The sequence below is a fragment of the Microtetraspora malaysiensis genome (assembly GCF_050947145.1).
Taxonomy (GTDB): Bacteria; Actinomycetota; Actinomycetes; order Streptosporangiales; family Streptosporangiaceae; genus Microtetraspora_A; species Microtetraspora_A malaysiensis.
The window spans coordinates 9,015,368-9,126,714 of sequence record NZ_CP191998.1 but is presented as its reverse complement, the minus strand read 5'-3'; the positions used below and the strand labels follow the sequence as shown (position 1 = coordinate 9,126,714).

At 70.1% G+C, this 111,347-nt stretch carries 114 protein-coding genes, 2 tRNA genes and 1 other RNA gene (2 of these 117 running past the window's edge); 54 read left to right on the top strand and 63 right to left on the bottom strand.

The features are described 5' to 3' along the window. From sigM to ACQP1V_RS42550, 5 genes are all read right to left on the bottom strand, one after another. Positions 1-520: the 5' portion of an RNA polymerase sigma factor SigM gene (sigM, locus tag ACQP1V_RS42570; protein WP_387413910.1), read on the bottom strand. It extends 125 nt beyond the left edge of the window; only the first 520 of its 645 coding nucleotides appear in the window; the start codon lies at positions 518-520; its stop codon lies off the left edge, out of view. Positions 521-528: 8 nt separating this feature from the next. Continuing rightward, on the bottom strand, positions 529-1,971 hold the full coding sequence (locus ACQP1V_RS42565; RefSeq protein WP_387413912.1) for a serine/threonine protein kinase: 1,443 nt from the start codon (positions 1,969-1,971) through the stop codon (positions 529-531). A gap of 235 nt (positions 1,972-2,206) precedes the next feature. Further along, entirely contained in the window at positions 2,207-3,811 is a 1,605-nt protein-coding gene (gene murJ, locus ACQP1V_RS42560; RefSeq protein ID WP_433417405.1) for a murein biosynthesis integral membrane protein MurJ, read from the bottom strand. A gap of 58 nt (positions 3,812-3,869) precedes the next feature. Further along, positions 3,870-6,098 carry a hypothetical protein gene (locus ACQP1V_RS42555; protein ID WP_433417402.1) on the bottom strand — a complete coding sequence of 743 codons (2,229 nt, stop codon included), beginning with the start codon at positions 6,096-6,098 and terminating at the stop codon, positions 3,870-3,872. Between the two features lie 46 nt (positions 6,099-6,144). Further along, entirely contained in the window at positions 6,145-6,681 is a 537-nt protein-coding gene (locus ACQP1V_RS42550; RefSeq protein WP_433417399.1) for an aminoacyl-tRNA deacylase, read from the bottom strand. A 103-nt stretch (positions 6,682-6,784) separates the two neighbouring features. Here ACQP1V_RS42550 and ACQP1V_RS42545 point away from each other — a divergent pair, with 103 nt between their 5' ends. Next, positions 6,785-8,221, top strand: coding sequence for a CCA tRNA nucleotidyltransferase (locus tag ACQP1V_RS42545; RefSeq protein WP_433417397.1), 1,437 nt, complete (start codon positions 6,785-6,787; stop codon positions 8,219-8,221). Between the two features lie 24 nt (positions 8,222-8,245). Beyond that, positions 8,246-9,508, top strand: coding sequence for an adenosylmethionine--8-amino-7-oxononanoate transaminase (locus ACQP1V_RS42540; RefSeq protein WP_433417394.1), 1,263 nt, complete (start codon positions 8,246-8,248; stop codon positions 9,506-9,508). Here the strand turns inward: ACQP1V_RS42540 and ACQP1V_RS42535 are convergent. Further along, positions 9,494-10,795, bottom strand: coding sequence for an MFS transporter (locus tag ACQP1V_RS42535; RefSeq protein WP_433417391.1), 1,302 nt, complete (start codon positions 10,793-10,795; stop codon positions 9,494-9,496). The genes ACQP1V_RS42540 and ACQP1V_RS42535 overlap by 15 nt on opposite strands. Positions 10,796-10,956: 161 nt before the next feature. On the opposite strand from ACQP1V_RS42535, the gene idi reads away from it, so the two are divergent. Beyond that, complete coding sequence (gene idi, locus ACQP1V_RS42530) at positions 10,957-11,538, top strand: isopentenyl-diphosphate Delta-isomerase (protein ID WP_067137597.1); 582 nt, start codon at positions 10,957-10,959, stop codon at positions 11,536-11,538. Between the two features lie 48 nt (positions 11,539-11,586). Here idi and ACQP1V_RS42525 read toward each other — a convergent pair whose 3' ends face one another. After that, a complete protein-coding gene (locus tag ACQP1V_RS42525) occupies positions 11,587-12,666 on the bottom strand; it encodes an inositol-3-phosphate synthase (RefSeq protein WP_387413924.1) in 1,080 nt (359 codons plus the stop codon). Between the two features lie 13 nt (positions 12,667-12,679). Next, positions 12,680-13,318 carry a PadR family transcriptional regulator gene (locus ACQP1V_RS42520; protein ID WP_218001966.1) on the bottom strand — a complete coding sequence of 213 codons (639 nt, stop codon included), beginning with the start codon at positions 13,316-13,318 and terminating at the stop codon, positions 12,680-12,682. 827 nt (positions 13,319-14,145) lie between these two features. Between ACQP1V_RS42520 and ACQP1V_RS42515 the strand changes: the two genes are divergently transcribed. From ACQP1V_RS42515 to ACQP1V_RS42505, 3 genes are all read left to right on the top strand, one after another. Beyond that, entirely contained in the window at positions 14,146-16,662 is a 2,517-nt protein-coding gene (locus tag ACQP1V_RS42515) for a transglycosylase domain-containing protein (protein ID WP_433417386.1), read from the top strand. A gap of 273 nt (positions 16,663-16,935) precedes the next feature. Then, the gene (locus ACQP1V_RS42510) at positions 16,936-18,264 is read left to right on the top strand and encodes a glycosyltransferase family 87 protein (protein ID WP_433426131.1); all 1,329 of its coding nucleotides are present in this window, start codon (positions 16,936-16,938) and stop codon (positions 18,262-18,264) included. A 4-nt stretch (positions 18,265-18,268) separates the two neighbouring features. Continuing rightward, a complete protein-coding gene (locus tag ACQP1V_RS42505) occupies positions 18,269-19,534 on the top strand; it encodes a glycosyltransferase 87 family protein (RefSeq protein WP_433417383.1) in 1,266 nt (421 codons plus the stop codon). A 69-nt stretch (positions 19,535-19,603) separates the two neighbouring features. Here ACQP1V_RS42505 and ACQP1V_RS42500 read toward each other — a convergent pair whose 3' ends face one another. Next, positions 19,604-20,398: a deoxyribonuclease IV gene (locus tag ACQP1V_RS42500; RefSeq protein WP_387413928.1), complete on the bottom strand. Its 795-nt coding sequence runs from the start codon at positions 20,396-20,398 to the stop codon at positions 19,604-19,606. A 249-nt stretch (positions 20,399-20,647) separates the two neighbouring features. Between ACQP1V_RS42500 and ACQP1V_RS42495 the strand changes: the two genes are divergently transcribed. Beyond that, positions 20,648-20,824, top strand: a complete 177-nt coding sequence (locus ACQP1V_RS42495) for a hypothetical protein (protein WP_433417381.1) — start codon at positions 20,648-20,650, stop codon at positions 20,822-20,824. 31 nt (positions 20,825-20,855) lie between these two features. On the opposite strand, the gene ACQP1V_RS42490 is transcribed toward ACQP1V_RS42495, so the two are convergent. Then, positions 20,856-21,173 carry a hypothetical protein gene (locus ACQP1V_RS42490; protein WP_433417378.1) on the bottom strand — a complete coding sequence of 106 codons (318 nt, stop codon included), beginning with the start codon at positions 21,171-21,173 and terminating at the stop codon, positions 20,856-20,858. A gap of 181 nt (positions 21,174-21,354) precedes the next feature. Between ACQP1V_RS42490 and rpsF the strand changes: the two genes are divergently transcribed. The 7 genes from rpsF (at position 21,355) to ACQP1V_RS42455 (ending at position 25,702) form a co-directional block, all read left to right on the top strand. Further along, positions 21,355-21,645, top strand: coding sequence for a 30S ribosomal protein S6 (gene rpsF / locus ACQP1V_RS42485; RefSeq protein WP_433417375.1), 291 nt, complete (start codon positions 21,355-21,357; stop codon positions 21,643-21,645). Positions 21,646-21,740: 95 nt separating this feature from the next. Then, the gene (locus tag ACQP1V_RS42480) at positions 21,741-22,271 is read left to right on the top strand and encodes a single-stranded DNA-binding protein (RefSeq protein ID WP_433417372.1); all 531 of its coding nucleotides are present in this window, start codon (positions 21,741-21,743) and stop codon (positions 22,269-22,271) included. 86 nt (positions 22,272-22,357) lie between these two features. After that, complete coding sequence (gene rpsR / locus ACQP1V_RS42475; protein ID WP_061256131.1) at positions 22,358-22,594, top strand: 30S ribosomal protein S18; 237 nt, start codon at positions 22,358-22,360, stop codon at positions 22,592-22,594. Positions 22,595-22,612: 18 nt separating this feature from the next. Beyond that, entirely contained in the window at positions 22,613-23,059 is a 447-nt protein-coding gene (gene rplI / locus ACQP1V_RS42470) for a 50S ribosomal protein L9 (RefSeq protein ID WP_387413933.1), read from the top strand. 176 nt (positions 23,060-23,235) lie between these two features. Next, positions 23,236-24,114, top strand: a complete 879-nt coding sequence (locus ACQP1V_RS42465; protein WP_433417369.1) for an ABC transporter substrate-binding protein — start codon at positions 23,236-23,238, stop codon at positions 24,112-24,114. Continuing rightward, entirely contained in the window at positions 24,111-24,959 is an 849-nt protein-coding gene (locus ACQP1V_RS42460; RefSeq protein ID WP_433417366.1) for an amino acid ABC transporter permease, read from the top strand. Before ACQP1V_RS42465 ends, ACQP1V_RS42460 begins: the two co-directional genes overlap by 4 nt. Then, entirely contained in the window at positions 24,959-25,702 is a 744-nt protein-coding gene (locus ACQP1V_RS42455; protein ID WP_433417363.1) for an amino acid ABC transporter ATP-binding protein, read from the top strand. The genes ACQP1V_RS42460 and ACQP1V_RS42455 overlap by 1 nt, the downstream gene beginning before the upstream one ends. A gap of 98 nt (positions 25,703-25,800) precedes the next feature. On the opposite strand, the gene ACQP1V_RS42450 is transcribed toward ACQP1V_RS42455, so the two are convergent. After that, complete coding sequence (locus ACQP1V_RS42450; RefSeq protein ID WP_433417360.1) at positions 25,801-27,123, bottom strand: MATE family efflux transporter; 1,323 nt, start codon at positions 27,121-27,123, stop codon at positions 25,801-25,803. Between the two features lie 326 nt (positions 27,124-27,449). Between ACQP1V_RS42450 and dnaB the strand changes: the two genes are divergently transcribed. After that, a complete protein-coding gene (gene dnaB, locus ACQP1V_RS42445) occupies positions 27,450-28,853 on the top strand; it encodes a replicative DNA helicase (protein WP_387413942.1) in 1,404 nt (467 codons plus the stop codon). A 19-nt stretch (positions 28,854-28,872) separates the two neighbouring features. Here dnaB and ACQP1V_RS42440 read toward each other — a convergent pair whose 3' ends face one another. From ACQP1V_RS42440 to ACQP1V_RS42410, 7 genes are all read right to left on the bottom strand, one after another. Next, complete coding sequence (locus ACQP1V_RS42440; RefSeq protein ID WP_433417357.1) at positions 28,873-29,700, bottom strand: patatin-like phospholipase family protein; 828 nt, start codon at positions 29,698-29,700, stop codon at positions 28,873-28,875. A gap of 82 nt (positions 29,701-29,782) precedes the next feature. Continuing rightward, a complete protein-coding gene (locus tag ACQP1V_RS42435; protein ID WP_433417354.1) occupies positions 29,783-30,403 on the bottom strand; it encodes an HNH endonuclease family protein in 621 nt (206 codons plus the stop codon). A gap of 273 nt (positions 30,404-30,676) precedes the next feature. Beyond that, a complete protein-coding gene (locus ACQP1V_RS42430) occupies positions 30,677-31,423 on the bottom strand; it encodes a metallophosphoesterase (RefSeq protein WP_433417351.1) in 747 nt (248 codons plus the stop codon). A gap of 40 nt (positions 31,424-31,463) precedes the next feature. Continuing rightward, a complete protein-coding gene (locus ACQP1V_RS42425) occupies positions 31,464-31,910 on the bottom strand; it encodes an SRPBCC family protein (RefSeq protein WP_067137632.1) in 447 nt (148 codons plus the stop codon). Between the two features lie 156 nt (positions 31,911-32,066). Continuing rightward, positions 32,067-32,855, bottom strand: coding sequence for a helix-turn-helix domain-containing protein (locus ACQP1V_RS42420; RefSeq protein ID WP_433417348.1), 789 nt, complete (start codon positions 32,853-32,855; stop codon positions 32,067-32,069). 80 nt (positions 32,856-32,935) lie between these two features. Then, complete coding sequence (locus ACQP1V_RS42415) at positions 32,936-33,682, bottom strand: ABC transporter permease (protein WP_433417345.1); 747 nt, start codon at positions 33,680-33,682, stop codon at positions 32,936-32,938. 160 nt (positions 33,683-33,842) lie between these two features. After that, positions 33,843-34,721 (bottom strand): ABC transporter ATP-binding protein, encoded by an 879-nt coding sequence (locus ACQP1V_RS42410; protein WP_433417342.1) that lies wholly within the window; start codon positions 34,719-34,721, stop codon positions 33,843-33,845. Positions 34,722-34,875: 154 nt separating this feature from the next. Here ACQP1V_RS42410 and ACQP1V_RS42405 point away from each other — a divergent pair, with 154 nt between their 5' ends. Both ACQP1V_RS42405 and ACQP1V_RS42400 read left to right on the top strand, forming a co-directional pair. Continuing rightward, the gene (locus ACQP1V_RS42405; protein ID WP_433417339.1) at positions 34,876-36,363 is read left to right on the top strand and encodes a histidine kinase; all 1,488 of its coding nucleotides are present in this window, start codon (positions 34,876-34,878) and stop codon (positions 36,361-36,363) included. After that, complete coding sequence (locus ACQP1V_RS42400; RefSeq protein WP_067137638.1) at positions 36,360-37,016, top strand: response regulator; 657 nt, start codon at positions 36,360-36,362, stop codon at positions 37,014-37,016. The genes ACQP1V_RS42405 and ACQP1V_RS42400 overlap by 4 nt, the downstream gene beginning before the upstream one ends. Before the next feature lie 26 nt (positions 37,017-37,042). On the opposite strand, the gene ACQP1V_RS42395 is transcribed toward ACQP1V_RS42400, so the two are convergent. Beyond that, positions 37,043-38,554, bottom strand: a complete 1,512-nt coding sequence (locus ACQP1V_RS42395) for an alpha/beta hydrolase family protein (protein ID WP_433417337.1) — start codon at positions 38,552-38,554, stop codon at positions 37,043-37,045. Positions 38,555-38,727: 173 nt separating this feature from the next. Here ACQP1V_RS42395 and ACQP1V_RS42390 point away from each other — a divergent pair, with 173 nt between their 5' ends. The 3 genes from ACQP1V_RS42390 (at position 38,728) to dnaN (ending at position 41,844) form a co-directional block, all read left to right on the top strand. Further along, complete coding sequence (locus tag ACQP1V_RS42390) at positions 38,728-39,942, top strand: sensor histidine kinase (protein ID WP_433417334.1); 1,215 nt, start codon at positions 38,728-38,730, stop codon at positions 39,940-39,942. Positions 39,943-40,002: 60 nt separating this feature from the next. Next, complete coding sequence (locus ACQP1V_RS42385; RefSeq protein WP_433417332.1) at positions 40,003-40,662, top strand: response regulator; 660 nt, start codon at positions 40,003-40,005, stop codon at positions 40,660-40,662. Positions 40,663-40,731: 69 nt separating this feature from the next. Further along, complete coding sequence (gene dnaN, locus ACQP1V_RS42380; protein WP_433417329.1) at positions 40,732-41,844, top strand: DNA polymerase III subunit beta; 1,113 nt, start codon at positions 40,732-40,734, stop codon at positions 41,842-41,844. 150 nt (positions 41,845-41,994) lie between these two features. On the opposite strand, the gene ACQP1V_RS42375 is transcribed toward dnaN, so the two are convergent. The 6 genes from ACQP1V_RS42375 to upp all read right to left on the bottom strand — a co-directional run bounded on the left by ACQP1V_RS42375 (position 41,995) and on the right by upp (position 45,981). Beyond that, positions 41,995-42,684, bottom strand: a complete 690-nt coding sequence (locus tag ACQP1V_RS42375) for a FadR/GntR family transcriptional regulator (protein ID WP_387413966.1) — start codon at positions 42,682-42,684, stop codon at positions 41,995-41,997. A gap of 96 nt (positions 42,685-42,780) precedes the next feature. Continuing rightward, positions 42,781-44,112: a helix-turn-helix domain-containing protein gene (locus ACQP1V_RS42370; RefSeq protein WP_433426130.1), complete on the bottom strand. Its 1,332-nt coding sequence runs from the start codon at positions 44,110-44,112 to the stop codon at positions 42,781-42,783. A gap of 121 nt (positions 44,113-44,233) precedes the next feature. After that, complete coding sequence (locus tag ACQP1V_RS42365) at positions 44,234-44,764, bottom strand: PH domain-containing protein (RefSeq protein ID WP_067137648.1); 531 nt, start codon at positions 44,762-44,764, stop codon at positions 44,234-44,236. Next, entirely contained in the window at positions 44,761-44,937 is a 177-nt protein-coding gene (locus ACQP1V_RS42360) for a hypothetical protein (RefSeq protein ID WP_157570573.1), read from the bottom strand. Before ACQP1V_RS42360 ends, ACQP1V_RS42365 begins: the two co-directional genes overlap by 4 nt. A gap of 72 nt (positions 44,938-45,009) precedes the next feature. Continuing rightward, positions 45,010-45,228 (bottom strand): hypothetical protein, encoded by a 219-nt coding sequence (locus ACQP1V_RS42355; RefSeq protein WP_067137650.1) that lies wholly within the window; start codon positions 45,226-45,228, stop codon positions 45,010-45,012. A 114-nt stretch (positions 45,229-45,342) separates the two neighbouring features. Continuing rightward, positions 45,343-45,981, bottom strand: a complete 639-nt coding sequence (upp, locus tag ACQP1V_RS42350; RefSeq protein ID WP_067137651.1) for a uracil phosphoribosyltransferase — start codon at positions 45,979-45,981, stop codon at positions 45,343-45,345. Between the two features lie 139 nt (positions 45,982-46,120). On the opposite strand from upp, the gene ACQP1V_RS42345 reads away from it, so the two are divergent. From ACQP1V_RS42345 to ACQP1V_RS42330, 4 genes are all read left to right on the top strand, one after another. Next, a complete protein-coding gene (locus ACQP1V_RS42345; protein WP_387413970.1) occupies positions 46,121-46,609 on the top strand; it encodes a tRNA adenosine deaminase-associated protein in 489 nt (162 codons plus the stop codon). A 15-nt stretch (positions 46,610-46,624) separates the two neighbouring features. After that, positions 46,625-47,104, top strand: coding sequence for a tRNA adenosine deaminase-associated protein (locus tag ACQP1V_RS42340; protein WP_433417326.1), 480 nt, complete (start codon positions 46,625-46,627; stop codon positions 47,102-47,104). Next, complete coding sequence (gene tadA / locus ACQP1V_RS42335) at positions 47,101-47,568, top strand: tRNA adenosine(34) deaminase TadA (protein ID WP_433417323.1); 468 nt, start codon at positions 47,101-47,103, stop codon at positions 47,566-47,568. Before ACQP1V_RS42340 ends, tadA begins: the two co-directional genes overlap by 4 nt. A gap of 44 nt (positions 47,569-47,612) precedes the next feature. Beyond that, positions 47,613-47,700, top strand: a tRNA-Ser gene (locus ACQP1V_RS42330). 168 nt (positions 47,701-47,868) lie between these two features. Here ACQP1V_RS42330 and ACQP1V_RS42325 read toward each other — a convergent pair. From ACQP1V_RS42325 to ACQP1V_RS42315, 3 genes are all read right to left on the bottom strand, one after another. Beyond that, entirely contained in the window at positions 47,869-48,165 is a 297-nt protein-coding gene (locus tag ACQP1V_RS42325) for a type II toxin-antitoxin system VapB family antitoxin (protein ID WP_387413976.1), read from the bottom strand. Between the two features lie 48 nt (positions 48,166-48,213). Then, positions 48,214-49,080 (bottom strand): KPN_02809 family neutral zinc metallopeptidase, encoded by an 867-nt coding sequence (ypfJ, locus tag ACQP1V_RS42320; RefSeq protein WP_433417320.1) that lies wholly within the window; start codon positions 49,078-49,080, stop codon positions 48,214-48,216. Between the two features lie 394 nt (positions 49,081-49,474). Further along, a tRNA-Ser gene (locus ACQP1V_RS42315) sits at positions 49,475-49,560 on the bottom strand. 95 nt (positions 49,561-49,655) lie between these two features. Between ACQP1V_RS42315 and ffs the strand changes: the two genes are divergently transcribed. The 7 genes from ffs to ACQP1V_RS42280 all read left to right on the top strand — a co-directional run bounded on the left by ffs (position 49,656) and on the right by ACQP1V_RS42280 (position 56,039). After that, an RNA gene (gene ffs, locus ACQP1V_RS42310) (signal recognition particle sRNA small type) lies at positions 49,656-49,751 on the top strand. Between the two features lie 42 nt (positions 49,752-49,793). After that, positions 49,794-51,968, top strand: a complete 2,175-nt coding sequence (locus tag ACQP1V_RS42305; RefSeq protein ID WP_433417318.1) for a DNA polymerase III subunit gamma and tau — start codon at positions 49,794-49,796, stop codon at positions 51,966-51,968. Between the two features lie 126 nt (positions 51,969-52,094). After that, positions 52,095-52,442, top strand: coding sequence for a YbaB/EbfC family nucleoid-associated protein (locus tag ACQP1V_RS42300; protein ID WP_174550763.1), 348 nt, complete (start codon positions 52,095-52,097; stop codon positions 52,440-52,442). Between the two features lie 6 nt (positions 52,443-52,448). After that, positions 52,449-53,048, top strand: a complete 600-nt coding sequence (recR, locus tag ACQP1V_RS42295; RefSeq protein ID WP_061256196.1) for a recombination mediator RecR — start codon at positions 52,449-52,451, stop codon at positions 53,046-53,048. Beyond that, positions 53,041-53,571: a DUF5063 domain-containing protein gene (locus ACQP1V_RS42290; RefSeq protein ID WP_433417316.1), complete on the top strand. Its 531-nt coding sequence runs from the start codon at positions 53,041-53,043 to the stop codon at positions 53,569-53,571. Before recR ends, ACQP1V_RS42290 begins: the two co-directional genes overlap by 8 nt. 126 nt (positions 53,572-53,697) lie before the next feature. After that, on the top strand, positions 53,698-54,972 hold the full coding sequence (locus ACQP1V_RS42285; RefSeq protein WP_433417313.1) for an aspartate kinase: 1,275 nt from the start codon (positions 53,698-53,700) through the stop codon (positions 54,970-54,972). Then, positions 54,969-56,039, top strand: a complete 1,071-nt coding sequence (locus ACQP1V_RS42280; protein WP_433417310.1) for an aspartate-semialdehyde dehydrogenase — start codon at positions 54,969-54,971, stop codon at positions 56,037-56,039. Before ACQP1V_RS42285 ends, ACQP1V_RS42280 begins: the two co-directional genes overlap by 4 nt. 165 nt (positions 56,040-56,204) lie before the next feature. Here ACQP1V_RS42280 and ACQP1V_RS42275 read toward each other — a convergent pair whose 3' ends face one another. Next, positions 56,205-56,810 (bottom strand): hypothetical protein, encoded by a 606-nt coding sequence (locus tag ACQP1V_RS42275; protein WP_387413986.1) that lies wholly within the window; start codon positions 56,808-56,810, stop codon positions 56,205-56,207. Between the two features lie 171 nt (positions 56,811-56,981). On the opposite strand from ACQP1V_RS42275, the gene ACQP1V_RS42270 reads away from it, so the two are divergent. Together ACQP1V_RS42270 and ACQP1V_RS42265 are read left to right on the top strand one after the other, a co-directional pair. Continuing rightward, on the top strand, positions 56,982-57,629 hold the full coding sequence (locus ACQP1V_RS42270) for a TetR family transcriptional regulator (protein ID WP_067137726.1): 648 nt from the start codon (positions 56,982-56,984) through the stop codon (positions 57,627-57,629). Between the two features lie 103 nt (positions 57,630-57,732). Further along, complete coding sequence (locus tag ACQP1V_RS42265; protein ID WP_067137673.1) at positions 57,733-58,083, top strand: YkvA family protein; 351 nt, start codon at positions 57,733-57,735, stop codon at positions 58,081-58,083. Here ACQP1V_RS42265 and ACQP1V_RS42260 read toward each other — a convergent pair. The 3 genes from ACQP1V_RS42260 to ACQP1V_RS42250 form a co-directional block, all read right to left on the bottom strand. Then, positions 58,051-58,752, bottom strand: a complete 702-nt coding sequence (locus tag ACQP1V_RS42260; protein ID WP_433417306.1) for an amidohydrolase family protein — start codon at positions 58,750-58,752, stop codon at positions 58,051-58,053. The genes ACQP1V_RS42265 and ACQP1V_RS42260 overlap by 33 nt on opposite strands. A 506-nt stretch (positions 58,753-59,258) precedes the next feature. Next, positions 59,259-60,077 carry an SURF1 family cytochrome oxidase biogenesis protein gene (locus ACQP1V_RS42255; protein WP_387413992.1) on the bottom strand — a complete coding sequence of 273 codons (819 nt, stop codon included), beginning with the start codon at positions 60,075-60,077 and terminating at the stop codon, positions 59,259-59,261. A gap of 35 nt (positions 60,078-60,112) precedes the next feature. After that, entirely contained in the window at positions 60,113-60,610 is a 498-nt protein-coding gene (locus tag ACQP1V_RS42250; RefSeq protein WP_433417303.1) for a winged helix-turn-helix transcriptional regulator, read from the bottom strand. Positions 60,611-60,738: 128 nt separating this feature from the next. Here ACQP1V_RS42250 and ACQP1V_RS42245 point away from each other — a divergent pair, with 128 nt between their 5' ends. Continuing rightward, positions 60,739-61,329 carry a TetR/AcrR family transcriptional regulator gene (locus ACQP1V_RS42245; RefSeq protein ID WP_433220236.1) on the top strand — a complete coding sequence of 197 codons (591 nt, stop codon included), beginning with the start codon at positions 60,739-60,741 and terminating at the stop codon, positions 61,327-61,329. Here ACQP1V_RS42245 and ACQP1V_RS42240 read toward each other — a convergent pair. Further along, on the bottom strand, positions 61,316-61,633 hold the full coding sequence (locus tag ACQP1V_RS42240) for a hypothetical protein (RefSeq protein ID WP_387413997.1): 318 nt from the start codon (positions 61,631-61,633) through the stop codon (positions 61,316-61,318). The genes ACQP1V_RS42245 and ACQP1V_RS42240 overlap by 14 nt on opposite strands. A 95-nt stretch (positions 61,634-61,728) precedes the next feature. On the opposite strand from ACQP1V_RS42240, the gene ACQP1V_RS42235 reads away from it, so the two are divergent. Further along, positions 61,729-63,210 carry a DUF7059 domain-containing protein gene (locus ACQP1V_RS42235; RefSeq protein ID WP_433417300.1) on the top strand — a complete coding sequence of 494 codons (1,482 nt, stop codon included), beginning with the start codon at positions 61,729-61,731 and terminating at the stop codon, positions 63,208-63,210. Positions 63,211-63,529: 319 nt separating this feature from the next. Here the strand turns inward: ACQP1V_RS42235 and ACQP1V_RS42230 are convergent, their stop codons facing one another. The 3 genes from ACQP1V_RS42230 to ACQP1V_RS42220 form a co-directional block, all read right to left on the bottom strand. Next, a complete protein-coding gene (locus ACQP1V_RS42230; protein WP_433417297.1) occupies positions 63,530-66,529 on the bottom strand; it encodes an AfsR/SARP family transcriptional regulator in 3,000 nt (999 codons plus the stop codon). Positions 66,530-67,198: 669 nt separating this feature from the next. Further along, positions 67,199-67,843: a GNAT family N-acetyltransferase gene (locus ACQP1V_RS42225; RefSeq protein ID WP_067137729.1), complete on the bottom strand. Its 645-nt coding sequence runs from the start codon at positions 67,841-67,843 to the stop codon at positions 67,199-67,201. A gap of 159 nt (positions 67,844-68,002) precedes the next feature. Continuing rightward, positions 68,003-69,295, bottom strand: coding sequence for a pyridoxal phosphate-dependent aminotransferase (locus ACQP1V_RS42220; protein ID WP_433417295.1), 1,293 nt, complete (start codon positions 69,293-69,295; stop codon positions 68,003-68,005). 149 nt (positions 69,296-69,444) lie between these two features. Between ACQP1V_RS42220 and ACQP1V_RS42215 the strand changes: the two genes are divergently transcribed. Together ACQP1V_RS42215 and ACQP1V_RS42210 are read left to right on the top strand one after the other, a co-directional pair. Continuing rightward, the gene (locus ACQP1V_RS42215) at positions 69,445-70,401 is read left to right on the top strand and encodes a LysR family transcriptional regulator (protein ID WP_433417292.1); all 957 of its coding nucleotides are present in this window, start codon (positions 69,445-69,447) and stop codon (positions 70,399-70,401) included. After that, positions 70,398-71,066 (top strand): ribonuclease HII, encoded by a 669-nt coding sequence (locus ACQP1V_RS42210; RefSeq protein ID WP_067137683.1) that lies wholly within the window; start codon positions 70,398-70,400, stop codon positions 71,064-71,066. The genes ACQP1V_RS42215 and ACQP1V_RS42210 overlap by 4 nt, the downstream gene beginning before the upstream one ends. Before the next feature lie 20 nt (positions 71,067-71,086). Here ACQP1V_RS42210 and ACQP1V_RS42205 read toward each other — a convergent pair whose 3' ends face one another. The 9 genes from ACQP1V_RS42205 to ACQP1V_RS42165 all read right to left on the bottom strand — a co-directional run bounded on the left by ACQP1V_RS42205 (position 71,087) and on the right by ACQP1V_RS42165 (position 79,888). Next, positions 71,087-71,473, bottom strand: a complete 387-nt coding sequence (locus ACQP1V_RS42205) for an SCO5389 family protein (protein WP_067137686.1) — start codon at positions 71,471-71,473, stop codon at positions 71,087-71,089. Between the two features lie 97 nt (positions 71,474-71,570). Further along, complete coding sequence (locus ACQP1V_RS42200; protein ID WP_433417288.1) at positions 71,571-72,506, bottom strand: ATP-binding protein; 936 nt, start codon at positions 72,504-72,506, stop codon at positions 71,571-71,573. A gap of 193 nt (positions 72,507-72,699) precedes the next feature. Beyond that, positions 72,700-73,092, bottom strand: a complete 393-nt coding sequence (locus tag ACQP1V_RS42195) for an RrF2 family transcriptional regulator (protein WP_067137689.1) — start codon at positions 73,090-73,092, stop codon at positions 72,700-72,702. A 13-nt stretch (positions 73,093-73,105) separates the two neighbouring features. Beyond that, positions 73,106-74,071: a sulfate/molybdate ABC transporter ATP-binding protein gene (locus ACQP1V_RS42190; protein WP_387414007.1), complete on the bottom strand. Its 966-nt coding sequence runs from the start codon at positions 74,069-74,071 to the stop codon at positions 73,106-73,108. A gap of 1 nt (position 74,072) precedes the next feature. Continuing rightward, positions 74,073-75,014: a sulfate ABC transporter permease subunit gene (locus ACQP1V_RS42185; protein ID WP_433417284.1), complete on the bottom strand. Its 942-nt coding sequence runs from the start codon at positions 75,012-75,014 to the stop codon at positions 74,073-74,075. Then, positions 75,007-75,852 (bottom strand): sulfate ABC transporter permease subunit CysT, encoded by an 846-nt coding sequence (cysT, locus tag ACQP1V_RS42180; RefSeq protein WP_433417281.1) that lies wholly within the window; start codon positions 75,850-75,852, stop codon positions 75,007-75,009. The genes ACQP1V_RS42185 and cysT overlap by 8 nt, the downstream gene beginning before the upstream one ends. Before the next feature lie 73 nt (positions 75,853-75,925). After that, complete coding sequence (locus tag ACQP1V_RS42175; protein ID WP_433417278.1) at positions 75,926-76,933, bottom strand: sulfate ABC transporter substrate-binding protein; 1,008 nt, start codon at positions 76,931-76,933, stop codon at positions 75,926-75,928. A gap of 98 nt (positions 76,934-77,031) precedes the next feature. Beyond that, on the bottom strand, positions 77,032-78,396 hold the full coding sequence (locus ACQP1V_RS42170) for an LCP family protein (RefSeq protein ID WP_433417275.1): 1,365 nt from the start codon (positions 78,394-78,396) through the stop codon (positions 77,032-77,034). Between the two features lie 88 nt (positions 78,397-78,484). Then, entirely contained in the window at positions 78,485-79,888 is a 1,404-nt protein-coding gene (locus ACQP1V_RS42165; RefSeq protein ID WP_433417272.1) for an LCP family protein, read from the bottom strand. Positions 79,889-80,078: 190 nt separating this feature from the next. Here ACQP1V_RS42165 and ACQP1V_RS42160 point away from each other — a divergent pair, with 190 nt between their 5' ends. The 3 genes from ACQP1V_RS42160 (at position 80,079) to ACQP1V_RS42150 (ending at position 82,296) form a co-directional block, all read left to right on the top strand. Then, entirely contained in the window at positions 80,079-80,582 is a 504-nt protein-coding gene (locus tag ACQP1V_RS42160; RefSeq protein ID WP_433417270.1) for a hypothetical protein, read from the top strand. Between the two features lie 245 nt (positions 80,583-80,827). After that, positions 80,828-81,982, top strand: a complete 1,155-nt coding sequence (trpS, locus tag ACQP1V_RS42155) for a tryptophan--tRNA ligase (protein ID WP_433417267.1) — start codon at positions 80,828-80,830, stop codon at positions 81,980-81,982. 59 nt (positions 81,983-82,041) lie between these two features. Beyond that, on the top strand, positions 82,042-82,296 hold the full coding sequence (locus ACQP1V_RS42150) for a response regulator transcription factor (protein ID WP_433417264.1): 255 nt from the start codon (positions 82,042-82,044) through the stop codon (positions 82,294-82,296). Between the two features lie 35 nt (positions 82,297-82,331). Here ACQP1V_RS42150 and ACQP1V_RS42145 read toward each other — a convergent pair whose 3' ends face one another. Both ACQP1V_RS42145 and ACQP1V_RS42140 read right to left on the bottom strand, forming a co-directional pair. Continuing rightward, a complete protein-coding gene (locus ACQP1V_RS42145) occupies positions 82,332-82,715 on the bottom strand; it encodes a hemerythrin domain-containing protein (RefSeq protein ID WP_433426128.1) in 384 nt (127 codons plus the stop codon). Then, entirely contained in the window at positions 82,675-83,346 is a 672-nt protein-coding gene (locus ACQP1V_RS42140; protein ID WP_433417261.1) for a nitroreductase family deazaflavin-dependent oxidoreductase, read from the bottom strand. Before ACQP1V_RS42140 ends, ACQP1V_RS42145 begins: the two co-directional genes overlap by 41 nt. A 92-nt stretch (positions 83,347-83,438) precedes the next feature. Here ACQP1V_RS42140 and ACQP1V_RS42135 point away from each other — a divergent pair, with 92 nt between their 5' ends. The 3 genes from ACQP1V_RS42135 to manA all read left to right on the top strand — a co-directional run bounded on the left by ACQP1V_RS42135 (position 83,439) and on the right by manA (position 85,912). Further along, the gene (locus ACQP1V_RS42135) at positions 83,439-83,912 is read left to right on the top strand and encodes a MarR family winged helix-turn-helix transcriptional regulator (protein WP_433417258.1); all 474 of its coding nucleotides are present in this window, start codon (positions 83,439-83,441) and stop codon (positions 83,910-83,912) included. Positions 83,913-84,010: 98 nt separating this feature from the next. Then, positions 84,011-84,667: a hypothetical protein gene (locus ACQP1V_RS42130; protein WP_433417256.1), complete on the top strand. Its 657-nt coding sequence runs from the start codon at positions 84,011-84,013 to the stop codon at positions 84,665-84,667. A 144-nt stretch (positions 84,668-84,811) separates the two neighbouring features. Further along, positions 84,812-85,912, top strand: coding sequence for a mannose-6-phosphate isomerase, class I (gene manA / locus ACQP1V_RS42125; protein ID WP_433417253.1), 1,101 nt, complete (start codon positions 84,812-84,814; stop codon positions 85,910-85,912). A 163-nt stretch (positions 85,913-86,075) separates the two neighbouring features. Here the strand turns inward: manA and crcB are convergent, their stop codons facing one another. The 7 genes from crcB to ACQP1V_RS42090 form a co-directional block, all read right to left on the bottom strand. Continuing rightward, positions 86,076-86,435, bottom strand: a complete 360-nt coding sequence (crcB, locus tag ACQP1V_RS42120) for a fluoride efflux transporter CrcB (RefSeq protein WP_387414024.1) — start codon at positions 86,433-86,435, stop codon at positions 86,076-86,078. Beyond that, complete coding sequence (locus ACQP1V_RS42115) at positions 86,432-86,770, bottom strand: DUF190 domain-containing protein (protein WP_433417250.1); 339 nt, start codon at positions 86,768-86,770, stop codon at positions 86,432-86,434. Before ACQP1V_RS42115 ends, crcB begins: the two co-directional genes overlap by 4 nt. Further along, entirely contained in the window at positions 86,767-87,234 is a 468-nt protein-coding gene (locus tag ACQP1V_RS42110) for a fluoride efflux transporter FluC (RefSeq protein WP_387414027.1), read from the bottom strand. Before ACQP1V_RS42110 ends, ACQP1V_RS42115 begins: the two co-directional genes overlap by 4 nt. Before the next feature lie 42 nt (positions 87,235-87,276). Then, positions 87,277-87,882 carry a UTRA domain-containing protein gene (locus ACQP1V_RS42105; protein ID WP_218002126.1) on the bottom strand — a complete coding sequence of 202 codons (606 nt, stop codon included), beginning with the start codon at positions 87,880-87,882 and terminating at the stop codon, positions 87,277-87,279. Positions 87,883-87,953: 71 nt separating this feature from the next. Then, entirely contained in the window at positions 87,954-88,325 is a 372-nt protein-coding gene (locus ACQP1V_RS42100) for a hypothetical protein (protein ID WP_387414029.1), read from the bottom strand. A gap of 124 nt (positions 88,326-88,449) precedes the next feature. After that, positions 88,450-90,711, bottom strand: coding sequence for a 5-methyltetrahydropteroyltriglutamate--homocysteine S-methyltransferase (gene metE / locus ACQP1V_RS42095; protein ID WP_433417246.1), 2,262 nt, complete (start codon positions 90,709-90,711; stop codon positions 88,450-88,452). Between the two features lie 99 nt (positions 90,712-90,810). Continuing rightward, positions 90,811-91,473, bottom strand: a complete 663-nt coding sequence (locus ACQP1V_RS42090; RefSeq protein WP_433417243.1) for a class I SAM-dependent methyltransferase — start codon at positions 91,471-91,473, stop codon at positions 90,811-90,813. Positions 91,474-91,596: 123 nt separating this feature from the next. Between ACQP1V_RS42090 and ACQP1V_RS42085 the strand changes: the two genes are divergently transcribed. After that, a complete protein-coding gene (locus ACQP1V_RS42085; RefSeq protein WP_433417240.1) occupies positions 91,597-92,478 on the top strand; it encodes a LysR family transcriptional regulator in 882 nt (293 codons plus the stop codon). A gap of 78 nt (positions 92,479-92,556) precedes the next feature. On the opposite strand, the gene ACQP1V_RS42080 is transcribed toward ACQP1V_RS42085, so the two are convergent. Continuing rightward, on the bottom strand, positions 92,557-92,979 hold the full coding sequence (locus ACQP1V_RS42080) for a hypothetical protein (protein ID WP_433417237.1): 423 nt from the start codon (positions 92,977-92,979) through the stop codon (positions 92,557-92,559). Between the two features lie 593 nt (positions 92,980-93,572). On the opposite strand from ACQP1V_RS42080, the gene ACQP1V_RS42075 reads away from it, so the two are divergent. Together ACQP1V_RS42075 and ACQP1V_RS42070 are read left to right on the top strand one after the other, a co-directional pair. After that, entirely contained in the window at positions 93,573-94,388 is an 816-nt protein-coding gene (locus tag ACQP1V_RS42075; protein WP_433426126.1) for a glycerophosphodiester phosphodiesterase, read from the top strand. Positions 94,389-94,635: 247 nt separating this feature from the next. Next, positions 94,636-95,487: an SAM-dependent methyltransferase gene (locus tag ACQP1V_RS42070; protein ID WP_387414037.1), complete on the top strand. Its 852-nt coding sequence runs from the start codon at positions 94,636-94,638 to the stop codon at positions 95,485-95,487. A 41-nt stretch (positions 95,488-95,528) separates the two neighbouring features. Here the strand turns inward: ACQP1V_RS42070 and ACQP1V_RS42065 are convergent, their stop codons facing one another. From ACQP1V_RS42065 to ACQP1V_RS42055, 3 genes are all read right to left on the bottom strand, one after another. Beyond that, the gene (locus ACQP1V_RS42065) at positions 95,529-96,062 is read right to left on the bottom strand and encodes a sugar O-acetyltransferase (protein ID WP_433426124.1); all 534 of its coding nucleotides are present in this window, start codon (positions 96,060-96,062) and stop codon (positions 95,529-95,531) included. Positions 96,063-96,231: 169 nt separating this feature from the next. Then, a complete protein-coding gene (locus ACQP1V_RS42060; protein WP_433417234.1) occupies positions 96,232-97,179 on the bottom strand; it encodes a CDP-alcohol phosphatidyltransferase family protein in 948 nt (315 codons plus the stop codon). A gap of 260 nt (positions 97,180-97,439) precedes the next feature. Beyond that, positions 97,440-97,574, bottom strand: coding sequence for a hypothetical protein (locus tag ACQP1V_RS42055; RefSeq protein ID WP_433417231.1), 135 nt, complete (start codon positions 97,572-97,574; stop codon positions 97,440-97,442). 583 nt (positions 97,575-98,157) lie between these two features. On the opposite strand from ACQP1V_RS42055, the gene ACQP1V_RS42050 reads away from it, so the two are divergent. The 4 genes from ACQP1V_RS42050 to ACQP1V_RS42035 all read left to right on the top strand — a co-directional run bounded on the left by ACQP1V_RS42050 (position 98,158) and on the right by ACQP1V_RS42035 (position 101,967). After that, positions 98,158-98,853, top strand: coding sequence for a Type 1 glutamine amidotransferase-like domain-containing protein (locus ACQP1V_RS42050; RefSeq protein ID WP_433417228.1), 696 nt, complete (start codon positions 98,158-98,160; stop codon positions 98,851-98,853). A 301-nt stretch (positions 98,854-99,154) separates the two neighbouring features. Next, positions 99,155-99,667 (top strand): FBP domain-containing protein, encoded by a 513-nt coding sequence (locus ACQP1V_RS42045; protein ID WP_433417225.1) that lies wholly within the window; start codon positions 99,155-99,157, stop codon positions 99,665-99,667. A gap of 137 nt (positions 99,668-99,804) precedes the next feature. Continuing rightward, positions 99,805-100,848, top strand: coding sequence for a hypothetical protein (locus ACQP1V_RS42040; protein ID WP_433417222.1), 1,044 nt, complete (start codon positions 99,805-99,807; stop codon positions 100,846-100,848). A gap of 213 nt (positions 100,849-101,061) precedes the next feature. Further along, positions 101,062-101,967, top strand: a complete 906-nt coding sequence (locus ACQP1V_RS42035; protein ID WP_433417219.1) for a hypothetical protein — start codon at positions 101,062-101,064, stop codon at positions 101,965-101,967. 49 nt (positions 101,968-102,016) lie between these two features. Here the strand turns inward: ACQP1V_RS42035 and ACQP1V_RS42030 are convergent, their stop codons facing one another. Further along, a complete protein-coding gene (locus ACQP1V_RS42030) occupies positions 102,017-103,639 on the bottom strand; it encodes a serine/threonine-protein kinase (protein WP_433417216.1) in 1,623 nt (540 codons plus the stop codon). A gap of 440 nt (positions 103,640-104,079) precedes the next feature. Here ACQP1V_RS42030 and ACQP1V_RS42025 point away from each other — a divergent pair, with 440 nt between their 5' ends. Further along, the gene (locus ACQP1V_RS42025; protein ID WP_433417213.1) at positions 104,080-104,811 is read left to right on the top strand and encodes a class I SAM-dependent methyltransferase; all 732 of its coding nucleotides are present in this window, start codon (positions 104,080-104,082) and stop codon (positions 104,809-104,811) included. A 132-nt stretch (positions 104,812-104,943) separates the two neighbouring features. Here the strand turns inward: ACQP1V_RS42025 and ACQP1V_RS42020 are convergent, their stop codons facing one another. Beyond that, entirely contained in the window at positions 104,944-105,387 is a 444-nt protein-coding gene (locus tag ACQP1V_RS42020; protein WP_433417210.1) for a MerR family transcriptional regulator, read from the bottom strand. Between the two features lie 88 nt (positions 105,388-105,475). Here ACQP1V_RS42020 and ACQP1V_RS42015 point away from each other — a divergent pair, with 88 nt between their 5' ends. Together ACQP1V_RS42015 and ACQP1V_RS42010 are read left to right on the top strand one after the other, a co-directional pair. Then, positions 105,476-106,525 carry an aldo/keto reductase gene (locus ACQP1V_RS42015; protein WP_433417207.1) on the top strand — a complete coding sequence of 350 codons (1,050 nt, stop codon included), beginning with the start codon at positions 105,476-105,478 and terminating at the stop codon, positions 106,523-106,525. 96 nt (positions 106,526-106,621) lie between these two features. Continuing rightward, positions 106,622-107,164 carry an N-acetyltransferase family protein gene (locus tag ACQP1V_RS42010; protein WP_433417204.1) on the top strand — a complete coding sequence of 181 codons (543 nt, stop codon included), beginning with the start codon at positions 106,622-106,624 and terminating at the stop codon, positions 107,162-107,164. 418 nt (positions 107,165-107,582) lie between these two features. Here ACQP1V_RS42010 and ACQP1V_RS42005 read toward each other — a convergent pair whose 3' ends face one another. Further along, a complete protein-coding gene (locus ACQP1V_RS42005; RefSeq protein ID WP_433417201.1) occupies positions 107,583-109,022 on the bottom strand; it encodes an MFS transporter in 1,440 nt (479 codons plus the stop codon). Between the two features lie 154 nt (positions 109,023-109,176). Continuing rightward, a complete protein-coding gene (gene wrbA, locus ACQP1V_RS42000) occupies positions 109,177-109,860 on the bottom strand; it encodes an NAD(P)H:quinone oxidoreductase (protein WP_433417198.1) in 684 nt (227 codons plus the stop codon). Positions 109,861-109,952: 92 nt separating this feature from the next. Between wrbA and ACQP1V_RS41995 the strand changes: the two genes are divergently transcribed. Then, positions 109,953-110,396 carry a MarR family winged helix-turn-helix transcriptional regulator gene (locus ACQP1V_RS41995; protein ID WP_433417195.1) on the top strand — a complete coding sequence of 148 codons (444 nt, stop codon included), beginning with the start codon at positions 109,953-109,955 and terminating at the stop codon, positions 110,394-110,396. A 562-nt stretch (positions 110,397-110,958) separates the two neighbouring features. Here ACQP1V_RS41995 and ACQP1V_RS41990 read toward each other — a convergent pair. Continuing rightward, positions 110,959-111,347 carry the end of a MerR family transcriptional regulator gene (locus ACQP1V_RS41990; RefSeq protein WP_433417192.1) on the bottom strand. 625 nt of this gene lie beyond the right edge of the window, so only the last 389 of its 1,014 coding nucleotides appear in the window; the start codon falls outside the window, past its right edge; the stop codon is at positions 110,959-110,961.

The following is a 111,347-nucleotide window of genomic DNA, read 5'->3' as shown; positions in this document are numbered from 1 at the left end:
CGGCGGGGACGCCGAGCACCCCGGCCGCGTCCTCCACCGAATAGCCCATCATGTCGACCAGGACCAGGGCCGCCCGCTGGTCGGCGGGCAGCATCTTGAGCGCGGACGAGACGTCCATCGACACCTCGCGCTCACCGGCCTGATCGGCCATGGGCGCGTCCCGCTCGGCGGCCTCGATCAGCTCGTCGTCGGCCACCGGCCGTACCGACTTGCGCCGCATCCTGTCGAGGCAGGCGTTCACCACGATGCGGTGCAGCCACGTCGTGACCGCGGCCTCGCCGCGGAAGCTCTCCGCCTTGCGGTAGGCGGACACGAACGCGTCCTGCACGGCGTCGGCCGCCTCGTCCGGGTCGCCGAGGGTCCGCAGGGCGACGGCCCACATGCGGTCCCGGTGGCGCTTGACGATCTCACTGAACGCGTGCGGATCGCCGTTGATGTGGCGGCTGAGGAGGTCGGCATCGCTCACCGCCGACCGGGCAGCGTGCTCAGCCGGGGGAGGGTTCTCAGGTGGGGAGTTCACTTGGCCTGCTATGCCGATCCGGGGGAATGCACGATTACGTCATAGATGGTGCCACGATACCTACCCTCATGGGGCGGAAGCCGGGTGAACCAGATCAAAACGTATTGACCTGTGACCGGCTTGCCGGGCGTGAGGGTGACCGTCCCGGAGACGTTCTTGACCTCGGCCACGGTCTTCAGCACGCTCAGGTCGGCGGCGTTCCCGACCTTGAGCTGCACGGACGCGCCGGGCGTGTTCGCCAGCGTCACCATGACGTCGGAGATCGCGACCGGCTGGTTCATGTCGAGGATGAGCCCGACACCCTCCTTCAACCGGCCGAAGTCCGCGCTGTTGTAGCTCGTGGTGTGCCAGTCGGTGGACGGCTTGCCGTCGATGGCGTAGTGGGAGAGCTGGGGGTTCTCCTCCTGATCGTCCCCGAGCGGGTCGAACCCGACCGCGCTGCCCGGCTTGACGACCACCGGCGAAGGTGTGGCTGTCGGCGCCTCGGTCGGTGTGGGCGTGGCGACCGGGTTGTTCCCGAGGCTGCGGCCCACCGTCCAGGCGCCGAGCCCGACCACCAGCATGACCGCGATCACCAGGACGGCGACCAGGACCCGGCTGAGCGTCCCCGACGATGCGGGAGGGCGCATGCCGGGGTTCGTGTTGTGCCCCATCGGGGGAGCGGGCGGCATGGTGGGCGGCCGCGAGGTGAGCGTGTCCGGCGCCTCGGACGGCAGCACCGCCGGAGGAACCGAGCCCACCGGGGCGGGGGCGGGGCGCGGCACCTCCGAGAGGGCCTCGGCGACCTCCGCCGGGGTGGACAGCGGCGCCAGCCCGCGCCGGCTCTCCGGCAGCAGCGCCCGGCAGGTGATGGTGTCCAGGTAGCCCGGCACACCCGCGGTGACCTGGCGCGGGGTGCACACCTTGTCGTCGTCCATGGGCGCCGGGGGGAGACCGGTGTCCTCGTCGCTCGGCCAATGGCCGGTCAACGCGGCGTACAGCAGCCGGCCGAGGCCCTCGGCATCGTCCCGGGCCGGGTCGTCGCTGGTCAGGCCGACGATCGCGGCGTCCACGGCGAGGCCGAGCAGCTTCACCGTGCTGCTGGAGGTCCACATCAGCCGGGCGGGCGTGAGCTGCAGATGGGTCAGCCCCGCCTCGTGCGCGTGCGCCAGCGCCTCGGCCGCCTCCGCGACCAGCGAGGCGCCGCGCTCGGGCTCCAGCCCGCCGGCCGAGAGCAGGTCGGCGAGCGAGTCGCCGCTCACCCACTCGCTCACGACGTACGCGGTGCCGTCCTCGTCGGCCGCGTCGAACACCTGGGTCAGGCGGGGGTCGGTGAGGCGGCTCGCCGCGCGAGCGGCCAGCACGACCTCGTTCACCCGGTCGAACTCGGGGGCGAAGGTGTGTACGGCGACCGGGCGGGCCAGGATCTCGTCGATGGCCTTCCAGAGGGTGACGCCGTTGGACTCGCTCACGCAGTCTTCAAGCCGGAACCGATCGGCCAGACGAGACCCCGGTTCGACCGTGGACATACTCATCAGGCCGCCTTACCCCACCGCCGACCGGCACGCATCGGACGATGCCGGGTGGATCTGCCCACGCCTTCTCGCTTCCGCTCGCCGGTCGAACTCTTTTGGCGCACCATGCTAGTGCCGTACTGGTCCTGCCCGCCTTCCCCTTGGGGCACGGCTGGCACGCGGCAGGCGTTCCCTAGCGCCTTACCCGTCCCGCGACCATTCCAATGATGGAGCTGACCTCCGGGATCCGCATCTTGTGCGCCGTGGCGAGGTAAAGCACCATGCCCAGCCCGCCGCCAGCCGCCAGCACGATCGCCGAGGTGAGTGCGGTGATGTCGGCGAACTGCCGGGTCAGCCACAGCGCGACCAGCGCGACCAGCGCGGCCGGGATCGCCGCGAAGTACATCTGCGAGAGCCCCGCGACCACGTCGCGGCCGCCGAGGCCGCCGACCTTGCGGCTGGCCAGCGTCCACGCCACTCCGGTGCCCAGCACGTATGCGATCATGAAGGAGAACGCCAGCCCGATCACGATGTAGCGCGGCGGGAGCACGAAGTACGCGACGAGGCTGAGCGCCGCGTTGATCGCGACGTTCACCGCGCCGAGGATCGTGGGCGTCCTCGTGTCGCCGAAGCTGTAGAACACCCGCAGCAGGAGCTGGAAGATCGAGAACGGCACCAGCGCCAGCCCGAAGACCTGCAGCACGTTGCCGATGTAGAGGGCGTTGCCCCCGGTCATCCGGCCCCAGGAGAAGATCAGGGTCGTCACCGCGGGGCCGAGCACCATGAGCAGCAGTCCGGCCGGCACGATGACCGCCGAGATGAGCCGCACCGCCGACCCGAACTCGCCGCGCGCCGAGTCGAACTCGCCGTCTGTGACGTACCGGCTCATCCGGGGCAGCATGGCCGTGATCACCGACACCGCGATGATGCCGTACGGGAGCTGGAAGAGCTGGAAGGCGTAGGCGTAGGCGCTGTTGCCCGCGCCCGGAGCCCGCTCGCCCGCGCCGGTGGCGAGCTTCGTGGTGACCAGGAAGCCGAGCTGGGTGATACCGACGTAGACGAAGGTCCAACTCGCCGTCTTGGCGGCCTCACCGAGCCCGGTGCCGCGCAGCCCGAAGCGGGGGCGGAACCGGAACCCGGCCCGGTGCAGCGCGATGATCAGGATGATCGCCTGCGCCACGATGCCCGCCGTCGTCCCCCCGCCGAGGAGCACCAGGTCGCGGTCGGTCACCTCCTCGATGTTCGCCGAGGCGCCGCCGACGACGATGTAGGTGATGCCGACCCCGATGACCACGATGTTGTTCAGCACCGGCGCCCACATCGGGGCGGCGAACCTGTCGCGGGTGTTGAGGATGGCGCCGGCCAGTGCGCCGATCCCGAAGAACGCGATCTGCGGCAGGATCAGCATCGCCAGCGTGGTGGCGATCTCGACCTTGCGTGGCGTCCAGTTGTCGGCCGTGTAGAGCTGCATGAGCGGCCCGGCCAGGACCACGCCCAGCACGGCGATCGCGGTGAGGATGAGGATGGCGAGGGTCATCAGCCGCTGCTCGAACGCCTCGCCCGAGTCGGCGTCCTGCTTCTGTGCGCGAACGATCAGCGGCACGATCACGCTGCTCAGCACGCCGCCGATGAGCAGGTCGAACAGGATGTACGGGATCTGGTAGGCGGCGTTGTAGGCGTCCCCGAGGGCCCATGTGCCGATGGCCGCGGCGATCACCGCGGTCCGCAGGAAGCCGGTGAGCCGGGACACCATCGTCCCGGCCATCATGATCGCGCTCGCGCGCAGCATCCTGCTCATGCCCGTCCCTCACCCGGTGGCTCGGGACCGCGGTCGCTGGGGGCGTCGATCCGCTCGCTCACGATTTGTCTCCCTGGTCGGCGGACACAGGCGGCTGCTCGGCGGCCTGGCCGGAGGAAGCCTGGGCGCCCCGGGGAAGCGACTTGCCGGACCGGCGTCGCAGGACGCGCATGACCACGGCCGCCAGCATGATCGCGAGAGCGGCGCCGACGATGACGAGGGCGATGCCGGTGTACCCGGTGGCGCGGACCATCACGTGGACCTGCTCGCCGTACGGCCGGCCGTCCGCGGTGAGGAGCTGCACGGCGATCGTGCTGTCCCCGCCGCTGCCGTGCACGGTCACCGGGACGTTCACCAGTTGGCTGCGGTTGTCGAGAATGGTGAGCTGCTCGGTCTCGTAGACCCCTCCGCGGGCGTCGATCGCGAGGCGGGACCTGTCGTCGGACGTCACCCTGATCTTGAGCGAGATCTTCTCGGACAGCGAGTTGTCCACGCTGACCGGGACCTGCCCGTTGGTGCCCGCGAGCGCTCGGGGCGTGTCGATGACCGACACCAGGGCCATCCGCTGGTCGATGGACGTGCGCACCTGCTTGACGAAGCCGGCCACCCGCTTCGCGTCGCCCCGCCAGGACGCCGAGGCGAGCCGGAGCACGGCGTCGCCGAACAGGTTCTGCGGTTCGGTGGCCACCGCCTCGGCGATGTCCGCCTCACGGGCGAGCTTCTTCACGCCGCCGAGATAGGTCCGGGGCAGCTCGGACCCGCGGTCCTGGTCGGTGTAGACGAGGTCGGACCGCGGCACCTGCGTCTTCCCCGGCCGGATCGAGTTGAGCGTGGTCATCTGCAGCCACGGGGCCGACGAGGCGGCCTTGATCAGGCCGGACACGAACTCGGGATCGGGGTTCCACAGGCGTGTCGTCGGCGCCGCGATCACGGTCCTGACCGGCTGACCCTGCGGCGCGACCTGCTGCTGCTGAACCGCCCCCAACTGCTGCCCGATCCCGCCCTGCGTGGCCTGCTGCGGCTGCTCGAACGCGATCATCGCGGTCTCGGCGAGGAAGCGCTGCCGCGCGAGCAGGCCGGCCCCCGGCAGGGAGGTGTCCGTGCCGAGCGCCTCGCTCAGCGTGGGATCGGAGAGCAACGCGGTGACCGGTCCGGAGACGGTGTCCACCGTGGTGGCCGCGTCCGGGGTCATGGTGATCTGCGGGTCCGGCGGCAGAGTCGCGCCGGACATCAGGAGGGTGCGTACGCCCGAGGACGCCAGCTCGTCCAGGCCGTCGCGGTCCAGGGCGCCGCCGACCGGCCAGGCGGTCGCGGTCGAGATCTCACGGCCGAGCACGTCGCCCGCGACCTCGGCGCCCCGCTTCACCGCGTCCTGCGTCGGCGTGTCCAGCCCGGCATGGACCAGCGCGGTCACGTCCGGATCCGCGTACGGCGTGGCCACCACGGGCCGGCTGCCGAGCGCGGCGTTCAGGCCGTCGAGCCAGCGGCGGGCGCCGGGATCGGCGGCCTTCTTCGCACCCCCGCTCGCGGTCCTGACCGTGTATTCGCCGGTGGCGGTGCGACGGGCGTCGTCGAGCAGCGCGGGATCGACGAACCAGGTGACCGTGCGCCCGCTCTTCTGCACGAGGTCGAGCAGCGACGCGAGGCGGCCGGTGGAGACCGACGCGCGCAGGTCGTCGTCCATGAAGTCGGAGTCGCCCGCCCGGTGCGGCCGGTCCACGATCGGCATCGCGAGGGCGAGCTTCACCTTGGGCACGGGCTGCTCGGGCGGCACGTACGTCAGGAAGGTGCGCTCGATCTCGATCGGCTGGAGGGTGACGGCGTCCTGCACCTCGATGGCCAGGGGATAGACGCCCAGGCGCGACATGCCGAGATCACGCGGCGCCAGGGCGAACTCGAACCGCAGCTTGCCCGAGCCGTCGAGCGGCGTGGCCTGCACCTTGGTGCTGTAGGACGGTGTGGGGTAGCCCTGGCCGGCCGCGAAGGCCGCCATCTGCTCCCGCGACTGGAACGGCTGGCCCCAGTGGACGCGGACCCGGACCGGGGCCGACGGCGTGCCGGTGACCACGCCGGAGATCGTGACGGGCGCCGCCTGATCGCGCAGCACTCCGGAGCTGATCTGCTCCAGGACGAGCGGGTCCACCGCTCGCGCCTTCGCCGAGGTCTCGGCCGTCGCCCTGGCCGGTACGACGTTCGTCGCCGCCGTGCCCGCGACAGCCGTACCGGCCATGCTCGTCGGGGCGAGCAGGGCGGACAGCAGGATCAGCGGAGCGGCCTTACGAATCACGTGCGGGCCAGGTGTGAGGATCGGCGCACGCCCAGAATGGTATGGCCTAAGCCGTCCTCATTGGGCTTCCCAGGGTCGTCAGAGCGCGCGGCCGGGGCGTCGCGAGGTCCGCCGAGTCGCCCGCCACCAGCGAGAAGAGGTGCCGGGCACGGATTCGCAGCGCGGTGCGGCGTTCGCCCGTGACGGTGTAGACGGATTCGTCGGGATGGACGCCGTCGGCGAGTCGCCGGTCGATGAGGACCGTCAGGCCGTCGGGGAGCAGCAGCGGGCAGACGAGCCCCGCGGCGTAGTCGGTCACCGAGTTCACCAGGAAGGCCGAGGCGGCCGAGACGCGGTCGGCCCCGAGCAGGGCCGCCACCGCGGAGGGCGCGGGCGCCGCCCCGACGGCGCCGACCACGGCCACCGGCTCGGCCACCCCGCGCGTCACGGCGTCGAAAACGGTGACGCAGACGCAGCGCGCGGCGGGGGCGTCGAGGATCTCGGGCAACTCGTCGGCGCATGTCAAGGGGCGAGGAAGACGTACGATCTCATGGTGGATCTGGTGGGCGAGGAGCCAGCGGTGGATGGCGAGAGCGTCCTTCATCTCATTGCTCCTTGCCTCGTCCCAGAGCCCCCGGCACGGCCGTAAGAGGTGATCGCAGCGTGTCGGGGGAAACCTGTTCCGTGACCGAAGGACGTACCCAGCCTTGTCCGTTTCAAATCTGAGCGATATTCAGAAACGCTCCGTGGACGACCTTTTCCGGCGGATCGCTCCGGTCGCCGACGAGATCGGCGAGATGTTCGCCGCGCGCGGCCATGAGCTGGCCCTCGTCGGAGGGTCCGTTCGTGACGTCTTTCTCAGCCGGATCGGGAACGACCTCGACATGACCACGGATGCCAGGCCCGAACAGGTACTGGAGATCGTCAAGGACTGGGCGGACGCCGTCTGGACCATCGGCATCGACTTCGGCACCATCGGCGTCCGCAAGGGCGGCTGGATGCTGGAGATCACCACCTATCGCGACGAGTCATACGACCGGACCTCGCGCAAGCCCGAGGTCTCGTACGGCGACACGCTGGAGGGCGACCTCGCCCGGCGGGACTTCGCCGTCAACGCGATGGCGGTGCGGCTGCCCGGCCACGAGTTCGTGGACCCGCACGGCGGGCTCTCCGACCTGATGGCCAAGGTGCTGCGGACGCCGGCCACGCCGGAGCAGTCCTTCGACGACGACCCGCTGCGGATGCTGCGCGCGGCGCGGTTCGCCTCGCAGCTCGGGTTCACCGTCGATCCGAAGGCCGTCAAGGCCATGACCGCGATGGCCGGGCGGATCGAGATCGTCTCCGCGGAGCGCATCCGCGACGAGTTGGACAAGCTCGTCTGCGGCGGGCAACCGCGCGAGGGCCTGTCGCTGCTCGTGGAGACCGGGCTGGCCGCGCACGTCCTGCCCGAGCTGCCCAAGCTCCGCCTGGAGATCGACGAGCACCACCGGCACAAGGACGTCTACGAGCACACGCTGATCGTCCTGGAGCAGGCGATCGCGCTGGAGGATCCCGGCCCGGACCGGGTGTTGCGCTGGGCCGCGCTCCTCCACGACGTGGGCAAGCCCAAGACCCGCAGGAACGAGTCCGGAGGCCGGGTCTCCTTCCACCACCACGAGGTCGTCGGCGCCCAGATGGCCAAGAAGCGGCTGGCGGAGCTGCGTTTCCCCAAGGACGTCGTGTCGGACGTGTCGCGGCTGGTGGAGCTGCACCTGCGCTTCCACGGGTACGGCACCGGCGAGTGGACCGACAGCGCCGTCCGGCGGTACGTGCGCGACGCGGGCCACCTGCTCGACCGTCTGCACAAGCTCACCCGGGCCGACTGCACCACGCGCAACAAGCGCAAGGCGGCCGCGCTGTCCCGGACGTACGACCAGCTTGAGGTGCGCATCGCGCGACTGGCCGATGAGGAGGAGCTGTCCAAGATCCGGCCCGAGCTCGACGGGAACGAGATCCAGGAGATCCTCGGCGTGTCCCCGGGCCCGGTCGTCGGCCGCGCGTACAAGCACATGCTGGAGGTGCGCATGGACCAGGGCGTGATCGGTAAGGAGGCGGCGCGCGAGGAACTGCTCGCCTGGGCGCGGGCGGAGAACGTCCTGTCCTGATCGGGCCGCCTCTAGGGTGAGGGCGTGGACGCCGATGAGATCCTGCGGCTGGACCTGCGGCACGTGTGGCATCCCTACGCCGCCGTGCCGGCGGGCGTCCCGGCGCACGTGGTGCGCCGGGCGGCGGGCGTTCGGCTGACGCTCGCCGACGGGCGGGAGCTCGTCGACGGCATGTCGTCCTGGTGGGCGGCCGTCCACGGGTACAACCACCCGCGGCTGAACGAGGCGCTCCGCGGCCAGCTCGACGACATGGCGCACGTCATGTTCGGCGGCCTCACCCACGAGCCGGCCGTACGGCTGGCCCGGACGCTCGCCGGGATGACCGGCATGGACCGGGTGTTTCTCGCCGACTCGGGGTCGGTGGCCGTGGAGGTCGCGATCAAGATGGCGATCCAGCACGACGCCGGGCACCGGGGCCGCTCGACGCTGCTGACCGTGCGCGGCGGCTACCACGGCGACACGTTCGGCGCCATGTCGGTGTGCGACCCTGTCAACGGGATGCACCACCTCTTCTCCGGGGTCCTGCCGCGCCACATCTTCGCGCCCCGTCCGCCCGCGTACGGGCTGGACGACGACGACCCGCGGCTGGCGGCGTACCTGGGCGAGCTGTCGGCCCTCGTCGCGGCGCACGCGGACGAGCTGGCCGCGATCATCGTGGAGCCGGTGGTGCAGGGGGCGGGCGGGATGCGCTTCTACCACCCGGCCTGCCTGCGGCGGCTGCGCGAGCTGGCCGACGAGCACGACGTGCTGCTGATCGCCGACGAGATCGCCACCGGGTTCGGCCGCACCGGGGAGCTGTTCGGCTGTGACCACGCCGGGATCCGGCCCGACATCATGTGCGTGGGCAAGGCGCTGACCGGCGGCTATCTCTCGCTGGCGGCCACCCTCTGCACGGAGCGGGTGGCCGCGGGCGTGGGTGTGCTGATGCACGGCCCCACCTTCATGGGGAACCCGCTCGCCGCCGCCGTCGCGAACGCCTCGCTCGACCTGCTGGCGGAGCGGCCCTGGCGGGCCGAGGTGGCCCAGATCGAGGCGGGGCTCGCCGCGGGCCTGGCGGAGGCCCGCGACGCCCCCGGCGTGAAGGACGTACGGGTGCTGGGCGCGATCGGTGTAATCGAGACCCACCGCCCCGTCGATGTCGCGAAAATTCAGGACATCGTGATGGCGCGGGGCGTCTGGCTCCGCCCCTTCGGCACCCTGATCTACGCGATGCCGCCGTACGCCTGCACGCCGGAGGATGTGGACAGGATCGCCGCCGCCATGGTGGCCGCCTCAGGCGTTCTTTGACGTCTCGAGCGCGGCGGGGCGGTGCGAGGGGACGAGCAGGCGGTATCCCAGCGCTCCCAGCACGTACGCGCCGGCGATGACGCAGAGCGCGGCGTAGGACTTGCCGTTCGGCGGGAGAATCGTCGCCGCGATCAACGCGCCGAGCACGGTCGTGGCGTTGAAGAGCATGTCGTAGATCGAGAACACCCGGCCGAGATAGACGTCGTCGACGTCCCGCTGCACGACCGTGTCGGCACAGATCTTGACGCTCTGGCCGCCCACACCGAGCACGAATCCGCCGACGAGGAACCCCCACTGCTGGAACGGCAGGCAGAGCACCAGCTCCAGCACCCCGCAGCTCGCGAGCATCATCGGGACCCAGTTCTCGATGCCGAACCGCTGGCTGCCCCATGGCGTGATCAGTGCGGCGACGAAGAAGCCCACGCCCGAGGTCGCCACCACCAGCGTGATCCCCTTGAGCGCCACCTCGGCGTCGGTCGTGAAGTAGTACCGGTAGAGCATGACCACCAGCGCGATGGACAGGCCGTACAGCAGGCGGTGGGTGGCCATGGCGCCGAGCGCGGCCGCCGCGGGGCGACGGGCCAGGATGTGCCGCGCGCCGTTCAGGAGCCCGGCCAGCACGTCCCGGATCATCTCGCTCGCCCGCGGCCGGTCCGGATCGTATGCCGGGCCGAGCAGCTCACGCGGCATGGTGCGCGCGATCAGGGCGCTGAACCCGAAGACCACGCCCGAGACGATGAGCAGGGCGACGGTGCCGCCGGTTTCCGGGCCGATGGCGAAGCGGAGCAGGAACCCGACGCCCGCGCCGACGAAGGTCAGCACGGTGCCCGACGTCGGCGTCACCGCGTTCGCGATCATGAGTCGGTCGGACGGCACGACATGGGGCAGCGAGGCCCCGAGCGCGGCCAGGAAGAAGCGGTTGACGCCGAGCACGGCGAGCGCCGCGGTGTAGAAGACGGCGTCCGAGGCCCCGACGGCCAGCAGGGCCGCGGTCAGGACCAGCAGCGTGCCGCGCACGAAGGGCGCGATGACCAGGATCTGCCGTCGCGACCAGCGGTCGATGAACACCCCGACGAACGGCCCGAGCAGGCTGTACGGCAGGAACAGCACGGCCATGCCGGCGGCGATCTCCGCCGCGGTGGCCTGCTTCTCCGGGCTGAAGAAGGCGAAGCCGGCGACGGCGACCTGGAAGATCCCGTCGGAGAACTGCGACAACAGACGGGTTCCGAAGAGCCGTCTGAAGTCCCGCCCCCGCAGGACAACGCGCAGATCTGAGACGTAGGACACGGCGGCCAGCCTACGCGCGAGGTCCGACAGGCGTATCCGGATCATCCCTGACCCGTCCCTGATGATGCGCGTCACTTCCCGGGAGGCGGCGGGGAAAGGGCTTGTCACCGGATCCGCCGGTTCGCCAGGTTTCCGGGGACGGACCCCGTAACCTCGGTCGTGTGACCAATGACGAACATGTCGTGCTGGTCGACGGCGAGGGAAACCCCGTGGGCACGGCCCCGAAGGCCGCGGTGCACGGCACCGACACTCCGTTGCACATGGCGTTCTCCAGCTACGTCTTCGACCGTGAGGGGCGCCTCCTGCTCTCGCGGAGGGCCGGGCACAAGAAGACCTGGCCGGCGCAATGGACGAACAGCTGCTGCGGGCATCCGCTGCCGGGCGAGGCGCTTCCCGCGGCGGTGATCAGGCGGCTGGAGTACGAGCTCGGGCTCGTCGTCGAGAGCGTCGACCTCCTGTTGCCCCGGTTCGCATACCGGGCGGTGATGGACAACGGGACGGTCGAGAACGAGCTGTGCCCGGTCTACCGGGCGATCGTCTCTGCGGAGCCGGCGCCAAACCCGGACGAGGTCGACGCGGTGCGCTGGATGCCCTGGAAGCAGTTCGCCGACACGGTGATGAGCGGGGAGCTGGACATCTCACCCTGGGCCCGGGAACAGGTGCCGCAGCTCGTGGCGCTCGGCCCCGACCCGCTGACCTGGCCCGTCGGCGACCCGGCCCGCCTGCCTGCCGCCGTACGGTGACCCATACGAACGAAGACGCCCCGGCTCACGGCGAGCCGGGGCGGTGCGTCAGCGATCGACCTCGCCGCGGATGAAGCGCTCGACGGCCTGGTGGGCGACGTCGTCGGAGTACTGCTCCGGCGGCGACTTCATGAAGTAGGACGACGGCGAGAGCAGCGGGCCGCCGATGCCCCGGTCCAGCGCGATCTTGGCGGCGCGGACCGCGTCGATGATGATGCCGGCGGAGTTGGGGGAGTCCCAGACCTCCAGCTTGTACTCCAGGTTGAGCGGGGTGTCGCCGAAGGAGCGGCCCTCCAGGCGAACGTAGGCCCACTTGCGGTCGTCGAGCCACGGCACGTGGTCCGACGGGCCGATGTGGACGTCGGCCTTGGCCATCTCGTGCGGGATCTGCGAGGTGACCGACTGGGTCTTGGAGATCTTCTTGGACTGGAGCCGCTTCCGCTCCAGCATGTTCATGAAGTCCATGTTGCCGCCGAAGTTGAGCTGGTACGTGCGCAGCAGCTCGACCCCGCGGTCTTCGAACAGCTTGGCCATCACCCGGTGCGTGATGGTGGCGCCCACCTGCGACTTGATGTCGTCGCCGACGATCGGCACGCCCGCCTCGGTGAACTTGGCCGCCCACTCCGGGTCGGACGCGATGAAGACCGGCAGCGCGTTGACGAAGGCCACCTTGGCGTCGATCGCGCACTGGGCGTAGAACCGGTCGGCATCCTCGGAGCCGACGGGCAGATAGGACACCAGGACGTCGACCTTCGCGTCCTTGAGCGCCTGGACCACGTCGACCGGCTGCTCGTCGGACTCCTCGATGATCTCGCGGTAGAACTCGCCGAGACCGTCGAAGGTGTGCCCACGCTGCACGGTGACGCCGAGGGGCGGCACGTCGCAGATCTTGATGGTGTTGTTCTCGGAGGCCACGATCGCCTCCGACAGGTCACGGCCGACCTTCTTGGCGTCCACGTCGAAGGCGGCGACGAACTCGACGTCGCCGACGTGGTAGTCGCCGAACTTCACGTGCATCAGGCCCGGCACTCGGCTGGCCGGGTCGGCGTCCTTGTAGTAGTGGACGCCCTGCACCAGTGACGCGGCACAGTTCCCCACACCCACGATGGCTACGCGTACCGAACCCATCGCACTCGCTCCTTTACTTATCTGCCTCGGGCGTGTCCGCCCTCTTGGTTCCGTCCTGTACGACATGCGGTGGCTCTGTCGTCGTGCTCGGGTCCTCGCGAGCCGTGGCGCCGCGCCGTTCCGAGTCGATCAGCTCGTTGAGCCACCTGACCTCGCGCTCGACCGATTCGAGCCCGTGGCGCTGGAGCTCCAGCGTGTAGCTGTCGAGCCGTTCCCTCGTCCGGGCGAGAGCCGTACGGACGCTGTCCAGGCGCTCTTCCAGCCGGCTGCGGCGGCCTTCCAGGATGCGCAGGCGCACCTCCGCCTCGGTGTGGCCGAAGAAGGCGAAGCGGATGCCGAAGCTCTCGTCCTCCCAGGAGGAGGGGCCCGACTGGGTGAGGAGCTCGTGCAGCCGTTCCTTGCCCTCGGCGGTCAGCTTGTACACGATCTTCGACCGGCGGCCGATGACGGTGTCCGCCGGCGGCTCTTCTTCGGTGATGAGACCGTCGTTGAGCAGCGCCCTGAGGCAGGGGTACAGCGAGCCGTACGAGAACGCACGGAACATCCCGAGCAGGGTGTTGAGCCGTTTCCGCAGCTCGTACCCATGCAGGGGGGTTTCGTGTAGCGAGCCAAGGACGGCGAGCTCCAGCATGCCACCACGCGGGCCGGTCACCGGAACACCCCCTTGTATCTCGCAGATGTATCGAACCGATACATCTGCAGGATACGTCCGCGCTGGCATACCGTGCAACGTGTCAAGGGCGGGGCGCGATCCGGTAAAGAGCCGTAATCTGTGTCACATGCGGTCAGAGTGGACGCCTGGGACGGGGCGTGCTGAGCGGACGGCGTGTGTGCCGATCCGCCGGGACCGCATGGAATCGCGCGCTCCCCGCGGTCGCGCGGGATACCCCTTTTTCCCGCCTTTTATCGCTAATGTGACCAAGATCACGCCGCTGGAACATGATCGGCGTGAACACTTGGCGGCCAGGGTAAAAGGCGCGCCGTTCCCTCCCGTGATGCCCCGGGAATGCGGTGAAGTCCCCGTCCATGTGGTTCAGGTCTGCCAAGGTTGGGGCTGGAACCACAGGAACCGCCCGCCCGTTCCTGACACGGACGGCGGTCCGCCGGTTCAGGGTGGTCTCCTGAGGAGACGCGCTCACCCGCCGGCCCGCACCGGCGACATTCCCCCTGATGACTGAACGAGGACGCGTGACTTACAGCAGCTATGGACCGGAGCCGACCGGCCGTCCCGAGGATTCCTCGGGCTCCGGTGGATCAGCCCGCTCTGGGCGCCGCCGTCGCGCGGACGCCGCGCCCGGTGATCAGTACGGCCGTGCCCCCCAGGGACCTCCCGGCGGACGGCCGGGCGCCTCGCGTCGCAGCGAGGCGGCCTACGAGGACACGCAGGGCATGTCGCCCGTGCCGCCCGCACAGCGCCCGGGACCCGATCCGCGTAGGAACGGTCCCGGTGGCCCTGGCGGACAGGAGCGCACCCAGCACATGCCCCGGCCGGACGGCCCCGGCGGTCCTGGTGGCCGGCCGGGTGGTGATCGGACGCAGGTCATGGGCGCGCCCTCGGGGCAGCCGCGTCGCCGGGGCGACGGTGAGGAGACCCAGGCGCTGGGCGTGGACGGGCGGCGCCGCAGGGGCGAGCCCGGTCCGGGTGGTCGCGGCCCCGGGGGGCCGGGAGGCCGGGGTCCGGGAGGGCCCGGAGGCCGCGGGCCGCGGGGTCCTCGCGACAGCGACGACGATGACGACCGCAAGCCGCGCCGTACCGGGTGGAAGCGGTTCATCCCCAGCTGGAAGATCGTCGTGGCCGGGTTCACCGTTTTGGTGGCCGGCGTCTTCGGCATGATCGCCATCGCGTACGCGAACACGCCGGTCCCCGTGGGGGCGCAGGAGGACGCCACGGCCCAGGGCAGCGTGATCTACTACCGCGACGGCAAGACCGCCATCGGGCGCGTAGGCCAGTCGCGAGTGAACATCGAGGACATCAACAAGATCCCCCGGCATGTGCAGGACGCGGTGATCGCCGCGGAGAACCGCAGCTTCCGCGAGGACTCCGGCATCTCCTTCAGCGGCCTGATGCGATCGGTCTATATGACCGTCACCGGCGAGCAGGTCCAGGGTGCTTCGACGATCACCCAGCAGATGGCCAGGAACTACTACGACGGCCTCAGCAGGGAGGTCAGCGCGCAGCGCAAGATCAAGGAGATCTTCGTCGCGGTCAAGCTCAACAAGGAGAAGAGCAAGGACTTCATCCTCCTGCAGTACCTCAACACGGTTCCGTTCGGTCGTGGCGCCAACGGGATCGAGGCGGCGGCGCGGGCATTCTTCAAGAAGCACGTCTGGGAGCTGAACGAGGCCCAGGCCGCCTACCTCGCCGGTCGCATCCAGAGCCCCAGCCGGTTCGACGTGGAGGAGCAGAAGAATAACTTCGCCCCCACCCAGGAGCGCTTCGCATACGTCATCGACGGTATGGCCAAACTGGACCCGGCCAAGTACGGCGGGCTCCCGGCGAAGTACGGCGTGCAGGACGCCAAGCTCGTCGACCCCAAGAAGTTCCCCAAGCTGGCGAAGGAGAACAACAAGGACGCCATGGGCGGGCTCAAGGGCTACATGATCATCCAGGTCATGGAGGAGCTCAAGCAGCAGGGTGTGTCACCGGACATGGTCAGGAGCGGCGGCTACAAGATCATTTCGACGTTCGACAAGCGGTTGATGATCGAGGCGCAGAAGGCCGTGAAGGGCGTCACCAACGGCATGTCGAAGGAGTACAACGCCGGGCTCGCCGCGGTCGATCCGCGCAACGGCCGGGTGATCGCCTTCTACGGCGGTGACAACTACGTGAAGAGGAACTGGAACAACGCGTTCGACTCCAGGAAGCAGGCGGCCTCGGCCTTCAAGCCGTACGTGCTGGCTGCCTGGCTGGACGCCGGCCACAGCCTCAACAGCTACGTGCCGGGCAACGTGACGGTGCCGGAGAAGCTGCCCGGGACGACCCCGATCAAGAACAGCCACAACGTCGGCCAGGCCATCGACCTGGTCAAGGCCACCTCCCAGTCAGTCAACACCGCGTTCGCGTCCATGGCGTACACGATGGACGAGCAGAGCGGCACGATCGGCCAGCTCGCCGCGGTGAAGCAGATCGCCATCGGCGCCGGCCTCAGCAAGCAGTGGATGGACAGGGACGTCGCGGACCACAAGTACCTGTTCTCCATCGGCAGCGCTCTGGTGACCCCCGTCGAGCAGGCGGCGGGTTATTCGATCTTCGCCAACGCCGGCAAGCACGTGGACTACCACGTCGTCAAGGAGGTCAAGAAGGGCAACCTCGTCATCGTGCGCGAGCAGGCGACATCCAGGGACGTGATCAGCGCCGAAGCGGCGGCGGACGCCACCGTGGCGATGGAAGAGGTGCTCAAGTCCGGTACGGCCGCGGGCAAGGGCATCGGCCGTCCCGCGGCGGGCAAGACCGGCACGAACAACGACACGAAGGAAGCCTGGTTCGTCGGCTACACCCCGCAGCTTGTCACCGCGGTCGGCATGTACCGCGAGGAGTGCCGCACCACCAAGAGCGGCAAGCTCGTCCCGCTCAAGGGACTGGCCTGTCCCAAGGGATCCTCGGCCAAGGAGGCCTCGCTCGGCTTCGAAGGTGCCGACAAGCCGACCAGCATCTGGCGCGCGTTCATGCTGGAGGCGATGAAGGACGAGAAGGTCGAGCAGTTCCCCGGCAGGTCCGGCATCGGCCAGCCCGAGAACATCGTGCCCAGCCCGACACCGACGCCGAAGGCCACGCCCGAGGACGATGGGTTCCCCCCGGACGACTTCGGGTTCCCGCCGGACGACACGACCGGCTGCGACCCCATGGACCTCTCCTGCAACGGCGGGAACATGGATCCGGGCGGTGACGGCGAGGACCCGGTGGACGTCGGCAACGGCTTCGGCCAGGCCCCGGCGGCGGCCCCCGCGCCCTCGCCGTCCGGCACCAGGAGGACCACGCCCAGCACGGGCAGGTAGCGCCCGAAGCCCCCGCGCGTCCCGTACGCGCGGGGGCTTCGCCTTTTCCGTGAACGGGAGAATCCGCTGAAAGATTCAGTGCGGAACGCGCTGAATTCGCCGCCCGCGAACCCGGTAAACGTGGAGGGCCGGGCGAACATCACGAAAGACCGTTCCACCGATTCTGGCTTATTGTGCGTACGGCGCCGCTGCTGAAAAGCTGATCGTCGGTGGGCGGAGAGCCGCCCGTACGCCCCCCGCAACCTTTCCCCCGAAGTGAACGATAGGCGCGTGATGACTCGGACCACCAACGCTCCTGGGCCGCTCGGCACGGCCGCGCAGAGGGCCGTGCCGTACCTGCCGCTCGGGCTCCTCGCCGGCCTCGGCGCGGTGCTCGCGTTTCTGTGGAAATGGCCGTGCCGGTTCGGGGGCGCGTGGAACGGCGGCATCGGGCAGTACACGAACTTCTGCTACACCGACATCTATCCGCTCTGGTGGGCCGAGCACCTGAACGAGGGGAAGATCCCCTACGTCGACTATCCGGTCGAATACCCCGTCGGCATCGGCGCGATCATGGAGTTCGTCCGGCGGCTGGCGAGCGGCGACGGTGTCGCGTTCTACGACATCACGGTCATCCTCATGGGCGGCTCCCTGGTCGCCGGCGTGCTCGTCATGGCGGCCCTGGCCGGGCCGGCCCGCCGCTGGGACGCCCTCTGGTACGCCATCGGCCCGGCGGTCATCCTCTGCGCGTACATCAACTGGGACCTGGCGGCCGGGGCGCTCGCGCTGGGCGGGCTGCTCGCCTGGTCGCGCGACCGGCACATCCTCGCCGGGGTGCTCCTCTCGCTCTCGGTGGCGACGAAGTTCTATCCGCTGATGTTCTTCGGCGCGCTGTTCCTGCTCACCGTGCGCACGGGGAAGTGGACGCCGTTCCTGCGTATGGCGCTCGCGGCGGCCGGGACCTGGCTGGTCGCCAATGTGCCGGTCATGCTGATCAACTTCGAGGGCTGGAAGCGGTTCTACTCCTTCAGCAGCGAACGCGGCGCCGACTGGGGCGGCCTGTGGTTCTTCTTCCAGCGCAAGGACTGGGGCTTCCTCGCGGACGCGGAGTCGCTGAACACGATGGCCATGGGCGCGCTCGCGGTACTGCTGCTGGGCATCGCGGTCCTCGCCGTGGCGGCCCCGCACCGCCCCCGGCTGATGCAGCTCTGCTTCCTCGCGCTCGCCGCGTTCATGGTGACGAACAAGGTGTGGTCGCCGCAGTACGTGCTCTGGCTGGTGCCGTTCGCCGTCCTGGCCCGGCCGAAGTGGGGCGCGCTGCTCGCCTGGCAGATCGCCGAGTGCTGGTACTTCTTCTCGATCTGGCTCTACCTCACCGCGCAGTATCCGGAGGGGGCGGACCTCGGCATCGGCGACACCGCGTACTTCCTGTCGGTCTGGGCTCGAGCGATCACGATCGTCGTCCTGATGGCCCTGGTCGTACGGGACATCCTGCGGCCGGAGCTGGACACGGTGCGGGCATCCGGGGCCGACGATCCGTCCGGCGGCGTGTTCGACGGGGCCGAGGACCGGTTCACGCTCCCGCCCCGGCCGAAGGCCGACGTCCCGGTCGTGGAAGCCTGAAAGGGTGCGACATCGGTTTCCCTGGCAGGTCCTGCCGGTCTGGCTGATCACGCGCCTGGCGCTCTTCCTCGCCGCGACGCAGGTCATCCCGGTCGGGCACGAGGGGTCGTTCGAGGGCGACGTCACGCTGTACGGCAACTGGTCGCGGATCCTGCTCGGCGGTGAGTTCCCCGCCGGGGACGACAAGTGGCAGTACCCGCCCTACGCGGCGCTGCCCATGCTCGCGCCGCACCTGCTGCCGTGGAGCTACCGGATCGACTTCTACGTGCTCGCGCTGGTGTGCGACCTGGCGATCCTGCTGCTGCTGTGCCGGTTCACCGTCAAGACCGGCGGCAGCCGTACCGGCGTGTGGGCGTGGACGATCGGCGCGGCCCTGCTCGGGCCGCTGCTGATCTCCCGGTACGACCTGATGGTGACCCTGGTCGCGGTCCTCGCGCTCACGCTCTCGACGAACCCGGCGGTGCGGGGAGCGCTGATCGGGTTCGGTCTGGCGATCAAGGTGTGGCCGGTCGCGCTGCTCGCCGGGCTGCGCCGCTGGCGCGAGCTGTTGACCGGCGGCGCCTCGGCCCTGGTCGTCGTGGTGCTCGGCTGCGGCGTGGCCACCCTGGTCCTGCCGCACGCGCTCGACTTCCTCACCGCCCAGCAGGACCGGGGGCTGCAGATCGAGTCACTCGCGGCCACGCCGTTCGCGCTCGCCCGCGCGCTCGGGTGGTGGGGCGGGTTCACCACGTACCAGCACGGTGCGATGGAGCTCGTCGGGCCCGGCGTGGAGACGGCCACCCTGGTGAGCGTCGCCGCGACGCCGGTCGCGCTCATCCTGCTCGCGGTCTGGTGGTTCCGCGCCGCGCCGACCGAGAGGACCTACTATGACGCGGCGCTGACCACGGTCCTGTTCCTGGTGGTGACCAGCCGGGTGCTGTCGCCGCAGTACCTGATCTGGATCCTCGGCGTCACGGCCGTGGTGTTCGCCGCGCGGACCTGGCAGCGGCCCGCCGCCTGGCTCATCCTCGTCGCGACCCTGCTGACCGGGATCATGTACCCCTGGGTGGAGGAGGATTACAGCTGGAGCGGCCGGCTGCCTGGCACGCTGATCCTGGTCGCGCGCAACCTCGTCTTCCTCGCGGCGGCCGTCGTGTCGTTCGTCCAGCTCTGGCGGAGCACCCGCAGGCCGGGCCGGGGCCGGCGCGACGAACTCGCCGCGGTTGGCGAGGATCTGGGCGTTTCCCGGGACGGCATGGCCGCGCGCGGTCCCGGGATCCGAAAGGCGTAGGCCCTTACCCGTTTTTACGCGCGCTCAATCCAGAGAAGTTATCCACAGGCTGTGGATCCGTGGTGGGGATCAGAGGTGCTTGCGTAGGAAGGCGATGTCGTCCGCCTGGCCCTCGAACGGCGTCTCCACCACGATCGGCGCCTGCGCCTGGCGGCAGATCGCGATGATCCGCTCCGTGTCGATCTGGCCCGCCCCCAGGTTGGCGTGGCGGTCCGCGCCCGAGTCGAAGGCGTCGCGCGAGTCGTTGCAGTGGATCAGGTCGATCCGGCCGGTGATGGCCTTCACCCGGTCCACGACGTCGGCGAGGTCCTCGCCGCCCGCGTGGGCGTGGCAGGTGTCCAGGCAGAATCCGATCATCGAGGCGTCGCGCGCGCCCGAGGTCACCGCGTCCCACAGGCGGGCGATCCGGTCGAGCCGCCGGGCCATCGCGTTGCCGCCGCCCGCGGTGTTCTCGATCAGCACCGGGATGGGGCAGTCCATCCGCTCGAAGACCTTGCGCCAGTTGTCGAACCCGATCTGCGGGTCGTCGTCCTTGTTGACGTGCCCGCCGTGGACGATCAGCCCCTTGGCGCCGATGGAGGCGGCGGCCTTGAGGTGGCTCTCCAGCAGCTTGCGGCTCGGGATGCGGATCCGGTTGTTCGCCGTCGCCACGTTGATCACGTAGGGCGCGTGGATGTAGACCTCCACGTCCGAGTCCCTGATCGCGTCCGCGCTCTCCGGGAGGACAGGGCCCTTCCAGCCCTGCGGGTCGCCGAGGAAGAACTGCACGACGTCGGCGTCGCGCGCCGCCGCGTGGGCGAGCGGGTCGTCCTGGTCGACGTGCGCGCCGATGCGCGGGAGGCGCCCGTCCTGGCCACTGCCCATCGTCGTCGTACCTCCGTGGGTCGGGGAAACGTGTGTGGAAGGAGCCGCGTGCTCCTCCGTACGGCCGGGCCCGGCGGGAGCGTGCCGCCGTACCGACACTAGGTCGTACCGACACTAGACGGTCCGGTCGGCGCGCGTCCCGATGGCGAGGGGGACCTTAAGACACCGGTAAAGAGCGTTTCAAGAAGACGTGACCGGGCAGCCTCCTCGTCAGTGGCGCCGCACGCGCCGGATCGCGAGGAGGCCGACATGACCCCCCGGCTGCTCCGTGTCGTCTTTCTGATCTATCTCGCCGTCGGCGTCTATGTCGCCTGGACGCACCACTATCTGACGCCCGGCGTCCTGCGGCAGATCGCCGAGGCGTTCCTCTCCGTCTTCCTCTGGGTGCTCGTGCTGCTGGGCGTGGACCTCCACCTGGCACGCTGAACGGCCGGGCCCGGCGGCCCGGTGTCACGCGTCAGTGGGTCGGGAGGAACCCGCCGTGGGCGATCCCCAGCGCGGCGCCCACGAAGGAGCCCACGATCCCGATGATGATGAGGCTGCGTTGCGGGGTCGTCACGGAGACATACTGCGCGTAGAGCCCGCCGCAGAAGCCGATCGTGCCCACCCATGAGGCGACCGGGTGGAGACTGACGACGAACCCGGTGACGAGCGCCAGGAGACCGACGACCAGCGTGCTGACCGCCAGGGTGTTCTCCAGAGTGTGCGGCTTGCCGTCCGTGTTGAGGGTGAGGCGGTGGGTCGGCCTTCTGACGCGGCCAAGGACGTTCGGCATGTGCGTCACCCCTTTCTGCTGCTCAGTTTCCCTCGCGGGGGCGCGTACGGCCAGGGGACTGGTAGCCTGAATCGGCTGTGTTGGATATGCGTGGGGTGGAATTTCCCCGCGCCGCCCGCAGCGTCCTCCTGTCACGGCAAGGCGTCGTGACCGCAAGAGTCCAGAGGAGGTTGGATTCCGCATGCGTCGTTACGAGCTGATGGTCATCCTCGACCCGGCGCTCGATGAGCGCACCGTGCAGCCCTCGCTCGACCAGTTCCTCAGCGTCATCCGCAACGATGGCGGCACCGTGGAGAAGGTCGACGTCTGGGGCCGCCGCCGGCTGTCCTACGACATCGCGAAGAAGGCCGAGGGCATCTACGCCGTGGTCGACCTGACCGCGGAGCCCGCCACGGTCAAGGAGCTGGACCGCCAGATGAACCTGAACGAGGGCATTCTCCGTACCAAGGTCATCCGTCCCGAGCTCCACTGACCGAGAACGGCCGAGCCCGGCGTTTTTGTCGGGCCATGGCCGTACTCTGAAGCCCTTACGGCTGAGCTGACGGGATAGGAAGGCGAAAGCGACCGATGGCAGCAGGCGACACCACGATCACCATCGTCGGCAACCTTGTCGACGACCCGGAGCTGCGCTTCACCCCGACGGGGCAGGCTGTGGCCCGGTTCCGCATCGCATCCACTCCGCGGTTTCTGGACCGCCAGACCAACGAGTGGAAGGACGGCGAAGGCCTGTTCCTGACCTGCAACGTGTGGCGACAGGCGGCGGAGAACGTCGCCGAGAGCCTGCAGCGCGGCATGCGGGTCATCGTGCAGGGACGGCTGCGCCAACGGTCGTATGAGACCAAGGAAGGCGAGAAGCGCACGGTCTACGAGGTCGAGGTCGACGAGGTCGGCCCCTCGCTGCGCAACGCCACCGCCAAGGTGAACAAGACCGCCCGGCAGGGTGGCGGCGGTGGCGGCGGCTTCGGCGGCCCCGCGAACGACCCCTGGGCGTCGGCCAGCCCCGCTCCTTCGAGTGGCGGCGGCTTCAACCAGGGCGGCGGCGGCGGTGGTGGCGGCGGCTTCGGCGGCGGCGACTTCAGCGACGAACCGCCTTTCTAGATCACCTTTCCAGGTGACACCAACCCACGAAAACGTATCCGAGCGACCATTCCCGCATCTTGCGGGGCTCTGAAAGGAGCACCACGATGGCGAAGCCGGCACTGCGCAAGCCGAAGAAGAAGGTTTGCCTGTTCTGCCACGACAAGATCTCCTACGTCGACTACAAGGACACGGCGCTGCTGCGGAAGTTCATCTCCGACCGCGGCAAGATCCGTGCTCGCCGGGTGACGGGCAACTGCACCCAGCACCAGCGCGACGTGGCCACCGCTATCAAGAACGCTCGTGAGATGGCCCTGCTGCCGTACACGAGCACCGCGCGCTAAGGAAAGGAGTCTCAGGACATGAAGCTCATTCTCACCACTGAGGTCTCCGGCCTCGGCGCCCCCGGCGACATCGTCGAGGTCAAGGACGGCTACGGCCGTAACTACCTCATCCCGCGCGGCTTCGCGATCCGGTGGACCCGCGGCGCCGAGTCGCAGGTCGCCTCGATCAAGAAGGCCCGTCAGGCCCGCGAGATCCGCGACCTGGGCACGGCCAAGGAGGTCGCCGGCCGGCTCGGCGCTCTCAAGGTGGTCCTGAAGACCCGCGCCGGCGAGGGCGGCCGTCTCTTCGGCTCGGTCACCACCGGTGACATCGCCGAGGCCGTCACCGTCGCCGGCGGTCCGCAGCTCGACCGCCGCCGCATCGAGATCGGCAATGCGATCAAGAGCGTGGGCTCCCACCGGGTCAGCGTCAAGCTGCACCCCGAGGTGTCCGCGACCCTGGACGTCGAGGTCGTCGCCGGCTGACCCAGCCGTCACCCGACCGAATCGAAGGGCCCTTCCCGTGCCGGGAGGGGCCCTTCGACGTGCGCGGCCCTTCGACGTGCGCGGCCCTTCCCCAGCGGGCCTGAAATAAACGGCCGATAGTATCTAGCCCGTCCCAAACGCGGACCATGCACGATCTTTATGCCATGGAGGCTGAAATGCACCGTCCTTCGCTGTTGCTGGCGCTCGGCGTCCTCACGACGGCGGCGGTCGCGTGCGCACCGGCCACCAACGACGCGGCCCAGCCGGCCGGGGGCACCTCGGGCAGCCCGGCCGCCGCGGCGAGCTGCGCGAAGGACCAGCTCACGCTGATCACCCCGGGCAAGCTGACCATCGGCACCGACAAGCCCGCGTACGAGCCGTGGTTCAAGAACGACGACCCGACCAACGGTGAGGGCTTCGAGAGCGCGATCGCCTACGCCGTGGCCGACAAGCTCGGCTTCACCAAGGATGAGGTCGCCTGGGCCACCATCCCGTTCGACACCGCGTACGCGCCGGGGGACAAGAAGTTCGACTTCGACCTCAACCAGATCTCGATCACCCCCGACCGGGCCAAGGTCGTCGACTTCAGCGAGGGGTACTACACGGTCAAGCAGGGCATCGTGGCGCTGGACGGCGGCAAGTACGCCTCGGCCACGGGGCTGGCCGACCTCAAGGACGCCACCATCGGCGTCCAGGTCGGCACCACCGCGCTCGACGCGGTCAAGAGCGTGATCCAGCCGGCGAAGGAGACCAAGGTCTACACCCAGCAGGTGGACGCCGTGAACGCGCTCAAGAACAAGCAGGTCGACGCCATCGTGGTGGACCTGCCGACCGCGTTCTACGTCACCGCCGCCCAGGTGGAGAACTCCAAGATCGTCGGCCAGTTCGCCGCCACCGGCGGAACGCCCGAGGAGTTCGGGCTCGTCTTCCAGAAGGGCAGCTCCCTGGTCTCCTGCGTCAACGAGGCCATCGGCGCGCTGAAGTCCTCCGGTGAGTTCGCCAAGATCGAGCAGCAGTGGCTGAGCGCGGCGGCCGGCGCGCCGGAGATGAAGTGACGCAGCCCCCCAAGAGCCCCCGGCAGCTGGAGAGGGAGCGGATCCGCCGCCGGCAGGCGATCCGCTCCAGCTCGGTCGCCACGGCGTCCACCATCGTCTTCCTGACCCTGGTGGGCGTCCTGGTCACCACCTCTCCGGGCTGGCCGCGGGTGCAGGAGACGTTCTTCAACCCCGAGGCGTTCGTCCGGTCCCTGCCCGACGTGCTCCACGGCTTCTGGATCAACGTCCGGATCTTCCTCATCGCGGAGCCGATCATCCTGGTGCTCGGGCTGCTGGTCGCCCTTGCCCGGGGGCTGCGGGCGCCGGTCTTCTTCCCGCTGCGGGTACTGGCCGTGGTCTACACCGACGTGTTCCGCGGGGTACCGACCCTGCTCGTCATCATGCTCGTCGGCTTCGGCCTGCCCGCGCTCCAACTGTCCGGCGTGCCGTCCGACGAGATCACCCTCGGCGTCATCGCGCTCGTCCTCGCGTACAGCGGGTACGTCGCGGAGGTCTTCCGCGCGGGCATCGACACGGTGCACCCGAGCCAGATCGCGGCGGCACGCTCGCTCGGGCTGTCCCACGGGCAGGCCATGCGCCACGTCGTGCTCCCGCAGGCGGTGCGCCGGGTGATCCCGCCGCTGCTCAACGACTTCGTCTCCCTGCAGAAGGACACCGCGCTGGTCTCCACGATCGGTGTGATCGAGTCGCTGCGGCAGGCGCAGATCTACGCCGCCGGGAAGTTCAACTACACCCCTTATCTCGTCGCGGCGCTGCTGTTCATCCTGCTCACGATCCCGATGGCGCGGTTCACCGACTATCTGTCGGCGCGGGCCGCCCGCCGCCGCGGCCCCGGAGGTGCCTGATGACGCTCCTGCGCATCGAGGGCGTGTGGAAGAACTACCACGACCAGAGCGTGCTGCGCGGCATCGACCTCGACGTGGCGGCGCACGAGGTGGTCACCCTGATCGGGGCCTCCGGCTCCGGCAAATCCACGCTGCTGCGCTGCGTCAACCTGCTGGAGACCGTCGACGACGGCGCCATCCACCTGGACGGCGACGAGATCACGGACGTACGCGCGGACGTGGACGAGGTCCGCAAGCGGATCGGCATGGTCTTCCAGTCCTACAACCTCTTCCCGCACATGACCGTGCTGGAGAACATCACCCTGGCCCCGCGCAAGGTCCACAAGGTCGCCCAGGCGCAGGCCGAGGAGCAGGCGCGGGAGCTGCTGGCCCGGTTCGGCCTCGCGGACAAGGCGGGGGAGTACCCCGACCGGCTTTCCGGCGGCCAGCAGCAGCGGGTGGCCGTCATCCGGGCCATCGCCACCCAGCCGCGGCTGCTGCTGCTCGACGAGGTGACCTCCGCGCTCGACCCGATCCTCGTCACCGAGGTGCTGAGCATCATCCGCGAGCTCAAGGACACCGGGATGACGATGATCCTGGCCACCCACGAGATGAGTTTCGCCAGGGACATCTCCGACACCGTCTGCTTCCTCGACGGAGGCGTCCTGCTCGAACGCGGCTCTCCCGACCAGATGTTCTCCTCGCCCGAGCATCCGCGTACCCGCGAGTTCCTCCAGCGCGTACTGGACTCCGGACGACTCTGACGCTCCCCGGGGGCGGTCGGCGGCGGTGACGGCCGCGTCCGTGGCGCGTGCGCGGCGCGAGCGGGCCGCGCCGTACAGGGCTCCTTACTTCCGGCCGGTCATGCCCCCGTGACCAGCCAGGCCGTGCCGTACGCGCGGAAGGAGAGCGTGAGCATCCGGGCCAGCATCCACACGCCGAAGGCCGCCCACAGCGCGACGAGGCTCCCCGCGACCAAGGCGAACGGCAGGTACGCGAGCGTGGTGACCAACCCGGCCCAGGCGAGGTAACGCTGGTCGCCCGCGCCGATCAGCACGCCGTCGAGCACGAACACGACACCCGCCACCGGCTGGAACAGCGCCACCAGCCACAGCACCTCGTCCAGCCGCTCGGACACCGCGCCGGGAGTGTCGAACACCCCCGGGATCAGCGGGCGGAGCGCGAGAACGGCCAGGCCGAAGACGACGCCGCACCCCACCCCCCACGCGACCATGCGGCGGGTGGCCGACCGGGTCGCGGCCGTGTCGCCCGCGCCCAGGGTCCGGCCGGTGATCGCCTGCCCCGCGATGGCGATGGCGTCCAGGGCGAACGCGAGGAACGTCCAGATCCGCGTCGCGATGGTGTGCGCGGAGATCTGCGCGTCGCCCATCCGGGTCGCGAACGACGTGGCGGTCAGCAGCACCACCTGCAGGCACGCTGTACGGATGACCAGGGCCAGGCCGGCGGTGCCGGCGGCCCGGATTCCGGCGAGGTCGGGCCGGAGCGGGGCGCCGTGCCGCCGGGCGCCCCTGACCACCATGACGAGGTAGACGGCCGCGCCGAGCGCCTGGGCGATGACCGTGCCCCAGGCCGACCCGGCGACGCCCCAGCCGAGCCCGAGGACGAACCAGGCGTTCAGCACGCCGTTCAGCAGGAAGGAGCCCACCGAGACCGCGAGAGGCGTCACCGTGTCCTGGAGGCCGCGCAGCACGCCCGTGCCCGCGAGCACGAGAAGCAGCGCGGGCGTGCCGAGCAGGCTGACCCGCAGATAGGTGGTCGCCAGCTCGGCCAGCCGGTCGGAGGCGCCGAAGAGGTCGACGATGCCCGGGGCGAGCGGCCAGCAGACGGCGATGACGGCGACGCCCACCGCCGCGGCCAGCCACATGCCGTCCACACCCTGCCGCATCGCCCGGCGCGTCTCGCCCGCGCCCATCTGCCGCGCCACCGCCGCGGTCGTGCCGTACGCGAGGAAGACGCACAGGCCGACGATCGCGGAGAGGGCGGCGCTCGCCACGCCGAGAGCGCCGAGGGCCGGATCGGGCAGCCGTCCGACGATGACGGAGTCGGTCAGCAGGAACAACGGCTCGGCGACCAGGGCCCCGAACGCGGGGACGGCGAGCCGGAGGATCTCCCGGTGCCCGGCGCCGGAGGCTCCCCGCCGATCGGCGTCCCTTGTCAGTGGCATAAGGGTATTTTGCCAGTTACATATCGATGCTCGGCATTGTTACCTGGCGTCGCGGAGCCGCCATGCCGATCCGGTCTCGGCTATCGTCCGATTTTCCTTCCTCCACAGCCCTTGGATAATGTTTCGGCTGCTCAGCGCGGCTTGAGTGGCGTTGGCCACAGGGTTATCCCCAGGCTCGTCCCCAGGGTGTTCACACCTGAGCGGCCGAAGTGCACACGTTATCCACAGGCGGGTCCACAGGTCGCGTTGCCGGTAGGGTGCGGCAGCCGCGAAACTGTCAGACCGGCGGATTACAACTGGGATTGCTGTGTTGGGGGGTGTCTGCAGTGAGCGTGCTTGATTTCCCGGGCGGGCCGGGGGGTTCCGGAGGCTCCGGAGGTCCCGGTGGCCCGGGGGGCTCCGATGTCGCCTTCGAGCGGACCCCGCCGCACAACATCGAGGCCGAGCAGTCCGTTCTCGGCGGCATGATGCTGTCGAAGGATGCGATCGCCGACGTGGTCGAGGTGCTGCGCGGCGACGACTTCTACCGCCCCGCGCACCAGATCATCTACGACGTCATCACCGACCTCTACGGCCGGGGCGAGCCCGCCGACTCGATCATGATCCTGGACGATCTGCAGAAGCGCGGCGAGCTGGGCCGGGTCGGCGGCGCTCCCTACCTCCACACGCTGACCGCGGTCGTGCCCACCGCGGCCAACGCGGGTTACTACGCCAAGATCGTGCGGGAGCAGGCCGTCCTGCGCCGGCTGATCGAGGCCGGCACGCGCATCGTCTCCTACGGGTACGGCGGCCAGGGCGAGGAGGTCGACGACCTGGTCGACCGCGCGCAGGGCGAGATCTACAAGGTGACCGAGCGGCGTACCTCTGAGGACTACCTGCCGCTGTCGGAGATCATGCCGGGCGCGCTGGACGAGATCGAGGCCATCGGCAGCCGCCACGGCCAGATGGTCGGCGTCCCCACCGGCTTCCAGGACCTCGACGCCCTCACCAACGGCCTGCACCCCGGCCAGATGATCGTTGTGGCCGCCCGACCGGCCATCGGAAAGTCCACGTTAGGACTAGATTTCGCCAGATCTGCCGCTATCAAGCACGGTATGACGACTGTTGTCTTCTCGCTGGAAATGTCGCGTAATGAGATCACGATGCGACTGCTTTCGGCGGAGGCGAGGGTCGCGCTGCACACCATGCGCTCGGGGACGATGAGCGACGAGGACTGGACCCGCATGGCCCGCCGCATGGGCGAGGTCGCCGAGGCGCCGCTGTTCATCGACGACTCCCCGAACATGTCGATGATGGAGATCCGGGCCAAGTGCCGCCGTCTCAAGCAGCGCAACGACCTGCGGTTCGTCATCGTCGACTACCTCCAGCTCATGAGCTCTCCCAAGCGGACCGAGAGCCGCCAGCAGGAGGTTTCCGAGCTGTCCCGGTCGCTCAAGCTTCTCGCGAAGGAGCTGGAGGTGCCCGTCATCGCGATCTCGCAGCTCAACCGTGGTCCCGAGCAGCGCACCGACAAGCGTCCTCAAGTGTCCGATTTGAGGGAATCTGGGTCGATTGAGCAGGACGCCGACATGGTGATCCTCTTGCATAGAGAGGACGCCTACGAGCGGGAGTCGCCGCGGGCGGGCGAGGCCGACCTGATCGTGGCCAAGCACCGTAACGGCCCCACCGCCACCGTCACGGTGGCGTTCCAGGGCCACTACAGCCGCTTCGTGGACATGGCCACGCACTGACGACTCCCGCAGAGGGCGGCTACCGCCAGAGGGCGGCGACGGTCGCGGCGGCCGCCCGTCCCTGGGCGTACCCCGCCTCGGCGGACGGCGTCCGCACCTCCGGGTCGAGCGGGTCGGGGCCGATGGCCGCGCGGGAGGCGTCGTCGGGCTGGATGACCTCGACGGTCGTGCCGAGTGTCGCGACCTGCCCGGCCAGCACCGGATCCTCAAGCGGCGAAAGCACGAGCACGCGGTCGTGACCGGCCGCGAGGTCGGCGTTGTTCGACGAGCGCATGCCGCCGTCCATGTAGCGGGTGTCGCCGATGGTCACCGCGGGCCAGACGCACGGCACGGCGCAGCTCGCCGCCACCGCGTCCACCAGGCTCACGCCCGACCGCGGCGTGAACAGGATCGGCTCGCCCGTGTACGCGTCGACGGCGACGATGACCAGGTCGCGGTCGGGCCATTCGTGGACGGGCAGCCGTGCCGAGATGACCTCGCGCCGCCGTTCCTCCGTCACGGTGGACGCGGCGAGCGCGAGCGCTCCGGCCTTCCTGCGCGCCTCGGCAGGGTCGGAGGTCTGGGTGTAGATCTCGACCCACTGCTCCATCAGCTCGGCGATCGCCACGCCGCTGGGGATCTCCGGAGCCTGCGCCGCCGGGTCGATCTGCCGCCTGAGCAGTTCGTCGAGTGTCAGGCCGCTGGTGATCTGGGCGGCGACGGTGGAGCCGGCCGAGGTGCCCACGATCCGGTCCGCGCCGGTGACGTCGACTCCGACGTCGGCGAGCCCGGCCAGCACGCCGGTCTCCCAGGCGATCCCGGCGACGCCCCCTCCGCCGAGCACCAGCGCGCGGGTCGTCGTGTCCATGGGCATCCCCTTACACATAAGCCGATACTTCACAAGATGATCTAGGTCATCTAGATCGTAGTGAAGCAGAAGGAAGATGAGCTCACCGGCACTGGGCGAGCATCGTCGCCTTGTCCGCCCGGGTCACCGGAAGGCGGTACTTGAGCGCGACCTGGGCGAACCGGGTGACGTATGCGCAACGGATCTTCCGGTTCGGAGGCAGCCACGAGGCGGGCCCGGAACCGCCCTTGGCCTCGTTGGCCGGGCCGTACACGGGAAGCAGGTTGAGCGGGTCGTTCGCGATGCGCAGCCGTTTCGCCATCGGCCAGTGGGCGGCGCCCATCCGCCACGAGTACGACATCGGCACCACGTGATCGACCTGGACGAGGTCGGCGCGCTGCTTCCGCCACCGGATGGTCCGGCCGGTGTACGGGTCCTTGAGCGTCAGCTTGGTCACCACGCAGGGGGAGCCCTGGCGATATCGGACGTTTTGGCCGTCCCGGGCGAGCAGGTCGTTCCGGGTGCTGCAGCCGTTCCCCGCGTACGGCACGCCGTCGGCGGTGTCCGCCCAGTTCTCTCCGAAGCGGGTCCGCGCGTACCCGGTCTTGGGGCCGCTTCCCTTGACCCGCAGCTTCCGGATCAGCGCGACCGCGGCGGCCCGGTCCTTGGCGGAGGCGACCGGGGCGAGCCCCGGCTTGGTGCCGCGGGTGTTGTTCAGCGGCATGGCCCGCGCGGCGCCGGTCGCGGCCCGCGCACCCGAGGCGCCGGTGGCGCTTTGTTGGGTCCCTTTGGCGGCGACGGCGGCGAGCAGGATGCCCGCGACCGCGACGACGACAACCTCGCGCGTTTCCAGAGCCGCCTCCCCGATGAAGCCCGGCTAAAGAAATCCCCAAAAAACGGGTGCCTGACCCATCGGGGAGGTGAGGTCCCCGTTTACGAGATCGTCGCGCCCGCGCGGAAAGGCAGCGGGCGCGACCTCACCCCACCGGGCGCGACCTCACCCCACCGGGCGATAGTGCGTGGTGATCCGCCCCTCGTCGAAGACGTGCAGGGCGACGGCCGGAGGGAGGTCGAGGTCGATCGGCGGGCGGGCCTTCGTCTCGAACGGCGTCAGCGCGGTGTTCACCACGCCCGGCGCCACCAGCAGGGGCAGGCCCGCGAACGTCGTCGCCGCGCCCGTGTGGGCGTGCCCGGCCAGCACCGCCACCACCTGGGGGTGCCGGCCGAGCACCGCCGCCAGCCGCTCCGGCTCGCCCAGCCTGATCTCGTCGACGTACGGGATGCCCAGCGGGACGGCGGGGTGGTGCATCCCGACGAAGGCCGGTACGTCGGGAGCGGCGGCGAGGACGGCGTCGAGCCAGTCGAGGGTCTCGTCGCCGAGGAGCCCGTCGTGCCGTCCGGGGATGCTCGAGTCGCACAGCGCGATCGTCGCGCCCGGCAGGTGGAGGACCTGGTTGACCGGCCCGCCGGCGGCCGGGCCGTCCTCCGTCCCGTCGAGCATGACCTTGCGGAGGTCCTCGCGGACGTCGTGGTTGCCGGGGCACAGCACGAAGGGAACGTCGGCCGGGACCAGGCCGCGAGCGATCTCGTACTCCTCGACGGCCCCGTGGTCGGCGATGTCTCCGGTGAGGAGGATCGCGTCGACGGGCAGGCCGCCGACGTGGTCGAGGACTCTCGCGGCGCGCGCGGTGTTCCGCTCGCTCCCGTCGATGTGGATGTCGCTCACATGGGCCAGCACGAGCACGGGGTCTCCTCAGCGTCGGGGATCTCAGCCTCCCACGGGCTCAGCCGACGGGTACGGCGAGGCGCTCGGCGAGGATGCCCGCGCGGGCGAGCTGGACCTTGCGCGCCTGGCCGGCCGCGAATGCTGTGAGGAACCAGGGTGCGGTGATCTCCAGCCGGTCGTCCACCCGGGTGCCGGCCCCGTCCGGCGTCAGATCGAACCGGTAGACGAGGCGGACGTTGCCCGGGCTCGTCACGTCACCGCGTACGGAGAGTCCCTCGGTGAGGAGTGTCACCGCGATCGGGTTGTCATGCGTGAAGACGCCGAGGAACCGGAACCGCTCGATGGAGGTGTAGCGGATTACGCCGGGTTCGGAACGATCCACATCCTTGACCGCCACAACGAGCGGCGACAGCCCGATGTAGCTCTCGGGCGTGGTGAGATGCTCGAACACCACCTCGGGGGTGGCGTCGACGTGGAACGTATTGGTCAGTACCTTCTGCGGCACGACGGCCTCCGGACTTGGAACGTGATCTATGCCGGGAATTGTGACAAAGACCGCGCTTGGCGAGAAGTCCAGATCATGAATTTCGGAGGAGAACATATGCGGCCGCCCGGCGCGCAGGGCTCCCCGGGCGGAGACGGGCGGCCGTCACGACAGGGTTCACCCGACGTCGCGGAGGAAGCGGGTGGTCTCCTCGTCGGCCGGGAAGAACGACTCGATCATCATCTCGGCGACCGTGACGTCGAGGGGCGTGCCGAACGTCGCCACGACGCTGAAGAACGACAGCTCCCGATCCCCGTGCCACAGCCGGAGCGGGACGAAGATGTCGCCCGGCCCCGGCAGCTCCACCTCGGGCTCCGGCTGGTCGCAGGGATAGTCCCGCAGCTCCGCGTACAGCTCGGCCAGCTCGGCGTCTCCGGTCAGGGCGATCTGCCGTTTGAGCCGTCCGAGCAGGTGCGCCCGCCACTCCCCGAGGTTCGCGATCCGCGGGGCGAGCCCGTCGGGGTGCAGGCTCGCACGCAGCACGTTCGACAGCAGGTCGGGGGCGATCCCGGCCACGAGCATGCGGAGGCCCGCGTTGGCGTCCACCAGGTTCCACCCCCGGTCCACCACCACGGCGGGGTACGGCTCGTGCCCCGCCAGCAGCTTCCCGATCGCGTCGCGTACGGCTGCCATCTGCGGCGAGTCCAGCGTGGATTCCGTGTAGACGGGGGCGTAACCGGCGGCGAGCAGCAGGTGGTTCCGCTCCCGGAGCGGGACGTCGAGGTGCTCGGCGAGGTGGAGAACCATCTCGCGGCTGGGCGTGGAACGCCCCGTCTCCATGAAGCTCACATGCCGGGTCGAGATCTCGGCCTGGATTGAAAGGTCGAGCTGGCTCAACCGGCGGTGCTCGCGCCACGTGCGGAGCAACTCGCCGATCGGCCGGTGATGGATCGAAGCTGTGGTCACACGCACGACGTTATGCCCCGCCGGTGAACGGTCGCGATTCCCCGAGAGGTAATGGACCGGGCGCACCCCGGCCGGGCGGATCACTCCCAGCGGAACATGCGGGCGGCGGCGATCCCCGCGATCAACGCCCACCCGGCGAGCACCGCGAGATGCGTGAGCGAGGGTGCGTGCCCTCCCATCGTGTCCCGCAGCGCCTGCCCGAACGCGCCGGTCGGCGTGAAATCGCTCGCCACGCGCAGCGGGGACGGCATGAGGTCGCGCGGAAGCCACATGCCGCCGAGGAACAGCAGCGGGAACAGCACCGCGGAGCCCGCACCTTGCACGACCTTCACGCTCGACGCCACGGCGGCGAGCCACAGCCCGATGGAGAACAGGGCGATCGCGCCGAGCAGGAGCACCCCGGCGAAGCCGGCGAGCAGCCGCGGCACCGGCATGTCGAGCACCAGATGTCCCAGCGCCAGCGTCAAGGTCGTGCTCAGGACGGCGACGGCTGCGCTGATCGCGATCTGCGCCACGAGCAGCGCCCCGGGGCGTACCGGCGTCGTGGACATCCGGCGCAGCACCCCTTTCTCCCGGTACGTGACCAGCGTCGTGGGAAGCGCGCTCAGCGCGAGCGTCGCGAGCGAGAGCAGCACCATCATCGCGGGGAACTGGGCGTCGACGGGCCGCTCGCCTCCGAGGGCCGGATCCGGCTTGCTGAACCCGGGGACGGAAAGGCCGAGCACCAGCAGCAGCGCGACGGGCAGGAGGGTCACGAAGAACACCGCGGCCGGCTCGCGTAGGAACAGCTTCGCCTCGGTGAGGATCAGTTTCTTCTGGACCAGCATCAGGATTCTCCGGTTTCAGCAGAGCCGGTACGCGACGGCGTACGGGCGGGGGGACGGGTCACTGGGGGCCAAGGGCGTCCGGTGGGCCGGAGCACGCGCCGAGAGTCGAAGGGAAGTGCGGTGGTGAACGCGGCGGCCGGGGCGTGCGCCGGGGGAGGCGTCACGACGAGACGGGCGCGTTCCCGGTGAGGGCGAGGAAGGCGTCGTCGAAGGTGGTCCGCTCGGTGCGCAGGCCGCTGACCTGCCCCGGTGTGAGGGCGCCGACCACGGTGACGAGCAGGTCGCCGGTGCCGGTCACGACCACCTCGTCACCGTTCCGCCGGACGGTGGTGACCTCGGGCAACGCCGTGAGGGTATCGACGGGCCCGGTCGTGTGGAAGACGATCCGCTGCCCGCCGCCGGCGCGCTCGATGAGCCCGTCCGGGGTGTCCACCGCGAGAACGCGGCCGGCCGAGATCACCGCGACCCGGTCGCAGAGCCGCTCGACCTCCTCCATGAAGTGCGTGACCAGCAGCACCGTCACGCCCATCTCGCGGACGCGCTCGATCAGGTCCCAGGTGTCGCGGCGGGCCTGCGGGTCGAGGCCGGTGGTCAGCTCGTCGAGTATCGCGATCCGCGGGTTCCCGACCAGCGCGAGCGCGACGGACAGCCGCTGGCGCTGCCCGCCGGACAGCTTGGCGAACGCGACGCGCGGGTCGAGGCCGATCTCGCCGAGCAGCGCACGCCAGTCCGCGGGCCGCGGATAGAAGGACGCGTAGAGCTCCAGCGCCTCCCCGACCTTCAGCTTGTCCGGCAGCGAACAGTCCTGGAGCTGGATGCCGATCTGCTCCTTCACGTCGGTCAGGCCGGCGCCGAACTCCACGACGCCGGACGACGGCGTGCGCAACCCGGCGACGCACTCGACCGTGGTCGTCTTTCCGACGCCGTTGCGGCCGACGATCCCGAAGATCTCGCCTTCCTCGACCGCGAACGACACGTCGTCGACCGCGACCTTCTCGCCGTACGTCTTGCGCAGGTTGTGGACAGAGATGATTGCCATGCCACGAAGCTAGAAATCTCGCGCTCCGGGGAGAATGCGGGTGCGGACCCGGTTATGGTGCACTTTTGCCCGACGGGGGGTGGGGATAACTCCACCCCTCCCGGGTGTCTCGGGTCACTGCGCACGCCCGTTCCCTCCGTACAGACTGAGGCGCATGAACCGACGTACTCTCGCGGCAGTGGGCCACGCGACCGGCCTTCTCGGGATGGTGATCATCGGGCAGCTGGTCGGCCTGGTGATGCTGGTCGCGGTCGCGCTCACCTTCCTCGTGGGTTTGGTGTTCGCGTTCACCCCTGCGGTACGGCTCGCGCGGGCGACGACAGGGGCGCAGCGGAGGCTCGCCGCCAGGTGGTCCGGCGTGACGATCGACGAGCCGTACCGGCCCGCCCCGCCGCCCCCGCGGCCACAGCGGGACGGCTGGTACCGCGACGGCCGCAACCTGTACAAGACGCCGCGCGTTCCGGCGTTCAACCGGCGGTTCACCTGGATGGTGAACGACCCCGCGACCTGGCGTGATCTCGCCTACCTCATGCTGAACCCGTGGGCCGGCGGTCTGATCGTCGCCCTTCCGGTGCTGCTCGTCGCGGCCGGGCTCCCCATGCTGCTCGACGGCAACATGCTCGGCCTGCTGCCTGCCGTCATCGCGGTGGCCACGGCGCCGGTCGTCATCCCGTGGAGCCTCCGGGCCCACGGGCAGATCGCGCACGGGCTGCTCGCGCCGACCGAGAAGGCGCGGCTCGCCCAGCGGGTCAGCCACCTGGCCAGGACCCGGATCGACGCGGTCGACTCGCAGGCGGCCGAGCTGCGCCGCATCGAGCGTGACCTGCACGACGGCGCGCAGGCGCGGCTGGTCGCGATCGGCATGACCATCGGCGCCGCCGAGCAGCTCGTGGACACCGACCCGGCCGCCGCCAAGGCGCTGCTCGCCAAGGCGAGCGAGGCGTCGGCCACCGCGCTGCGCGAGCTGCGTCAGGTCGTGCGCGGCATCCACCCGCCGGTGCTCGCCGAGCGCGGGCTCAGCGACGCCGTACGCGCTCTCGCCCTGGACACCCCGCTCACCGCGCACGTGACCGCCGACCTGCCGGTACGGCCGGACGCCCCGGTGGAGTCCGCCGCCTACTTCGCGATCAGCGAGCTGCTGACCAACGCGGTGAAGCACGGTGCCGCGACCGAGGTGTGGATCGACATCAGCCACCAGGGGACCACCCTGCGGGCCACGGTGACCGATGACGGCCAGGGTGGAGCGGACCCCGAACGGGGGACCGGACTGCAGGGCATCGAACGCAGGCTCGCGGCGTTCGACGGTGTGCTCGCGCTGAACAGCCCGATCGGCGGCCCCACCACGGCCGTCCTGGAGCTGACCCGCGCCCTGGACAGCGTGGTCCCGCCGCTCGCGAGGTGGAAGGGCATGACCCTGGGCGTGTGCTGGGGCATGTGCTGGCTCCCGCTGATCCCGCAGGGGTTCGTCGCGATGGTCATGAAGCTGACCGGCGCCCCGGAGAAGTCGTGGTTCCTGGCGCTCCACATGCCGGAGGCACTGCAGTGGCCGACGATCGTCGGGATGATCCTCCTGGGCGGTGGAATGCTGGCGACCGCGGTGACCCTCACCAACCAGGTGAAGCGTGACAAGGTAGACCGGTGAGCGTAGTCATCGCCGAAGACCTGCACCTCCTCCGCGAGGGATTGGTCGCCCTGCTCCAGGCACACGGGTTCAAGGTCGTCGCGGCCGTCGAGTCCGGTCCCGATCTTCTCGCCGCCCTGCTCAGGGAGCGCCCCGACGTGGCCGTCGTCGACGTACGGCTACCGCCGACCTTCACCGACGAGGGCCTCCAGGCCGCCCTGGAGGCCCGCCGCCGGATCCCCGGCCTGCCCGTGCTCGTCCTCTCCCAGCACGTTGAGCAGTTGTACGCCCGGGAGCTGCTGGCCGACGGCTCGGGCGGTGTCGGCTACCTCCTCAAGGACCGGGTCTTCAACGCCGGCCAGTTCATCGACGCGGTGCGCCGGGTGGCCGAGGGGGGCACCGCCATGGACCCCGAGGTGATCGCCAAGCTGCTGGCCCGTAACGCGCGCAACGAGCCGATCGGCCGGCTCACTCCCCGAGAGCGCGAGGTCCTCGAACTGATGGCCGAGGGCCGCTCCAATGCCGCCATCGGGCAGCGGCTTTTCCTCAGCGACAGCGCCGTGGGCAAGCACACCGCGAACATCTTCGCCAAGCTGGGGCTGGCTCCCTCGGACGACGACAACCGCCGCGTGCTCGCCGTACTCGCCTTCCTGAACGGCAAACAGGCCCCCTGAGGGGCCTGCTCGAGGTCAGGAGCGGATCAGGGGAGCAGCTGGCCCCAGTAGAGCGCCCAGGGGATGAAGAGCAGGCCACCGGTGATCAGCACCCACTCCCGGAGCCGTGCCGTACGCAACCGGGTCGCCGTGACCACCGTCGAGATGAGGGTGGTGAAGGCGAGCAGCTGCACGACCAGCCAGAGGATCGGCCGACCGGCGATCAGCGGGCCGAGGTCGATGCCGTGGCCGTTGGCGGAGCCGATCATGGACACGGCCGCGTACACGGAGAGGGGCACGCTGATGAGACCGGACGCCGCGAGGATCCGGGCAGGCCAGGAACCGCCGGTGCCGCCTCGGCGACGACGGACCAGAGCGGCCACCGGATAGGTCGCGAACGCCACGATCAGCAGCACCAGCACGATGAGCTGGGCCTGCCAGCCCTCCCACCACGCCGACTCGGGGAGCGGCACGCTCCTGGTCGGCTGTGCGGGCAGCGGGTCGGCGCTCGACGCGGGGACGTGCCCGCCGGTGACGTCGCGGACCCAGGCGCCGACGGTTTCGGCGTAGCCGGGCACCAGCTCGTCGGCGGCCTCGCGTCCGCCGGCCCACAGCGCGTGCGGGGCGTGGGGGAAGAACTTGATCGTCACGCTGCCGGGAAGGGTCTTACTGAAGACCTCCGCACTCTCCGCCGGCGGGATTTGGTTGTCCTCGGCGCCCCACAGGGCGAGCACCGGCTGGTGGATCTTCTTCAGCGTCGGAACGGGGTCGTAGTGGGCCTCGGGGAACATCCCGGCGTCCGCGCCCACGCGGTAGAAGCGCTCGTTGAGCAGGGTCCGGGCCGATCCCTCGATCCCGGCTCTGTCCACCTTGTTGGCCATGTTCCAGGCCTGGGTGCGCAGCGGTTCCAGGCCGGGCCCGCCCACCGTGATCATGAACTTGATCTCCGAGTTCCGGGTGACGGCGATCGGCGCCACCCACCCCCCTTCGCTGAGGCCCCAGACGCCGGTCTTCGCCGGGTCCACCTCCGGACGGTTCCGCAGTACGGCGAAGGCCTTCAGCGCGTCGTCGGCGAGCTGGGAGTAGTCCCGATTCAGCTTGGAATAGCCGACGCTGCGCTTGTCGGGCGCCAGCACCACCATGCCCTGCTTGGCGAACTCCTCGGCCTCCTTCTGGAGCTCGCTCCATTTGTTGCCCTGGCCCGACCCGTGGACGAGCAACAGCCCGGGCAGCTTGCCGGTGGCGTTCGCGGGCTCGAAGATCCGGCCGCCGAGCGTCTGTCCGTCGCTGGTACGGAAGCTCACGTCGGCGGTCTTGAGCTCGGACGTCCCGGCGCTCTTCGTCCCGGCGGCGTCGGCGGCGGCCGGTGCCACGGTGGCGGCCACGGCGCCGAGGGCGAGAGCGAGGGAGGCGGCGCCAAGAGCGGTCTTCACGGGGTTCTCCAAGGTGGTGTGCCAGAAGTCGGGAAACGCGACGTGAGCGACGTGGATCCGGCGCGGTGCTGTCGCGATGTCCGCCGTGTCGCGTCGGGGCAGGTCGTGTTGTGTCGTGTCGGGCATCGCGTCGTGAAATGCGATGGCCTCATGGTTTCCCGGCGGGGCACTTCGCGGGATCGCCGATTCGAGCGGTCTTCCCGCTCCATCACGCGAGGGAGGTGGTCCCGAAGGGGGATCCCTCGCACGACGGAGGAAACGATGTCGATCGCCCGCAATACTTGGGCTCTATGTCACCGATGGCGCGATTTCGGGCGCTTCATCCACTCCTGATTGACGCCGTACTGACGGCCGTGGTGCTCGCCGCGCAATCGGTCCCGTTCTTCTACACGAGCCGGATGGCCGGCCCGGAGCCGTGGACGGTCATGGAGTACCTCCCGGTCATCGGCGCCTCCCTGCCACTGATCGTGCGCCGCAGGTACCCCTTGGCCGTGCTCATCGCGATTATCCTGGCGACCAATGTGTACTCGATGCACGATCCGGACATTCCCCCGCAGCCCCTCTGGTACGGACATCTCGTCGCCACGTACACCGTCGCTCAACTCGCGCCGCGGTGGCAGCGCCTGGCGCTCCTTCTGCTCATGGTGCCGGGATCGATCCTCTTCGGTGGCAACTCGGTCCCCACCCTGGTCCGCGGTCTGCTGACGTGGGCCGCCTCCTACGCCCTCGGCCGGGCGGTCACCGTCCACCAGGCGTACGCGACGGTCCTGGAGGAGCGGGCGGCCCAACTGGAACGCGAGCGGCAGCTGGAGGCGGAACGCGCCGCCGAGCGCGAACGCGCCAGGATCGCCCGGGACATGCACGACATCCTCGCCCACGCGGTCAGCATCATGGTGGTGCAGGCCGAGGCCGGTCCGCTCGCCGTACGGACCAATCCCGACCGGGCGGAGGCCGCCTTCGACGCGATCGGCGCGGCGGGCCGGGAGGCGATGGCGCAGCTCCGGCGGATGCTCGGCCTGCTGAAGGAGACCGAGGGACCCAGGGAACCGCAGCCCACGATCGACCGGATCCCCGAACTGGTCGGCGGAGTCGGCGACACGGGCCCACGGGTGTCACTGACGACCACGGGACAGCCGGTCGCCGTCTCGTCGGATGTGGAGATCGCCGCCTACCGGATCGTCCAGGAATCCCTGACGAACATGCTCAAGCACGCCGCCGCCACTGAGGCGGAGGTCCGGCTCGACTGGCAGGACGACGCGCTGTCGATCACCGTCACAGATGACGGGCGGGGTCCCGCGGCCGACTCGCGTGGGGCGGACACGCCCAGCCCCGATCCGCGCGGTGCGGAGAGGCGCGGTCCTGATCTGCGCGGGCCCGGTTTCTCCGGCGGAAACGGGCTGATCGGGATCCGTGAGCGGGCCGCGGCCTGCGGCGGCACCGCGTCCTTCGGCACGCCACCGGGCCGTACGCACGGCTTCCAGGTGGCCGCACGGCTACCGCTCGCCGGTGTGTGAGGGTGAAGCGCGGCAGCTCCCACCTCCCGGGCATACGACGACCTCTGGCAGGGTTGCCACGTGACGATCAATGTTGTGGTGGCCGACGACCAGGAACTCGTCCGGAGCGGTTTCTCGATGATCCTCGACGCCCAGCCGGACATATCCGTGGTCGCGGAGGCGGGTGACGGAGCCGAGGCGATCGAGGCCGTCCGCCGTCATGCGCCGGACGTGCTGTTGCTCGACATACGCATGCCCCGCATGGACGGCATCGAGGCCGCCCGCGTGGTGTGCGCCGAGACCGACACGAAGGTCCTCATGCTGACCACCTTCGACCAGGACGACTACGTGTACGACGCCTTGCACGCGGGCGCGAGCGGCTTCCTGCTCAAGGACGTCCGCCGGGACGACCTCGTCCATGCCGTACGCGTCGTGGCGGCGGGCGATTCCCTTCTGGCGCCGGCGGTGACCCGCAGGCTGATCGACGACATGGTGCGCAGGCAGCCGCGTCCCGCCATCGCTCCCGTTGGGTTGGACGTGCTGACCGACCGCGAGCGGGAGACCCTGGTCCTTCTCGGGCGCGGCCTGTCCAACGCCGAGATCGCCGCCGAACTGGTGGTCAGCGAGCACACGGTCAAGACGCACGTCAGCAACGTGCTGATGAAGCTCGGGCTGCGCGACCGCGTCCAGGCCGTCGTCGCGGCGTACGAGTCGGGGCTGCTCCAACCCGGCACGCGCTGACCTGGCAGGTTCGTTCTGTCGGTCCCGGCCGATACCTTTGCCTGGCAGGCAGGCGCGACAGGAGGTCCCGTGAAGTTCGAGGTGAACCGTGATGTTCTCGCCGACGCGGTGGCGTGGGCGGCCCGTGTCCTGCCCGGGCGGCCGGCCGTTCCGGTGCTCTCCGGTCTGCTGTTGGAGGCCGGCGACGATCTGCGGATCTCCGCGTTCGACTACGAGGTCTCCGCGCAGGTGGTGATCGAGGCCGTTGTGGCCGAGCCCGGCCGGGTGCTGATCCCGGGAAAGGTGCTCGCGGAGATCACCAGAAGCCTGCCCAGCGAGCCGGTGCGGATCGCTCTCGACGGCTCCGAGGCGCTGCTCACCTGCGGCAGCGTCGAGTTCGGTCTGATCACCATGCCCGCCGAGGACTTCCCGTCCCTGCCCGCGATGCCGTCCAAGGTGGGAGCGGTCGGCGGCGGAGTGTTCGCCACCGCGATCGGCCAGGTCGCCGCCGCGTCGAGCCGGGACGAGACGCTCCCGATGCTCACCGGCATCCGCATCGACATCGACGGTGTCTCGGTGTCCATGGCCGCCACCGACCGCTACCGGATCGCGGGGCGCGACTTCCTGTGGCATCCCGTCCACGAAAGTGAGCGGCACGCCGCGGTCGTGCCCGCCCGGGTGCTGGTCGACGTGGCCCGCTCGCTGCGCGGCGGCGAGGTGTCCATCGGCCTCGGCGACAGCGTCGCCGGCTTCGAGAGCCAGGGGCGCACGACCACCGTTCGCCTGCTCGACGAGCAGTTCATCGACTACCGCTCCCGGCTCTCCACCGAGTGGGCCATGCACGCCGAGGTGCGCGTGGCGCCCTTCATCGAGGCGATCAAGCGGGTGGCCCTGGTGGCCGAGCGGAACACCGCGATCCGGCTCTCGTTCTCCGCGGGCGAGGGAGGTTCGGCGGACGGCAGGTGCCTGATCCAGGCGGGCGGTGGTGACATCGGCCGCGGCGCCGAGGTCGTCGACGCCCGCTTCACGGGAGACGACATCCAGATCGCGTTCCAGCCGCACTGGCTGCTGGACGGCCTGACCGGGGTGGAGACGGAGCACGCCCGCATCAGCATGGATTCGCCCACCCGACCGGCGCTCATCTCGAACGAGGGTGACGACCCCGACTTCCGTTACCTGGTGATGTCGCTGCGCCTGGGCTGAGCCCCTCCCACCGGCCAGGGCGCCGGGAGGGGACGTGCATGGCTGATTGACCGGCGAAGATCGTTCGGGTGAAGAGCGAAGGCCGGGGCAGCCGTGCGCGTCGATCAGCGGGCCGGGGTCGGCCGCGTGACGGGCTGAGTCCGGCGGGACTCAGCCCGCGAGGTCCTGCGACTCGGTGAGGGCGATCAGGATGTGCTCGATGCAGGCGTGTCCGGCCCGCTCGGCCGCCGCTGCGTCACCGGCCACGATCGCGCGCACGATCGCGTCGTGCGGGATGTAGTTCTGCTTCAGCGAGCCGCCCGCCGCCGCGATGCTGGCGCGCAGCGCGGCCGCGAAGTCGCCGTACAGGTCCATCAGCACGCTGTTGTGCGTCGCCTCGACGACGGCGATGTGGAACTCCAGATCGGCTTCCACGAACGCGTCCACGTGCCCGCCGGACCAGGTCTCCTCACGCTTGGAGAGGGCCTTCTCGATCTTCTCGATGTCCTCCGTCGTGCGACGCGTGGCCGCGAGCCGCGCGGCCTCCACCTCGAACGCCCGGCGGACCTCAAGGATCTCCAACTGCTCGGCGGCACGCAGCCGGCGCGCCATCGCGCCGGACAGCTCGCTCGTGGCCCGCACGTACGTGCCGTCGCCCTGGCGGCACTCCAGCAAGCCGGCGTGGGTGAGGGCCCGCACCGCCTCACGTACGGTGTTTCGGCCGACACCGAGGTGCTCCGCGAGCACGGTCTCCGTGGGAATCTTGGCGTTCATCTGCCAGGAGCCAGAGGTGATCTGCTCCTTGAGCTGATCGATCACCTGGTCGACCAGTGACGCCCGTTGCGCGGTACGCAGGCTCACATCCGCCTCCTCGGGGGACAGTCATCCGATGAGTCAATGACCGGTCGACCCTGATTATTCCAGAGCCCCCGAACGGGCCGAGAGCTCAGGGAGGGGTTATCGGACGAGCGCCGCCGATGCGGTGGATCCCGGCATGTTCGCACGGATTCCGACGGCTTCGAGAGCCCTACGATACGCCTTGGCCTGCTCCTCGCCGGAACCGGCCTGCCCCCAGAGGTCGCCGAGCTGGCGCCAGGCGCGGGCGGTCTCCCGGTCGATGGCGGCGGCGGTCCCTTCCAGCAGTTCCTGCGCCGTCCGCAGAGCCGGACCGGCGTCCTGGGAGCGTGCCAAGGCGATCTCGGCCAGGACGAGATGAGCGGTGGCCGGCACCGTCCCTCCCGTCCCCACGAGCAGATCGAGCGCCCGGACGGCGAAATCCGTCGCCGCTTCGACGTCACCCGAACGGAAACGTACGTGCGACAGCACGATCAGGCTGCGCGCGTGCTCGGCCACCCTGCCGGGCAGCTCGGCGAGGATCTGGGTCGCGGACGCGGCCAACTCGTTGGCTCGGTCCAAATCGGTGTCCTCGGCAGCCACCGAGGTGTGCCTCGCCCAGTTCATCGCAATTCGGGCGAAGCGGAACGCGAGTCGCTCGGGCCTGCCGGTCGCGATCGCGTCCTCCGCGAGCTGTACGGCGAGGGCCGAGTCCTCGCCTTCGGAGGCGGTGACGCTCGCCTTCCAGAGCGCCATCACCTCGTCGACGCGGTGATGGGCGCACTTCGGGGTGTCGTGCGCAGCCAGAACACGCTCGACGTACGGGAGGCCGGTCTCGGTCTCGGCCAGCGCGTCGGCGAGCTCCATCGCCAGCTCACCGTGCTCGATGCCGAGCGGCTCCACCTGGGACAGCGCCTGCGCGCCCAGGTCCCGGGCGCGCAGCGTGTCACCGGCCCGCTGGTAGCAACGACAGAGAGCGACGGTGATGGGCAGGTCGGCCAGGCGCTCGGGGTGCGCGGTCGCCTCCCTGCGCAGCCGCTCGTACGCCTCGACCGCGGAGCCGGTGAGCCCCTGGGCCTCCAGCGCCCGCGCCAGCCCGAGCTGAGCGTGCGCGGCGAGCATCGCGTTCTCCTCGCCGGCGGCCTTGACAATGTCGCCGAATCGGTCGGCCGCAATTGCCGGATCGCCGTGGAAAAGCTCAAGCTGGGCGTGACGGAGACCCAGCTCGGTGTCGATGCGTTGCCGTGGTTCGATCCCGTGCAGGAGGAACTCAGTGGTGCATCCGAGCCGTTCCGCGAGCAGCCGCGCCACGACGGGCGTGGGCGTTCGCTTTCCGGACTCGATGAGCGAGACATAACTGTCGGAAAGGTCGGGTCCGGCCAGCTGGGCCTGAGACATGCGCCTGCTCAACCGCAGTCCGCGGACGCGGTCACCGATGGTTCCCTGACTCGGCATCTGATCTCTCAGGGCGGGGAAATGGTCAATGGTCACGTCATAATGGCACGAAGCTAGCGAATCGTGTAACCCTTGGTCAGGAATCGCCGCGGTGAAGGTTCGATCACAACCTCACAGGCCATCAGTCGTCCGCATCGTCCTTGCTCGGGAAGATCATCTGACAGACCTCGAGATACAGGGTCTCGGGGTAGGGGATGTGGGGAACCGTACGAAGGGCCTGATCTTGCCCGGCCGACTCCATGACGAACTCCCCGTAACCGAGCATCCGGCCCAGCAGTGAGCGCTGGAAGCTCATGTCGGTGACCTTCGCCAGTGGCATCATCGCGACCTTGCGCGTGATCAGGCCCGTGGTGAGGAGCATGCGCTGGGACGTGACCACGAAGTAGTCGACCGACCACTCCGCGACCTTCCAGACGAAGCGGATGAGGAGCAGCAGCCAGGCCCACCAGACGACGACGAGTGCCTCGCCGCCTCCGGCGTCGCTCAGCCACTTGCTGAGCAGGCCTGCCACGACGAGCCCGCCGAAGATCTCGCCGATGGGCCTGAGAAGCACGGCGGGGTGTCGCCGCACCATGATGACCTGGTGTTCGTGGGGGAGGAGGTAACGGTTGACCGACGACGGGGCAGAGTCCCCGTGGGTCACTAGTCTCATGTCAGCTTTGCGAAAAACTGGGCCATCGAGTCCGCCGCCTTCATGACTCCGCTGACGGCGCCTTGCACTGTGTGGGCCGCGTCATCCGGCCTCGACAACAGGTAGAAGGCCACCAGACCGAGCGCTCCCCACTTCACGACTTTCTTGAGCTGCACCGCCGTCACCACTCCCATGACCAATAGATTACCCAGCCGCCTACTTCGGTAAAGCGGTAAAACCGGAAGAACCGGCTTCGGTGTCGACGGTCATGCGCGCCCTTCGGCGGCCACGGCGAGAACTTGTAGGTGCTTGCGTGCGATTCGCTCGACCAGGGCGGGGTATGCGTGGCCGGTGACCTCCTCGGCGCCGTGGTGGGCGACCTCGATGCACCGTGTCACGGTGGCGGCGGGGTGGATGCCCGCGAACTCGTCGCGGAGCGCCGCCTCGACCAACTCGTAGCGTCCGCCATGCGGAAGCTGACTCATGACTCCCCCTGATGAGCGGCCCCGGTGGCCGGGAACGCAAAGACACGTCGTCATTACTCTACGTACCCAGACGAGTACATGCTGTAACTAGACGCGGGAAAGTCTGGGAAAAGTTCAGACGACGCCGTAGAGGCGGTCGCCGGCGTCGCCGAGACCCGGGACGATGTACCCGTTCTCGTTGAGCCGCTCGTCCATGCCCGCCGTCACCACGCGGATCGGCTTGCCCGAGCCCTGGAACATCTTGTCCAGGTACGCCACGCCCTCGGGCGCCGCGAGCAGGCAGAGCGCGGTGACGTCCTCGGCTCCCCGGTCGAAGAGGAACTGGATCGCCGCGCCGAGCGTGCCGCCGGTGGCCAGCATCGGGTCGAGCACGTAGCACTGCCGACCGGAGAGGTCCTCGGGCAGGCGGGTCGCGTAGGTCTGGGCCTCAAGGGTGGACTCGTCGCGGATCATGCCGAGGAAGCCGACCTCGGCCGTGGGAAGCAGGCGCATCATTCCGTCGAGCATGCCGAGGCCGGCCCGCAGGATCGGCACCACGAGCGGCGCGGGGCGCGACAGCCGTATGCCGTGGGCAGGGGCGAGCGGGGTCTGCACGGTCACGTCCGTGATGCGGACGTCCCGGGTCGCCTCGTACGCGAGAAGTGTCACCAGTTCGTCAGCGAGACGGCGGAACGTCGGGGAATCGGTGCGGACGTCACGCAGCGTGGTCAGCTTGTGGGCGACGAGAGGGTGGTCAACGACGAGGCTTTCCATGCCACAGAAGGTACCGTCCGGAGTAATAGGGACGAACGTCACCGGCGGTTTTGATCACAATTTGGCGCGGAAGCCGTACGGTTGGGACCGGATTCTGCGACGATTGCCTGACGTTAGGACCGCATCGGTGGGGATGACGATGACAGACGAGGACGCGCTGGACTTCGCCATCGTGGTCTACCGCGAGGACGACCGCTGGGAAGCAGAGATGCTGCCGATGGGGCTGACCTCCGATCTACGCGGGTTGATCCACGCGCTCCGCCAGACGCCGAGCATGGGGGCCACGATTGGCCTTGTCGCCGTGGGGGATGACTTCTTCGTGGCGCTGCGAGTCTTCGGTGAGCGTGTGAGCGTTTTCCTGTCCGACATCACTGCTTCCTGGGACTGGCCGCTCGCGCAGCAGGTCCTCGAATACCTCGACGTCCCCGTCCCCGAAGAGGAGGAGCTGGACAGCGTGCTCCCCGCCGGCGATCTGTCGATCTTCGCCGACCTCGGGCTGGACGAGATGGAACTCGGCGCGCTCTCCGGAGATCTCGACTTGCTCCCTGACGAGGTGCTGTCGAGCATCGCCGCGCGGCTGGGCTTCTCCCAGCCGTTTGAACGTGCCGTCGACGCCGCCATCGGCTGACTCGGGAGCCCGGCCATGCCCTCGAGATCCAATCTCTTCTCCGCCGCCTTCGTGAAGATCGACGGCGGCTGGAACGGAGCCGAGGTCGACCTCAGCTCGGCGGAGATCGCCGACGACCTGGGCGACGCCGTACAGGAGGTCCTTGGCCTCGAAGGCGACGAACTCGTCCTGCTCTGCGTCGAGGTCGAGGACGAGTGGTTCGCCATCGTCCGGTACGAGAACGACCTCGACCTGCGGGTCTTCCTCTCCGATGCGCAGTCCGGCCAGGGCGACCCGCTGGCGGAGATCTTCACCGACCTCGCCGGCGTGGCGGTCGACAAGGAGCCGGCCGACCTCGGCGTGCGGCCGGCGGGCGACTTCGACCTGCTCGCGGACCTCGGGGTGAGCTCGGAGGAGCTGCTGGAGCTGAGTATGGAGGAGGGGCTGCCCGCCGACGTCCTCTCCGTGATCGCCGAGCGGCTGTCCTTCGCCGACGAACTCGACCGCCTGCGGTGACCGGCCCGTCCGCGGCGCACGAGGCGGCCATGCGGCGGGCGCTCGCGCAGGCCGTTCGCGCGGGCGAGCGGGGAGAGGTCCCGGTCGGCGCGGTCGTCCTTGACGCGGACGGCGCGATCGTGGCGGAGGCGGGCAACGACCGCGAGGCGAGCGCGGATCCCACCGCGCACGCGGAGGTCCTGGCGCTGCGGTCCGCCGCCGAGGGGCGCGGCGAGTGGCGGCTCACCGGTTGCACCCTGGTCGTCACCCTCGAACCCTGCACGATGTGCGCGGGCGCCGCCGTACAGGCCCGCGTCGATCGTGTCGTGTACGGCGCGGACGACGACAAGGCGGGGGCTGTGGGCTCGCTCTGGGACGTGGTGCGGGATCGCCGGCTCAACCACCGGCCCGAGGTCGTCCGCGGGGTGCTCGCCGCGGAGTGCTCCGCCGTTCTCACCGACTTCTTCGCCCGGCGCCGGCCCTGAAACGACGGCGCGGGCATAGGCGTTTGTCCGGTAAGCTGACCAACGGTGGCGTCGCCTAGTGGCCGAGGGCGCACGCCTCGAAAGCGTGTGTAGGGCAACCTACCGTGGGTTCAAATCCCACCGCCACCGCCAGCACGAAGAGCCGCTGACCTGCGTGAAAAGGTCGGCGGCTCTTTCGCTTTCCGCCTCATGAGGCGCCGGCGGGGCACGGGACCCCGATGATCAACGCAAGAGCCGCTGACCTGCGCGAGGCCGGCGGCCCTGTCACCTGTCGTGTCGCCCCTGTCCGGGCGGCGTGGCTCAGCCCTCGAGTTCGAGCACCCGGGCGTGCAACGTGGAACGCTGGTGCAGCGCGGCGCGCAGCGCCCGGTGCAGGCCGTCCTCCAGGTAGAGGTCGCCGTTCCACTGGACCACGTGCGGGAACAGGTCGCCGTAGAACGTGGAGTCCCTGGCGAGCAGGGAGTGCAGGTCGAGAACCGCCTTCGTCGTGATCAGTGAGTCCAGCCTGACCTGCCGCGGGGGGATCTGGGCCCACTCGCGGTTCGACAGGCTGTGCTCTGGGTAGGGGCGTCCGTTGCCGACCAACTTAAAGATCACGGTACGTAGTCTAGGAGAGAAAGCCGCCCCGCGACGTGGGGGATCTCGTCAGATCGCCCCGGAGAAGGTGTCGCAGCGCCGCGGATCGCCGGAGCTGTAGCCGGCTTTGAACCACTTCATTCGCTGGGTGGACGTGCCGTGCGTGAAGTTCTCCGGGCTGACCCGGCCCCGCGCCTTCTCCTGGATGCGGTCGTCGCCGACGGCGGAGGCGGCGTCGAGCGCCTGGCGGATGTCGGCGTCGCTGAAGGGCTTGGCGAAGAACCCGGTGCCCACCGCGTTCTTCGCCCAGACGCCGGCGTAGCAGTCGGCCTGCAGTTCGAGCCGTACCGAGCCGCTGGTTGCGCCCCGGCCGGTGCCCTTGGAGATGTCGCCGAGGAGGTTCTGCACGTGGTGGCCGTACTCGTGGGCGATGACGTACGCCTGGGAGAACGGGCCGCCCTCGGCGCCGAACTTGCTGTGCAGTTCCTCGAAGAAGCCGAGGTCGAGGTAGACCTGCCGGTCGGCCGAGCAGTAGAAGGGGCCGACGGAGGAGTCGGCCGCGCCGCAACCGGTCTGGATGCCCCTGGTGAACAACACCGTTCGGGCCTGCCGGTAGCCGTTGATCTCGCCCTTCCAGTACTTCTGGATGCTGTTGACGACGCCGACGACCCGGCACTTCTCGGACTGGTCGGCGTCCGCGCCGGTCTTGCACTGGGCGGCGAGGTCGCCACTGCTCGTGGACCTGCCGTTCTGGGCGGGCTGCCCGCCGCCGCTCAGGAGCTCGGTCGGGTCGACGCCGAAGACGAGGGCCAGGACGACCACCACGATGCCCACGGCGCCGCCGCCGATCGCGAGCCCGCCACCCCGGGACATGCCGCCGGACCCGACGTCGTCCACCTGCGAGGCGTCGAGTTCGGCCCGGTCATCGAAATCCATTCCGCGACGCTCCAGTTTGCGCGTGATCCTCGTGCGCATCGCGATGCCATCCACATCGCTGATGCCCCTTATGAAGAGAATCATGACCGCTGGAGGCTTGTGCCGGGATGTGCGGGGGCCGGCCGGGTCCGGAGCGGGTTCGCCGAGGACGTCCGGTCGCGGTGGCGGCGACACAGTGTTCCCCCGCACCAGGTTCCCCCCGCACCGGGTTCTCCCGCGGTTGGGTGCGGCTCGGTCCGCGTGGCGACGGGAGCTCCAAGGTGGGCCTGATGGGGCGCCACAGGCCCGAAGGCGCGAAAGCCGGCCCCGAACACACGGAAACCGACCCCCAGACGCACGAAAGCCCCGGTTGTATCAGACCGGGGCTTTCGTGTTCTTGCTGCTCAACCAAGCGCGGAGGATAGGAGATTCGAACTCCTGAGGGGTTGCCCCCAACACGCTTTCCAAGCGTGCGCCCTAGGCCAACTAGGCGAATCCTCCGCCGAAAAGCTTAGCGGACTTTCCGACCAGTGGTGACCACAGTTTTCCGGTGCTCGGTCCGGCCTCGGCACACCGCGGGAGTGGTTAGACTGTCTGCGGACCCCTCGCGCGGCGTCATCCTGTGAACCTCCCCAGGGCCGGAAGGCAGCAAGGATAAGCGGGCTCTGGCGGGTGTGCGGGGGGTCTCTGAGTTTAGGGAACCGCCGACCGGGTCGACCCCCCGAGGAGACGGCATGAGTCTTGCGCTGTACCGCAAGTACAGGCCCGGGACGTTCGCCGAGGTCAAGGGGCAGGAACACGTCACGGAGCCGCTGCGCCAGGCGTTGCGGAGCGGGCGGATCAACCATGCCTACCTGTTCAGCGGCCCGCGCGGCTGCGGCAAGACCTCCAGCGCGCGCATCCTCGCCCGTTCACTGAACTGCGAGAAGGGCCCGACGCCCGATCCCTGCGGCGAGTGCGATTCGTGCGTGGCCCTGGGCCCGACCGGCCCCGGGCACCTCGACGTCATCGAGATCGACGCCGCGTCGCACGGTGGCGTGGACGACGCCCGCGACCTGCGGGAGCGCGCGTTCTTCGCGCCGGTCTCGGCGCGCTACAAGATCTACATCATCGACGAGGCGCACATGGTGACCCGCGAGGGTTTCAACGCGCTGCTCAAACTCGTCGAGGAGCCCCCGCCGCACCTCAAGTTCGTCTTTGCCACGACCGAGCCGGAGAAGGTCATCGGGACGATCAAGTCCCGCACCCACCACTACCCCTTCCGGCTGATGCCCCCGGCGACGTTGCGTCAGCTCATGGAGGAGATCCTCGAATCCGAGTCGGTGCCGTACGAGCCGACGGCGCTGCCGCTCGTGGTGCGCGCGGGCGCGGGCTCGGCCCGTGACTCGCTGTCGATCCTCGACCAGCTCCTGGCCGGTGCCGACGAGTCCGGGATCACCTACCAGCGCGCGGTGTCCCTGTTGGGCTACACCGACGGCGACCTGCTCGACGAGGTGGTCGAGGCGTTCGCCAAGCGGGACGGCGCCGCGGTTTTCCAGACGGTCAACCGGGTCATCGAGGGCGGTCACGACCCCCGGCGGTTCGCGATGGACCTGCTGGAGCGCTTCCGCGACCTGGTCATCCTCGCCAACGTGCCGGAGGCTGCGGGCAACGGCCTGCTCGATCGGCCGGCCGACGAGCTGGAGCGCCTCCAGACGCAGGCGGCGTTGATGGGCCCGGCGGAGCTGACCCGCGCCGCCGAGATCTTCAACACCGGACTGACCGAGATGCGCGGCGCGGCCTCGCCGCGGCTGCTTCTCGAGCTGATGTGCGCCCGCGTGCTGCTGCCCGCCGCCGCGGAGGGTGAGACCGCACTGCTCGCGCGGCTCGAACGCCTCGAACGCGGCGGCGTGCCGGGCCTGGCCGCCCCGGTGCCCGGCGTCGCGGCCCCCGCTCCGCAGCCGTCTCCGGCCGCCGCACCGGCTCCCGCCGCCCCGGCGGCTCCCACGGCTCCCATGTCGGCGCCCGTATCCGGGTCCCCGGCGGCCCCCGCGCGTACGGCTCCCGCGCCCGATTCGCGGGACGACTGGCCCACCCCGGCGCGGCCGGGCGCGGCGAGCGCACCCCCGAGGGACGACACCCCCTCCGCCGCACCGGCGGCGGTGGGAGGGCCGATCCAGCAGGCGTGGCCCAGGGTCCTGGACGCGATCAAGAACAGGCAGCGCGTCGCCTGGATGATCCTTAATACGCAGGGCCGGCTCCTCGGCGTGGACGGCAACCTGGTGACCGTCGGCTTCGAGAAGCCCGGCGACGTGCAGGGCTTCCTCAAGGGCAAGCGCGACGAGGTGGTCGCGGCGGCGCTCGGCGACGTCCTGGGCGGCACCTGGCGGGTCGACGTGGTCGTCGGGAGTTCCGGCCCGCCCGCCGGTGGTCCCGCCGCGCGCGGCTCCGCCGCCCCCTCCGGCGGGTACGGCACCGCCGACGCGGGCTCACGGCCGGCCGCCCGGACCGAGGGGCAGCCCCGGCCGTCCGCCGCCGACCCGCGTACGCCGCCGGAGACGGCGGCGCCCACGAGCGATCCCGAGGCCGGTGGCGGGGACGCGGGCGCGTCACGGACGACCGACGAGTCGTGGCCGGACGCGCCCTCGGACGAGGACGACGGTCGTCCGCCGGCCGGGTCGGGCGGCTCGCGCGGTTCCGCGCCCGGCCCGGGGCTGGCGGCGGCGAGGTCGGCGGCCAAGGCCGCGGCCCAGTCGGGGCCGCGCCAGGCGTGGCCCGAAGCGGTGCCGAGCCGATCCACGCCCGGGCAGGCGACGGACGACGTCGACCCGCTCAACGACGCGGACGCCGACGGGGACGAGCTGACCGGGATGGCGCTCATCCAGCGTGAGCTCGGTGGCCGTGTCATTGAGGAAATCGACCACTCCTGAGGGGCCCGCACCGCCTTGCTGGGGTGCGTTTACCCGGAACACGTACATGCTCCGGTATCAGATCCGCGGCAAACGCCGTAGGCTCGTCGCGACGACAAGTCGCTGGATGCCGAGGAGCGCACGAACGTGAACCCTGGAGATGTCAACCTGCAGCAGTTGCTGGAACAAGCCCAGCTCATGCAGCAGCAGCTCGTCACGGCCCAGCAGGAGCTCAGCGACGCCGAGGTCGAGGGGACCGCGGGCGGCGGGCTGGTGGTCGCGACGGTCAACGGCAGCGGAGAGCTGCTCGAACTGAGGATCAGCCCCAAGGCCGTGGACGCGGACGACCCCGAGGAGACCGTGGAGACGATTGCCGATCTGGTGCTGGCCGCGGTGCGAGACGCGGTGCGCGCGGCCGCCGAGTTGCAGCAGGAGAAGCTCGGTCCGCTGGCGCAGGGGCTCGGAGGCGGGCTCGGCCAGCTGCCCGGGTTCTAGAAGATCATGTACGAGGGGGTCGTCCAGAATCTGATCGACGAGCTGGGGCTGCTGCCCGGCGTCGGTCCCAAAAGCGCGCAGCGCATCGCCTTCCATCTGCTGGCGGCGGATCCGGCGGACGTGAAACGGCTGGCGCACGCGCTGCTCGAAGTCAAGGAGCGGGTCCGGTTCTGCCGCGTCTGCGGCAACGTCGCCGCGGAGGAGGAGTGCCGGATCTGCCGTGACCAGCGCCGGGACCCGCACGTCATCTGCGTCGTCGAGGAGTCGAAGGACGTCGTGGCGATCGAGAAGACCCGCGAGTTCCGCGGGCGCTACCACGTGCTCGGCGGCGCGATCAGCCCGATCGACGGGGTCGGCCCCGACGACCTGCGGATCCGTGAGCTGATGACACGGCTCGCCGACGGCCAGGTCACCGAGCTGATCCTCGCGACCGACCCGAACCTCGAAGGCGAGGCCACGGCCACCTACCTGGCCCGGCTCGTCAAGCCCATGGGGCTGAAAGTGACACGACTGGCCAGCGGTCTGCCGGTGGGCGGTGACCTCGAATACGCCGACGAGGTCACCTTGGGCCGCGCTTTCGAAGGACGGAGGCTGCTGGATGTCTGAAGAGTGGGCCGCCCTGGCGGAACGGATCGCGGGGCACGCGCAGAACTATCTCGACGGCCTGACCCGGTTGGCCGGCGGCGAGGGCGGCGACGGCATCCTGCCGCTGCTGCTCGTCGAGGTGGCGCAGGTCAGCCTGGCCGGCACCCAGCTCGGGGCGATGCAGGACGTCATCCTGCAGGGCAACGTTGAGCCGGCACTGAGCGACGACCCCGATGTCGATCCCCTCCGTACTGCCCTGGCGGCCCGGCTCGGGCCGGTGGACGACTACGCCGAGGTGTTCGATCCGTACAAGGACACCGCGGTCACGCCGTACCGGCTGTCGGACGATCTGGCGGCGGTGGCGGCGGACCTGCTGCACGGGCTGCGGCATCACCGCGCGGGCCGCCCGTCGGAGGCGTTGTGGTGGTGGCAGTACTCCTACTTCAACACGTGGGGCAACCACGCGGGGGCGGCGCTGCGCGCGCTGCACGCGCTGGTCGCGCACACCCGGCTCGACGTGGTGGAGGAGAGCACCGTCGTCTGACGGCGTGGACGGCCGTTCCGGCAGGTCGCATGATGATCGTCCCACATGGTGAGCATCTCCCGTCGGGCTGGTGAGACCCCCCAGTAGACTGTGAGCTCCACGTCCTGATTCGTTCGGAGAGTTCCAGTGGCGCTCGTTGTCCAAAAGTACGGTGGTTCGTCCGTCGCCGACGCGTCCTGCATCAAGCGGGTGGCGCAGCGGATCGTCGCGACGAAAAAAGCCGGCAACGACGTCGTAGTGATCGTCTCCGCGATGGGCGACACCACGGACGAGCTTCTCGACCTGGCCAAGCAGGTGTCCCCGCTGCCTCCGGGACGCGAGCTCGACATGCTGCTGACGTCCGGCGAGCGCATTTCGATGGCGCTGCTGGCGATGGCGATCGCGAACCTGGGCCACGAGGCCAGGAGCTTCACCGGCTCGCAGGCCGGCGTGATCACCGACTCCACGCACGGCAAGGCGCGCATCATCGACGTGACGCCCGGCCGCATACAGGAGGCGCTCGGCCTCGGCCACATCGCGATCGTCGCCGGCTTCCAGGGTGTGTCGCAGGACACCAAGGACATAACGACGCTCGGCCGCGGCGGCTCCGACACCACGGCGGTCGCGCTCGCCGCCGCGCTCGAGGCCGACGTCTGCGAGATCTACACCGATGTGGACGGCGTCTTCACCGCCGATCCGCGCATTGTCCCGACGGCCCGGCAGATCCCGCGGCTCTCCTTCGAGGAGACGCTGGAGATGGCGGCCTGTGGAGCCAAGATCCTGCATCTGCGCTGCGTGGAGTACGCCCGCAGGTTCCAGCTCCCGATCCACGTCAGAAGCTCGTTCAGCAGCAAGGAAGGCACGTGGGTCTTCACTGACCCCAAGACCGAAGGAACCGAGATGGAGCAGCCCATCATCTCCGGCGTCGCCCACGACCGGAGCGAGGCCAAGATCACCGTTGTCGGGGTGCCCGACAAGATCGGAGAGGCTGCCGCCATCTTCAAAACGCTGGCCGACGCCGAGATCAACATCGACATGATCGTGCAGAACGTGTCGGCCGCGGCGACGGGGCGTACGGACATCTCCTTCACGCTTCCGACGAACGACGCGCAGATGGCGCTCACCGCGCTCAAGAAGATCCAGAGCAAGGTGGTCTTCGACTCGCTGCTGTTCGACGACCGCATCGGCAAGGTCTCGCTGATCGGCGCGGGCATGCGCTCGCACCCCGGCGTCACCGCGACGTTCTTCAGCGCGCTGGCCAACGCGGGGGTCAACATCGAAATGATCTCCACGTCCGAGATCCGAATCTCGGTGGTCGTCGATGAGGACGATGTGGACGCGGCCGTCAACGCCGCACACCAGGCGTTCGATCTGGACGCGGACGAGGTCGAGGCAGTCGTTTACGGAGGTAGCGGTCGATGAGTCGTAAGCCCACCCTCGCGCTCGTCGGAGCGACCGGTGCCGTGGGCACCGTGATGCGGGACATCATCTCCAACCGCGAGGACATCTACGGCGAGATCCGTCTCGTCGCGTCCGCCCGCTCGGCGGGCCGGCTGCTGCCGGTGCGCGGCGAGGAGGTCGTCGTCCAGGCGCTGGCCCCCGAGGTGTTCGACGGCGTCGACATCGCCATCTTCGACGTGCCGGACGAGGTGTCGGCCGAGTGGGTGCCGGTGGCGGCCCAGCGCGGCGCGGTCGCGATCGACAAGTCGGGCACGTTCCGGATGAACCCGCAGGTGCCGCTGGTCGTGCCGGAGGTCAACCCCGGCGCCGCGCGGAACCGGCCGCTCGGCATCGTGTCCACCCCCAACTGCACGACCCTGTCGATGATGGCCGCCATGGGCGCCCTGCACAGCGAGTACGGCCTGCGCGAGCTGGTCGTGGCGTCGTACCAGGCGGTGTCCGGCGCGGGCGTGGCCGGCTCGGCCCGGCTGTACGACGAGACCGAGGCGCTGGCGGGGGACCGTACGGCCGGCCAGACCGCCGGTGACGTGCGCAAGACTCTGCAGAACAAGCTGGGCGACGCGGAGTCTCCGTTCCCCGCGCCGATCGCGTTCAACGTCGTGCCGTGGGCCGGGTCGCTCAAGGAGGACGGCTGGGCGTCGGAGGAGCTCAAGCTCCGCAACGAGTCCCGCAAGATCCTCGGCATTTCGGACCTCAAGGTCTCGGCGACCTGCGTCCGGGTCCCGGTGGTCACCACGCACTCGCTGGCCGTTCACGCGACCTTCGAGCGCGAGATCACCGTGGCGGACGCGCACCGCGTGCTGGAGGCCGCGCCCACGGTCATCCTGATGGACGACCCGGAGAACGGCGTCTGGCCCACGCCGGTGGACGTCGTCGGCACGGACCCGACCTACGTCGGCCGGGTCCGCCAGGCGCTCGACTTCCCCAACACGCTGGACCTGTTCGTCTGCGGCGACAACCTGCGCAAGGGGGCGGCGCTGAACGCCGCCGAGATCGCCGAGCTGATCGCGGCCGAGTTCACGGCCTGATCCGCCGGACCTGCCGGGCCCGGCGCGGAAGTCACCGCTTCCGCGCCGGGCCCGGCACTGTCCGTAGCCGTTCACCGGGATCGAGGGAACGAGGCGGGTTTTCGCGAGGATCGCGGGTTTCTTCCGGCGATGTGACCCACCCGGCCGAGGATCGTGGACACCCCATTAGCGGTAGAGGATGTCCCAATGGTTGTCCTCGTCCGCGTACACGACCCTGTGCGAGGCGGCCTCCGGGCGGTACATCCGCGCCCCGTCCCCGCGCGTCGTCCAGTAGTCGAACGTCTTGGTCACGTACGCGTCGACGCACGGGTTGTGGGCCACGTCGATCTTGAAGCCGTTCTCGTGGCTGTAGCGGCCGCGGCTGTGGCCGATCTCGGTGCCGCCGGTGACGACGATCCGGCAGCCGCTGCGCCGCCTGAGCTCGATCGCCTGGGTGAGGGTGCCGTACCGGACGCCGTCAAGGGATGTGCAACTCGAGTTGGTGCGGTCGGTGCAGCGGCCCGACGATCGCCAGCGCAGGCCCCCGGCGAGGAGTTGCCGCATCGCTCCGGCGTTCTCGAGCCGGGCGGAGGCGCTGATCGACGTGACGGCGTTCCCGCGCGGCGTGGTCGCTAGCGTCCGTGCGGGCGGCAGCCGTGCGGGCAGGGCGACCGCCGCGGAGACGTATCGCACGTTCGCGACGGTCAGCGGTTGCGCTTGTGTGGCCGATTGAGACAGCGGGGTGATCGTGATCACCGCGCCGAGTCCCCACCACAAGGGACGTAAAGTCATGCGTCATCCCCGGTGCTCAGTCCTTGATCGGGTGGCGGGGGAGCTCGCCAGGGTGATCAATGCCCACGCGAGGGGCGCGGCCATTCGCGGGCGACGGGGAATTTGCCCCCTCGTACGGATCATCTGGCGCGTATATGACCCGGCGGGTGCCAGGGTCGTACAGTGACCACCGTGGCCGAGAAGACGCGGGAGCGGATCGTCGCGACCGCCCTCCGGCTGTTCAAGGAGCGGGGGTTCGAGGCGACGACGATGCGGGCGATCGCCGCGGAGGCGGGTGTCTCGGTCGGGAACGCCTACTACTACTTCTCGTCCAAGGAACAGCTCATCCAGGCGTACTACGACCGGGCACAGGGCGAGCACGAGGCCGCGTGCCGGGAGCTGCTCGCGGTCGAGACGTCGTTCGCGGCCCGCCTGAGCGGTGTGCTGCGGGCGTGGGTCCGCGTGTCGGAGCCGTACCACGAGTTCGCGGCCAAGTTCTTCAAGCACGCGGCCGAGCCGAGCAACCCGCTCAGCCCCTTCAGCGCGGAGTCCGCGCCCGCGCGCGAGTCGTCGATCGCCATCTATCGCGAGGTGGTGGAGGGCTCCGCCGACCGGATCGACTCGGAGCTGCGGGCCGAGCTGCCGGAGCTGCTCTGGCTGCTGTCGATGGGCGTGGTGCTGTTCTGGGTGCACGACACCTCGCCGGGGTGCGAGCGGACGTACCGGCTGGTCGACCGGACCGTCCCGTTGCTCGACCGGCTGGTCACCCTGTCGAACCTGCCGGGCATGCGCGGCGTGGCCCGCGACTTCATCGACGTCGTACGCGAACTGCGCGCCTAGGAAGCCCGGAAGACGAGGGGCTCGGCAGTCCTGGAACCGTCGTAGGGCCGCCGAACGTTAATGAGATGGCAAAAGGGGCAGAATGCCCGCTGGAGGTGGCCTCATGGCGAAGGCAGGACGTGCGGCGGCGACCTGGCGTGCCTACCAGGAGGTGGCCAAGCCGGGATCTCCCGGCATGGGCGCCCGGCTCAAGGCGGTGCCCAGGATGATCCGGGGGACCTTCAAGGGGAACTATCCGCATCTCGGCAAGGGCCAGCTCGCCATGTTCGCGGTCGGCCTCGCCTACATCGTCTCGCCCATCGACGCCATCCCGGACTTTCTGATCGGCATCGGCGTCGTCGACGACTTCGGCGTCTTCATCTGGCTGATGTCGTCGGTGCTGGCCGCGAGCGGCCGGTACGTCGAGTGGGAGCGTGAGGGCCTAAAGACGCTCGGCGAGCAGCCACGCCCGTGACGGGAGCGGGTGGCCGAACAGCCGGGCGGCGTTGCCGTACGCGACCCGGGCGAGATCGGCGGGGGGCAGCGTGCCGAGGTTGCGCGTGACCGCCCGCTGGGTGTCGGGCCAGGAGGACTCGGCGCGCGGGTAGCCGCTTTCCAACAGGACGTGTTCCATGCCGACGGCGAGCCGGACCCCGCTGAGCGCGCTGTCGTCGAGCGTGCCGAAGAAGAAGTTGCGCCGCAGCACCTCGCTCGGCTTGAGCCCGCCCTCCCAGCTCGTCTCACCGGCGACGGGATGGTCCAGGGCGTAGTCGGCGCGCTCGGCGAGCATGGGCAGCCAGCCGACGCCGCCCTCGACGATCAGGATGCGCAGCGAGGGGAAGCGCAGCGGGACCCCCGACCACAGCCAGTCGGCGCAGGCGAACATCGCGCTGGCCGGCATCAGCGTGGTGATCGCCTCGATCGGGGTGTCCGGCGAGGGGACGGGAGCCCAGGACGAGGAGCCGGTGTGCAGGCACACGACGGTGCCGGTCTCCTCGCAGGCGGCGAAGAACGGGTCCCAGTGGCCGCTGTGGATGGACGGCAGCCGCAGCCGGGTGGGGAACTCGGGGAAGACCACGGCCTTGAAACCGCGCGCGGCGTTGGCCCTGATCTCCTTGGCGGCCACGTCGGGGTCGGGTTCCACGCCTTGACCAGGGCCAGGCCGAGCTCCTGGTCGCGTGTCTTGGCGAACAGCATCCCGGACTGACTGGCCAGCATGCCGGGAAAGCACAGGGCGGCCCAGACCCCGGCCAGGTCCATGTCCTCGATGCGCGCCTCGATGTCGTGACAGCCGGGCCGCATGTCCTCGAAGCGGACCGGGTCGAGCGTCCACTGCTCCTTGGGCAGGCCGGCGCCGACGTCGAGCCCCGCGCAGGGGTAGGTGGCCCCGCCGTACCGCCACACCTGGTGACCGGCGTCCGTCTCCACGATCTTGGGAGCGAGGTCCTTGTACTTCTCGGGGAGGCGGTCGTCGAAGAGATCGGGCGGCTCGATCAAGTGATCGTCGGCGGAGATGATCACATAGTCCCGCCGCCTCGGCTCTGGGTCGGGATGCAGCGGGGTAGTCACAGGGGTAAACCGTAGAGCCAAGGAATAACACCTAACAAGCTGCGAGGTCTCCGGTTGGTATCCGTTCGTTCACCAGGCACTTCAGGACTGGGAGCGAACCTCTGTCTGATCTTCTTCCCGGCCCTCTCCTGACGCTTCGTTGTCAGCTCCGGCGGCCGCGAGATCACGCGCCTCGCGGCGGATGAGGAGGAACCAGCCGCCGATGGCCACGCCGATGAACAGCCACCACTGCACCGAGTACGCCAGGTTGAGCCCGCCGCCTCCGCCGACATCGGGCGCGGGCACCGGCTCGGGCGCGGGGTCGGCGGCGGGCTGCTGCCCGGTCAGCTCGACGAACCCCCCGTACAGCCGGTACGGCAGGGCGGCGCCGATGTCGGCCGGGTTGACCAGCAGGACCTGACCCGCGGGCAGACCGGAGGTGCGGTTCCTGATGCCGGTCGTGTCCTCTGTCTCGGCGGGCTTGAGCCGTCCGGTGACGGTCACCTGGCCGGTCGGGGCGGCGGGCACGTCGGGCCGGGACTCCGCCGTTGCGCCCGCGGGCACCCAGCCCCGGTTGACCAGGACCGCGCCCTGGGGGGTGACCAGCGGGGTGATCACGTAGAAGCCGACCCGGCCGTTCTGCGGGCGGCGCCGTACGAGCAGCTCGTGGGACGGGTCGTACGCGCCGGTCACGGTGACCGGGCGGTATTTGACCGCGTCCGGGACGGTTCCGCCGATGCTGTCCAGCCGGTCGAGGGAAACGGGCGCGCTGCTCAGATTGGCCGTGGTGCGTTCGCTGGCCGCCGACCGCTCCTCGTACCGCCCGAGCTGCCACTTCCCCAGGAAGAAGAACGTGGGGATGAGGATCAGCACCAGCAGGTGGAAGCCAAGCCAGCGGCGGGTCAGCAGGAACCGGTACACGCCCTCCAGCGTAGGCAGGGGAGGGAGTGGTCTTGTTACCGGTCCCGGCCGTCCGGCGAGCTCACCCGCCCGGAACGGTCGCCGGGGCCGGGGAGCGGGGCGACGGCCCACGGCCCGGGGAGCTCGTGGCCTTCGTCACAGATCAGCCGGAGGGTCACCGGCGCGCCGCAGTCCCGGTGGGTCAGCGCGACCGGAGGGCCTTCGGGGTCGGCGAGGTGGCGGTCGCCCCAGTGCATCAGCGCGACCAGGATCGGGTAGAGATCCATGCCCTTGGACGTCAGGCGGTACTCGTCGCGCTGGCGCTGCCCGGGCTCCTGGTAGGGCGCCTTGCGCAGCATGCCCTCCTCGATGAGGCGGGAGAGCCGGGCGCTGAGCACCTGCCGGGGCGCGCCCGTCGCCGCCTGGAAGTCGCCGAACCGGCGGACTCCGAGGAAGGCTTCGCGGAGCACGATGAAGGTCCATTTCTCGCCGACCACGGCGAGGGTCCGCTCGATGGAGCAGTTGTCCACCCGGGAGGGCCGCATGTCACGCATCGTAGGTCATCCCTCTCGCCCGTCTGCTCAGTCTAAAAGGCGTACCCAGATCGGACGAGATCGGGATTGATCGAGGTAGAAAGCCTACGTATTTGCAGAACAAGGTTCTGTTAGGCCACCATTGGGGGGTGAGAACCGGAAAGAACGGGCGTGACGGCAGAAGCCGGATCATCGAAGGCGCCCTACGTCGCTTCAGTCAGGACGGTGTCTCCGCCACGACCCTCGCCAGCCTCCGCGAGGAGAGCGGCGTCAGCGTGGGTAGTTTCTATCACCACTTCGCCAGCAAGGAACACGTTTTCGGCGTTCTGTACGCCGAAACCCTGCAGATGTACCAGGACGCGTTCCTCGCCGAGCTCATGCGCCATGAGGACGCCCGCGACGGCGTCGAGGCCATCGTGGCCCTGCACATGTCGTGGTGCGGAGAGCACCCGGAGCGGGCCCGGCTGCTGATCAGCGAGCGCCCGCCCCGCCGCGAGGAGCCCGGCGGCCCCGAGGTCGCCGAGGCCAGGCGCGCGTTCTTCCGGCAGGTCTCCGACTGGTGGAAGCCGCACATGAACGCCCGGCTGCTGCAGCCCGTCCCGCCGACCATGTGCTACGTGCTGTGGCTCGGCCCGGCGCAGGAGATGTGCCGCCTGTGGTTCGCGGGCGCGCACCAGCCGACCGACGAGGAGATCAAGAGCCTGTGCGAGGCCGCCTGGAACAGCCTCAAGCAGGCGTAGCGGTCCGCGCGGGCATGACGCGGGTCGGCACCCGCCACACCCGCGTGTCGATCGAGATGTCCAGTCTGAGGTCGTGTCGTCTGCGGCTCATCCCGGGCACCCGGATCCGGTCCAGCACGGCGTACCGGCCGCGGGAGCGGTAGCCGAAGCCCAGCTCTCCGGGAAGCACCCGGATCTCGTCCCTGTTGCCGCAGCGCGGGCAGGTCCACGCGACCACGTCCCGGCCCCGGTTGTAGTCGTGGCAGGCGCCGAAGTAGTCGTCCGGGACGAACCGCGCCTCGCAGGCCAGGCAGGGAAGCATCATCGTGGGTTCCTCCCGGACACGGCGGATTAGTCAACAGATAGGTCCGGGGCCTTGACGGCGGCTTGCAGTGGACTTACAGGGATAGATTTCCTCTCGTGCACGTGCCTTCCGATCTGGTCCACCGGCTCCGCGACCGGTTCACCGAGTCCGGCTACACCATCGACGGAGTGCGAGAGCGGCTGGGCGGCGTGGCCGCCGCCGCGCTGGCGCGCGAGGAACTCGTTCCCGCGCTGCGGGCGACCCGCGACAACGACCCGCTCGGCACCCTGATCCGCCTGTGGTGGCTCGGCGTCCCGGTGAGCACCGCCGCCGCGGACCTCCCGCTCGCCGACCTGATCGACGCCGGGCTGGCCGTCAGGGTCGGCGACGCCGTACAGGCGACCGTGCACCTCCAGCCGTGGGACGTCGGCGGCGACCGCCTTGCCTGGGTGGTCTCCGACCGGAAGGTACGGCCCGGCGACCCCGCGCTCCGGCGCGACCACGTCGTCGGGGCCGGCGGCGCCTCGGCGAACCTGGCTCAGTTCGCCTGGACGCCGCCTGTGGAGAGCGCGCTCGATCTGGGCACCGGATGCGGCGTGCAGGTCCTCCACCTCGCCGGCCGCGCCCGCCGGATCGTCGCCACCGACGTGAACCCGAGGGCGGTCGAGCTGGCCGAGCTGAGCTGGCGGCTGTCCGGCGTGGAGGGCGTCGAGTCGCGTGCGGGCTCGCTGTTCGAGCCGGTCGAGCACGAGCGGTTCGACCTCGTCGTCTCCAACCCGCCGTTCGTGATCTCACCGGAGGGGCGGTTCACCTACCGCGAGTCCGGCTTCCCGGCGGACGGCTTCTGCCGCGAGATGCTGCGCCGCGTGCCGCGCCACCTCAACCCCGGCGGCCACGGCCGGTTCCTGGCCAACTGGCTGCATCTGAAGGGCGAGGACTGGCAGGACCGGGTGGGCAGATGGCTCACCGGCACCGGCTGCGACGGCTGGGTGGTGCAGCGGGACGTGCAGGACCCCGCGGAGTACGTCGAGCTGTGGCTGCGGGACGCGGCCGAGCAGGGGACGACCGCCTACCGGCAGCACTACGACGAGTGGCTGGCGTGGTTCGAGTCGCTCGGGGTCGTCGGCGTCGGGTTCGGCTGGATCTCGCTGCACAACTCGGGCGCGATGGACCCGGTCGTCCGCGTGGAGGAGCTCTCGCAGCGGGTCGAGCTCCCGGTCGGCGCGTACGTGCCGGACGTGCTGGACGGCGTCGCCGTCGCGCACCGGATCGGTGACGACGAGCTGCTGGACGCGCACCTGGCGGTCGCGGAGGGCGTCGTGGAGGAGCGGGTCGGCCCGCCCGGCGCGGAGCATCCGTCCCGGATCGTGCTGCGCCAGACCGGCGGGCTGCACCGCGCGGTGAACGTGGGCACCGTGGAGGCGGCGCTCGCCGGGGCGTGCGACGGCGAGTTGCCGCTGCGTCCCCTGCTCGCCGCCATCGCCGAGCTCATGGGAGACGACGAGCGGGAGCTGCTCGACCGGGCGCCCGCCGCGCTGCGGCCGCTGATCGCCGAGGGGTTCTTCCGTATCGTCGATACGGCTGCAAACACGCGTTGATCCGATGTTGACCCGGGGTCGCCACCCTGGGGGCGTCGACTCGGATCTGGGGGGGTTCGAGATCCGGGTCGCCACCCGGCCGGCCGTCAATTTGAGGCGGCGAGCCGTCACCTGGCGCTCCGGACAACCGGGCCCCTATGCGCCAGGTGGTGGTCAGACGGCCGGCCGGGTCTTCCGTCCGCCGCGAGGCTCCCCCTGATGGAAGTGGTCGAGGGTGATCAATCACGTCCGCATGACGCGCCTGGACGACGATCTGCGGATCGACCTGAACGTCGGTGCGCCCGGCGACGGTGCGCCCGGTGACGGTGTGCCCGGCGACCTAGGCGTCGATCCGGTCGAGGTCCAGGAGGAGGGCGTGGACGTCGTCGGCCTCGGGGGAGCCGAGCCGGGTGAAGAGCCCGAGAGCCTTCTCTAGCGCCTCCCTGCCCCGCACCTTGTCGCCCATGTCGCCCATGCCGCACAGTGCCTTGCCGAGCGCGGTCAGCGACTGAGCCTCGCCGTACGGGTGGGTGATCTCGCGGCTGACGGAGAGGGCGCGCTCGGCGTGCCGGGACGCCTCGGCGAAGCGCCCGGCGGCGATGAACGTCGCAGCCAGGCGGTAGCAGACCCGCTGCTCCCACACCCGCTGGTCGCTCGCGCGGAAGAAGTTCAGGCACTCGGCGTGGTGGACGACCGCCTCGTTGAGCCTGCCGACGTAGGACAGGACGATGCCGAGGTGATAGCGAGCCCGTGCAACACCGGCGCCGCTGCCGATCTCGGTGAAGATGGCCAGGCCGCGCTCGGACGCGGCGATGGCCTCCTCGACCCGCCCGAGTCCGAGGTGGTCGCGGGCGGAGTAGCTCAGCACCAGGGCCTCGCCCGCCGGATTGCCGACCTCGCGGTAGACCTCGGTCGCGCGGCCGAACCATTCGAGGGCCTCGGTGTGGCGGCGCAGCCGGCCAGAGACCACCGCGAGCGCGTTGTACGTCTCGCCGAGCACGATGTGGTCGCCGCTCTCCAGGGAAAGCGCGCGCGCCTCCTGGAACTGGCGCTCCGCCTCGTCCAGCCGGTTCATCCCGAACAGGACGCGGCCGAGGACGTAACGGCAGCGGATCTCGCCGTTTCGCTCACCGGCCCGCCGGGCGGCGGCGAGGACGGCCCGGGTCCGCTGCTCGAACTCCCGGCTGCTCGTGCCGGACTCCAGCAGCGGCTCCATCGCGAGCAGCAGGTCGGCGGCGGGCAGCAGCAGGCTCTCGGACTCGACGGCCTGGCCGATGGCGGCGAACAGGTCCTCGGCCTCGACCGACAGCCAGGCGACCGATGCGTCGGCGGAGGAGAACGTGTGGCCGGGCACCCCGATGTCGGTGAGGGCGTCGGCGATCGCGCTTCCCTCATAGGCCAGCCGGTGCGCGGACCTGGCCGAGGCGAGGTAGAAGCCGAGCAGGCGGCGCAGCGCGGCCGTCCGCTCGGCGGGCTCCTCGGCGTCCTCGGCCTGCCTGCGGGCGAACAGCTTGAGCAGGTCGTGGAACCGATACCGCCCCGGCGCGGGGGCTTCGAGCAGGCTCGCGTCGACGAGCGACTCCAGCAGGTCCTCGGCGGGTCCCTGCGACATGTCCAGGACGGCCGCGGCCGCGAGGGCGGAGATGTCCGACCCGGTGGGCAGGGAGAGCAGCCGGAAGGCCCGCGCCTGCTGCGGGTCGAGCTGGCCGTACCCGAGGGCGAAGGTGGCGGACACGGCGAGGTTGCCGATCTTGAGCTCGTCGAGGCGGTGGCGCTCGTCGGCGAGCCGGGGGACGAGCGACGCGACCGTCCACGAGGGACGGGCGGCGAGCCTGGCCGCCACGATGCGTACGGCGAGCGGCAGGAAGCCGCAGGCGGCGACCACGTCCATGGCGGCGGCCCGCTCGGCCCGGACCCGGTCGGGGCCGGCGACGGCGGCGAACAGCGACATAGCCTCGTCAGGTTCCAGCACGTCGAGGTCGACGAGCCGGGCCGAGGGCAGGTCGGCCAGCTTGCCCCTGCTGGTGATGACGGCGGCGCACCCGGCCGACCCGGGCAGGAGGTGCTCGACCTGCTCGGCGTCGCGCGCGTTGTCCAGCAGGACGAGCATGCGACGCTCGGCCAGCAGCGAGCGGAACAGCGCGGACCGCTCGGCCAGGCCGTCCGGGATGACGTCGACCGGGATGCCGAGCGCGCGCAGGAAGGCGACCAGCGCCGTCTCCGGCGGCGTCGGCTCCGTGCCGTAGCCGCGCAGGTCGGCGTAGAGCTGGCCGTCGGGGAACAGGTCCTGGGCGAGGTGGGCGACGTGGACGGCGAGCGCGGTCTTGCCCACGCCGCCGATGCCGGACATGGCCGCGACCGGCACGCCCTCGTCCTCGGCGAGCAGCGCGAGCAGCCGGGTGACCAGCGCGGCGCGCCCGGTGAAGTCGGTGACGGCGGCCGGCAGCTGGGCGGGCCGCGGCATCTCGACGGCCGTTCCCTGTTCCGCGGCCGGCTTCCGACTCACCGCCTCCGGCGCCGCGTCGGAGATCTCCGCGACGGACGGCGTGACGACGGACAGCGCCGGGTCGGCGGCGAGGATGCGCCGGTGCAGGGCGGTCAGGTCGGCGCCGGGCTCGATGCCGAGCTCGTCGATCAGCGCCTGCCGGGTCTCGGTGAACACCGCCAGGGCCTCCGCCTGCCGTCCGCAGCGGTAGTAGGCCAGCATGAGCTGGGCGCGCAGCCGCTCGCGCAGGGGATGGTCGGCGGTGAGCGCGACCAGCTCGGACACGACGTCGGCGTGCCGTCCGAGCTCCAGGTCGAGGTCCATCAGGGTCTCGACGGCGCTCATCCGCCGCTCGGCCAGCCGGTCCCGTTGCCGCTCGGCGTACGGCCCGACCGCGCCGGCCAGCGGCTCTCCGGCCCACAGGCCGAGGGCCGCGCGCAGCGCCTCCGCCGCGTCGCGCGTACGTCCGGCCTGCCGGGCGGCGTCGGCGGAGATGGCGCGGCGCTCGAAGTCGGCGAGGTCCAGCCCGCTCGCGCCGAGGACCAGCGCGTAGCCGCGGCCCACAGAGGTGAGTAACTCGGGTCGGGCCCGCGGCGAGCGGTCGGGCTCCAGGACGGTGCGCAGCCGCGACACATACGTACGCAGCGCGCCGAGGGCCCGGGGCGGCGCCTCCTCACCCCAGATGCCGTCGATCATCTCGTCCGGCGTGACGGGGTGGCCCTGCCTGAGCAGCAGCATCGCGAGGATGGAACGTTGCAGAGGCGTGCCGAGATCAAGCTCGATCCCGTCGCGCCAGGCGAGGATGGGGCCGAGGATCGCGAAGCGCAGCCCGTCCCCCGTGGCGCGACCTGCCATGTGCGTCTCCGATACGCATATTCAGTGACTCCTCCGCTCTCTTGAGAGAGCGGCTTCTCGCTTCCCTCGGACGAGGTGGCGACGGCCAAGCCCTGACCGGTTCGAACCAAGGAACCATAACAGGGAGGTGATCTCTCCGCCGAAAAACGCCCGCACTCCTCGCCCGACATGATGGGAAGTTTCCCGATCAAATGATAGTTGCGCGAAGACCCGGCCAATAGGGAACGTCCGAGTCGTTAATCAAAGCGTTGATTGTCCGTTGATCGGATGATAAGCCCGAACGGCGATGCTGTGGACATCGAGCATGGCCCCTGCGGGGGCGGCCATGCTCTGGCGATATGGCGAGGTCCTCCCCGGGCGTGGGGTGTCCGGCGGGGGACTTCTTCCCTTTCCCGCCGGGGGCGAATGGCGGCCGGAGTGGTGAATGCGCCTGCCGGTACCGGCGGCTTATGTCGGGGGTGCGCCCGGAAGCGCCGGTCGGGGGATCGTCCGCGAAATACGGAAGAACAGAAATGCGCCGCTCCGCCCGCTCCTTTCCGGCGAAGTGACCGACCCGGCAAAGGTGCGTGGACACCTCACTACGCGGCCTCGGGCGGGAAAACGAGCGTGGCCCGTCCTCGTGGAGAGGACGGGCCACGTCGTTCCGTGTGGTGGTCCGTGGATGGAAGGTCAGGCGGCTACGACGAGGCCGAGCCTCGCCTGGAGCCGTTCTCGAACCGCCGGCCATTCAGGGCTGAGGATCGAGTAGTACGCGGTATCTCGGACCGTGTCGTCGGCGCCTCGGCTGTCCGCTCGTCGCACGCCGTCCAGGCGTGCGCCGAGGGCCTCGATGGCGGCCCGGGATCGGGTGTTGCGTACGTCTGCCTTCAGGGTGATCCGGTGAACCTGCCAGGTCTCGAAGGCGTGGGAGAGCATCAGGAACTTGCACTCCCTGTTGACACCGGTTCCCTGGGCTGACGCCGCCAGCCAGGTGTAACCGATGTCCGCCACGGACGGGACCTCACCCACCACGCCTTGGGCGCCCGGCGGCCAGGGCATGGGGCCCTGCCAGTACTCCAGGTGCATCAGACGGGTGGCACCGACCACGCGGTCGGTGTGCAGCCACCGGATGGCGAAGGGCAGCGTACGGCCCTCCGCCTGCTCAGCCAGGGCGGCCCCCACGTAGGAGACCATCTCTTCCCGGCCTGCGGGAACGCGCGTGAAGCCGTAGGTAGAACGGTCCTCACTCGCCGCGGCGACGAGGTCGTCGACGACCGCGAAGCTGAGCGGTTCCAGGCGCACGGAGCGCCCGGACAGGGTGACAAAAGCGGGCATGAGCACATGATGAGGGCTCGAGCACGCTCTCGGTGCCAAATGGGAGGCGACATCTTTCGAAGCCTCCGGTGAAGCACCCAGGCTAGCCGTATAACCGCAGGTCAGAGCGGTGAACGCGGGCATGATCGGCGGCCGCGGAGGGTAAAAATTTGGAAACGATCACCAGGCGGGTGTGGCAGCCCCCACGGTGATGTGTGGTGAGGCTCCAAATGCGGCCTCACCTCCGCGAACGCGCCGGGTTTCGGCGAGGGCGGTGAGGGCCCCTTCGAGGTGGTCGAGCGCCTCCGCGATCCATGGCAGCGCGAGCGGATCGTCCGCCCGCAGTGCGGCCAGCCGCCGCTCGGCGGTCTCGCCGTACAGGAGGCTGGTGGCGACCCGGACGCGCGGCGCGGCGGGCAGGTCGCCGAAGGCCGTGCCGGGGAGGACGCCGAGGCCGTACTCCTCGATCAGGGTCGCGGTCAGCTCCGCTGACGACGCGAAACCCGGAATTTCCGGATAGAGGTAGAAGCCGCCCTGCGGCCGCGCGACCGACGCCCCGGCCTTGACGAACCGGTCGGTGACCGCCTGGGCCACGATCCCGTGCAGCCTCCTGCTCTCCGCCACGCGCCGGACCAGTTCGTCCGGCTCGGTGAAGGCGTACGCCGCGGCGTGCTGGACCGGGGCCGCCGCGCTGGACCAGATCTCGCTGGCCACCGCGAGCAGCCGGTCGCGCAGGTCGTGGTCGACCAGCCGGGCCACGCCGATGCGCCAGCCCCCGAGCGCCAGGCTCTTGCTCAGCCCGCTGGTGATGATCGTGCGCTCGGGCGCGATCTCGGCCGGGCTGGTGTACGCCGCGACCGGGTCGTGGACCAGGTCACGGTAGATCTCGTCCGAGATGATGGTCAGGTCGAGGCTTCGGGCCAGCTCGGCGAGACGCCGTACCGTCTCGGGGCGGGCCAGCCGGCCGGTCGGGTTGTCGGGCAGCGTGACCAGCATCGCCGTCACCGTACGGCCCTGCGCCCGCGCGTGCAGGACGGCGGAGGCGACCAGATCGGGGTCGGGCACCCCACCCTCGCCGGGGGGCGCCGGGACCATGATCGGGCGGACGCCGATGATCTCGGCCTGGGCGGCATAGCTGACCCAGCTCGGCATGGGGAGCACGATGTCGCCGCCCAGCGCGAGCATGAGCCCGAAGAGAAGCGCCTTGCTGCCGGGGCCGCAGGCGACGAGACCGGGGTCGGTCGGCAGGCCGCGGCGCGACCAGTAGCCGGCGACGGCCTCGCGCAGCTCGGGGGATCCGGCCACCTGTCCGTAGCTGTTGCTGCCGCCGGCCTCGGACAGCCTGCGGCGGAGCTCGGGGTGGACCGGCAGACCGGCTTCGCCGAAGGCGAGGTGGAGCACCCGCTGTCCGGCGCGGCGTCTTCGCTCGATGTCCTCGTTCGCCGCCAGCGTGGCCGACAGGGTCACATTCATTGGGGTTGCCTTTCATGGGATTCCGGCGGCCCTCAACCCGTTTCAGAGAATCGCCGGATACGCCCGGTGTGTTCGGAACGTTCCCAGGGTGGTTGGGTATAGGCATCAGCACAAGCGAGGCTTTTCGGTGCTAGGAGTAAGGAAAACCGATGCTCGATTTACGGCGATTGATCTTGATTTGTGAGTTCGCCAGGAGGGGGAGCATCGCGGCCACCGCGTCGTCCCTGGGCTACAGCGCGTCGGCGGTCTCGCAGCAACTCGCCGCGCTGGAGCGGGAGGCGGGGGCCGTCCTGATCGACCGCACGTCCCGCAGCGCCGAACTCACCGACGCCGGCCGGCGGCTGGTCGCGCACGCCGAGCGCATCCTCGCCATGGTCGAGACGGCGGAGTCCGAGCTGTCCGCGCAGGCGGTCACCCCCTCGGGGAGGGTCGTGGTCACCGCCTTCCCGACCGCCGCGGTGGCCTTCGCGCCCGCGCTCGCCCGCTCGCTGCGGCGGCACCGGAAGCTGGCGCTGCGGCTGCGGCAGAGCCGTTCCGGGCGGGGGCTGCGCGAGGTCGAGTCGGGCGAGGTGGACATCGCCCTGGTGGACGACTGGTGGGGACGCGTGTACGGCCACGCGACGTTGAAGGCGTTCCCCCTGCTCACCGACCCTCTGGTGCTCGTCGTGCCGCGCCGCCACCCGATGGCCGACACCTCGACGCCCGTCGATCTGGCCGCGTTGCGTGAAGAGTCGTGGATGGCCACGCCCGACGGCGAGCCGTCCCGCACCGCCGTCGACCGGCTGCTCGCCGAGGTGGGCGGGCTGCCCCCGATCGCCTGGGAGTTCGAAGGGCTCGGCACGATCCTCAGCCTCGTGGCCAAGGGCATCGGCATCGCCGCCGTGCCCGCCCTCGCGCTCGCGGCCGGCGTGCGGGGCGTCGCCGTACGGGAGTTCCCCGGCACGCCGATCGAGCGCCGGCTGTACGCGGTGGCGCGGGAGTCGAGCGTCCAGCGGCCGTCGGTCGCGGCCACCCTGCGCGCCCTCCACGTGGCCGCCCGCTATCTCGCCGCCGATCTCGGCTATCTGAGCGTGTCCCGCGACCGGGACAGTAGTTTGTCGGAGTGAGCCCCACATATGATCTGGAGCGGCTTCTGTGCTCCTCCGGAGCGCGTACGGTCGCCGGCGTCGACGAGGTGGGCCGCGGCTCCTGGGCCGGCCCGGTCGCGGTCTGCGCCGTGGTGACCGACATGTCGCCGGCGCCGGACGGTCTCACCGACTCCAAGCTGCTGGCCCCCGCCCGCCGTACCGCCCTCGCCGCCGAGATCGAAGACTGGGCCGTCGGCATCGGGTACGGCGAGGCGTCGGTCGAGGAGATCGACACACTGGGCATGACCGAGGCGCTGTGCCGCGCCGCGCGCCGGGCGCTCGCGGAACTGCCCGAGCGGCCCGGCGCGGTGATTCTGGACGGCAAGCACGACTACCTCGGCTCGCCCTGGGCGGTGCGGTGCCAGACGAAGGCCGACCTCTCCTGCGTCTCCGTCGCGGCCGCGTCCGTGATCGCCAAGGTTCGGCGGGACGCGTTCATGGCCTCGCTCGGCTACGAGGAGTACGGCTTCGCCGACAACGCCGGGTATCCCTCACCCGCGCACCAGGAGGTGCTGGCGGAGCTCGGGCCCACGCCCCACCACCGCCTGTCGTGGTCGTACATGGACGACCTGCCGAAGTGGCGGCATCTCAAGCGGCACCGCAACGCCCTCGCCGGAGAGGGTCAGCTCTCCCTCTTCGGCTGACCGTCACCCGATCGTCCCCGTCAGCAGTCGACGAGTTCGGGCTTCTGGTTGAGGATCTGCGCCCGGGGCGTCACGAACTCGTCGTACGCCTCGGTGGCCGCGGGGTGGAACACCGCGACGCGGTGGCAGTTCTGGAAGGCGAGCCGTACGCCGAAGTGGCGTTCGAGCGCGCCGCGCATCGCGTCGCTGGCCAGGCAGCGCAGCAACTGGCCGCGGGCGGCCTCGTCCGGCGGGGGCACCTCGTTGCCGGCGAACTCGGCGCCGGAGCGGCCGCGCTGTTCGGCCAGCCCGCTGATGACGGACCAGGCGTACGGCAGCGAGTCGCGCACGCAGGCGATGAACGCCGCGTCGTCGATCTCGCCGGCGCGGGCCCGGTCGAGCAGTTCGGTGGAAACAGTCAGTGACATGATTTCTCCCTTCAAAGGGGTGAATGGGACTGGCCGGCCTCGGATGTGACGCCAGGCCGGGCCGGGCGCGCCTCCAGGTGTCGCGGAGGGGCACGTTCTAGGCGGGGTTGGTCGCGGCGGGGCCGTACACGAACTCCGGATCGATCTGGGTGGAGAGGTCCTCGCCGGTGGCGCGGTCGGCCCACGCCCGGGCGTTGCGCAGGTGGAACTCCGCCGCCTGCGCGCCGAACCTCTGCCAGTCCTTGGGCTGCGCGTCGACCCGCTTCAGGAGCATGGCGAGCGCGTCGTGGTCGTCGCCCGACAGGTCGTCGAGCGTGAACGGGCGCCCCTGCTCCAGCGCGCGTACGGCCGGTGAGTGCCCGAACCAGGTGAGCAGGTCGTCTCCCACGTGCTCGCGCAGGAAGTCGACGTCGCGCTGATCCTGGACCTTGTTGCCGACGACGGCGAGGGCGACGCCGAAGTCGGCGGCGTGATCGCGGTACTGCCGGTAGACGCTCACGCCCTGCCTGGTCGGCTCGGCGACCAGGAACGTGACATCGAACCGGGTGAACAGCCCTGAGGCGAAGGAGTCGGCCCCGGCGGTCATGTCGGCGACGACGTACTCACCCTGGTCGTCCACGACGTGGTTGAGGTAGAGCTCGACGGCCCCCACCTTGGAGTGGTAGCAGGCGACGCCGAGGTCCTCCTCCTCGAACGGGCCGGTGACCATCAGCGCGACGCCCTCGACCCGCACCGACGGGAAGAACGGGTCGTCCAGCCGGATCAGCCGGGAGCCCCGGCCGGGCGGGGTGGTCTTCACCATCGAGGCGGCGTCGCGGATCCGGGGGTTGTCGCCCCGGAGGTACTCCTTGATCTCGCCGATCATCCCGCCGAGCGGGCGCGGGGTCGTGGCCGCGCCGAGCACCAGGCCGAGGTGCTGGTTGATGTCGGCGTCGATGGCGACGACTGTGCCGATATGCGCGGCATATCTCGCGAAAAGCGATGACAACGTCGTCTTACCGCTGCCGCCCTTGCCGACGAACGCCACTCGCATGCTGTCCTCCTAACGTGATTATGAAAACCGTTTTCGTTGTCGATTGTGATGATGCCACAGGTGAGGGCGTTCGCGAAGAAGAACCGCGCAGGAAAGGGCGGTGGAGAGCCGGCGGCAGGCCGAGGCGGGGCGAAAAGTGTTCAAGGTGGGACGCGGCGCCGGGGCCAGATCGGCCTGCGACCCGTCGCGAGCACTACAAGGGCGGGAGAGACCCGCTCGCGATGTGCGCCAGAGTGATCTCGGTGAGCGTGGTGTGCTCGTACTCGCGCAGGGCGGTCCAGACCCCCGCGAGCGGCCCGGCGACCCCCGGGAAGCGCTCGCTCTCCTGCGACACGCCCTCGACCACCACGATGATGTCGGCCAGGGAGATCTGGTCGGCGGGCCGGGCCAGCCAGTAGCCGCCGTCCGGGCCGCGCTGGCTCTTGATCAGCCCGGCCCGGCGGAGCTGCAGCAGGATGTTGTCGAGGAACCTGCGGGGGATGTCCTGCGCGGTCGCGATCCGTTCCGCGGGCACGGGACCGGGCGGCGCCGCCGCGAGTTCCACGGCGGCGCGCAGGGCGTACTGGGTACGGGCGGAAAGCCGCATGCGCCGTAGGGGGTCACGCCCCGGTCAGGGTCAGCGACCGCGCGCCCGGAGTGGGCCGTACGTTGACGATGTCGCCCGGGGCCAGCGCGAGCCGTTCGGCGGTGCCCCGGGTCACCTGCGCCCACGCCTCCCGGCCGTCGACCAGGAGCTCCACCCGCACCTCGAAGCCGAGCCGGACCACCCGGGTGACCGTCGCCTCGCCGCTGCCCGGTCGCGGCTCCGCGCTGATCTCGATGTCGTGCGGGCGGACGAGGCTCCCGCCGATCTCGGTGACCGGGCCGAGGAAGCGCATGACGAACGGGTTCGCCGGGTTGTCGTACACGTCCGACGGGCTGCCGACCTGCTCCACCGCGCCGTCGGCGAGCACCACGACGGTGTCGGCGACCTCGATCGCCTCCTCCTGGTCGTGGGTGACGAACACGGTCGTGACGTGAACCTCGTCGTGCAGGCGCCGCAGCCAGGTCCGCAGCTCCTTGCGCACCTGCGCGTCGAGCGCGCCGAACGGCTCGTCGAGGAGCAGCACCTCGGGCTCGACGGCGAGGGCGCGGGCGAGGGCCATCCGCTGCCGCTGGCCGCCGGAGAGCTGGGACGGATAGCGGTCGGCCATCCGCTCCAGATGGACCAGTTCCAGCAGCTCCATGACCCGCCTGCGGATCTCGTCCTTGGGCCGCTTGCGGATCTCCAGCCCGAAGGCCACGTTGCGGAACACCGTCATGTGCTTGAAGGCGGCGTAGTGCTGGAAGACGAACCCCACGTTGCGCCGCTGCGGCGAGAGCCGCGTCGCGTCCACACCAGAGATCCGTACGGTCCCCGTGTCGGGGTGCTCCAGCCCGGCGATCACGCGCAGCAGCGTCGACTTCCCGCCGCCGCTCGGGCCGAGCAGGGCGGTGAGCGATCCGGAGGCGACGTCCACGGAGACGTCGCGCAGCACGGGAGTGGTCCCGAAGGACTTGTTCACGTCGCGTACTTCGATGGCCATGTCAGTCCTTTGGGCGCAGAAGCCGGGTGAGCAGCAGCGTGACGACGGCGAGCAGCGCGAGCGCCGTGGACGCCGCGAACGCCGCCGGCTGGTCGAAGTTCTGGAAGCGCTCCTCGACGAAGAGGGTGAGGGTCTGGGTCTGGTCGACCAGACGTCCGGAGACGACCGCGACCGCGCCGTACTCGCCGAGGGAACGGGCCAGGCACAGCACCACGCCGTACGCCAGGGCCGAGCGGATGCCGGGGAGCGTGATGCGGAGGAACGTCTGGAAGCGGCTCGCCCCAAGCGTGTGCGCGGCCTGCTCCTGCTCGTCGCCGAGCTCCTCCAGAACCGGGACGACGGACCGCACCACGAGCGGCAGCGCCACGAAGACCGTGGCGAGCACCATGCCGGGCGTGGAGAAGATGATCTGCAGGCCCCAGCTCTCCAGCAGCCCGCCCACCGGGGAGAACCGGCCGTACAGCAGGATCAGCGCGAGCCCGACGACGACCGGGGACACCGCCATCGGCAGGTCGATGAACGCGCCGAGGAGACGCTTCCCCGGGAAGTCGTGCCGGACCAGGAGGAGGGCGGCGCCGACACCGAAGACGGTGTTCAGGGCGACCGCCCACAGTGCGACGACGAGGGTGACCTGGAACGCGTGCAGCGCCGAGGGCGAGGTCAGCGCCTCGACGAACGGGACCAGGCCGTCGCCGAACGTCCGCCAGACGATCAGTGCGACCGGGAGCACCAGCAGGAAGAAGAGGTAGCCGATGGCGATCACGCGCAGGACGTACCTGGAGACTCCGCGGGGCCCGCCGCCGGGCCTGACGGTGCGGTTCCGGGCGGTGGCGCCGGTGCTTTCGCCGGCAGTGCTGTCGCCGGCCGCGTTCGGGTCGGCCGTGCTCGGGTCGGTCGTGTTCTCGTGGACCGTGTTTTCGTGGACCGTGCCGGACTCAGCCACGGCGGCTCCCCCATCGCTGCAGGAGGTCGAGTGCCAGCAGGGCGACCAGGGCCACGACCAGCAGGACGGTCGAGATCGCCGCCGCGCCGGTGGTGTTGTCCCCCTCGATCTGGCTGAAGATGTTGACCGCCGCGACCTGGGTCTTGAACGGCAGGTTGCCCGAGATCAGCACGGTCGAGCCGAACTCCGAGATCGCCCGCGTGAACGCCAGCGCGGTGCCGGACAGCATCGCGGGCACCAGGTTCGGCAGGATGATCCGCCGGAAGGTCTGGAACGGGCTCGCCCCGAGTGAGGCCGCGGCCTGCTCCATGTCCTTGTCCAGTTCGATCAGCACCGGCTGCACCGTGCGGACCACGAACGGCAGCGTGACGAAGAGCAGCGCGAGCCCCACGCCGGCCCTGCTGTAGGCGAGGTTCACCCCGAGCGGGCTCTCCGGGCCGTACAGCGCGAGCAGGACCAGGCCGGCGACGATCGTCGGCAGGGCGAAGGGCAGGTCGATCAGCGTGTCCACGATCGCCTTGCCGGGGAAGCGGTCGCGGACCAGCACCCAGGCGATGAGCGTGCCCAGGACGAGGTTGACGAGCGCGACGACCGCCGAGGCGCCGATCGTGAGGGTGAGCGCGGCCCACGCGTCGGGCGTGGTGACCGCCTTCCAGAAGTAGCCGGGCCCCTCGTCGGTGGACCGCACCACCACGAGGGCGAGCGGGATCAGCACGATCAGGCTCAGGTACAGCACGGCGGAGCCGAGGCCGAGTGCGGTGCCCGCGGAGGCGCGCGGGCGGCGCCGCTCCCCCGCGCGCGGCGGGGGAGCGGTGCGGGAGGGGGTGTCCACGGTCATGCCGATCCCGCCCACCTCAGGTGCGTACGTGTGGGGGACGCCTGACGGGGATCACTGCGGCCGGTCATGGCGGTCACTTCTCGGTCGCGACGCCGAGCTTGCGCTCGATCTCGGCGACCTTGCCGGTCTTCGGGTCGAAGAACTCGCTGGTGATCGTGTCCCAGCCGCCGATGTCCCGGATCGTGAAGAGCTGCGGCGGGTTGGGCCAGGTGAAGCCGTTCACGCCGTCGACCACCGGGCGGTAGCCGTTCCTGGCGAAGATCGTCTGGGCCTCGGCCGAGTAGAGGTACTTCAGGAAGGCCGCGGCCTCCTTGGGGTGGGCCGAGTCCTTGGTGATCGCGACCGGGTTCTCGATCAGGAGCGTGGCGTCGGGGACGACGTACTCCAGCTCCTGCTTGTTCTGCTGGGCGAAGATCGCCTCGTTCTCGTAGGTCAGCAGCGCGTCGCCCTTGCCGCCGGTGAAGGTCTGCAGCGCCTTGCGTCCGCTGTCGTCCTGGACCGGAACGTTGTGCAGCAGCTGGTCCAGGTAGGCGAGCCCGGCCTCCTGGTTCGCGCCCTTGCCGGACTTCGCGCCGTACCCGGCGAGCAGGTTCCACCGGGCGGCGCCGGAGGTGAAGGGGTTCGGGGTGATGACCTCGACGCCAGGCTTGACCAGGTCGTCCCAGGTCTTGAGGTTCTTCGGGTTGCCCTTGCGGGTGCCGATCACCACGATCGACTTGGTCAGGATGCCCTTGGTGGGGCCGCTGTTCCAATCCTCGGCCACGAGTCCGGCCTTGACCAGGCGGGTGATGTCGGTCTCCAGGGAGAACTCGACGATGTCCGCCTTGAGCCCGGACGCCACGGCGCGGCTCTGGTCGCCGGAGGCGCCGTACGACTGGGTGAAGGTGATGTTCTTCCCCTCGGGAGTCTTCTGGAAGGCGGCGATGATCTCCGTGAAAGCTGCCTGCGGGGTGGAGTAGGCGACGAGCGCCAGCTTGACCTTTCCGTCTCCCCCCGAACCGCTGCCTCCCCCGCAGGCCGTGATCAGGGCGGTGGTCGCGATGGCGGCGGCCGTGATCCCCCGTAGCCTGCGAACGCTCATGGGCTTCTCCCTGCTTTTCCTACTAAATAAGTCGGCTTAGCAGATATTGAAACCCAGGGTGATATTCCCGTCAAGTCCGGTAGGTTTTCTGGAAAGGGTCAGCAGATGCGGTCGAGTGACTGCGCGGCGCCCGGCGACGCCGACGGGCGCGGCGACGGCTGGGGGGTACGCGCCGGGTGCCGTGAGTGTCCCGGACGCTGGGGGCGCAGGGCCGTGGCCACCTCGCGCCGGATGAGGTCCCAGTCCGGGTGGGCCGTGTTCACCAGCGGCGGCACGAACTGCAGGCTCCGGATGTGCGCGGTCTTGATCTTCTCTGAGAGCGCGAGTACCGCGGGCAGCATGTCCTGCGGCACGTCCGTCGTGACGTAGCGCTTGGTCGCGTCCGCGATCTGCTCGAAGCCGCGCAGCACCGCCATCGGGTCGGCCTGCTTGGCGACCGCGTTGAGCAGGCACTTCTGCCGGCCCATCCGCACGTAGTCGTCGCTGTCCGTACGCGAGCGGCCGTACCAGAGGGCCTGCCGGCCGTCCAGGCGCCGCCGGCCCGCCTGCAGCACGCCGCCCTCCAGCCCGTACGGGATGTCCTGCCTGATGGTGACCGTGACCCCGCCGATGGCGTTGATGATCTGGGCGAAGCCCTTCATGTCCAGCATGGCGTAGTAGTCGATGCGCAGCCCGAGGATGCCGGAGACCGTGTCCCTGAGCAGCCGCATCCCGCGGTCCTTGGGCGGGCCGGGGGCGATCCGCGGGTGGTCCTCGGCCCACTGGTACACCTCGTTCAGCAGGCCGGGCGTGGCCTCGTCGCCGTCGCCGGTGAACCCCCAGGGGAAGGCGTCCCGCGCCGGGCCGGGCGGCATCGGCACATGCTCCAGGTTGCGCGGCAGCCCGAAGAGCACCGTGTCACCGGTGCGCGTGTCCACGCTCGCGACGGTCACGCTGTCGGTCCGCGCGCCCGGCCGGTTGCCGGCCGCGTCCGCGCCGGCGAGGAGGATGTTCACCCGCCGCTTCCCGGCCCAGGGGTCCGGCCGATGCGTCCCTCCGTCGAAGACCGTGAGCAGCACGTCCCGCGACACGTAGGCCAGCCGCCCCGCGAACGCCATCGGCACGGCGACCAGCAGGCACAGCAGCGCGACCGCCCCGGTCCCGATGCCGCGCTCCACCCTGCCGAGGCCCGCCGGCCGCACCACCCGGTACGACGAGATGATGACGGCCGACCAGCAGAACCCGATCGCCAGCGCCGTCGCGATCAGGCCGGTCAGCCAGTTCGGCCGTACGACAAGATCCAGCAGCGCGAAGCGCAACGCCGCGACGGCGGTGAACACGGTCCCGAGGAGCAGCGTGTACGCGCCCGCGAGCAGGAGGCCGGTCCGCGTGCGGCCCGCCACCAGGTGGGCGATCCCCCACACCATGGCCGACGCGAGGGTCAGCCCCAGTGCCTGTCCGAGGTTCCGCCAGTCGATCCGCATCCGCAGCACTCCACGTCCGGGTATCCGTCGCTACTGCCCGCCGAGCGAACGACATAACAGGCTAGTAACGGACCCGGTGGAATCCCGGTCAGCTCGCGGTGCAACTGTCCTGGGTCGCGTCGAAGCCCTCGACGTCGTCCAGGGTCTTGGGCGGCTTCAGGCCCTGCCAGTCCGCGCCGAGGACGAGCACCAGCGTCTGCGTCTGCGCGTTCTGCGCGCGGTGGGTCCGCGCGGTGAGCAGCTCGCGGTAGAGCCGGGGCGCCCGGCTCTCGCCGTTCGGCGAGTACATGAGGACGGTCTTGGCGTACGGCTTGGCCGTGGATGTGACCTTTCTGATGTGGTAGCCGCGCTGCTCCAGCTCGGCGGCGACCGTCCCGCCGAGCCCCTGCCGGCCGCTGCCGTTCTCCACGATGATGTGGATCTGCGACTTGGGGATCTTCTGCTCGCCGCTCTTGACGCCCTTGCTGATCTGGTCGGCGGCGACCATCTTGAACAGGCGGTTCGCCTGCGGCTGGACCCACTCGACCCGGCCCGGACTCGACACGGAGTAGCGCCACGGCGTGGTCACGAACCGGATCTGTCCGGCGGTCAGGCCCTCCGCGCTCACCGCCAGGTCCTTCATTACGCCCACCGTCAGATCGGGGTCGGTGGTGATCGACTTGGTGACCGCGTCGAGGAATCCGAAGAGCATCTTCGGGTCGGTCAGCGTGTCGCCGCTCATCGCCTTCTTGGCCATCGAGGCGAGGAACATCTGCTGCCGCTGGATTCGGCCGATGTCGGAGCCGTCGCCGAGGCTGTAGCGGGCCCGCACGTAGCCGAGCGCCTGCTCGCCCTTGAGTACCTGGTGGCCGGCGGGCAGGGTCAGCCGGGCCTTCTTGTCGTTGATCGGCTCGGGGACGCAGACCGGCACGCCGCCCAGCGCGTTGACCATCCCCTTGAAGCCGGTGAAGTCCACCTTGACGAAGTGGTCGATCCGGATGTCGGTCAGCGCCTCGATGGTGCGCCAGGTGCACGCGATGCCGCCGGAGTTGAACGACTCGTTGATCATGCCGACATGCGCCCGCTGGCCGGGAAGGCCGTTCTTCGCCGGGCAGGCGGGGAGCTGGACGAGGGAGTCCCGGGGAAAGCTGATCAGCATCGCGCCGTCCCGCTTCGGCGAGATGTGGGCGAGGATGATCGTGTCGGTCCGCTCGCCCTCGAACTTGCCGTACTTGCCGTTCGCGCCGTCTCGCTGGTCCGACCCGACCATCAGCACGTTCATCGCCTGGCTGATCTTCACCGGGCGCTTGCCGAGGTCCTGCTTGGCCACGACCTCGTGCTTGACGTTCCCGGTGAGCTTGACGTACGCCCCGCCGAGGACGGTCGCCCCACCGGTCACCGCGCCGAGGACGCCCGCGAGCAGCACCCAGAGCCAGGCCCGCCACTTGGGCGGGGCCGGCGGAGTGGGCGGCTCCTCCACGGGAAGCGCAGGACGCACGTCGACAAGACCCACGTTCTTAACTCCTGAGATTCGGACGGGGGCCGTCGCCCGCGTCGGAGAGCCCGAAAGCGGCAAATCGCGGCAAGTGTAGCGACGCACCCTGAACATCGCGTATCGCCATGGGGGCAACCAGGCTGCAAGCGATGGTCAAGAGAGCGTGCCTATCTCTATGACGTACGAAACGGGCGAAAGGTTGTGCGATATGGCGCGAAATGTGCCTTTAGCCGGCGCTGCCGCCGGCCTCGTCCTCCTCATCGGTGGCGTGTACGGCATGAGCTCCCTGTCCACCATGTCCTGGGGCGTGCCGGTCTTCATCATCGGGCTGTTCCTGCTGATCACCGGGGTGATCGTGTTCACCACCGGGCTGGCCGGAGGGCAGGGGGCCTCCACCGGCGCGCTGGGGCGGATGAAGGACTTCATGGGGACGGGCAACCAGGAGCTGATCGGCTCCGGCGTCCCCTCCCGCGCGCTGATCACCGCGATGCGGGACACAGGGACGACGGTGAACGACCAGGTGGTCGTCGCCTTCGACCTCCAGGTCCAGCCCTCGGGGGCGGCGCCGTACCCGGTGAGCCACCGCCAGATCCTGCCGCGCCTCCTGATGGGTGCCGTCCTTCCTGGCCGGGTCGTCCAGATCTGGACCGATCCCGCGAACCCGCAGCGCCTGGCCATCGACTGGTCGGCCCTCCCGGCCCAGAACACCTGAGACCCGGTACGGCGGCCCCGTACCGGACCCTCATTGTGCAACCGGCATGGTGTTCCCGCTGCGAAAGCGAAAGTATGCTTCTTCCATGCATCGTTCGTCGTGCCTGAGCTGGTGGCGCTCCTCGTAGGAGCGGCCACACTCACGCGCGACCCGGGGCCGTTCGGATGGACGGCCCTTTTTGCTGCTCTCTCTTGGGACGGGACCTCCTCCGGATGGCGTACCGGCCACCGACCAGGAGGAAGCTCATGACCGCCGCCTTCACCCCCCTGTCCACAGACGACGAGGGGATATCCACAGGCGATCCACGTACGTCCGTGATGACCGCCGAGACGACTGGCGGGACGACCGCCGGGGTGGCCGCCGCCCGGCAGCGCAGCGCCGAGCTGGAGGAACTCATCCGGCAGAACCCCGGACGGTTCCGGGTCCTCACCGGGGACCGGCCCACCGGACGGCTGCATCTGGGCCACTACTTCGGCACTCTCCACAACCGCGTCCGGCTCCAGCGGCTGGGGGTGGAGACCTTCCTGATCATCGCCGACTACCAGGTCCTGACCGACCGGGACATCGCCGACCGACTGGACGAACACGTCGAGGGCCTGCTCCTGGACTACCTCGCGGCGGGCATCGATCCCGAGCGGACCACGATCTTCGCGCACAGCGCCATCCCGGCGCTCAACCAGTTGCTGCTGCCGTTCCTCAGCCTGGTCTCGGTCGCCGAGCTGGGCCGCAACCCCACCGTCAAGGACGAGATCGCCCACTCACGCCAGTCCGCGGTCAGCGGCCTGATGTTCACCTACCCCGCCCACCAGGCCGCCGACATCCTGTTCTGCAAGGCCAACCTGGTCCCGGTCGGCCAGGACCAGCTTCCCCACCTGGAGCTCACCCGCACCATCGCCCGCCGGTTCAACGACCGGTACGGCAGCGACGCGGCCCCGGTCTTCCCGGAACCCGACGCCCTGCTGTCGGCCGCGCCGCTGCTGCTGGGCACCGACGGCGCCAAGATGAGCAAGAGCCGGGGCAACGCCGTCAGTCTTGCCGCCACCGCCGACGAGACCGCCCGGCTCATCCGCGGCGCGAAGACCGACCCGGACCGGCACATCACGTACGACCCGGCCGCCCGGCCCGAGGTGTCCAGCCTCGTCCTGCTGGCGGCGCTGTGTCTCGGCCGCGATCCGCACGACGTGGCGGCGGACATCGGCGGCAAGGGCGCCGCCGCGCTGAAGGCGACCGTGACCGAGGCCGTCAACGAGCACCTCGCCCCGCTCCGCGACCGCCGCGCCCGCTACGCCCAGGACCTCGGCTACGTACGCCGCATCCTCCGCGACGGCAACGAGATCGCCAACGAGGTCGCGCAGACCACCCTCGACGAGGTGCGGGCCGCGATGAAGACCCTCTATTGAAGGGCGGCCTTCCCCGGCGATGGAAAGCCCTCGCGCGACGGTGAGACCCGGCGAGGACCATGGAGACGGTACGGCGGGTGCACGCCGGTCTGCGGGTCGTCGATCCCGCCCTCGCCGCCGAATCGCTGGCCAGCGGGACCGGCCCGCTCACCGCCCGGGAGCGCGACGTGCTGCGAGAGGCCAGGCGCGGCGGCACGGTGAGCGAGATCGCCAAGGCGCTCCGCCTGTCGAACGGGACCGTGCGCAACCACCTGTCCGCCGCCATCGGCAAGACCGGCGCCGCCACCCGCGCCGAGGAGTTCGGCTGGCTCTGAGAGGGCGACGTGGTCCGGATGTGCTCAGTATGTGCTCAGCCGGCGCGTGGGGGTTCTCCGGTCAGTGCCGGTAGGAGGTGTGCTTCTTCGTACGCGAAGTGTTCTTCGAGCTGGGAGGCCAGTCGCTCCAGTTCGGCCAGGAACGTGGTGGCGTCGTCAGTTCCGATCCGGGAAGGACGGGTGCCGGGAGCGGTTGTGTCACGGGCTTCGGGGGCCGACGTGCCGATGGAGGGTTCGCCGGCCTCGGACGTGAGGTTGGCGAGAAGCGCCTGGAGGTCGGCGACGGCCTGGGCCACCAGCCGGTGTTCGCTGCGGATTCGGTCCAGGGCGGGGGTGAGGTGGGGGAACTGCTTCTCGAAGTCGGCGAACGCCCCGTCCTCATTGGTGTGATGGCCGTGGAGCGCGTCGCAGAAGAGCAGGCAGTGCTGGGCGAGCTTCCGGTCCAGACGCGGTCGCGCGGAGCCGTACGGCGCGGCCTGCCCGTTGGCGTGTCGTCCCGCGAAGTAGTCGTCGACCTCTGCGCGGATCGCGGCGAGGTCCGCGCAGGTCGTCGTGGACGCGTACGAGGAACCGGGCGATCGCCTGGTTCCGCTCTTCGCCGGCGCCGGGGGCGGCGCGGGTCAGCGCGATCACGGGGATGGTGCGCGAGGTGCCGGCCTGATAGGCGGTGAAAGCAGGGTCGCGACGGCATTGGATGTCGTAGATCCGGTCGCGTTCCGCACCCTCGACCGGCTCGGCCGTCGCGGCGTATGTCGCGATCTGGCCGTCTCCTGTGCCGATCTCGACCGTGCAGCGCGGGTCGGCGAGCAGGTTGTGGTGCCAGTCGGGGTTCTTCGGCCGGCCCGCGTTGGAGCCGAAGACGAAGATCCGGTCGCGATCCCGGAGGTACACCACGGGGTTCGTGCGCGGTCGGCCGCTGCGAGCGCCGGTGGTGGTCAGGAGCATGAGGGTGGCTCCTTGGAACATGCCGCCCACACTGCCGCCGTTCGCGCGGAACTCCTCGATGACCTGCCTGTTGAATTCCGACGGCCCCGGGCGGTGCTCTGTCATGAAACGTCCCCTCCGATAGCATCGGCCGACCAGGAAAATTTGCTTTGAAAGCAAAACTTATTTGAGTGCAAAGCTATTTGGAGGGATCGCGAGTGTCAACCGGTAGCCCGGGGCATCGTGGATCCGGCCTGGACGTCGATGCCGCGATCCGGACGTTGCTGCTGGTGATGCCACGGATGGTGGGACGTGCGAAGCGGCTCGGGGTCCCGGAGGAGCTGAGATCGTTCGCGCTGGCGCCCCGGCACCTCTCGTTGCTCGCCTACCTGCTCTTCGACGGGCCGATGAGCGTGAACGAGCTGGCCGCCCGGCTTGAGGTCGCGCCCACGACCGTGAGCCTGATGGTGGGCGAGCTGAGTCGCAAGGGCATCCTGGAGCGGCGGGAGGACGACGCCGACCGGCGCAGGAAGATCGTCAGCATCGCCGACGAACACCGTGCGGCGATCGACGGCTGGCTGGGGTACGGCGCCACTGCCTGGCGGAAGGCGCTCGAACCTCTCACGGCCGAGCAGCGGCAGATGTTCGTGGACACCCTGGCCGCCTACGAACGGGAGATCGCCGGCGAGTGAGGTCGCCCCGGAATCTCTGATCCCCGCGCGGCCGTGGAGTGGAAGATCGCCGTGGAGTGAGGTCGCTCTGGGATGGCGCGGCTCCGGGGAGGGCGGGCGTGATCTGCCCCGGGACGGCCGGGGCGAATCGGGTCAGGATTCCGGGGGCGGGGCGGCGCAAACCGCTCTGGTACGCGCTGCGGCGCGCCTACGCCGACCGGCTACTCACGTTCCAGGATTCCGCCGTCGCCGTGATCAACGACACCGGACGGGAGTGGGCCGGCGAGCTGGAGGTCGTCCGCATGACCTTCGGCGGGAAGGTCCGGGCGCGGGAATGCCACCGGGTCGCGCCGCCCCCGCGTGGGGTGGCCCGATGGGAGCCGCCCGCCGCGCTCACCACACCGGGCGGCCCGGGGGAGCTGCTGGTCGCGACCCTGGACGGAGTACGCGCGCTGCGGTTCTTCGCGGAGGACCCCGTCGCCGGCTATCCACCGGCCGCGTTCGACACGGCGGTCGAAGAGGCCGGCGACGGCCTGCGGATCACCGTGACCGCGCGGACCCTCGTGCGCGAGCTGACGATCTTCCCCGACCGGCTCGACCCGCGGGCGACCGTGGACGACCAACTCGTCACGCTGCTCCCCGGCGAGACCGCGGTGTTCCGAGTCAGTGGCCGCTGCCGGCCGGGTGACCTCGATCTCGAGGCGCTCGTCCGCCCCCCGGTGCTGCGCTGCCTCAACGAGGCCCGGACCTCAGCCGATTTCGCCGGAAGCGCGTGATCACTGGGTAGCATGGGCCGTCCACGACGGTGCGGATCGACCTGACGAGCGAGGAATGTTCATGCGGTTCAGCCCGGGTTCATTCGTCGTTGAGCGTCTCCGGGCAGAGTGAGCCCGGCTTCCCCCACCCACGAGGAATTCGAGATGGATCTGCTGACCAACCCGATCAAGACTTACCCCTGGGGCTCCCGCACCGCCATCGCCGGGCTGACCGGGCGGACCGCTTCGGGACCGGAGGCCGAGATGTGGCTCGGCGCCCACCCCTCCGGACCGTCGCGGCTCACCCGCGACGGTGTCGAGCGGACCCTCGTCGACGCGATCGCCGCCGACCCGGTGGCCGAGCTGGGGCGGGCGTCGGTCGAGCGTTTCGGCGCGCGCCTGCCGTACCTGCTGAAGCTGATCGCGGTGGACCGCCCGCTCTCCCTCCAGGTGCATCCCACCGCCGACCAGGCGGCCGAGGGGCACGCCAGGGGAGACCGGAACTACTGCGATCCGTGGCCCAAACCGGAGCTGATCTGCGCGCTCACGCCGTTCACCGCGCTCGCCGGGCTGCGCGCGCCCGAGCAGGCCGCGATGCTCGTCGAGCGGCTCGGCGTGGCGGCGTTGCGGCCCGTCGTGGCGCGCCTCGCCGCCGGTGACATGCTGGCCGCGTTGCGCGAGCTGCTCGGCCTGCCCGGCTCCCGGGCCGATCTGGTGAAGTCGATCGTGTGGGCCGCCTCCTCCGTCCACCAGCCGGACTACGAGCTGATCATCCGGTTGGCCCGGCTGTACCCGGAGGACCCCGCGGTCCTCGCGCCGCTGCTGATGCGCAGGCACGAGCTCGAGCCCGGCCAGGCGATGTTCCTCGGCGCGGGCGTGCTGCACTGCTACATCTCCGGGTTCGGCGTCGAGATCATGGGCAGCTCCGACAACGTGCTGCGCGCCGGGCTCACCGGCAAGCCGATCGACGTGGACGAGCTGCTGCGGATCACCGACGCCCCCGCCGTCCCGCTGCCCGTCGAGCCGGCCGACGACGCGTACGTGCCGCCCTGCCCCGAGTTCCTGCTGCGCAGGATCGTGCCGGGCGCCGGACGCGCCCTGCCGGGCGAGCTGCCGCGGATCCTGCTCTGCGTCGATGGCGTGGTCCAGGCCGGGGACGAGGTCAAACTCCGCGCCGGCGACGCGGTCTACGTCCCCGCCTCGGAGGGCCCGATCACGATCTCCGGCGACGGCACCGTCTTCTGCGCGGAACCGCAGATCCTCTAGTGCGCTGCCGGCGCACGTTCGCCGGGGATCAGGGAACGGAGCGGAAGGGAGCGAGGACCGCCGCGAAGGCCCAGCGAAGCGGGCTTCGCGAGGACCGGAGGTTCTTTCCGGCGCAGTGACCGACCCGTCCAAGAGTTGTGGACACCCCACCAGCGCTTCCGGTTCACAGGATGTGGACGGCCAGGCCGTAGCCGGCGGCCGCGGCCAGGACGCCGAGCAGGAGGCTGCCGGCCACGTTCAGCGCCGCCTCCGCGAACGAGCCCTCCTCGATCAGCCGCATGGTCTCGAACCCGAACGTGCTGAACGTCGTCAGGGCGCCGCAGAAGCCACTCCCGGCCAGCGTGGCGACGAGCGGCCCCGGCTGGAGCCCGGTGAGCAGGCCGAGGACGAACGAGCCGGTGACGTTGACCACGAACGTCCCCCAGGGAAACACGGTGTCGTGCCACCGCTGGACCAGCCGGTCCATCAGATAGCGGGTCGGGGCGCCCACCGCGCCGCCGAGGAACACCAGCAGCAGCGTCACGCGGGGCGCCCGACGTAGCGGTAGACCTCGACCGGCTCCACGGTGACCAGCCCCTCGGTCACCAGTTCGTCCAGTTCGGCAACGAAATCGGTGATCCGCGCCTCGGTGTCCACGATGACGATGGCCACCGGCAGGTCTTCACTCAGGGAGAGCAGCCGGTTCGTGTGGATGAGCGATGACGCGCCGAACCCCTCGATCCCCCGGAACACGCTCGCTCCCGCCAGGCCCTTGCGGTGCGCCCGGTGGACGATCTCCGTGTACAGGGGCCGGTGACGGTACTGGTCGGTTTCGCCGATGTAGATCGTCAGCCGGCAGGCGTCGCCGTGCAGTCTCATCGCGCCTCCTTTCGCGGGCCGCGCCGTACGGGGATGCGGGCGGCGAGCCGGGCGAGGGTCATGCCGCACCAGACCGCGGCCAGCCCGGCGACGAGGCTGACCGCCGCGTAGACGGCCGCCGTGGGCGCGGCCAGCCGCGTGATCTCGACGGCCACGGTGGAGAAGGTGGTGTATCCGCCGAGGAACCCCACGCCCAGGAACGGCCGGACGTACCGGCTCGGTGGCCACACCTGGAGGACGAACACCATGAGCGCGCCCAGCGCGAAGCAGCCGGACAGGTTGGCGATCAGGGTGCCCCAGGGGAAGCCGTTCGCCCCCACCGGTACGGCCGAGGCGAGCAGGAAGCGCGCGACGCTGCCCAGCCCCCCGCCGATCGCGATCACTCCCACCACGCTGAACGCGCGCCCGCGCCGTCTCGCCGGCCGCCCGCGGAACACGTCCTGCCCGGTGCCGGAAGGCGTCATGGTGCCGATGGTATCGACCAGGCGCGGAAACGCCCGGGCCGGTCAGCGGTCGCGTTTGGGCCAGGGCTGCAGCCGGGTCGTGGAGACGATCTCGGCGCGGTCGCCGGGCAGGACGCACTCGGCGATCTCGACCACGCGCCCCGCGGTGTCGATCGAGGTCTTGCGGAGCACCAGCACCGGCACGCCGCCGGGCACGTCCAGAGTCCGCGCCTCCTCGGGAAGCGGAAGCCGTACGGTGACCTCGTCCACGACCCGGTCGATCTCGATGCCGATCGTGGAGAGCTGGTGTGGTGTGCCGCCCGGCCAGGGCTCGTTCTCCGGCGTGAGAAGGGCGGGGTTGGCGGCGGCCATGTCGTACACGAGCCAGGAGATGACCAGGCTCAGCGGCGCGTTCTCGCCGCGGGCCCGGGTCCGATAGGTACGGCGCAGCATGCGGGTGCCCTCCGGCACGCCGAACCGCCGGGCCAGCTCGGCCCCCGCAGGGGCCGAGCCGAACTCCGTGGAGAACTCCAGCTCTTCACGGGGCAGCCCGGTGTCCCGTTCGGCCGCGCCGGCCCGGCGCCGCTCGTCCTCAGGGAGGAGCGCGCGGTCCTTCTCCCACTGGTAGCGGTCCGTCGTGCGCCGGAGTCTCCGGCGAGCTGCGGTCACAGGGATTCCCTTCCCCGTGAGCGCGTTCTACGCCGCGAGTGTGAGAGTGTTCCGCGGCGCGCTTCGGCGTTTTACGGCACCGTCAGCGCGGAGACGATCTTGTCGATGGTCTTCTCGCCCGGCTTGTGCTTCGCCAGGTTCTTACGGAGCGAGGTGAGCTTGGTGTCGTCCGCGGCGTAGGGCCGGTACTCGATGACCTCGTGCGCCCAGCGGTCGGGGTTCGGCACCCCGGCCGCGTGGAGCGCCGCGACGAGCTCGCTCTCGGGGGCGTTGTTCGCGGAGACCTTGCCGGTCTTGCTGGTCTTAGCGGCGGCCTTCTCGGCTCCGTTCACCGGTGCTGCCGCCGTATCCGACGCCCCGTCGGAAGAGCTGCTGCCGCAGGCGACGAGCGAAGCCGAGGCCGCGATCGACACCACGGCCAACATCAGCTTGGCTGATCTCACTGTGTCCGTCCTTCATGTTTGTGGTCGTACACCTGAAGGCTGGGGGGACACGCCTTTCGGATCTATGCCGACCATCAATATCAGCTCGGACACGCTGGGTTCGGAGCCTAATCTCGGTGTCGGGTCATTCCACGGTCAGGGGTCGACATTCGTGATCTCCCCGCACATTGCGCGCGGCCGTGACGACGTTCGCGAGGGCCGCCTCGACCTCCTCGTATGTCCGGGTCTTCAGCCCGCAGTCCGGATTGACCCAGAGCCGGTGCGCGGGCAGCACCTTCAGCGCCGCGCGGAGTGACTCCTCGATCTCCTCGACCTCGGGAACACGGGGCGAGTGGATGTCGTACACGCCCGGGCCGAGCCCGCGCTGGAACCCGCCGACCGCGGGCTCGCGCAGCAGCCGCGCGTGCGACCGGGCCGACTCCACGCTCGTCACGTCCGCGTCGAGCGCGTCCACCGCGGCGATGATCTCGTCGGCGTCCGAGTAGCACAGGTGCGTGTGGATCTGTGTCCGGTCGCTCGCGCCCGACGTCGCCCGCCGGTACGCGTCCACGGCCCACGCCAGATAGCCGTCCTGCTCCGCGCGGCGCAGCGGCAGCAGCTCGCGCAGCGCGGGCTCGTCCACCTGGATGATCGAGAGGCCCGCCGCCTCCAGGTCGCGCACCTCGTCGCGTACGGCGTCGGCCACCTGTGAGACGACGTCGCGCAGGGGCAGGTCGTCGCGGACGAACGACCACGCCACGATGGTCACCGGCCCGGTCAGCATCCCCTTGACCGGGCGGTCCGTCAGGGACCGCGCGTACGTGGCCCACCGCACGGTGATCGGCTCGGGGCGGCGCACGTCGCCGTGCAGGATCGGGGGCCGGGTGCAGCGGGAGCCGTACGACTGGACCCAGCCGTGCCGCGTGACCGCGAAGCCGTCCAGGTGCTCGGCGAAGTACTGCACCATGTCGTTGCGTTCGGGCTCGCCGTGGACGAGCACGTCCAGGCCGAGCCGCTCCTGCACGGCGACGGCACGGGCGACCTCGTTCCGGACCAGGGCCTCGTAGGCGGTCTCGTCGAGGCGTCCGGCGGCCAGCGCCGCTCGGGCCGCGCGCAGCTCACCGGTCTGCGGGAACGAGCCGATCGTCGTCACGGGCAGCGCCGGCAGCCGCAGATGCTCCGCCTGGGCCGCCGCGCGCACCGCGTACGGGCTGCGCGGGGGACAGGGTGCGGCCGGTTCCGGGGAGAGGGGGGAGGAGGTGGCGCGGCTGTCGGTTCCTCGGGGCGCGCCGTCCGGGGCGGAGGCGAGGAGGGAGGCCAGCTCGACCACCTCGGCGACCTTCTGCTCGGCGAAGGCGAGGCGTTCCCGCAGCGCGGGATCGAGGCCGGTTTCCCGCTCCACGTCGTACGGCACGTGCAGCAGGGAGCTGGAGGTCCCGACGACGACGTGCGCGGCGCGCTCCCGCAGGGCGACGAGGGCGGCGAGCGCCCGGTCGTGGTCCGTCCGCCACACGTCGCGCCCGGACACCACGCCCGCGACGACGGTCTTGCCGCTCAGATCGACGTCGGGGGCGGGCAGGGAGCCGCGCACGAGATCGAGGCCGATCGCCTCGACAGGCGTCCCGGCGAGGACCGGCAGCGCCTCGCCCGCGTCCCCGAAGTACGTGGCGACGAACAGGGCGGGCCGGGCCGCCGCCGCGCCGAGCCGCCGGTACGCGGTCCGTACGGCGGCGAGTTCCTCCGCCGAGCGGTCCGCCACGAGCGCGGGCTCGTCAAGCTGCACCCAGGCGACGCCCTCGGCGGCGAGCGCCGCCAGCAGCCGCTCGTACGCCGGGAGCAGGTCGGGCAACCGGTCCAGCGGCGCGAACCCGGCCGGGGCGTCCGGGGCCGGCTCGGACAGCAGCAGGAACGTCACCGGGCCGAGCAGGACGGGGCGCGGGTCGAGGCCCAGCGCGCGGGCCTGCCGTACCTCGGCCAGAGGGGCGTCGCCCGCGAGACGGAACGCCGTGTCCGGGCCGATCTCCGGCACGATGTAGTGATAATTCGTGTCGAACCACTTGGTCATGCGCAGCGGTGCGATCCCGGCGGCGCCCCTCGCCATCGCGAAGTAGGCGTCCTCGGGGGCCGGCGCCCGATAGCGCTCCGGCACCGCGTCGAACAGCACGGCCGTGTCGAGCACCTGGTCGTAGTACGAGAACGTGCCGGACGGCAGCGCGCCGAGGCCGAGGGCGTGGAGCCGCCGCCAGGTGTCCTCGCGGAGGCGGGCGCCGACCTTCTCCAGCTCGTCGTACGCGATCCGGCCGCTCCAGTAGGACTCGAGGGCGTGTTTCAGCTCGCGCTCCGGGCCGATCCTCGGATAACCGAGGACGGTGGAGGCGGGGAAGGGCGACGGGCGTACGGCGGTCATGGTGACTCCCTGACGAGACCGCGGGGAGCGGTCGGGCGGATCGGACGAGCCGCATCCTGCCCGCGCCGCCGTGTCCCGCCGCCGATCTATCGCCGTTGCTTATGGCTGGGCTTCGGCGCTCTTGCGGAGCAGCAGGTGCGCCTGCGGGAAGCGCCGCTTCGTGTCCTCGCGACCGGCGAGGATCAGCCGGGCCACCTCGACCATCCCGGTCTCCCGCAACAGGCTCGCGACGTGGTCGGGCGACCACCGGTAGGCGAGCGCCACCTGGTGGTCGAACGGCTCCGGCGGCGCCGACGGCTCATCGTGCGCCTGGAAGCTGAGCAGCAGGAGGCCGCCCGGGGCGAGCACCCGGTGGAACTCGGCGAACGCCTCCGGCATCCGCTCCGGCGGCGTGTGGATGATCGAGTAGCGGGCGAGCACACCGCCGAGAGCGCCGTCCGCCAGGTCGAGCTCGGTCATCGAGCCGACGTCGAACCGCAGGTGCGGGTGGGTGCGGCGGGCCAGATCGATCATCTCGGGCGACAGGTCGACGCCGAAGGCGGTCAGCCCGAGCGCGTGCAGGTGGGCCGTCACGTGCCCCGGGCCGCAGCCGACGTCGGCGACCGTGCCGTCGCCTCCGGCCCGTACGAACCCGGCGAACGCGGCGATCGCCGCGCGGTCCAGGTGCTCTTGCTCGAACAGCGGGCGGGCGAACTCGGCGTAGGTTTCGGCGAGCCGACCGTAGGACTCACGAGTGGTGCGGAGATGGTTGGCTTCGATCATGGCCGGGCATCCTAGTGCCCCTCCCGGCACTAGCCCGATCGCCTCGGGTGCGGCGGCCGCTTGATCCATTGCCGTCGCTTATGGATCAGCGGGCGATACTGGAGCATGGATCCCAGCCCTCCCGTGCGCGACATCCAGTGTTTCGCGCTCGTCGCGCGGCACCGCAGCTTCTCGCGGGCTGCGGCGGAGATGGGCATGTCGCAGCCGGCGATGAGCCAGGCGATCGCCCGGCTCGAACGCGCGCTGCGGCTCCGCTTGTTCGAGCGGACCAGCCGGGAGGTACGGCTGTCGCCGTCCGGGGCCGCGCTCCTGCCGCGGGCGGAGGCGCTGCTGGAGACGGCGGACGCCTTCGGCGCCGAGGCCGTCCGGCTGGCGGCGGCGCAGCGGCCGGCGATCCGGCTGGCGTACGCGCCGCTCGTCGGCGGCCTCGCGGCACGGGTCGCCCGGCGGCTGGCCCGCCGCCGACCGGCGATCGGCGTGGAACTGCGGGCCGCGGGCTGGAGCGCCGCCACCGCCGCCCTGGAGGCCGGAGACGTGTCCGCGGCGATCCTCGCCGCTCCGTTCCCGCTGGGGCTCACCACCGCCGCGCGGTTCCACGTACCGGTCGGCCACTTGGCGGTCCCGGCGGGGGATCCGCTCGCGACGGCGGCGACGGTCCGTCCGGAGCGGCTGGCCGGGCGTCGCGTCCTGGCGCCGCGCGACCGCCCGCCCGGCGGCATGTGGTCCCGGCTCGCCGGTCTGCTGGGCGGGCCGCACCGGCTCCACGCGGTGGCGGACGAGATCGACGACTTCGCCGCGGCGCTCGACCTCGTCGCGGCCGGCGTCGGGCTGCTGCCGGTGCCGCAGTTGGTCGTGGGCTCGATCCGCCGCCACGACGTGCGCTTCGTGCCGTTCGACGCCGGTGACCTGCGCATGGCGTACGGGCTCGGCTGGCATCCGGACCGGGTCTCCGGCGAGCTGCTGGCCCTGGCCCGGACGGTCCAGGAGTCGCTGTGGACGAGGTAGCCGGTGCGCGCGGCGCCGGTTGTCGTGCGGAGCCGGTTGTCGTGCAGAGCCGGAGCACCGGCGAGCGCTGGCCCCCGGTCAGGGCAGCGGGAGCTCCAGGGTGATCGTCATGTGCTCGCTCGCCCCGGAGCCGGTCGAGTAGACCCCGCGCATCGCCGCCGCCTGGGCACGCAGTGGGTTCGCCGCGGCGTCCTCCTCGTCCGCCCTCGCGTCGTCCTCGGCGGGCAGGCCGTCGCAGGAGACGGTCAGCCGCAGGGTCCGGCCCGTCGTCATCGCGACGGAGATCTCCCGCGCGCCGGCCACGCGGCCGAGCGAGTCCACCAGGACCTGGTACGCGAGCCGGGCGGCGTCGTCGGGCACTTCTCTCGTCGGCAGCGCCCACATCTCGACGGGGACGGCCAGGCGCTCGGCCCATCCGGCCAGCAGGGATTCCACCGCCCGCCCCAGGTCGCGTCCCGTGACGTCTTCTTCCGATGCCGCCGCATCGAAGATCGAGACCATCTGTCCCCCTCCATAAGCACACCCGCGTGTGATCGGTACCGCGGCCGTCACCGCCCCCGCGGCCCGCAGGTCGGAGCTGGGCGATTATGCCGAATTTAATGATCAATCATGATGCGTCACATTGGGCAGGGACCGCCCGCCCGCAACCAGCAACCGGGCCGGCACGGTCCGCTGGCGTGGCCCGCCCACGTCGACGGGTGCGCTTTTCGCGTCGTAGACCTCCATCGGACCGAGAACACGGAACTCCACCCCGAATCTCCCTGCGGACGGCCCCTCGGCCTCGCGGACCTTACAGCGCGGGATCGTACGGTGGAGGGCTCCGCCGATTCGTCCGCCGGACGGGTGATCGGCGCTCCTCCGCCGGACGTATGCCTCGCACGCCCTGATTTGGGCGGGATGGGCCCCGAGCCGAGTGCGGCCCCGGCGGAAGCCGCGGTGCGCGCGAGCAGCCGGGCTTGTGCCGGTGATCTGAGGCCGGAGATCCGCGTCCGCCATGCCGACAGTGAACACTCGCCTTGATCGTGCGAGAACCCGTCGCTAGCCTGCCCTGCTGATTCGGCAATCGATTTCCGGTAGGTGGAGCGAACGTGACGATGACGAAGACGATGGCCGGTCTGTCGGCGGCGGCGGCCGTCCTCGCCTGCGGTGCGGTGGTGAACGCCTCGCCCGCCGCGGCCTCCGGTGTGCCGGCGGGGACGGCCGCGCTGCCGAAGTGTCCGGTGGTCTTCGGGCACGGCGGCTACCCCGAGGGGGCGAACGGCTGGGCGAAGGACCAGGTGCGCCAGCCGAACAACCTCCGGGGAGTGGACGACCAGAAGGCCCGGGGAGCCGACGGCGTCGAGGCCGACGTCCAGCTCACCAAGGAGGGGACAAAGGCGGTGATGTGGCACAACACCACCACCAACGGCCTCACCGGCGGCCAGCAGAAGATCACCGAAATCTGGTGGGCGAACGGAGCGGGAAACCTGAACAGCCGGCGCATCACCCGTGGTCCGTACAAGGGGGAGGGGGTCTACTCGCTGCGGCAGTGGCTGGACCACGTGCGGTCACGGGGACTGATCGCGCTGCTGGAGATCAAGCCGGAGACGAAGAGCATCCTGAGCGATCCCCGGTACGCGGCGACGGCGTGGAAGGAGATCTCGGACCCGATCAAGGAGCGGCAGGGCTCGCAGCGGATCATGGTCTACTCGACCGACTCCTGGATCCAGGGGGAGCTGGCGAAGCGCCATCCCACGCTTCTCAAGGGGGCGGCCGCGCGGTGGACCGACAGCGTGGCATGGAACGAGCCGGTCCCCTCCTGGAGCGGCAACGCGTCCCAGTGGAAGGCCGTGCTCGCCCAGGCCCCGCAGAGCGTGATGACCAACTACACCAGGGAGTACCGGGCCTGGCTGCGAGGCAGGTGCCAGTAGCCGCGCGGGCCTGGCGTGCGGAGAGGGGACGCGCGTCGCCGCGCCGTTCGGGCAACCGCAAATCAGGCCAAAAAGGGGTTTTTTTGGGACATTAATCAATAAACAGTGCTATTGCCGCAGTTCTCGCATGCCGGCGGTCGGGTTTCGTGAATTTCCCCGAAAAGCACTGCAAGGCTGACATCTTTGGATAACTGCCCATTAAGATCTTCTTGTTCGGTCCGTGCTCGATCGAGCGGGAGGAAGGACTGTGTCCGAGGAGCGGAGCCCGGCCGAAGCCGGGCAGGAACAGGCCCCGGCCGGCATCGACATCGCCAGGCCGAGCGTCGCGCGTGTCTACGACTTCATGCTCGGGGGCAAGGACAACTTCGCGTCCGACCGCAATGTGGCCGAGCTGGCCCTCCAGATCGCGCCGGACGCCCCCCAAGCGGCCCGCGCGAACCGCGAGTTCCTGCGCCGGGTCGTCCGCCACCTGGCCGCCGAGGCGGGGGTACGGCAGTTCGTCGACATCGGCTCCGGCCTCCCGACGCAGGGCAATGTCCACGAGATCGCGCAGGAGGTCGACCCGGCCACGCGCGTGGTCTACGTGGACAACGACCCCATCGTCCTGGTGCACGGCCAGGCGCTGCTGGCCAGGAACGACACCACCATGGTCATCCAGGCCGACATCAGGCGGCCGGAGCAGATCATGGACCACCCGGACCTGCGGCGGCTCATCGACTTCTCCCAGCCGGTCGGCCTGCTGCTGTTCGGGATCCTGCACCACCTGAACGACGACGAGGCCCCCGAGGGCATCGCCGCCCGGCTCAGGGACGCCCTGCCCGCGGGCAGCTTCGTGGCGATCTCGCACTTCCACAACCCGGGGGACGCCCGCCCCGAGATCGCCGCGCAGGCGGCCTCGGCCGAGAAGCTGTTCAACGAGAACCTCGGCACCGGCCGGTGGCGGACGCGCGAGGAGATCCTCGCCTACTTCGGGGACTTCGAGCTGCTCGACCCCGGCTTGGTCCCGCTGCCCGAGTGGCGGCCGGGCCTCGCTGACCAGGCCGCGCAGGGGATCACCTATCACACGTTCGCCGGGGGCGTCGCCCGCAAGCCGGACTGAGCCGGACCGGGCCGGGGCGGCTCGTCAGGGGGCTGTACGTCCTAAATGTGGCGGATGACCTTGGCCGGGTTGCCCACCGCGACGACCCCGGCCGGGATGTCCCTGGTGACGACCGCGCCCGCGCCGATCACGCTGTTCTCACCGATGGTGACGCCGGCGAGTGCGATCACGCCGCCGCCGAGCCACACGTTGTCGCCGATCACGATCGGCTCGGCCGCCTCCAGCTTGGCGCGGCGCATGTCCGGATCGACGGGATGCGTCGGCGTGAGGAGCTGGACGTTCGGGCCGATCTGGACGTCCGCCCCGATCGTGATCGGAGCGACGTCCAGCGCGGTCAGACCGTAGTTGGCGAACGTGCCGGGGCCGATGGTGATGTGCGCCCCGTAGTCCACGTACAGCGGCGGCCGGATGTGGGCGTCCGGCGCGATCGAGCCGATCAGCTCCTCCAGGATGGGCCGCGCGGCGTCCGGGTCGGTGGCGTAGACCTCGCCGTACCGGTGCGCGAGGAGGATGGCCCGCTTCGACGCGGCGGCCAGATCGGGGTCGTCGGCGATGTAGAGGTCGCCCGCCAGCATCCGTTCCCGGTTCGTACGGCTGTCGCCCGCGAAGTAGTCGTGCACGCACCCGACCGTAGCCGGAGCGCGGCCCCGCCCGCCGCCCCGGGGCGATCTGTCCGCGTCACCGTGACGAGGATTCGAGGGCGCCGAGGCGGAGCCGCCGGAGGCGGGAGGGCTGCCGTGGGGGTCAGTTTCCGGCCGGGGCCTGCACCTGCGCGGACGCGCTCTTGATCTCTCTGAGCGCCCGTCCCAGGTCGCGGGACGACAGCCAGAGCTTGTACATGATCGCGGCCTCGAAGACGAGCAGGAGGGCCGCCGCGCCGACGGTGACCGGGACGATGAGCCCGAGCAGCGGGCCGATGATGAACACCGCCATCTGGAACTCGATGCCGCTGATCAGGTGGGTCCGCACCCGGTGGTCGCGCAGCCATTCCCGGACGCCGATGTACCAGGAGAACCGGGTGCGGAACTCCTCCTGCAGGTCGACGACGTCCAGCGTGCGGAGCCTGATCTCGTCGGCGTCCAGGTCGGAATCGCGGTCGAGATCCAGAGCCGCGTCCAGGTCGGAGTCGTCATGGAGCAGCCGCTGGGGGAGCGCGGGTGATCCGCCGGCCGAGGCGGAGTCGTCGTACGCCTTCTTGAGGGTGCGGCGCATCTGGCGCCGGACTTTCGCGATCTGGAGGGCGTCGACGTAGCGGAGCATGTCGAGGAAGACGACCCCGATGCCGAGGAGCAGGTAGAGGTCCTCGCCGGTTGCCTGGTACTGCCCCCACATCAGGGCGATGGCGCAGACGAGCACGCGGATGCGGTCGAAGACGTAGTCGAGCCAGCCGCCCAGTACGGTTCCCGTGCCCTTGAGGCGGGCGATCTTGCCGTCCATGCAGTCGAGCACGAAGCTCAGGTGGTACAGCACGGCTCCGGCGAGCAGCCATGGCCGGTCCGCCGTCAGGAAGCAGCCGGCCGATCCCAGGCCGAGCAGGAAGGCGCCCCAGGTGATCTGGTTGGGGGTGATCGAGGTACGGTTCGCGGTCCCGACCACCAGGCGGCCCGCGAGGGGGTCCACCAGGAACACGGTCCACCACGCGTCCCGTGCCTTGTAGGTCTGTGACCGTACGTCGTCCAATGTGAACTTCATAGGGAAACCTCGTGATCTGTTCCCTCGGCCAGAACCGCTCCGGCAGGGACCGGCCGCGGCTCCGGAACGATGAAATGCCGATGAATTCGGTCAATTCTCGTTTTGATGCGATGAGGGATCATGGTGCGTGCAGGGGGATGGTTCGTGCAGGGATGGTGCGTTCTGTCGACCGCGATTACTGACGGGCGAGTCGAGGCGTGCCCAGGGGATGTCGTCGGTGTCGCTGTCGGTCGTCGCGGCCCTGGATGAATTGGGAAATGTCAGAAATCATCGTCCAAATCGTCCAGGTAGTCCGTGTCGTCCAGTTGTTCGTCCTGGTGGAGCGCGTGAGCGTCGTCTCCCAGGTGGGGGTCGTCGTCGCCCCCGAACAGTGCCGCTATTTGCTGAAAATTCATCGCAAGCATCCAACTCGGTCTCTTGGGTGGCGTTTCGTCTGACTCTTCGCCATCCATTCATTAGCTCACGGAATTTCGTCGCCCGCACGACGTTTCCGGTGAACGCCTCGCTTTTCGGGCGTACGGATGCGTCGATTGTCGTGCCCGCCTCGGAAATAATCTGGAAATCCCCGGAATGGTACGAAAAGTCATGATGCGTTGTGGGGCGGGGTGAGGTGACGGGCTCTCTCGGCATGGTCATGCTCGCGAGGCGTCAATCCATGGGGGCGTCAATCCATGGGGTCGGCCGTCCCTGAGCGGAGACCCGCCGCGTGCCGGGTCGCCGCGCGGATTCGGGTGCGCGCGGCGTCGCCGGATTTCGCCGACGCGTCAGGGGAGAGGCCATCCGCAGGGTCCCTTCTGTGGAGTGCTACACCCTGTACTCCGCCGGAAGGCCGATTCGCATTCACGCGGGGCTCGCGGATCGGGTCCGCCGCGGGCAGCTCGCTCAGCTCCGGAGTCAAGATCGCTTGCGCGAGCCCTCCGCCGACACGACCATGTGGAGGTGGCGAAAGATCGGCAGATTCTGGCGTGCTCGGGAGTCTTGTATCCGCCTGACGGCCTCCCGCCGGAGCGGATCGGTTCGCAGATCTGGCAGGCGATGCGGCTTGCCGATGTGCGTCGGCCGCAGGTGTGTCTCATCGCCACGGCGGTCGGTGACTCCAGGGAGTACGTCGACCGGTGGTACCAGCGTGCCGCCTCGGCGGGCGACGCTGATCTGTCACATCTGCAATTGTTCGTCCGGCCGAATGTGGACGACGTCCGCGCTCACCTGCTCGCCCAAGATGTGATCTTCGTATCCGGCGGAAGTGTGGTGAATCTGCTGGCCGTGTGGCGCGCGCACCGGCTGGATGAGATCTTGCGGGAGTGCTGGGAAGCCGGGGTGGTGCTGGCCGGGCAGAGCGCGGGGAGCCTGTGCTGGCATCTCGGCGGGGTCACCGACTCCTTCGGCGACGATCTCGACCGTGTCGACGACGGACTGGGATTCCTGCCGTTCAGCAACGGAGTCCATGACGACCTCGACGAGCAGCCGAGGCGCACCCGTTACCGCGAACTCGTCGGCCGCGGCGAACTCCCGCCGGGCCACGCGACCGAGGACGGCGTCGCTCTGCACTATGTGGGCACCCGGCTCCACGACGTACTCGGTGTGCTTCCCGACCGGAGCGCATGGTTCGTCGAGCCGGACGGGGCAGGGCACTACCGCGAGGAGGCCCTTCCCGCCCGTTACTGGATCTCTTGATCTCAATCCGTCGCCTCCGACGTCAGCGGGCGGGGCGCGGGTGGTCCGCGTGCCGATTGGGCGCGGCCAGACCGACGTGCCCGTCGTCCGACGGAACGGCGCAGGTTTGCGGTCCCTTGAATCCGTCGGTCCTCCCTCAATCGGGGGCCGGGAAATTCGTTTGCCCCGTCATGCCTAGGACTCCTAGGCTAGAACCTATAAGACATCGCAAGTTCCGTGTGGCCGCGCATGGCCTGAGGGTGGTCCGGCGGAATGCCGGGCCCGCCGCCGCACGGCGTCCGCTTCGACGGGGAGTCGTGACATGCAGCCCATCAGTGACAAAGAGATCCGCGGATCCTTCGTGAACTGCTCCAAAGGTGACGCCCGCCGGGCCAACCTGCCCAAAGGGCTGTCGGACCTCCCCTGGGACGATCTCGACTTCCTCGGCTGGTGCGACCCCGGAGCGCCTGAGCGCGGCTACATCGTCGCCGAGCGGGACGGCGGGCTCGTCGGCGTGACATTGCGCCTCTCCCAGGACGTCCGCAGGAGCATCGCCAAGAGCACGATCTGCTCCATCTGCCTGACCGCGCACTCCGGCACCGGTGTCGCCCTGTTCACCGCGCCCAGGGTCGGCGTGGCGGGCCGCCAGGGCAACACCGTCGGCACGTACATCTGCGCGGACCTCGCCTGTTCCCTGTACGTACGCGGCAAGAAGCGGGCGGACCTGGACACGTACGAGACGCTCACGGTCGAGGAGCGGGTCGTCCGCGCCGTCGGCAACCTGTCGGCCTTTCTGGACAAGGTCTTCGACGGCACCCCCAGCATCGCGACCTGAGCCAGGTGCCTGCTCGTCAGACGGCCTTGAGCCCTTTCGCCTGGTGACAGGCCATACGCCTGAGCGGTGAGTAGCGAGCGCACCCGGTGCTGGATAAGCAGGTGCCGGGCCGTACGTCGCGGTGACAGGATGCCCAGATGGACTCGATCCTGCGCGCGGCGGGCGATCTGTTGGACACCGAGCTGTCGGATCCGGTCGACCTGGGCGGCAGCCGGCGCAGTACCGTGATGCGCTGCCGGACGGCCACCGGCGGCAGTGTGATCGTCAAGGCGTTCGCGGGCGAGCCGGAGGGGCTGCGCTCCTTCGCGTCCGAGGCGGCCGGGCTCTCGCTGCGAATGGCCGGCCCCGAGCTGCTCGCGGTGGACGCCGCGGTGCCGCTGCTGGTGATGGAGGATCTCGGGGACGCGCCGACGTTGGCGGACCTGTTGCTCGGGGACGATCCGAAGGCCGCGACAGCGGGCCTGCTGGCCTGGGCACGCGGACTTGGACGGCTGGCCGCCGCATCGGTGCCGAAAAGGGCGGATCTGGCGCGACTGCGGGCTCGATATGACAAGGGCGTGCCGTCCTGGGAGGACGAACCGTGGATAGAACAGAACTCCGCCGACCTGCTCGACCTGCTCGACCGGACCTTGATCACAGTGCCGAAGGGGCTGGCCGGGGAACTGGCGAAGATCGGGGCGGTCAGGGCGGAGTATCCCGCGTTCACCCCGGGCGACACCTGCCCGGACAACAACCTGCTGACCCCGGGCGGCCTCCGGCTGATCGACTTCGAGGCCGCCTGCTTTCAGTCGGTCTTTCTGACGGCCGCGTACTGCCGCATGCCGTTCTCCACTTGCTGGTGCGTCTTCAGGCTGCCGACCGGATTGGCGGAGGAGATCGAGCATGCCTTCCGCGCGGAGGTCGTGAACGCGTACCCGGAACTGGCCGACGGCGCGGTGTGGCAGGCCGGGACGCGGCGGGCGATCGCGGTCTGGACGGTCGACGCGACGCTGGCGCTGCTGCCGCGCACCCTGGAGGACGGGCCGCTTCACCCCACTCGCCGGCCGGTTCCCACGAGACGGCAGTTGCTGGAGCATCGCTGGGCGAGGGCCGGCCCGCTGAAGGCCAGTAGCGCCGGCAGGGCCAGTGCTGCCGCGGCCTTGGCCATGAGTTTTGAACGCACGAATACTCCTACGGGCTGATCTTGTTGAGCCTGTGAAGTCGCCGATAAGTATCCGTGCTTTAGGTCCATTATGGCGTTGCTTTACGACGGCATCCCTTCATGATGGTCGCCGCCCAATTGGAGGACTACCTTCAGGAACTCCTCAACCGCTATGGCTGACCGGGACCGGCTTTCCGGCCGAATTCGTCAATGAGGCAAGCAGGCTGCAAGCGGGCTCCGCACAATGGCTGCCATGAACGTTCCCCCCAGCGGGCGCCTCAGCGTGCCACTCCGGCTCGCCGCCGGTGCGACCCTCGTGCTCCTGGCCGTCACCGGATGCGGTGCCGGCGCCGCCACGCCTCGGAACGACCAGTCCGTTCCGGAACGCGTGACCAGCGTGGCCACCGCCGAGACCACCCCGACCGGCGAGACCGCCCAGCCCGCGGAGAGCAGCGAACCGGCCACGGCCACGACCGAGATGGCCGATCCGGTTCAGGCCCAGACGGCTGTGCAGCCGGGTGGGGCCCTCGCCGACGGCAGCACCGTCGCGGCCGAGCTCTCCCGGAACGGGCAGCGGGACAAGTTCCCCTTGGACCTGGGTGACGCCAGGGAGTTCTACGTCACCGACATGGCGGGCGACGACATCCAGTTCCAGGTGTACTCCGAGGTCGACGGCCAGCCGGTCAGCCCGGCCGGCGTCGCGCTCAGCGCGGGCACGGCGGCCGTGAAGTTGACCAAGGCGGGCAAACACCGGCTGGAGATCTTCGGGAACACGAACGTCGTCGGGCCGTACAGCTTCCGGATCGCGACGGTGAAGGTCCGCACGTTCCCGGCGACGATCGGCCTGAAGATCGGCGAGGGCAGCCCGGCGGGCGCGGGGCGGCTGGACGTCCCGGGACGCATCGACCGCTTCGAGTTCGACGCGGACGGCGCGTCGGCCATCAAGATCCTCGGCGGGACCGGGGCGTGCACGGCCATCGAGCTGGAGCTCACCGACGCCGCGGAGAAGAACATCGCCAGCCCTCGGCAGCCCTTCCCCCTCTGTGGATACGAGTTCGACATCCCGCTCTCCAACGGGGACGGCCGGTACGCGATCGTGGTCAGATCGGGTACGGCGAAGACCGGGCCCTACTCGTTCCAGATCACGCGGGCGGGTTGAGCGTCGTCCGGCGCTTGCTCGCAGGTCATGGGCCTGAGCCGGTCCGCGGTCAGGACCGGCGCAGGCTCCCGCGATACTCAAGCCCGCCGGCACCCTCCTGGCCCACGAAGTCCAGCGTCGCCGGGTTCTGCAGCGTGAGGGTCATGTCCCCGCCCACACACAGGTCCCGCTGTGCGCGGGTCAGGTCGAGGACGTTCCCGGCCCTGATCCGGGTCACCGTGACCTGCTGCTCGCAGGCGCCGTCCCGCCACGTCCCCGTCTGCTGGTCACGGAGCAGGGTGAGCGTGACGTCGGCGGTCTTCTTCTGAGCGTCCTGCGAGACGACCTGGCCCGTCCACGTTCCGGCGAACGCCTCCGGGACTCCGCCTCCCGTCTGGGCAGGGGGCGGCGTCGACGCCGCGGTGGATGCCGGTCGCCCCCCGGAGTCACCGTCGCTGCCGGCGCCGGTGTCGGTATCGGTGCCGCTTCTGGTGGCGGTATCGGTGCCGGTGTCGCTTCCGGTGCTGGTGGCCGTGTCTGTGCTGGTGCTGGTGTCGGTGCGGGTCCCCGGTCGCGCCGCGCCGTCGCCGGAGGAGCCGCCGATCGTCCCCGTGGCGTACAGCACCGCCGCCGCCGCGAGCGCCGCGGTGACGCCGGTGACCGCGATCAGTACGGCACGTGCCCGCCGGGGCGCCGTATCGGAACCGCCAAGTGGGCGGGGGGAGGCGGGGCCGTACGCGGGTCCGGGCGGACTCTGGGGCTCGGACGGATCGGTCGGGAGCGGTCTGGTCGGCGCGGGACCGGTCGCGACCGGAACCTGCTCCGCCGCGCCGCTCCAGTCGGCGGGAAGGTAGGCGGTCGGCACCGGCCCGACATCGGGGACCGTGACGGTCGAGGCTTCGGGGTCGACCAGGCGGATCATGAGCGCCCGGGCGGAGGGGCGTACCTCGGGATCCTTGGCCAGGCAGACGGCCAGGGTCTCCCGCAGCGGCGACGGAACGTCCGTGAGGTCGGGCTCCTCGTTGAGGATCCGGCCGAAGACCGCGGCGACGGTGTCGTTGCCGAACGGCGCTCGCCCGGTGGCGGCGTAGACCATGGTCGCGGCCCAGGAGAACACGTCCGCCGCAGGCGATCCGTGCACGCCCTTTAGCTGCTCGGGAGCCATGTACGGCGGGGTTCCGGACAGCGCCGAGGGCATCGTGCTCGCGTCGAGCAACTGGGCGATGCCGAAATCGACCACCCGCGGGCCGTCCGGGCCGAGGAGCACGTTGGCCGGTTTGAAATCCCGATGGACGACTCGCACGCTGTGGATGGCGGTGAGCGCGGTAGCCGTGGCGATCACCAGGCGGTCGAGGTCGCCCCCGCGCAGAGGACCTTGGTCACGCAGCCGATCCTGCAGTGAGGGGCCTGCGATGAACTCGCTCACGACGTAAGGGGATGCCCCGTCGGTCTCCGCCGCCAGCACCCGGGCTGTGCAGAAGGGAGGTACCCGCAGCGCTGACTGCAGTTCCTTGGCCAACCGGCGGCGCGAGGCGGGGTCCGCGCTGCTGCGAAGCACTTTGATTGCCACCCGCTCGCCGGAGCGGCTCCAGCCTTCGTAGACGATCCCCTGCCCGCCCTCGCCCAGCCGCCCGACGACCTCGAAATCCCCCAGCACGCGCGGGTCTCCCGGCTCCAGCGGGCCAGCGGGCATCGGCTCCTCCATGCGCGGTGATCCCCTCACCCTAGCGATGCGCGACCCGGCCCACCATGGTCGTCTACCGGGGCGATCCACAAGAAGAGCCGTCCTGCCCGCAAGAGCGTCGGCGACGAGTCGTACGGCGGCGAGCGAGGTGGCGGACGGACGGCCCAGGCCGCTTCGCGATTGTGAGCAAGGACACATGCGCGTGCCGGGAAAGCGGGTCCGGAAGCGATGCTGAGATGCCCGCGGCCACCTCTGAGTGAGGGGCTGCCGAGCGAGGACCGGTGCCCGGAGGGGGTGGGGTCCCGGGATGTCGGCACGCCTCTCCACGGCCCTCTCCGCGATCTCCGGAGGGTCGGTAAATAGCCTCTGACCAGCTCTTATGTGGACTCTTCGCGAATATGATCAGAAACGCCACACCGCACGGCGGATCATCGCTTGAGGGAGACCGAGTGAACCGAACCATGCGCACGATCGACGACGTCCTGGATCTGCTCGACCGGCTGTTCGCACCCGGCGCGGACCGGTGGACGGGGAACGCGTCGTCCTGGTGGGACGACTTCTACGCCGATCGCGGGAAGCCGATCCCCTTCTTCGTGAGCAAGCCGGACGAGAGCCTGGTGTCCTCCATCGAGCGTGGGCTGCTCAAACCGGGGCGAGCGCTGGACCTCGGGTGCGGACCCGGCCGCAACGCCGTCCACCTCGCCTCGATGGGCTTCGAGGTCGACGCCGTCGACCTCTCACCGACGGCCGTGGCCTGGGCCGAGGAGCGCGCCCGGGAGGCGGGCGCCGAGATCCGCTTCCAGTGCGGAGACGCCTTCACCGCTGACCTGACACCCGGCGGATACGACCTGGTGTACGACTCCGGCTGTCTGCACCACCTGCCGCCGCACCGCAGGGTGAGCTACCTGGCTCTGGTGGACCGGCTGCTGGTCCCCGGCGGGCATCTCGGTCTCACCTGCTTCGCGGCCGGGGCCATGGGTTCCGAACAGCCCGACGAAGAGTTCTACCGCGACGCTCACCTGCACGGCGGCCTCGCGTACACGCCGGACGAGGTGCGCTGGATCTTTTCCGACTACACCGAGGTCGAGATCCGCCGGATGGAGGAGCAGCCGGCCGACGCCCCCGTCTTCGGCGCTTCTTTCCTGCTGACCGCGCTGTTTCGCCGTCCCACGGGCGACTGACGGGTAATCGACGACCGTGCGCCCGTCCTCCGGATCGATCGCCGGCATCGCGTTTTCCGTGAGGAAATGGCTGATGAGCTGCGGATCCTGCGAGCGACGGGCCACGTCCGTGAACTTCCGGCGCCGCCCGCGCTAACCGTGTTCGGCGTTCTCCGGCAATGACGAAGCGGCGCACCTTTGACCGGGGGGACCAAGTTCGAGGTGGTCTTCATACACCCCGACCTTGAAGGTGACCAGGTCCAGACATTGGGTCAGCTTCTCGATCTGGGCGACCACGTGCTCCTGGTGCCGGCGCAGCAGCGTGAGCCGTTGCTCCTCGGTGCCGGACCCCAGCCGGACGAGTTCGGTGTACTGGCGGATCGTGGGCAGAGGCATGCCGGAGGCGCGGAGAATGATGCAGACCCGCAGCCACTCCACGTCGTCCTCGTTGTAGAAGCGACGCCCGCCGGGTCCGCGTCGTACGGGATTGGCCAGGACGCCTTCGCGCTCATAGAAACGCAGCGTGTGCACGCTCAAACCGGTGCGTTCTGCGACCTCTCCGATGCTCAGATCCTGTGCGCCCGATGTTTCTGGCATGCCGCCAGAGTAGGGGGTTGCCCTAGAGCCGACTCTAGAACCTAGAGTCCGAGCACATGATCACCCCCACCACCAAGGGAGCATGACCATGCGCTACCGCGTCCTCGGCGGTACCGGCATCGAAGTGAGCGCCCACTGCCTCGGAGCCATGATGTTCGGCGCGGTCGGCAACTCCGACCATGACGAATGTGTCCGCATCATCCACGCAGCCCTCGACCAGGGGATCAACTTTGTCGACACCGCCGACATGTACTCGGCGGGCGAGTCCGAGGAGATCGTCGGAAAGGCGCTGCGCGGCCGTCGTGACGACGTCGTGCTCGCCACCAAGGTGCATTTCCCGATGGGTGAGGGCCCGAACCGGGGTGGCAACTCCCGGCGATGGATCATCAAGGAGGTCGAGGAGAGCCTCAAGCGTCTGCAGACCGACTGGATCGATCTGTACCAGATTCATCGTCCCGACCACACGACCGACATCGAAGAGACGCTCTCCACCCTGAGCGACCTCGTGCATCAGGGCAAGATCCGCGCCTTCGGCTGCTCCACGTTCCCGGCCGATGAGATCGTCGAGGCGCATCACGTCGCCGAGCGCCGTGGCCTGCTGCGCTTCAGGACCGAGCAGCCGCCGTATTCGCTGCTGGCCCGGGGCATCGAGACCTCCGTGCTGCCGGTCTGCCAGCGCCTGGGAATGGGTGTGCTGACCTGGAGCCCGCTGGCCTCGGGCTTCCTGACCGGCAGATATCGCAAGGGGCAGCCCATCGATCTCACCACCGGTCGTGCGGCGCTGCAGCCGGCGCGCTTCGATCCTTCGCTTCCCGTGAACGCCACGAAGCTGGACATCGTCGAACAGCTCGTCGAGGTCGCGGACGGCCTCGGCTGCTCGCTGCCCAAGCTGGCCGTGGCCTTCACCGTGGCGCATCCCGGCGTCACCTCGGTGATCGTCGGGCCGCGAACGATGAACCAGTTGGAGTCGCTGCTGAAGGGCGCCTCGCTCACCCTCGATGACGCGGTCCTGGACCGGATCGACGAGATCGTGCCGCCCGGGACGAACATCTACCAGCCGGACGGCGTCTGGCGCCCGCCGGTGCTGGCCGACGCCGCCCGTCGCCGGCGCCCGATCGCGGACCGTTCCGCCGCTTAGCCGATCGCCGGTCGGGCGCGACCGCGCGCGGGCGATCGGCCTGCGGCCGGAGGCGGTTCTTCGAGTTTTGTCCGAGGCGTCTGCCAGGCTGTGGCCATGATCCATGAGGAGACTCCGGAGTTCCTGCAGATCACCAGCCGTGAGGAGCTGTCACCCGACCTGCGACGGGAGTTGATCGAGTGCTGGGTTGCGGTGACCAACGCCGGAGGCGCGGCCGGCTTTCCCTTCCCGCCCGTCGATTTCGATCAGGTGGCTGTGGTCGCTGACCAGATCATCGCCGGCCTCGCCCCCCAACGGAGTCGATTGCTCCTGGCCTGCGTCGGCGGGACGCTCGCCGGGTGGCTGAACGTACGTCGCGACGCCAACCCGTTGATCGCTCATTGGGGCACGGTCCATCACGTTCAGACGCATACCGGTTTCCGTGGCCGGGGCATCGGGGCCGCGTTGATGCACCGCCTGCGCCGCCTCGCGTGCGACGAGATGGGGCTCGAACAGCTCCACCTCGCCGCCCGGGGTGGCGTAGGGCTCGAAGACTTCTATGGGCGGCTGGGTTGGAAAGAGATCGGCCGGTGGCCGGGTGCGCTCCGGCTCAAGCCTGGTGACGATCGCGACGAGATCCTTATGGTGCTTGAGCTCTGACCACGTGGGGATGCGCCGCCTTCGTGACGGCCGCGGCGACTCAGCACAGCTCTTCCGGCCTGCGGAGCACGTGATGACCGCCGTCAGCACCGGGCCGTCGGCGACGTTCCAATAGCCACGTTCCGGGCCTGTGCCCACATGACCCGCGCCGCGGAAGCTCCGCCGCCGAGATCTCCGCCGACGCGTTCGGGGAGTAGCGGGAGCCACCCGTGTCCCGACAGTCCCTGGCAAACAGATGGATCATCGAGAGAAACCAAGAAGGTCCCTGGAGGCGTATTGCCTGCCCAGGAACCTTCTTTGTCTGGCGTGGCCGAGAGGCTCGAACCCCTGACTTTCTGATCGGCAGGGACACAAGCCGCCGCGATCATCACCGACGCCGCTTCCGCCCGCAGAATGGGCGGCGGATGACAGGCGGTGGTCAGTTCCGCTGGTGCCGTGGCAGCAGCGCGCCGGCCACCGCGATGACCAGGCTCAGCCCGGCCGCGATGAGGAAGACCCGGTCATAGCCGGCGGCCAGGGCGGCGACCGGGGAGCTGCCGCCGGCCTTCGCCGCGGCTGTGGCGCTGGCGACTGTCGCGAGCACCGCCAGGCCGATCGACCCACCGACCTGATTGGCGGTGCCGGCGATGCCACCGATGATCCCCGCATCGCCCTCGGGAGCGTCCGCGGTCGCCGCGGCCATGAGAGTGGGGAAGGTCAGCCCGATGCCGATCGCGATGAGCAGCGTGGGCCCGAGCACGCCGGCGGCGTAGCCACTGGCCGCATCGGCCTGGGAAAGCCAGCCGAACCCGGCCACGAAGGCGCCACAGCCGGCCAGCACCAGGGCACGCACACCGGCGCGGGGCAGCAGGGCGGCGGCCCCCCGCGCGACCAGCATGAACGTCACCGCCGCGGGGGTCTGCCCGAGTCCGGCCTCGAGCGCGCTGTAGCCGAGCACGTCCTGCAGGAACAGCGACGTGAAGTACCACATCGCGATGGAGACCGCTCCGAACAGCAGGAGCAGGACGCTGCCCACGGCAACCCCCCGGACCTTGAACAGCCGCACCGGCATGATCGGCTGCCTGGCGAAACGTGCTTCCACCACGATGAACACAGCGAGCAGGAGCAGGCCCCCTACGATCGATCCGGCGACCAGCCCGGACGTCCAGTCGTGATCGGCGGTCTGCATGACCCCGTAGATCAGCGCGGCCAGCCCCGCCGTTCCGGCGACGGCGCCCAGGATGTCGAGTGATTCGCGCCGGCCGGTCTGCTTGCGAACGAGCGAGGTCATGACCACGGCGATCAGCACCGCGCCGATCGGCACGTTGATCAGGAAGACCCACCGCCAGGACAGGCCGGTGGTGAGGGCGCCGCCCGCGATCGCGCCGGCCATCCCGCCCACCCCGCCGGAGGCGGACCAGGCACCGAACGCCCGGGCACGCGCGCGTGCCTCGGTGAAGTAGGTGTTGATCACGACCAGTGTCGCGGGGGCCATCATGGCGGCTCCCATGCCTTGCGCGATGCGGGCCGCGACCAGGGCTTCCGCGGTGGTGGCCAGGCCGCCGACCAGGCTCGCGGCGGAGAACAGGGTCAGCCCGGCGGCCAGCATCCGGCGGGGGCCGAACAGGTCGGCGGCGCGGCCGCCCAGCAGCATGAAGCCGGCGAAGGTGAGCAGGTAGCCGTTCACCACCCAGGCCAGGCCGGTGGTGGTGAAGCCGAGGTCCCGGTCGACCGAGGGCAGCGCGACGTTAACGATGGAGGAGTCCAGGATCACCATGAACTGGCAGGCACACACCAGCGCCAGGACGATCCAGGCAGGGCGGAATCTCGCCGTCGCCTGGCTGGGGGTGAGGGGGTGGGGGGATAGCTGGGATGCCACGAATGTCTCCTGAGTCGTGGATGGTGAACGCGGGTCTGCGGTAGGGGTTCGGCGGGCGGCCGGTCGGCGGTGTGCGTGTCGTGAGGTGCCACTGCCGGCATTCGTGCCGCGCCCGGTGCGGGGGCGGGCGGGTTCGGCGGGGTGGCGTCACCGCTCACACGGTCTGGAGTGATTTCCCGGCCTCGGTCGCGCGGGTGTTCCCGTCGATGCCGCCGCCGGTGTTGGTGATGTGGGTGCCCGCCAGCAGCCGGGTCGCGGTCTGGGCCAGCCGTCGTCCCTGGTAGCGGGCCGCTTCCAGTACCGCGGCGTGGAGGTCGTCTCCGGTCGGTCCGGTCACGGCGGATGCGCCGTAGGGGTTGCCGCCGGCGGCGTACACGGCGGGATCGGTGAATCCGGGCGGGACGATCAGCGCGCCCCAGTGGTAGAAGACGTTGGCCAGGGAAAGGATCGTGGCCTCGTTGCCGCCGTGCCGGTTGTAGGCCGAGGTGAAGGCCGTCACGGGCTTGTCGGCGAGGCCGCCTTCCTGCCACAGGCCGCCGGCCTGGTCGATGAACTGCTTGAGCTGCGCGGCCGGTGTGCCGAACCGGGTCGGGGTTCCGAACGCGAACGCGTCGGCCCATGCCAGGTCGTCGATCGTGGCCTGGGTGATCGCCGCGGTGGCGTCGGCGTGCCGCCGCCATTGCGGGTTCTGGTCGATCGCGCTGTCGGGCGCGAGTTCGGCGACCCGCCGCAGCCGTACTTCGGCGCCGGTCGAGGCGGCGCCTTCGGCGAGGGCCTCCGCGAGTGCGTGGACAGTACCTGTCGCGCTGTAGTAGATGACGGCGACCTTCGTGGTCATGTCGGCTCCCTTGTCGTCCCATAGGATTAGTTACGCGGATAACGTTAGGTGCATAATAGTTAGGCACATAATCAACTTGTCAAGGAGAGCCCGTGGACTTCGACCAAGCCGACACCATCAACCAGGCCATCCGCCGGCTGAGCTTGCGCCATCGGGCCCGGACCGCGGCGCTGCTGGCCCCGCTCGGCCTGCACACCGGACAGGAGGCGCTCCTGCTCGAACTCGCCCGGACCGGCCCGATGATCCAGGCCCAGCTCAGCGAGGCGCTCGGGGTCGAGCCGCCCAGTGTCACGCTCATGACGCGGAAGCTCGAAGCCTCCGGTCACATCCGCCGCGCACCCTCCCCGTCCGACAGGCGCGCCAGCATCGTCGAGCTCACCGACAGCGGCAAGGCGCTGACCGACCAGGTCAAGCGGCTATGGTGCGTCCTGGCGGAGGAAACCGTGACCGGCCTGCCCGCCCAGACCGTGGCCGAGCTCCCCGGTGTCCTCAACGCCCTGACCGACAACGTCGACGCCAGGCGCGTCGCCGGCTGAACAGCAGCCGCCGGGGCGGTGGGCGGGAGCCGGCTTGAAGCGCCCTCCTGCGCACCGCCCACGGCGAGCACTTCTTCACCGACGCCCCATCGCGGGAGCTGCGATCGCATGCCGCCGAGCGAGATGGATTATCGCTTTGCGCCCGCCCCCGGTCGTGGCTAGCGTCTGCGAGCACGCGGATAGACGACGCCACCAGAGAAGATCACGTGACGCATCGAATCAGACTCGCCACGCAGCAGGATGCCCCGACTCTGGCCATGGTCCAGAGGGCATCATGGCGTGCGGCCTTCCGCGGGCTGCTGGGCCGCGCACCGTCGGCGCGCTCCAGCCGGACGCCCAGCCCGCTGCGACCGGCGGCGTCGCTCACGCCCTGCTCAATCCGGACACCGGGAACGAGCGCCAGGGAGCGGAACGAGGACACCTCCAGCCGCGGTGGCATCGCGCCGGTGGCCATGGAGAGGATCCGGGAGTCTTCAAAGACCTCTTCGGCTGCCTATCGCGTCCGACACCGCGCGATTGCCCCGCGGCTCGCCGAGCCTGATGACGGCCTGGCCGCGCTCCTTTATCGTGCGTTGCGCAGTTTGAGAATGTATGTCGCAGTAAGCGCGACGGCACGGTCGTCGTCATGTGACAGATCTGCGAGGGCACGCGACGTCGTGATCCCCGGGATATCCGCGAGCGCCTGTGTCAGTCGTCGACGTGCGGACGATTCAACGGTGCGGCGGGTGAGGCAGTCAACGAGCCTGGTGGCGATCTGCTCCGCCAACGCGGGATCACTCGCCAGCGCGCTCAGTGCATCGGCCGCATCGGCGTCGTTCGCCCCCTCGACGATCATGTCGATGAGCGTCGGGACCGCGTCGGCTACTCCACGTGCCCCGAGAGCCAGAGCCGCACACCTGCGGACCACGATGTCGGCGTTCGTGAGGGCGTCCTGCAGCAGTGCGGTCGCCT

Coding starts and splice junctions, on each gene's coding strand:
- ACQP1V_RS42110 (WP_387414027.1), bottom strand. CDS start 87,234: ATGACGCCTTCCGGCACCGGGCAGGACGTGTTCCGCGGGCGGCCGGCG.
- rplI (WP_387413933.1), top strand. CDS start 22,613: ATGAAGCTCATTCTCACCACTGAGGTCTCCGGCCTCGGCGCCCCCGGC.
- ACQP1V_RS42215 (WP_433417292.1), top strand. CDS start 69,445: ATGCTCGATTTACGGCGATTGATCTTGATTTGTGAGTTCGCCAGGAGG.
- wrbA (WP_433417198.1), bottom strand. CDS start 109,860: ATGACCACGAAGGTCGCCGTCATCTACTACAGCGCGACAGGTACTGTC.
- ACQP1V_RS42280 (WP_433417310.1), top strand. CDS start 54,969: ATGAGTCGTAAGCCCACCCTCGCGCTCGTCGGAGCGACCGGTGCCGTG.
- ACQP1V_RS42170 (WP_433417275.1), bottom strand. CDS start 78,396: ATGCGGATCGACTGGCGGAACCTCGGACAGGCACTGGGGCTGACCCTC.
- ACQP1V_RS42360 (WP_157570573.1), bottom strand. CDS start 44,937: ATGGGAGTGGTGACGGCGGTGCAGCTCAAGAAAGTCGTGAAGTGGGGA.
- metE (WP_433417246.1), bottom strand. CDS start 90,711: ATGACCGCCGTACGCCCGTCGCCCTTCCCCGCCTCCACCGTCCTCGGT.
- ACQP1V_RS42490 (WP_433417378.1), bottom strand. CDS start 21,173: ATGCCGAACGTCCTTGGCCGCGTCAGAAGGCCGACCCACCGCCTCACC.
- ACQP1V_RS42075 (WP_433426126.1), top strand. CDS start 93,573: ATGACGAAGACGATGGCCGGTCTGTCGGCGGCGGCGGCCGTCCTCGCC.
- ACQP1V_RS42510 (WP_433426131.1), top strand. CDS start 16,936: ATGACTCGGACCACCAACGCTCCTGGGCCGCTCGGCACGGCCGCGCAG.
- ACQP1V_RS42140 (WP_433417261.1), bottom strand. CDS start 83,346: ATGACAGAGCACCGCCCGGGGCCGTCGGAATTCAACAGGCAGGTCATC.
- ACQP1V_RS42365 (WP_067137648.1), bottom strand. CDS start 44,764: ATGAGACTAGTGACCCACGGGGACTCTGCCCCGTCGTCGGTCAACCGT.
- ACQP1V_RS42340 (WP_433417326.1), top strand. CDS start 46,625: ATGCCCTCGAGATCCAATCTCTTCTCCGCCGCCTTCGTGAAGATCGAC.
- ACQP1V_RS42090 (WP_433417243.1), bottom strand. CDS start 91,473: ATGATCGAAGCCAACCATCTCCGCACCACTCGTGAGTCCTACGGTCGG.
- murJ (WP_433417405.1), bottom strand. CDS start 3,811: ATGAGCAGGATGCTGCGCGCGAGCGCGATCATGATGGCCGGGACGATG.
- ACQP1V_RS42150 (WP_433417264.1), top strand. CDS start 82,042: ATGGAGACGGTACGGCGGGTGCACGCCGGTCTGCGGGTCGTCGATCCC.
- rpsF (WP_433417375.1), top strand. CDS start 21,355: ATGCGTCGTTACGAGCTGATGGTCATCCTCGACCCGGCGCTCGATGAG.
- ACQP1V_RS42240 (WP_387413997.1), bottom strand. CDS start 61,633: ATGATGCTTCCCTGCCTGGCCTGCGAGGCGCGGTTCGTCCCGGACGAC.
- ACQP1V_RS42395 (WP_433417337.1), bottom strand. CDS start 38,554: ATGCCCGACACGACACAACACGACCTGCCCCGACGCGACACGGCGGAC.
- manA (WP_433417253.1), top strand. CDS start 84,812: ATGGATCTGCTGACCAACCCGATCAAGACTTACCCCTGGGGCTCCCGC.
- ACQP1V_RS42115 (WP_433417250.1), bottom strand. CDS start 86,770: ATGAGACTGCACGGCGACGCCTGCCGGCTGACGATCTACATCGGCGAA.
- ACQP1V_RS42525 (WP_387413924.1), bottom strand. CDS start 12,666: ATGGGTTCGGTACGCGTAGCCATCGTGGGTGTGGGGAACTGTGCCGCG.
- ACQP1V_RS42450 (WP_433417360.1), bottom strand. CDS start 27,123: ATGCCACTGACAAGGGACGCCGATCGGCGGGGAGCCTCCGGCGCCGGG.
- ACQP1V_RS42515 (WP_433417386.1), top strand. CDS start 14,146: ATGCCCCGGCCGGACGGCCCCGGCGGTCCTGGTGGCCGGCCGGGTGGT.
- upp (WP_067137651.1), bottom strand. CDS start 45,981: ATGGAAAGCCTCGTCGTTGACCACCCTCTCGTCGCCCACAAGCTGACC.
- ACQP1V_RS42205 (WP_067137686.1), bottom strand. CDS start 71,473: ATGTCACTGACTGTTTCCACCGAACTGCTCGACCGGGCCCGCGCCGGC.
- trpS (WP_433417267.1), top strand. CDS start 80,828: ATGACCGCCGCCTTCACCCCCCTGTCCACAGACGACGAGGGGATATCC.
- ACQP1V_RS42290 (WP_433417316.1), top strand. CDS start 53,041: ATGTCTGAAGAGTGGGCCGCCCTGGCGGAACGGATCGCGGGGCACGCG.
- recR (WP_061256196.1), top strand. CDS start 52,449: ATGTACGAGGGGGTCGTCCAGAATCTGATCGACGAGCTGGGGCTGCTG.
- ACQP1V_RS42500 (WP_387413928.1), bottom strand. CDS start 20,398: ATGGGCAGTGGCCAGGACGGGCGCCTCCCGCGCATCGGCGCGCACGTC.
- ACQP1V_RS42065 (WP_433426124.1), bottom strand. CDS start 96,062: ATGCTGGCGGGCGACCTCTACATCGCCGACGACCCCGATCTGGCCGCC.
- ACQP1V_RS42035 (WP_433417219.1), top strand. CDS start 101,062: ATGAACGTTCCCCCCAGCGGGCGCCTCAGCGTGCCACTCCGGCTCGCC.
- ACQP1V_RS42265 (WP_067137673.1), top strand. CDS start 57,733: ATGGCGAAGGCAGGACGTGCGGCGGCGACCTGGCGTGCCTACCAGGAG.
- ACQP1V_RS42160 (WP_433417270.1), top strand. CDS start 80,079: ATGGCGCGAAATGTGCCTTTAGCCGGCGCTGCCGCCGGCCTCGTCCTC.
- ACQP1V_RS42200 (WP_433417288.1), bottom strand. CDS start 72,506: ATGCGAGTGGCGTTCGTCGGCAAGGGCGGCAGCGGTAAGACGACGTTG.
- ACQP1V_RS42355 (WP_067137650.1), bottom strand. CDS start 45,228: ATGAGTCAGCTTCCGCATGGCGGACGCTACGAGTTGGTCGAGGCGGCG.
- ACQP1V_RS42175 (WP_433417278.1), bottom strand. CDS start 76,933: ATGAGCGTTCGCAGGCTACGGGGGATCACGGCCGCCGCCATCGCGACC.
- ACQP1V_RS42550 (WP_433417399.1), bottom strand. CDS start 6,681: ATGAAGGACGCTCTCGCCATCCACCGCTGGCTCCTCGCCCACCAGATC.
- ACQP1V_RS42440 (WP_433417357.1), bottom strand. CDS start 29,700: ATGGACACGACGACCCGCGCGCTGGTGCTCGGCGGAGGGGGCGTCGCC.
- ACQP1V_RS42390 (WP_433417334.1), top strand. CDS start 38,728: ATGGCGCGATTTCGGGCGCTTCATCCACTCCTGATTGACGCCGTACTG.
- ACQP1V_RS42220 (WP_433417295.1), bottom strand. CDS start 69,295: ATGAATGTGACCCTGTCGGCCACGCTGGCGGCGAACGAGGACATCGAG.
- ACQP1V_RS42305 (WP_433417318.1), top strand. CDS start 49,794: ATGAGTCTTGCGCTGTACCGCAAGTACAGGCCCGGGACGTTCGCCGAG.
- ACQP1V_RS42195 (WP_067137689.1), bottom strand. CDS start 73,092: ATGCGGCTTTCCGCCCGTACCCAGTACGCCCTGCGCGCCGCCGTGGAA.
- ACQP1V_RS42405 (WP_433417339.1), top strand. CDS start 34,876: ATGAACCGACGTACTCTCGCGGCAGTGGGCCACGCGACCGGCCTTCTC.
- ACQP1V_RS42225 (WP_067137729.1), bottom strand. CDS start 67,843: ATGCCCGCTTTTGTCACCCTGTCCGGGCGCTCCGTGCGCCTGGAACCG.
- ACQP1V_RS42435 (WP_433417354.1), bottom strand. CDS start 30,403: ATGCCGCTGAACAACACCCGCGGCACCAAGCCGGGGCTCGCCCCGGTC.
- ACQP1V_RS42495 (WP_433417381.1), top strand. CDS start 20,648: ATGACCCCCCGGCTGCTCCGTGTCGTCTTTCTGATCTATCTCGCCGTC.
- ACQP1V_RS42030 (WP_433417216.1), bottom strand. CDS start 103,639: ATGCCCGCTGGCCCGCTGGAGCCGGGAGACCCGCGCGTGCTGGGGGAT.
- ACQP1V_RS42415 (WP_433417345.1), bottom strand. CDS start 33,682: ATGCTGGTCCAGAAGAAACTGATCCTCACCGAGGCGAAGCTGTTCCTA.
- ACQP1V_RS42465 (WP_433417369.1), top strand. CDS start 23,236: ATGCACCGTCCTTCGCTGTTGCTGGCGCTCGGCGTCCTCACGACGGCG.
- ACQP1V_RS42250 (WP_433417303.1), bottom strand. CDS start 60,610: ATGCGTGACATGCGGCCCTCCCGGGTGGACAACTGCTCCATCGAGCGG.
- ACQP1V_RS42045 (WP_433417225.1), top strand. CDS start 99,155: ATGCAGCCCATCAGTGACAAAGAGATCCGCGGATCCTTCGTGAACTGC.
- ypfJ (WP_433417320.1), bottom strand. CDS start 49,080: ATGGATTTCGATGACCGGGCCGAACTCGACGCCTCGCAGGTGGACGAC.
- ACQP1V_RS42230 (WP_433417297.1), bottom strand. CDS start 66,529: ATGGCAGGTCGCGCCACGGGGGACGGGCTGCGCTTCGCGATCCTCGGC.
- ACQP1V_RS42060 (WP_433417234.1), bottom strand. CDS start 97,179: ATGAAGTTCACATTGGACGACGTACGGTCACAGACCTACAAGGCACGG.
- ACQP1V_RS42370 (WP_433426130.1), bottom strand. CDS start 44,112: ATGCCGAGTCAGGGAACCATCGGTGACCGCGTCCGCGGACTGCGGTTG.
- ACQP1V_RS42010 (WP_433417204.1), top strand. CDS start 106,622: ATGATCCATGAGGAGACTCCGGAGTTCCTGCAGATCACCAGCCGTGAG.
- ACQP1V_RS42480 (WP_433417372.1), top strand. CDS start 21,741: ATGGCAGCAGGCGACACCACGATCACCATCGTCGGCAACCTTGTCGAC.
- ACQP1V_RS42455 (WP_433417363.1), top strand. CDS start 24,959: ATGACGCTCCTGCGCATCGAGGGCGTGTGGAAGAACTACCACGACCAG.
- cysT (WP_433417281.1), bottom strand. CDS start 75,852: ATGACCGTGGACACCCCCTCCCGCACCGCTCCCCCGCCGCGCGCGGGG.
- ACQP1V_RS42345 (WP_387413970.1), top strand. CDS start 46,121: ATGACAGACGAGGACGCGCTGGACTTCGCCATCGTGGTCTACCGCGAG.
- ACQP1V_RS42410 (WP_433417342.1), bottom strand. CDS start 34,721: ATGGCAATCATCTCTGTCCACAACCTGCGCAAGACGTACGGCGAGAAG.
- ACQP1V_RS42015 (WP_433417207.1), top strand. CDS start 105,476: ATGCGCTACCGCGTCCTCGGCGGTACCGGCATCGAAGTGAGCGCCCAC.
- ACQP1V_RS42040 (WP_433417222.1), top strand. CDS start 99,805: ATGGACTCGATCCTGCGCGCGGCGGGCGATCTGTTGGACACCGAGCTG.
- ACQP1V_RS42190 (WP_387414007.1), bottom strand. CDS start 74,071: ATGGCCATCGAAGTACGCGACGTGAACAAGTCCTTCGGGACCACTCCC.
- ACQP1V_RS42275 (WP_387413986.1), bottom strand. CDS start 56,810: ATGACTTTACGTCCCTTGTGGTGGGGACTCGGCGCGGTGATCACGATC.
- rpsR (WP_061256131.1), top strand. CDS start 22,358: ATGGCGAAGCCGGCACTGCGCAAGCCGAAGAAGAAGGTTTGCCTGTTC.
- ACQP1V_RS42055 (WP_433417231.1), bottom strand. CDS start 97,574: ATGAATTTTCAGCAAATAGCGGCACTGTTCGGGGGCGACGACGACCCC.
- ACQP1V_RS42080 (WP_433417237.1), bottom strand. CDS start 92,979: ATGGTCTCGATCTTCGATGCGGCGGCATCGGAAGAAGACGTCACGGGA.
- ACQP1V_RS42020 (WP_433417210.1), bottom strand. CDS start 105,387: ATGCCAGAAACATCGGGCGCACAGGATCTGAGCATCGGAGAGGTCGCA.